General features: G+C 58.8%; 83 protein-coding genes and 1 other RNA gene (1 of these 84 running past the window's edge). 22 read left to right on the forward strand and 62 right to left on the reverse strand.

The genetic code is table 11. The features are described from left to right. From mgrA to FJU08_RS03155, 8 genes are all read right to left on the reverse strand, one after another. On the reverse strand, positions 1–75 hold the 5' portion of the coding sequence (mgrA, locus tag FJU08_RS03120) for an L-glyceraldehyde 3-phosphate reductase (protein WP_141147496.1). 978 nt of this gene lie to the left of the window's left edge; the window shows 75 of its 1,053 coding nt (coding positions 1–75); it begins with the start codon at positions 73–75; its stop codon lies off the left edge, out of view. A 191-nt stretch (positions 76–266) separates the two neighbouring features. Next, positions 267–1,400, reverse strand: a complete 1,134-nt coding sequence (locus FJU08_RS03125; protein ID WP_141147497.1) for a Gfo/Idh/MocA family protein — start codon at positions 1,398–1,400, stop codon at positions 267–269. An 11-nt stretch (positions 1,401–1,411) separates the two neighbouring features. Then, entirely contained in the window at positions 1,412–2,173 is a 762-nt protein-coding gene (locus FJU08_RS03130) for a sugar phosphate isomerase/epimerase family protein (RefSeq protein WP_141147498.1), read from the reverse strand. A gap of 35 nt (positions 2,174–2,208) precedes the next feature. Then, positions 2,209–4,674 (reverse strand): beta-mannosidase, encoded by a 2,466-nt coding sequence (locus tag FJU08_RS03135; RefSeq protein ID WP_141147499.1) that lies wholly within the window; start codon positions 4,672–4,674, stop codon positions 2,209–2,211. Between the two features lie 156 nt (positions 4,675–4,830). After that, the gene (locus FJU08_RS03140) at positions 4,831–5,922 is read right to left on the reverse strand and encodes an ABC transporter ATP-binding protein (protein ID WP_141147500.1); all 1,092 of its coding nucleotides are present in this window, start codon (positions 5,920–5,922) and stop codon (positions 4,831–4,833) included. 3 nt (positions 5,923–5,925) lie between these two features. After that, positions 5,926–6,822 (reverse strand): carbohydrate ABC transporter permease, encoded by an 897-nt coding sequence (locus tag FJU08_RS03145; RefSeq protein ID WP_141147501.1) that lies wholly within the window; start codon positions 6,820–6,822, stop codon positions 5,926–5,928. Between the two features lie 9 nt (positions 6,823–6,831). Further along, a complete protein-coding gene (locus FJU08_RS03150; RefSeq protein ID WP_141147502.1) occupies positions 6,832–7,725 on the reverse strand; it encodes a carbohydrate ABC transporter permease in 894 nt (297 codons plus the stop codon). A gap of 88 nt (positions 7,726–7,813) precedes the next feature. Next, positions 7,814–9,052: an ABC transporter substrate-binding protein gene (locus FJU08_RS03155; protein ID WP_141147503.1), complete on the reverse strand. Its 1,239-nt coding sequence runs from the start codon at positions 9,050–9,052 to the stop codon at positions 7,814–7,816. A gap of 505 nt (positions 9,053–9,557) precedes the next feature. On the opposite strand from FJU08_RS03155, the gene FJU08_RS03160 reads away from it, so the two are divergent. Then, a complete protein-coding gene (locus tag FJU08_RS03160) occupies positions 9,558–10,628 on the forward strand; it encodes a LacI family transcriptional regulator (protein ID WP_235890557.1) in 1,071 nt (356 codons plus the stop codon). Between the two features lie 6 nt (positions 10,629–10,634). On the opposite strand, the gene FJU08_RS03165 is transcribed toward FJU08_RS03160, so the two are convergent. The 3 genes from FJU08_RS03165 to FJU08_RS03175 form a co-directional block, all read right to left on the reverse strand. Beyond that, on the reverse strand, positions 10,635–11,009 hold the full coding sequence (locus FJU08_RS03165; RefSeq protein WP_141147504.1) for a YbaN family protein: 375 nt from the start codon (positions 11,007–11,009) through the stop codon (positions 10,635–10,637). Positions 11,010–11,115: 106 nt separating this feature from the next. Further along, positions 11,116–14,793: an AsmA family protein gene (locus tag FJU08_RS03170; RefSeq protein WP_141147505.1), complete on the reverse strand. Its 3,678-nt coding sequence runs from the start codon at positions 14,791–14,793 to the stop codon at positions 11,116–11,118. Positions 14,794–14,962: 169 nt separating this feature from the next. Next, complete coding sequence (locus FJU08_RS03175; protein WP_141147506.1) at positions 14,963–16,366, reverse strand: FAD-binding oxidoreductase; 1,404 nt, start codon at positions 16,364–16,366, stop codon at positions 14,963–14,965. Positions 16,367–16,482: 116 nt separating this feature from the next. On the opposite strand from FJU08_RS03175, the gene FJU08_RS03180 reads away from it, so the two are divergent. The 3 genes from FJU08_RS03180 to FJU08_RS03190 all read left to right on the forward strand — a co-directional run bounded on the left by FJU08_RS03180 (position 16,483) and on the right by FJU08_RS03190 (position 19,493). After that, positions 16,483–17,289: a fructosamine kinase family protein gene (locus FJU08_RS03180; RefSeq protein ID WP_141147507.1), complete on the forward strand. Its 807-nt coding sequence runs from the start codon at positions 16,483–16,485 to the stop codon at positions 17,287–17,289. Positions 17,290–17,400: 111 nt separating this feature from the next. Continuing rightward, positions 17,401–18,411, forward strand: coding sequence for a Gfo/Idh/MocA family protein (locus FJU08_RS03185; protein WP_235890569.1), 1,011 nt, complete (start codon positions 17,401–17,403; stop codon positions 18,409–18,411). 8 nt (positions 18,412–18,419) lie between these two features. Then, a complete protein-coding gene (locus FJU08_RS03190; protein ID WP_141147508.1) occupies positions 18,420–19,493 on the forward strand; it encodes a Gfo/Idh/MocA family protein in 1,074 nt (357 codons plus the stop codon). Positions 19,494–19,837: 344 nt separating this feature from the next. Here FJU08_RS03190 and FJU08_RS03195 read toward each other — a convergent pair whose 3' ends face one another. Next, complete coding sequence (locus FJU08_RS03195; RefSeq protein WP_141147509.1) at positions 19,838–19,993, reverse strand: entericidin domain-containing protein; 156 nt, start codon at positions 19,991–19,993, stop codon at positions 19,838–19,840. Between the two features lie 360 nt (positions 19,994–20,353). Here FJU08_RS03195 and FJU08_RS03200 point away from each other — a divergent pair, with 360 nt between their 5' ends. Continuing rightward, positions 20,354–20,989, forward strand: a complete 636-nt coding sequence (locus FJU08_RS03200; protein WP_141147510.1) for an exopolysaccharide biosynthesis protein — start codon at positions 20,354–20,356, stop codon at positions 20,987–20,989. Positions 20,990–21,023: 34 nt separating this feature from the next. On the opposite strand, the gene FJU08_RS03205 is transcribed toward FJU08_RS03200, so the two are convergent. Next, positions 21,024–21,929, reverse strand: a complete 906-nt coding sequence (locus FJU08_RS03205) for a LysR substrate-binding domain-containing protein (RefSeq protein ID WP_141147511.1) — start codon at positions 21,927–21,929, stop codon at positions 21,024–21,026. A gap of 114 nt (positions 21,930–22,043) precedes the next feature. Here FJU08_RS03205 and FJU08_RS22685 point away from each other — a divergent pair, with 114 nt between their 5' ends. After that, positions 22,044–22,208, forward strand: a complete 165-nt coding sequence (locus tag FJU08_RS22685) for a hypothetical protein (protein WP_181409728.1) — start codon at positions 22,044–22,046, stop codon at positions 22,206–22,208. Positions 22,209–22,414: 206 nt separating this feature from the next. Next, entirely contained in the window at positions 22,415–23,446 is a 1,032-nt protein-coding gene (locus FJU08_RS03210) for a GlxA family transcriptional regulator (RefSeq protein WP_141147512.1), read from the forward strand. 15 nt (positions 23,447–23,461) lie between these two features. Here FJU08_RS03210 and FJU08_RS03215 read toward each other — a convergent pair whose 3' ends face one another. From FJU08_RS03215 to FJU08_RS03355, 29 genes are all read right to left on the reverse strand, one after another. Further along, on the reverse strand, positions 23,462–24,343 hold the full coding sequence (locus FJU08_RS03215; RefSeq protein WP_141147513.1) for a 50S ribosomal protein L11 methyltransferase: 882 nt from the start codon (positions 24,341–24,343) through the stop codon (positions 23,462–23,464). A gap of 66 nt (positions 24,344–24,409) precedes the next feature. Further along, positions 24,410–24,958 carry an SCO family protein gene (locus FJU08_RS03220; RefSeq protein ID WP_407943674.1) on the reverse strand — a complete coding sequence of 183 codons (549 nt, stop codon included), beginning with the start codon at positions 24,956–24,958 and terminating at the stop codon, positions 24,410–24,412. Positions 24,959–25,099: 141 nt separating this feature from the next. Further along, positions 25,100–25,582: a GFA family protein gene (locus tag FJU08_RS03225; RefSeq protein WP_210245177.1), complete on the reverse strand. Its 483-nt coding sequence runs from the start codon at positions 25,580–25,582 to the stop codon at positions 25,100–25,102. 30 nt (positions 25,583–25,612) lie between these two features. Beyond that, the gene (locus FJU08_RS03230) at positions 25,613–26,101 is read right to left on the reverse strand and encodes a CreA family protein (protein WP_141147516.1); all 489 of its coding nucleotides are present in this window, start codon (positions 26,099–26,101) and stop codon (positions 25,613–25,615) included. A gap of 87 nt (positions 26,102–26,188) precedes the next feature. Then, positions 26,189–28,345, reverse strand: a complete 2,157-nt coding sequence (ligA, locus tag FJU08_RS03235) for an NAD-dependent DNA ligase LigA (protein ID WP_141147517.1) — start codon at positions 28,343–28,345, stop codon at positions 26,189–26,191. A 105-nt stretch (positions 28,346–28,450) separates the two neighbouring features. After that, positions 28,451–29,293, reverse strand: coding sequence for an endonuclease/exonuclease/phosphatase family protein (locus FJU08_RS03240; RefSeq protein WP_141147518.1), 843 nt, complete (start codon positions 29,291–29,293; stop codon positions 28,451–28,453). Positions 29,294–29,346: 53 nt separating this feature from the next. Continuing rightward, a complete protein-coding gene (locus tag FJU08_RS03245) occupies positions 29,347–30,792 on the reverse strand; it encodes a phospholipase D-like domain-containing protein (protein WP_141147519.1) in 1,446 nt (481 codons plus the stop codon). Positions 30,793–30,914: 122 nt separating this feature from the next. Next, a complete protein-coding gene (gene recN / locus FJU08_RS03250; RefSeq protein ID WP_141147520.1) occupies positions 30,915–32,588 on the reverse strand; it encodes a DNA repair protein RecN in 1,674 nt (557 codons plus the stop codon). Between the two features lie 37 nt (positions 32,589–32,625). Continuing rightward, on the reverse strand, positions 32,626–33,477 hold the full coding sequence (locus tag FJU08_RS03255) for an outer membrane protein assembly factor BamD (protein ID WP_141147521.1): 852 nt from the start codon (positions 33,475–33,477) through the stop codon (positions 32,626–32,628). 213 nt (positions 33,478–33,690) lie between these two features. After that, entirely contained in the window at positions 33,691–34,629 is a 939-nt protein-coding gene (lpxC, locus tag FJU08_RS03260) for a UDP-3-O-acyl-N-acetylglucosamine deacetylase (RefSeq protein WP_141147522.1), read from the reverse strand. Between the two features lie 309 nt (positions 34,630–34,938). Beyond that, positions 34,939–36,609: a cell division protein FtsZ gene (ftsZ, locus tag FJU08_RS03265; protein WP_141147523.1), complete on the reverse strand. Its 1,671-nt coding sequence runs from the start codon at positions 36,607–36,609 to the stop codon at positions 34,939–34,941. Between the two features lie 58 nt (positions 36,610–36,667). Further along, positions 36,668–37,996 (reverse strand): cell division protein FtsA, encoded by a 1,329-nt coding sequence (ftsA, locus tag FJU08_RS03270; protein WP_141147524.1) that lies wholly within the window; start codon positions 37,994–37,996, stop codon positions 36,668–36,670. Further along, positions 37,993–38,910, reverse strand: a complete 918-nt coding sequence (locus tag FJU08_RS03275) for a cell division protein FtsQ/DivIB (protein WP_181409729.1) — start codon at positions 38,908–38,910, stop codon at positions 37,993–37,995. Before FJU08_RS03275 ends, ftsA begins: the two co-directional genes overlap by 4 nt. Further along, positions 38,907–39,830, reverse strand: a complete 924-nt coding sequence (locus tag FJU08_RS03280) for a D-alanine--D-alanine ligase (protein WP_141147526.1) — start codon at positions 39,828–39,830, stop codon at positions 38,907–38,909. The genes FJU08_RS03275 and FJU08_RS03280 overlap by 4 nt, the downstream gene beginning before the upstream one ends. A gap of 347 nt (positions 39,831–40,177) precedes the next feature. Then, positions 40,178–41,146: a UDP-N-acetylmuramate dehydrogenase gene (gene murB, locus FJU08_RS03285; RefSeq protein ID WP_141147527.1), complete on the reverse strand. Its 969-nt coding sequence runs from the start codon at positions 41,144–41,146 to the stop codon at positions 40,178–40,180. A 13-nt stretch (positions 41,147–41,159) separates the two neighbouring features. After that, positions 41,160–42,560: a UDP-N-acetylmuramate--L-alanine ligase gene (murC, locus tag FJU08_RS03290; protein ID WP_141147528.1), complete on the reverse strand. Its 1,401-nt coding sequence runs from the start codon at positions 42,558–42,560 to the stop codon at positions 41,160–41,162. Further along, complete coding sequence (murG, locus tag FJU08_RS03295) at positions 42,557–43,669, reverse strand: undecaprenyldiphospho-muramoylpentapeptide beta-N-acetylglucosaminyltransferase (RefSeq protein WP_141147529.1); 1,113 nt, start codon at positions 43,667–43,669, stop codon at positions 42,557–42,559. The genes murC and murG overlap by 4 nt, the downstream gene beginning before the upstream one ends. Before the next feature lie 3 nt (positions 43,670–43,672). Then, positions 43,673–44,833: an FtsW/RodA/SpoVE family cell cycle protein gene (locus FJU08_RS03300; RefSeq protein ID WP_141147530.1), complete on the reverse strand. Its 1,161-nt coding sequence runs from the start codon at positions 44,831–44,833 to the stop codon at positions 43,673–43,675. 3 nt (positions 44,834–44,836) lie between these two features. Further along, the gene (gene murD, locus FJU08_RS03305) at positions 44,837–46,249 is read right to left on the reverse strand and encodes a UDP-N-acetylmuramoyl-L-alanine--D-glutamate ligase (RefSeq protein ID WP_141147531.1); all 1,413 of its coding nucleotides are present in this window, start codon (positions 46,247–46,249) and stop codon (positions 44,837–44,839) included. 10 nt (positions 46,250–46,259) lie between these two features. Next, on the reverse strand, positions 46,260–47,360 hold the full coding sequence (gene mraY / locus FJU08_RS03310) for a phospho-N-acetylmuramoyl-pentapeptide-transferase (RefSeq protein WP_141147532.1): 1,101 nt from the start codon (positions 47,358–47,360) through the stop codon (positions 46,260–46,262). A 40-nt stretch (positions 47,361–47,400) separates the two neighbouring features. After that, positions 47,401–48,813, reverse strand: a complete 1,413-nt coding sequence (locus FJU08_RS03315) for a UDP-N-acetylmuramoylalanyl-D-glutamyl-2,6-diaminopimelate--D-alanyl-D-alanine ligase (RefSeq protein ID WP_141147533.1) — start codon at positions 48,811–48,813, stop codon at positions 47,401–47,403. Beyond that, positions 48,810–50,273 carry a UDP-N-acetylmuramoyl-L-alanyl-D-glutamate--2,6-diaminopimelate ligase gene (locus FJU08_RS03320; RefSeq protein WP_141147534.1) on the reverse strand — a complete coding sequence of 488 codons (1,464 nt, stop codon included), beginning with the start codon at positions 50,271–50,273 and terminating at the stop codon, positions 48,810–48,812. Before FJU08_RS03320 ends, FJU08_RS03315 begins: the two co-directional genes overlap by 4 nt. A 58-nt stretch (positions 50,274–50,331) precedes the next feature. Then, entirely contained in the window at positions 50,332–51,960 is a 1,629-nt protein-coding gene (locus FJU08_RS03325) for a peptidoglycan D,D-transpeptidase FtsI family protein (protein WP_235890558.1), read from the reverse strand. A 104-nt stretch (positions 51,961–52,064) separates the two neighbouring features. Further along, positions 52,065–52,442, reverse strand: coding sequence for a cell division protein FtsL (gene ftsL / locus FJU08_RS03330; RefSeq protein ID WP_141147536.1), 378 nt, complete (start codon positions 52,440–52,442; stop codon positions 52,065–52,067). A 4-nt stretch (positions 52,443–52,446) separates the two neighbouring features. Next, positions 52,447–53,469, reverse strand: coding sequence for a 16S rRNA (cytosine(1402)-N(4))-methyltransferase RsmH (rsmH, locus tag FJU08_RS03335; RefSeq protein ID WP_141147537.1), 1,023 nt, complete (start codon positions 53,467–53,469; stop codon positions 52,447–52,449). A gap of 17 nt (positions 53,470–53,486) precedes the next feature. After that, positions 53,487–53,924 carry a division/cell wall cluster transcriptional repressor MraZ gene (gene mraZ / locus FJU08_RS03340; RefSeq protein WP_141147538.1) on the reverse strand — a complete coding sequence of 146 codons (438 nt, stop codon included), beginning with the start codon at positions 53,922–53,924 and terminating at the stop codon, positions 53,487–53,489. 343 nt (positions 53,925–54,267) lie between these two features. Continuing rightward, positions 54,268–54,709, reverse strand: an RNA gene (rnpB, locus tag FJU08_RS03345) — RNase P RNA component class A. Positions 54,710–54,770: 61 nt separating this feature from the next. Then, entirely contained in the window at positions 54,771–55,958 is a 1,188-nt protein-coding gene (locus FJU08_RS03350) for an NAD(P)/FAD-dependent oxidoreductase (protein ID WP_141147539.1), read from the reverse strand. A 72-nt stretch (positions 55,959–56,030) separates the two neighbouring features. Further along, the gene (locus FJU08_RS03355) at positions 56,031–56,750 is read right to left on the reverse strand and encodes a J domain-containing protein (protein WP_141147540.1); all 720 of its coding nucleotides are present in this window, start codon (positions 56,748–56,750) and stop codon (positions 56,031–56,033) included. A 277-nt stretch (positions 56,751–57,027) separates the two neighbouring features. Between FJU08_RS03355 and ftsH the strand changes: the two genes are divergently transcribed. Then, complete coding sequence (gene ftsH, locus FJU08_RS03360) at positions 57,028–58,854, forward strand: ATP-dependent zinc metalloprotease FtsH (protein WP_141147541.1); 1,827 nt, start codon at positions 57,028–57,030, stop codon at positions 58,852–58,854. An 80-nt stretch (positions 58,855–58,934) separates the two neighbouring features. Here ftsH and FJU08_RS03365 read toward each other — a convergent pair whose 3' ends face one another. Further along, positions 58,935–60,035, reverse strand: a complete 1,101-nt coding sequence (locus FJU08_RS03365) for a GGDEF domain-containing protein (RefSeq protein WP_141147542.1) — start codon at positions 60,033–60,035, stop codon at positions 58,935–58,937. A 488-nt stretch (positions 60,036–60,523) separates the two neighbouring features. Here FJU08_RS03365 and FJU08_RS03370 point away from each other — a divergent pair, with 488 nt between their 5' ends. The 5 genes from FJU08_RS03370 (at position 60,524) to FJU08_RS03390 (ending at position 65,764) form a co-directional block, all read left to right on the forward strand. Beyond that, complete coding sequence (locus FJU08_RS03370) at positions 60,524–61,738, forward strand: pyrophosphate--fructose-6-phosphate 1-phosphotransferase (RefSeq protein WP_141147543.1); 1,215 nt, start codon at positions 60,524–60,526, stop codon at positions 61,736–61,738. Between the two features lie 51 nt (positions 61,739–61,789). After that, complete coding sequence (locus FJU08_RS03375) at positions 61,790–62,422, forward strand: hypothetical protein (protein ID WP_141147544.1); 633 nt, start codon at positions 61,790–61,792, stop codon at positions 62,420–62,422. Positions 62,423–62,568: 146 nt separating this feature from the next. Beyond that, positions 62,569–63,810, forward strand: coding sequence for a BtaA family protein (locus tag FJU08_RS03380; protein WP_141147545.1), 1,242 nt, complete (start codon positions 62,569–62,571; stop codon positions 63,808–63,810). Continuing rightward, the gene (locus tag FJU08_RS03385) at positions 63,807–64,466 is read left to right on the forward strand and encodes a class I SAM-dependent methyltransferase (protein ID WP_235890559.1); all 660 of its coding nucleotides are present in this window, start codon (positions 63,807–63,809) and stop codon (positions 64,464–64,466) included. Before FJU08_RS03380 ends, FJU08_RS03385 begins: the two co-directional genes overlap by 4 nt. A 104-nt stretch (positions 64,467–64,570) precedes the next feature. Then, positions 64,571–65,764 carry a lytic murein transglycosylase gene (locus tag FJU08_RS03390; protein ID WP_141147546.1) on the forward strand — a complete coding sequence of 398 codons (1,194 nt, stop codon included), beginning with the start codon at positions 64,571–64,573 and terminating at the stop codon, positions 65,762–65,764. Between the two features lie 104 nt (positions 65,765–65,868). Here the strand turns inward: FJU08_RS03390 and prfB are convergent. The 3 genes from prfB to FJU08_RS03405 form a co-directional block, all read right to left on the reverse strand. Continuing rightward, positions 65,869–67,000 (reverse strand): peptide chain release factor 2 gene (gene prfB, locus FJU08_RS03395; RefSeq protein ID WP_141147547.1). Its coding sequence is split into 2 segments (ribosomal slippage): positions 65,869–66,930 and positions 66,932–67,000, totalling 1,131 coding nucleotides; the frame shifts between segments, so codons are not numbered across the junction. Positions 67,001–67,123: 123 nt separating this feature from the next. Continuing rightward, positions 67,124–69,535: a penicillin-binding protein 1A gene (locus tag FJU08_RS03400; RefSeq protein WP_141147606.1), complete on the reverse strand. Its 2,412-nt coding sequence runs from the start codon at positions 69,533–69,535 to the stop codon at positions 67,124–67,126. A 278-nt stretch (positions 69,536–69,813) separates the two neighbouring features. Continuing rightward, the gene (locus FJU08_RS03405; protein ID WP_181409730.1) at positions 69,814–70,995 is read right to left on the reverse strand and encodes an N-acetylmuramoyl-L-alanine amidase; all 1,182 of its coding nucleotides are present in this window, start codon (positions 70,993–70,995) and stop codon (positions 69,814–69,816) included. Between the two features lie 779 nt (positions 70,996–71,774). On the opposite strand from FJU08_RS03405, the gene FJU08_RS03410 reads away from it, so the two are divergent. Then, positions 71,775–74,678 carry an Rne/Rng family ribonuclease gene (locus FJU08_RS03410; RefSeq protein WP_141147548.1) on the forward strand — a complete coding sequence of 968 codons (2,904 nt, stop codon included), beginning with the start codon at positions 71,775–71,777 and terminating at the stop codon, positions 74,676–74,678. Between the two features lie 311 nt (positions 74,679–74,989). On the opposite strand, the gene FJU08_RS03415 is transcribed toward FJU08_RS03410, so the two are convergent. Then, the gene (locus tag FJU08_RS03415; RefSeq protein WP_141147549.1) at positions 74,990–75,529 is read right to left on the reverse strand and encodes a GNAT family N-acetyltransferase; all 540 of its coding nucleotides are present in this window, start codon (positions 75,527–75,529) and stop codon (positions 74,990–74,992) included. 10 nt (positions 75,530–75,539) lie between these two features. Continuing rightward, positions 75,540–76,700, reverse strand: coding sequence for a pyridoxal phosphate-dependent aminotransferase (locus FJU08_RS03420; protein WP_141147550.1), 1,161 nt, complete (start codon positions 76,698–76,700; stop codon positions 75,540–75,542). Positions 76,701–76,916: 216 nt separating this feature from the next. On the opposite strand from FJU08_RS03420, the gene FJU08_RS03425 reads away from it, so the two are divergent. The 5 genes from FJU08_RS03425 to aat all read left to right on the forward strand — a co-directional run bounded on the left by FJU08_RS03425 (position 76,917) and on the right by aat (position 80,786). Continuing rightward, positions 76,917–77,729 carry a DsbA family protein gene (locus FJU08_RS03425; RefSeq protein WP_141147551.1) on the forward strand — a complete coding sequence of 271 codons (813 nt, stop codon included), beginning with the start codon at positions 76,917–76,919 and terminating at the stop codon, positions 77,727–77,729. 124 nt (positions 77,730–77,853) lie between these two features. After that, on the forward strand, positions 77,854–78,291 hold the full coding sequence (gene aroQ / locus FJU08_RS03430) for a type II 3-dehydroquinate dehydratase (RefSeq protein WP_141147552.1): 438 nt from the start codon (positions 77,854–77,856) through the stop codon (positions 78,289–78,291). A gap of 23 nt (positions 78,292–78,314) precedes the next feature. Continuing rightward, positions 78,315–78,788 (forward strand): acetyl-CoA carboxylase biotin carboxyl carrier protein, encoded by a 474-nt coding sequence (accB, locus tag FJU08_RS03435; protein WP_141147553.1) that lies wholly within the window; start codon positions 78,315–78,317, stop codon positions 78,786–78,788. Between the two features lie 15 nt (positions 78,789–78,803). Then, positions 78,804–80,150: an acetyl-CoA carboxylase biotin carboxylase subunit gene (gene accC, locus FJU08_RS03440; protein ID WP_141147554.1), complete on the forward strand. Its 1,347-nt coding sequence runs from the start codon at positions 78,804–78,806 to the stop codon at positions 80,148–80,150. A gap of 21 nt (positions 80,151–80,171) precedes the next feature. Next, positions 80,172–80,786, forward strand: a complete 615-nt coding sequence (aat, locus tag FJU08_RS03445; protein ID WP_141147555.1) for a leucyl/phenylalanyl-tRNA--protein transferase — start codon at positions 80,172–80,174, stop codon at positions 80,784–80,786. A 32-nt stretch (positions 80,787–80,818) separates the two neighbouring features. Here aat and FJU08_RS03450 read toward each other — a convergent pair whose 3' ends face one another. The 6 genes from FJU08_RS03450 to gatB form a co-directional block, all read right to left on the reverse strand. Continuing rightward, complete coding sequence (locus FJU08_RS03450) at positions 80,819–82,222, reverse strand: pectinesterase family protein (RefSeq protein ID WP_181409731.1); 1,404 nt, start codon at positions 82,220–82,222, stop codon at positions 80,819–80,821. Positions 82,223–82,391: 169 nt separating this feature from the next. Next, positions 82,392–82,808: a DUF2155 domain-containing protein gene (locus tag FJU08_RS03455; protein WP_141147557.1), complete on the reverse strand. Its 417-nt coding sequence runs from the start codon at positions 82,806–82,808 to the stop codon at positions 82,392–82,394. A gap of 91 nt (positions 82,809–82,899) precedes the next feature. Continuing rightward, positions 82,900–83,298, reverse strand: coding sequence for an NADH:ubiquinone oxidoreductase subunit NDUFA12 (locus FJU08_RS03460; protein WP_141147558.1), 399 nt, complete (start codon positions 83,296–83,298; stop codon positions 82,900–82,902). 99 nt (positions 83,299–83,397) lie between these two features. Continuing rightward, positions 83,398–83,802: a GNAT family N-acetyltransferase gene (locus tag FJU08_RS03465; protein WP_235890571.1), complete on the reverse strand. Its 405-nt coding sequence runs from the start codon at positions 83,800–83,802 to the stop codon at positions 83,398–83,400. A 49-nt stretch (positions 83,803–83,851) separates the two neighbouring features. Then, positions 83,852–84,355, reverse strand: coding sequence for a GNAT family N-acetyltransferase (locus FJU08_RS03470; RefSeq protein WP_141147560.1), 504 nt, complete (start codon positions 84,353–84,355; stop codon positions 83,852–83,854). A gap of 3 nt (positions 84,356–84,358) precedes the next feature. Continuing rightward, positions 84,359–85,861, reverse strand: a complete 1,503-nt coding sequence (gene gatB / locus FJU08_RS03475; protein WP_141147561.1) for an Asp-tRNA(Asn)/Glu-tRNA(Gln) amidotransferase subunit GatB — start codon at positions 85,859–85,861, stop codon at positions 84,359–84,361. 314 nt (positions 85,862–86,175) lie between these two features. Between gatB and FJU08_RS03480 the strand changes: the two genes are divergently transcribed. Continuing rightward, positions 86,176–86,433: a YjhX family toxin gene (locus tag FJU08_RS03480; protein WP_141147562.1), complete on the forward strand. Its 258-nt coding sequence runs from the start codon at positions 86,176–86,178 to the stop codon at positions 86,431–86,433. 239 nt (positions 86,434–86,672) lie between these two features. Here the strand turns inward: FJU08_RS03480 and FJU08_RS03485 are convergent, their stop codons facing one another. The 5 genes from FJU08_RS03485 to FJU08_RS03505 form a co-directional block, all read right to left on the reverse strand. Further along, a complete protein-coding gene (locus FJU08_RS03485; RefSeq protein ID WP_181409732.1) occupies positions 86,673–87,398 on the reverse strand; it encodes a M23 family metallopeptidase in 726 nt (241 codons plus the stop codon). 727 nt (positions 87,399–88,125) lie between these two features. Further along, the gene (gatA, locus tag FJU08_RS03490) at positions 88,126–89,607 is read right to left on the reverse strand and encodes an Asp-tRNA(Asn)/Glu-tRNA(Gln) amidotransferase subunit GatA (RefSeq protein WP_141147564.1); all 1,482 of its coding nucleotides are present in this window, start codon (positions 89,605–89,607) and stop codon (positions 88,126–88,128) included. 121 nt (positions 89,608–89,728) lie between these two features. Further along, positions 89,729–90,190: a GNAT family N-acetyltransferase gene (locus tag FJU08_RS03495; protein WP_141147565.1), complete on the reverse strand. Its 462-nt coding sequence runs from the start codon at positions 90,188–90,190 to the stop codon at positions 89,729–89,731. Positions 90,191–90,193: 3 nt separating this feature from the next. Further along, positions 90,194–90,481 (reverse strand): Asp-tRNA(Asn)/Glu-tRNA(Gln) amidotransferase subunit GatC, encoded by a 288-nt coding sequence (gene gatC / locus FJU08_RS03500; RefSeq protein ID WP_141147566.1) that lies wholly within the window; start codon positions 90,479–90,481, stop codon positions 90,194–90,196. Between the two features lie 72 nt (positions 90,482–90,553). Further along, positions 90,554–91,258 carry a metal-dependent hydrolase gene (locus tag FJU08_RS03505; RefSeq protein WP_141147567.1) on the reverse strand — a complete coding sequence of 235 codons (705 nt, stop codon included), beginning with the start codon at positions 91,256–91,258 and terminating at the stop codon, positions 90,554–90,556. Positions 91,259–91,375: 117 nt separating this feature from the next. Here FJU08_RS03505 and ruvX point away from each other — a divergent pair, with 117 nt between their 5' ends. After that, positions 91,376–91,849 (forward strand): Holliday junction resolvase RuvX, encoded by a 474-nt coding sequence (ruvX, locus tag FJU08_RS03510; RefSeq protein WP_141147568.1) that lies wholly within the window; start codon positions 91,376–91,378, stop codon positions 91,847–91,849. Here the strand turns inward: ruvX and FJU08_RS03515 are convergent. Continuing rightward, entirely contained in the window at positions 91,836–92,075 is a 240-nt protein-coding gene (locus tag FJU08_RS03515) for a hypothetical protein (protein ID WP_141147569.1), read from the reverse strand. The two genes, ruvX and FJU08_RS03515, sit on opposite strands and share 14 nt — an antisense overlap. A 154-nt stretch (positions 92,076–92,229) precedes the next feature. Between FJU08_RS03515 and FJU08_RS03520 the strand changes: the two genes are divergently transcribed. Continuing rightward, complete coding sequence (locus FJU08_RS03520; RefSeq protein WP_141147570.1) at positions 92,230–93,153, forward strand: AEC family transporter; 924 nt, start codon at positions 92,230–92,232, stop codon at positions 93,151–93,153. Positions 93,154–93,156: 3 nt separating this feature from the next. On the opposite strand, the gene FJU08_RS03525 is transcribed toward FJU08_RS03520, so the two are convergent. Then, positions 93,157–93,591, reverse strand: a complete 435-nt coding sequence (locus tag FJU08_RS03525) for a VOC family protein (RefSeq protein WP_141147571.1) — start codon at positions 93,589–93,591, stop codon at positions 93,157–93,159. Positions 93,592–93,723: 132 nt separating this feature from the next. Continuing rightward, the coding region (locus tag FJU08_RS03530; protein ID WP_141147572.1) for an EF-Tu C-terminal domain-related protein at positions 93,724–93,813 on the reverse strand (90 nt) is incomplete at its 5' end.

The raw sequence follows: 93,813 nt of genomic DNA on the forward strand, positions 1-93,813 counted from the left end.
AAGCTTCAGCCCGGACACACCACAGCGGTTATAAATCATCGTGTCATAGCGTTTGTCGGAAGGGGTCCAGCTCATGATCATCCTCGTATCGTGCTGCCGGGCGACGAGCCACAGGCAGCTGTTTTTCTGGCCGGGATCACCGGCATTCCTTCGGAAAGAACGGGTCGGCGAGACCGGCCCTGACAGCGGATATCCCGTTATAACTGATTTGCCGCAGCGCTCCATGCGTTGCGGCAAATCTGTTTGAAAAAGAACAGGCTTCGGCGTCAGCGCAGCAGCGCCGCGGCCTCTGCCATGCCGAGGGCGGCCGGCTGCGTGCATGTGGTCGAAAGCGTGATGAAGGCGCCCGTCTCTCCCGATTTCAGGATCGACGTCATCACATCAACGCCGTGCAGCGCCCGATCAAGCGAGCAGCGCGCATCACGCCCCTCAATCAGCGCCACAGCCATATCCGCAAGGCCGGCCGTGCGATAATTGGCGCGCGGCCCCTGCGGGCTTTCCTGATTGGCGATGCCAAACGGATGCTCCCAGGCGTCAAGCGCCGCTATATCGCGGTTCCGCCCGGAGGCTTCGACCGTGCCACCGAAGAAATTCGGATCCGGAACGAAGAGCGAGCCCTCCGTGCCATAAAGCTCCATCGGTCCATGACGATGCGCCCAGACATCCCAGCTGGCCGAAAGCGTGATGGTCGCACCGCTGGCGAACTCCAGAAGCGCGTGGATGTTGGTTGGCGTCTTCACCGGGATCACCTCGCCATTGCGCGGCTCACTGGTGATGGTGCGGGTGTCATGCGCCATGGAGGTCAGTGCGCCGACACGCTTCACCGGCCCGATCAGATTGATCAGATTGGCGATATAATAGGGGCCGAGATCAAGCACCGGCCCACCACCGGGCAGAAAGAAGAAGTCCGGATTGGGATGCCACATCTCCATGCCGGGGCTCATCACATGGCATGTCCCCGAGGTTATCCGGCCAACCGCACCGCTATCGATATGGGCGCGCGCCAGCTGATGGGCGCCGCCGAGAAACGTATCCGGCGCACAGCCGACAGAAAGCCCCTTCTCACTGGCAAGCCGGCGCAGGATCTCGCCTTCTGCCAGCGAAAGCACCAGCGGCTTTTCCGAATAGACATGTTTTCCCGCCTCGAGAATGCGTTTCGAGACAGCAAAATGCGCGTCGGGAATGGTGAGGTTGACGATCACGTCGATCTCATCATTTTCGAGCAGTTCATCGACCGATTGCGCCACAACCCCAAACTCATCGGCCCGCAGCATGGCAGCGGAGCGGTTGATATCGGCGCAGGCCAGTACTTTCAGCCCCTTGAAAAGAGGTGCCAGCCGAAAATAGGTCGTCGAAATATTGCCGCATCCAAGGATGCCGACCCCAAGTTCTCTCGTCATGGTGACCTCTTTCAGAATGTCCGGAATGCCGCGCTGGAACGCTCCAGCATGCGGTCGATATCGTTGGGATTATCGTGCTCGACGACATAGTGGCGCACCGGCATCTGGCGCAGCACCTTCATCAGCCCGGGCCAGTCAACGGTTCCGTCGCCGACATCGGCCCAGCCATCTTCATCCTCATTTTCGCCGTCCTCAGCGATATCTTTCACATGCACCGCCGTGATCCGCTCCTTCAGAAATTCAATCCAGAAATAGGGATCGCCGCCGCCACGAATGACCCAGGCGATATCCGCCTCCCAGGCCAGATCCGGCCCGCCCGCCATCAGATGCGTCATCGGTGCGGAGCCATCGGCCAGCGGCTCGAATTCATAGGCATGATTGTGCCAGCCGAAAATATAGCCCGCTTCGCGATAGGGTTTTCCCGCCGCCTCCAGCCGTTCGCCAAAGGCCTTCCACCCGGCACCGGTCAAGGGCCGCGCCTCCTCCGGCAGGAAGGGGCAGAAGATGCTGTCCATCTTCAGCGCTGCGACGATCTCCAGCACGCGCTCAGTTTCCTGTTCCAGCATGTCAAGACTGAAATGGCCGCTTGGCATGGAAAGTCCGATGGCTTCAAGATCGCTGGCGAGACGCACAAGGCCCGCCTCGTCAAGATCATTATAGAGCGCCCCGTAACCTTCCACCTCACCGTAGCCAGCGGCGGCAAGTTTCTTGAAAATAGCCGAAAACGGCTGATAGTTGCGCGCGCTGTAAAGCTGAAAACCAAGTTTTGTCATTCTGTCCTCCCAGAGCTACCCCTTAAGCCCTTCTTCTACTCATCCGCCTGACTGAGATAGAGATCGGTCACCTTGAACGCCGGTTCACCTTCGCTTTCCTCATCAGGCACAAACTGGATCGTGCGTGTCTCTCCGGCACACAGATCAAATGCATTATCAGTATAGCGCCCCGGTTGATCGGCTTCGACCATGATGAAGAGCGACAACCGCTTTGCCTCGACGCGAACCTCGAAGGATCCATCGTCAAGCGGCGTCACCTCACTCACCAGACCTGAGGGCGCTAATGCATATTCCTTGTACGGTTTCGGCGCATAGTGCCCCTCGCCCTGGCTCATATCGGAGGCAGAAAACAGCCAGAACAGCATATCGCCGTTCGCAAGCGCTGCAAGCGGCAGGCTGGCGACCTCAACCGAACGATCGGTGGGAACTGCGACACGATGCTGACCGGCAAATTCACGCGCACCATCGGCACCAACGGTGAAGAGATCCAGCAGAAGATCAACCGCTTCGTCCGTGTCGTTGACAGCGACAAGGCTGATCGTCTCACCGTCGTCCGATGGAATTGCCGCGACGGATACCGGCGAAAAGAAACGGCGCACCATATAATGCATGGCCTTCCAGCCACCGCCATAATCAAGGCTCGCCCAGGAGGCAACCGGCCAGGTATCATTCAGCTGCCAATAGATCGTCCCCATGCAATGAGGTTTGAGCGACCGCCAGAATTCCACCGCCGTCTTGATCGCAAGGCCCTGCTGGATCTGACTCAGATAAACGAAACTCTCGAAATCCTTGGGAAAGCGGAAATAGCGGAACATGGTGGCGGCGATCCGCTCATTGCCACCGACATTTTTCTGGTGCTTTTCCATCACCGGAGCCGCAATATTGAAATCAGCCTCTGCGGCGAAACTGCGGATCACCGGCATTGACGTATAGGACTGGAAGCCGAATTCGGAGCAGAAACGCGGCCTGATTTCGCGATAATTGGCGAAAGGCTTGTTCTCGTGCCAGACGGACCAGTAATGCATGTCACCCGAGCCATCGGAATGCCAGGCATCGCCATAGTCGAGATAGCCGGAGGCAGGACTCGACGGCCACCAGATCGCCTCCGGGAATGCAGCCTTCAGCCCCGTCTCGATTGTCCGGTTCAGCCGGTCATAGGCGACCAGATAACGATCACGGTTCTCGCGCGATTCCTTGAACCAGGTGAGCGCACCGACCAGCTCATTGTCGCCGCACCAGATCGCAATCGAGGCATGGCTCGACAGGCGCTTGACCTGATAATCGACCTCTGCCGCCACATTGCCGAGAAAATCTTCGGTGCAGGGATAGAGATTGCAGGCGAACATGAAATCCTGCCACACCATCAGGCCGAGCAGATCGCAGACATCGTAAAACCAGTCAGCCTCATAAAAGCCGCCGCCCCAGACACGGATCATGTTCATATTGGCAGCAACGGCGGAGTTGAGCAGATCGACGGTCTTTTCCGGGCTGGTGCGGGAGAAAAGCGCATCAGCGGGGATCCAGTTGGCGCCGCGGCAGAAGATCTCGCGTCCATTGACCCGGACCGCAAAGCGGCTTCCCGCCTCATCCGGATCGCTCAGAAGTTCGATGGTGCGAAAGCCGATCTGACGCGATACGGTTTCGCCGCCCACCGTCACTTCCAGCAGCGAGAGCGCCTGTTCGCCATGGCCCGCCGGCCACCAGAGTTCCGGCTCATCGACCTCGAAGACGTGTGAAACACGGGTCTCACCGGCGACAACGGCGCAGTCCAGCACCTCTTCATCGCCATCCAGCTCAAGCCGCATCCGGGCAACGCCCGGTTCATCGGCATAAAGGGTGACATCCACTTTCAGCGCCACCGAACCATCGTCGCGATGGGTCTGCGCTGTCTGGATATGCTCGATCCGCGCGTCCTTCAGCTTCTTCAGCGCAAAGCTGCCATAGGCGCCAAAGGGGGCGAGCGCGATATTCCAGTCCCAGCCGAAATGGCATGGCGGTTTGCGCAGCATGTTGCCATTGGCAAGCGGCGCATTTTCAAAATGATAGGGCACGAAGAAGGGCTGCTTTTCCTGTCGCGCCGCCCCTTCGGCAATGGCAGAGCGGAAGAAAATGCGGATTGCGTTCTCCCCGCTTCGAAGCGCTTTGCTGACATCGGGGCGATAGCGGCGGAAGCAGTTATCCGCCTCCAGCACGACCTGGCCATTGATCAGCACGGTCGCCACCGTATCGAGATTGTCGATATCGAGATACCAGCTGCCGGACGCGTCCTCGAGCGTGAAATGACGCTCGACAATCCAGTCGCTTTCACCGACCCATTGCACGACATCCTCATTCTTGCCGCTATAGGGGTCGGGAATGATGCCCGCCGCCTGCAGGGCGCTGTGACCGTCGCCCGGAAAGCTGATCGGGCAGGAATGGACACCGTCGATAGAGGTGAGAGTCCAGATGCCCGTCAGGTCAACAGACGCGGTTTCGTCGGCGAGGACCGGTTCATGTGTCATGGCAACACCCTGAATGAGAAAAGTCTGAGGGAAAGCGCCGCGTCCATCCTCCCGAGACATCAGCTGGCACCAGAACTGTAACGATACAGTTAGCCCCATATCGTTGATTTGGCCAGCCCCGCAAACGGGGCAAAGCCGATTTTTAACGACCCGGCACTACAACCGCATCTCGCTTTTCGCATCGAAGAGCGAGGCGAGATCCATGTTGAAGCCGAGCTTGATTTTCTGACCTGTTCTGTAGCGGCGGTTGCCGCCGACACGCACCGAAATCAAGTGACCAGCATGTTTCAGCCAGAGCAGATTATCAGCGCCCATCGGCTCTTCAAGATCGACCACCGCATCATGGGTTTCATGCCCCCCGGGAATTTCCTCATCGACCATGATATGCTCCGGACGCACACCAAGCGCGACATCGCGTTCGCCTGGCAGTTCGCCGCTGGCATCATAGCCATCAAGGGCGAAATCCACATCATGCGTGGCAAAGACACGCCGTCCGCCCTTCATCATCAGACGGCCATTGAGGAAATTCATCGATGGCGAACCGATAAAGCCGGCGACGAAGCGGTTGACCGGGCGGTTATAGATGGTGATCGGATCATCCAGCTGCTGGATCACACCGCTTTTCATGATGGCGATGCGATCGGCCAGCGTCAGCGCCTCGATCTGGTCGTGGGTCACATAAATCATCGTGTTTCCAAGCGATTGGTGCAGTCTCTTGATCTCGACGCGCAACTCCGAGCGCAGCTTGGCATCGAGATTCGACAGCGGCTCGTCGAACAGAAAGACATCAACGTCCCGGACAAGGGCACGGCCAATCGCGACGCGCTGGCGCTGACCGCCGGAAAGCTCCGCCGGCTTGCGTTTCAACAACGGTTCGATTTGCAGAATCCCCGATGCACGTTCGACACGGGAGCGGATCTCGTCTTTCGGCACCTTGGCCACCTGAAGCCCGAAGGACAGGTTTTTCTCCACCGTCATCTGCGGATAGAGCGCATAGGACTGGAACACCATGCCGATGCCGCGATCCTTGGGCTCCTCCCAGGTGACATTCTTGCCCTTGATGAAGATCTGGCCCTGCGTGGCCTCCAGCAGGCCGGCGATGCAGTTCAAAAGCGTGGACTTGCCGCAGCCTGACGAGCCGAGCAGCACCAGAAACTCGCCCTCATTGATCTCGAGATTGAGATCTCTCAACACTTCGATGGCGCCGAAAGAGAGCGAAAGATCCTTGATCGATACACTTGTGGTCATGGTTTACCCTTTCACGGCGCCGGCGGCGATACCGCGCACAAAGAGCGGGCCGGAAATGAAATAGACAATCAGGGGAACGAGGCCGGTCAGAAGCGTTGCCGCCATATTGACGTTATATTCCTTCACGCCCTGAACTGCGTTGACGACATTGTTCAGCTGCACCGTCATCGGATAGTTCTGCTGACCGGCGAAAATCACGCCGAAGAGAAAGTCGTTCCAGATGCCCGTCGTCTGGATGATCATGCCGACGACGAAGATCGGCAGCGACATGGGCAGCATGATGCGGAAGAAGATCTGCCAGAACCCCGCACCGTCGACACGCGCCGCCTTGAACAGTTCCGGCGGAAGCGAGGCGAAGTAGTTGCGAAACAGCAGCGTCAGGATCGGCATGCCAAAGATGGTATGAACCAGCACAATACCTGGCAGTGTGGAAAAGAGATGCAGTTCACGCAGGATGATCACCAGCGGATAGAGCATCACCTGATAGGGAATGAAGGCGCCGAACAGCAGAACGGTGAAGAAGAATTCAGAGCCCTTGAAACGCCAGTTCGCCAGCGCATAGCCATTGACCGAGGCAACGGCGATGGAAACGATGATGCCCGGAACGGTGATCTTCACCGAGTTCCAGAAGCCAACGCGGATCCCCTCGCAGTAGAGGCCGGTACAGGCCTGGCTCCAGGCCTTGACCCAGGGTTCGAAGGTGATCTCTACGGGTGGCGCAAAGATGTGACCCATGCGGATTTCCGGCATGCCCTTCAGCGAGGTGACAACCATCACATAAAGCGGCAGCAGATAATAAACGGCGACAACGAAAAGGATGCCGTAAAGCATGATGCGCTTCGGGGCGAAGCGGCGCTTGGGCTTGGGGCCGAAGGGTTCGGCTTCAGACAGGCTGGTCATGCCGCCCTCCTATTGTTTCTTCTGCCGGAACTCCATCAGAGCCCACGGCACGAGAATGATGAAGACGGTGACAAGCATCACGGTGGAGGCGGCCAGCCCCTGACCGATATTGCCGCGCTGGAACATCAGGTCATAAACATATTTGGCCGGCACTTCGGAGGCGAATCCGGGGCCGCCCTGGGTCATGGCAACGACCAGATCGTAAACGCGGACAATACCCGAGGCGACAATCACCAGCGTGGTGACAAAGACGCCGCGCATCATCGGAATGACAATGAAGAGATAGGTCCGCCAGGCCGGAATGCCGTCAACGCGGGCCGCCTTCCAGATCTCGTTGTCAATGCCGCGCAACCCCGCCAGCATCAGCACCATGACAAGGCCGGTGCCCTGCCACAGACCGGCAATCACCAGCGCATAAATGACGGTATGCTTGTTGCCGAGCAGTGCCAGATTGCCGCCGGGCAGCCCCATGTCATCGAGAAATTTCGGCAAGCCAAGAGCCGGATCCAGTATCCATTGCCAGACAAGACCGGTGACAATGAAAGACAGGGCGAAGGGATAGAGGAAGATCGTACGGAACGTATTCTCGAAGCGGATTTTCTGATCGAGCAGCGTCGCAAGAACAAAGCCGACAACGAATGAAAAAACCAGACTGAGGCCGCCATAGATCATCAGATTGATGATTGCGGTGTTCCAGCGGGTGGTATTGAACAGCCGCACATATTGGGCAAAGCCGACGAAATGCTCACTCGGCAGCAGCTTCGAATTGGTAAAGGAATAGACGACCGTCCAGGCGGTACAGCCGATGAAAATGACGACAGCCGTCAACATCATCGGAATGGCCGCGATCTTGGCGTTCAGATTCTTGAACAGGCCAAAGGGACGGCGAGCAACTGAAGACATGGCGCTCCCCTCTCTTCTTCAATGTCAGTGGATGCGAAGACCGGCGGAGCGGAACCCAGGCCCCGCCCCGCCGTTCCGGCCACACCCGTTACATGGCCTGTTCGATGATCTCCTTCTGGCGCTCAAGCGCTTCGTCCACCGTCATGTCGGAGGAGAAGAACTCGACGGACAGATCCTGCAGCTGCCCCTGCGTATCGGAATCGAGCAGCATCTCGTTCGAGGGCAGGACGTTGTCGGGGTTCTTCAGGATTTCGAGCCCCTTCTTCATGCAGGCATTGGCGGCATCGAGATTGACGTCGCCGCGCACCGGCAGCGAGCCTTTCTTCAGGTTGAAAGCCACCTGCGTGTCCGGTGAGACCAGCATGGAGGCAAGCTCCAGCTGCGCCGCCGTGATTTCCGGGTCGGAATTTTTCGGGAAGTAGAAAGCGTCCCCGCCGGTTTCCAGGAGCGGTGCGAGGCCTAGCCCCGGCAGGCAATCATAATCAACACCGGCAACCTGACCGGCCAGCGCGAACTCGCCCTGCGCCCAGTCGCCCATGACCTGGGCGGCCGCTTGTCCCTGCATCACCATATTGGTGGCGACATTCCAGTCGCGGCCCGAATAGGCATCATCAACCAGCCCGCGCGCATCGGCCATGGCCTCCCAGACCTTGCGGTTTTCCGGGCTCATCACCGCATCGGCATTCTTGTCCTGATTGATGGCGATGAAATTGTCCTTGCCGCCAACCGAATCCTGCAGCACGACGCGCAGACCTTCGACCTGCCAGGGCTGACCGATGGCAAGCGGTATGATGCCACGCGCCTTCAGCTCCGGTGCGCTTGCGACAAACTCATCCCAGTTGGTCGGCACCGCAAGGCCGTTATCCTCATAGACGTGACGGTTGAGCCACATCCATTGCCAGGAATGGATGTTCAGCGGCACACAGTAGATCTTGCCGTCATATTCGCAGGCATTGAGCAAATTGGCCGGACGGATGATATCCTTCCAGTCTTCCTTTTCCGCAATATCGGTCAGATCCAGCATCAGACCGGCCTTGATCAGCTCCTCCGCATCGCGGCCGGTATTCATCTGCGTTGCACCCATGGGGTTGCCGCCGAGAATGCGGCTGACAATAATCGGGTTGGCCGTAGAGCCGGAACCGGCAATGGCGCTGTCGACCCAGTGATTGTCACCAAGCGCGTCGTAATTTTCGGCCAGAACCTTCACCGCAGCCGCCTCGCCGCCCGACGTCCACCAATGGGTGACCTCCAAATCAACCGCATGGGCACTGGCAACAGGCATGGCTACGCCGGCCGCAAAAGCAGCCGCCAAAAGCGTTCGTTTCATAATGTCCTCCCAAACTGAAACGTTACCGGAAAACGGTAAGCGAAACACAATTGTCACGCAATAGATTTTGCGATTTTTCAGTTACCAACAGCAAATTCGAAGTGAAAACGCCCTCGCCAAACGAGAAAATCTGCACCGCAAAATTTGGATAATTTCATGTTTTATCTGCATATATTTAAACAAAATTTCCGAAACACCACCTAATATTCGCACACGCAGAATAAGTACGATCTATTCACCTCACTCCAACGGAAATATTATCGACATCACCGCATGCTTTCTGCTGGACAAGCGTTCTGTATCGTTACAGAATTTAACGTGCGTGCCATTTTCGGCAAAGCTGCGAACAAGCATCGGCCGCGCTTACGCGACTTCAATCGGTTCGCAGCCATCCAGGCACGCAAAAATGCTCTAACGCCTTGAAATAGCGCCCCGTTCTACAGGAAAAGCTTTCCGTTTCGTGGGCCGATGCGTTAAGCATGGAAGGGTGCAGGGAGCGGTAGACGTGAACAAGAACGACATCAGATCAGGTCAGGGCAAGTCTGATCCGGGCAAAGAGCGCCCGACCCTCAAAACGATCGCCTATATGACGGGCCTTGGCGTCACCACTGTCTCACGCGCCCTCAAGGATGCCCCCGACATTGCCGAAAACACCAAGGAGCGCGTGCGCCTCGTCGCCAAGCAGCTGGGCTATATGCCCAATCGCGCTGGTGTTCGCCTCAGAACCGGCAAGACCAATGTGATTGCGCTGGTACTCAGCATGGAAGAAGAGATCATGGGCATGTCGGGTCAGATGATTTTCGGCATTTCCGATATTCTCGCGCCGACGCCCTATCACCTTGTCGTCATGCCCCAGCCGATCCAGAGTGATCCTATGGTGCCGATCCGCTATATTCTCGATACCGGCTCGGCTGATGGCGTGATCATCTCCCGCATCGCACCCGATGACCCCCGGGTCAGGCTGTTGCTGGAACGCGGCATGCCCTTTGCCGCCCATGGCCGGATGGAAGATGACACCGCCTTCCCTTTTCATGATTTCGACAATGAGGCCTATGCCTATGAGGCCGTAGAGAAGCTGGTGCAGCGTGGCCGCCGCCAGATTGCCGCCCTTCAGCCACCGGCCCACCTGACCTATTACCGCCACTTCCGCAGCGGGTTCGAACGGGGCCTGCGCGATTTCAATGCCACCGAAGTGCCGCTGACGACAACCAATACGGACGCGCCGCTTTCCCCGATACGCGCAGCAGTGAGCAAAATGCTCACCTCGCCCGCGCCGCCGGACGGCATTATTTCCTGTTCCTCCAGTGGCGCTATTCCGGTCATGGCAGCCATCAATGCAACCGGACGCAGGCTCGGCCGCGATATCGATCTGGTTGCCAAGCAACCGGCCGATCTCTTGAACTGGATCAGCCCGGAAATCATCACGATGAGCGAGGATTTCCGCCACGCAGGACGGGAACTGGCCCGCGCCGTGCTCGACCGGCTGGAAGGCGAAAGCCCGGAAAATCTGCAGAATATCTCTTCACCGGTGTGGACTGAGCCCAACCCGGAACGCTTTGGTGCAATCGCCGAATAAGGCAGGTCAGGCCACAGCTGCGACCGGGCGAGGTCTGGTGACAACGAAGACAGCGCTGGTGAGAAGGACCAGTGCAAAGGCCACCAGCACAACAAGCGGCGGCTCGGCAAAGAACAGCACAGACATGAAACTTCCCGCCATGGCGGTGACCGCCAGAAGCTTGGCCGGCGTGGAAATCGCCCCATGCCTGCGCCACTGAACCAGCGATGGGCCGAAGTGCTTGTGGTTCATCAGCCTTGCCTCAAGCTCCGGTGAGGAACGGGCAAAAAAAGCGGCAGCAACAATCAGAAAAGGAACGGTCGGCATGATCGGCAACACCGCACCGACAATAGCGAGGCCGACCATCAGCCAGCCACCAGCGAGCAGCAAAAGACGTCGCATGGATACTCCTTGGAACGGATAACGACATTCAGGATCTGAGATCCGTCAATTCCAGTATCCTTTTATGCCGTCCGAAGCGGGCGATTTCAAGACATGCAATACGCCATCAATTGCTGGCAGGCTGTGCAGGTTCGGTCTGGGCACTTTGCGCAGCCTTGCCGGCAGCGGGCGGATTGGCACCGCCGGCGGCCGGCAGTTCGCCTGCCGCAGCGGCTCCATTCTTGCCATCGGCATTGGCCGCCGCAGCCGCCTCTTCGGCTGCCAGACGAGCAGCCTCTTCCGCCGCCTTCTTGGCCTCCTCGGCCTTGCGGCGCTGATCATCATTATACTGATAGAGCGTAGCCTCACGCCTGAGTCGCTGTTTTTCCAGCACATCGGCCTGCAGCCGCTCTACCCGGCGCCGTTCGCGCTCGACCGCACGCAGCGACAGGAAGTTGTTGAGGTCCGTGGTATCAAGCGCAACCTGAGGAGTGGCAAGCGGACCGGAAAAGTTCAGGGTAAAATCCGGGCTCGCGCCATTATCCTCATCATCGCCAAGCTTCAGCGTTGTCTGCAGTGAGGCGCTGATCGTCTGATCGCTCAGATTGAGGCTCAGACCGCCATAGAGCTGGGCCATCGGCAGATCGACAATGACATTGCGGGCCTGAAGGAGCCCGCCGGACAGGCTGAAGGGAATATCGACCTTGCCGAGTTGCACGCTACTGTCACCGAAAAGCCGAGACGCCACTGCACCGGGCACCGCCTCATTCCTGATTTCGGTGCCCTGCCCCGTCGCCCAGGTGAGGAGCTGGTCGCCGATATCAAGATTGATACCGTTTACGGTCGGGTTTTTCAGCGTCAGCATCCCTGAGCCACTGGCCTTGTCGACCAACGCCTTCAGCGAGCCGCCCGTGGTCTCGGAAACGAGACCGAGATCAAACCGTCCATCAATCACAGGCCTGCCATCGACACGCCAGGCATGGCCGGCCAGATCGCCATTCTTGATGTTCAGCTGCGTCTGCACGTAACCCGACCCGTCATTATTGCCGAGCCGCAAGGCACCCGACAGCGTACCGCCAAGCCAGGCGCCGCTGATCTTGTCGAGTTCAAGTCCGCCACCGCGAAAATGCACTGTCGTGCTCAACCCTGTCACCGGCTCCATGAGGCCAGGATCGAAACTGGCAGCCTGAAGATCGATATCTGCCTCGCCTGTGCCAAAATAGGCCTTGCCGATCGGTGCATCGGAAGCCCCTGCCGAAATATCGGCAGCATCCGGCCCGAACACGGTTTCCAGCAGCCAGTCGAGATCAAGCTGATCGACGGAGAGTGCTCCACTGACCCGCGCAACAGGCTGGTTGCGCGCCAGAGCCAGACGGCCGGAAACGGCATTACCAGCAAGCGAACCGGACAAAGCAGAGAGCGAGAAATGATCCTTCGCCACATCCAGCGTCCCCGACAGATCGACCGGAAGGCCAAAGCCCGTTCCCGGAACGACCAGCGTGTTCATGGCAAGATAGGGCTCCAGATCCGGGCTTTTCAGCGTGAGCGAAAGCGAACCATCGAGGAAATCGGCAGCATCAAGCGCCACCCTGCCCTTGCCCCCCAGACTGGTGTCCCCGCTTGCCAGCCGGAACGTCACATCCCCCTTGCCATCAGCACCAACATTGTCGACATTTAGGGAAAGCTGAGCACCTGCAGGGGCGGGCAGCGGCAGCGGCTCGAACCCCAGCTGGCCGAAGATCACCGCAGCGTTCGGGTTTGACAGCTGTATCTGCCCGGTCATCCCGGCCAGTTGGCCGAGGTTTTTCAGCCGCCACGAACCGTTCAATTTGCCGCCATTGACGGTGCCGCTCAACAGCGCGGAGAGATCCTGTCCGTCGCGCCCGAATACGAGATCCGCCGTCAGATCGGTATCCTGATACCAGATCGCATGATCCTCAAGCATCCCGGTCAGCGGGTGCGAGGGCAGTTGCTTGTCCAGCAGCGCCAGAAAAGCGCTCGGATCGGCCGCAGAAATATGGACCCGTCCGGAACCGGACAGGCCGTCATTGCCGCCGATACCGCTCTGCGCCTGACCGGAGATCTCAACCGTGGCGCCAGCGATATCGCGAGCATCGAACCGGTTTACCGTCACGCTGCCCGCCTGAACCGCGAAATCGGCCGAGACGCCATTGGCGCTGACGCCAAAGGCATTCAGCGTATCGGCATTGAGCTTTGCCGTTATGGCGTGGGCGGCAAGACCGCTCTTGACGTCATTGCCAACGGCAAGCCCAGTCAGGGCCGAAAGCGTGGAATAGTCGATGACATTGCCGGAAAGATCGAGCGCAAGCTTCGGCACCTGACCTTCCGGCGCCTCACGATCGGCAGAGCCCTTCAGCGACGCATCACCGGCGATAATCTCGAGATTATTGAATTTCTGGCTGTCGCGGGTCAGGACAACATCAGCGGAAAAGCCGGCCCGGGTGATCTGACGGATTTCCGGTGCCACATTGCCGGTCAGCCAGTTGGCCAACCCGGTCGGCTGCTGCGAGGCGACGAGCAGGTTGCCGCGAAAGGCAGTATTGTCATTATCACCGAGGGTCAGGCGGCCGGAGGCCTCGACCTGGGTGCGGCCAGGCAAGATCGCAACGCCCTTTTCGATCTGCCAGCCATCACCATCGGGATGGGCTTCAAGCTGGACCGAACGGATCGTGGTGTCTCCGGCAACGACTGCCGGCAGCTGGAACACGACCTTGCCCGGCACCTGCGGAATGGGAATGCCGCGCAGGAAGGAAATCAGCGAATCAAGCCGCTTGCGCGCGCTTGTTCCAGTCACCCGCGCCGACTTGCCGCCAGAGGTGCTGCCTTCGCTGAGGCGCTCGACATCGAACTGCTGGCCATTGGCCGTAAGCAGGAATTCGCCGCCAGGACTGGTGTCGAAATGACCTTCGCCCTCGACCACGTAAGGATCGGTACGCGAGCCGATTTCCAGCCGGTAGGAAGGCAGCGAAAGGCTGGCATTGCTCAGCGTGAATTTACCGCTGGCACGCGGCGGCGGCGGCGTGTCCGTGTCAGCATCATCGCCCGTTTCCACACGAAGGCGAAAATCGCCGTTATAGACGGGCTTGCCCTCCTCCAGCGCCACATCGCCTTCCAGATCGGCCGCGACAGGCCAGGCATCCGGCACAAGGCTGGCGCGCAGCCGCATCTGCCCGGAGGCCGGATCGGGCCGGCCGGTCTGGATGGTGAAGGTCCCGGAATAGCCGTCCAGCGCGGCCGTACCATCCATGTGCCACGGACCGTCGATCGCTGTGGATGAAAGTGTCGCCGTGATATCGGAAATGACACGGCTATGGCCGGTCGCATCATCGCTCAACCGCACCGTACCGCCGCGCACCTCAACATCCTCGAAGACGACATTGCGGGCCGCCAGATCGCTCTGGCCGGTCTTCAGCCAGTCGAGCGTGCCATCGGCATTAAGATGCAGATTGATCTCCGGCTGATCCAGTTCCATCTTGAAGATGCGCGCTTCACCGCTCAGGAACGGCGCTAGCTCGGCATCCATTGAAAACTGTGCCGCCGTGGCCAGCGGTTTGCCATTGGCATCACTGCCGACGCGCACATCATGCATGGTGACGGAGGGAAACGGCAGAAAGCGCACCTGAACATCACCGGCAACCTCAACCTTCTTGCCAAGAACACGGCTTGCCTGCATCTCGAAATCGCGCCTGAAATCACTCCAGTCGACGAAATAGGGAACAATGAGGGCGGCAAACAAAATCAGGACCAGAAGTCCGCCGAGGAAAACCAGTATTCGTCCAAGCACTCGTCCGCGCCCCTGTCTCGAAAATCATGAGCCTGCCGATGCAGCAGAATATACATAGGCCACACGGGCACGAAAAAGCGTGCCGCGCGCAGCTGCAACATGCATTCCTTCTAGCACGCCCGGCGCGCTTATTCGACCCCGGCGGAGGGACAGACGAAAAGGTCGTTAATCAGAAGATTTTGCCGGGATTGAAAATCGAGTCCGGGTCCAGCGAAGTCTTGATCGAACGCATCAGATCGATCGCCGCCCCCATCTCCTCACCGACAACCCGCTTCTTGCCCTGGCCAACGCCGTGTTCGCCGGTGCAGGTGCCGTCCATGGCGAGTGCCCGTTTGGCCAGACGATCCGTGAAGGCCTCAACGCGGGCGATCTCGTCTGCGTCCTTGTCATTGAACATCAAGAGTAGATGGAAATTGCCATCACCGGCATGGCCGACAATGGGGGCGAGAAAGCCCTCCTGCTTCAGATCGGCCTGGGTTTCCATCACGCATTCGGCAAGCCGTGAAATCGGCACGCAGACGTCGGTGGAAAAGCCCGCCAGCTCCGGCGCCAGAGCGCGGCCTGCCCAATAGGCATTGTGCCGCGCTTTCCACAGCCTGTTGCGCTCCTCGGCATCCGCCGTCCATTTGAAATCGTCGCTGCCGCATTCGGAGGCGATCTCGCCGAACAGTTCCGACTGCATGGCAACGGAGGCCTCACTGCCGTGAAACTCCACCAGCAACAACGGCTGTTCTGGGAAATCGAGGTTGGAATAGGCATTGCAGGCGCGCACCTGCATATCATCCAGCAGTTCGATCCGGGCAACGGGAATACCCATCTGGATCGTCATGATCACCGCATTGCATGCCGATTCCAGATCCGGGAAGGAGCAGACACCGCCGCCGATCTTTTCCGGAATGCCGGCCAGGCGCAGCGTGATCGAGGTGATGATGCCAAGCGTGCCCTCGGCACCGACAAAAAGCCGGGTCAGATCATAGCCGGCCGAGGATTTCTTCGCACGGCGGGCGGTGCGGATCTCCTCGCCATCGGCGGTGACGACCGTCAGCGACAGGACCATGTCCTTCATCGTCCCGTAACGCACGGCATTGGTGCCGGAAGCACGCGTCGAGGCCATGCCGCCGATCGAGGCATTGGCACCGGGATCAATCGGGAAGAACAGGCCGGTATCGCGCAGATATTCATTCAGCTGTTCACGGGTCACACCTGGCTCGACCCGGCAATCGAGATCCTCCGCATTGACTTCGAGAATGCGGTTCATCCGCGACAGGTCGACCGAGATGCCGCCATTCGGCGCATTGACCTGCCCTTCCAAAGAAGAGCCTGTTCCGAAGGGGATCATCGGCACCTTGTGTTCGGCGCAGATCTTCACCGCTTCCTTTACATCCTCGCTTGCCTCGCAGAATAGAACCGCATCGGGCAGCTGCGCCGGAAGATAAGTGGTCGAGTGGCTATGCTGGGTGCGGAAGGCCTCGCCGGTCTGCAGCTTCTCGCCGAAACGCTGCTTCAGGATCGAAATGACCTGGCCAATCGCATCTTCGTTTCTGGGCCCTGCCTTGACGTCCTGTAAAGCCACTTTTTTCTCCATATGCTTTGGCGCCCTTGATCTCGGGCATTCGTTTACGGCGCTTTCTATGCGACGATTGCCAGCGTCTGTCCAGAGCCTGACGGGTGTGGCAGCAGGAGAACCGATTGACCGATCTATCAGCCAATGTCGCCAGACTTCTCGGTATCGACGCGATTTCACTTGTCTGGTTTGCCAGCGGCGATCTTTCATCGCTCTACCGGGCGAGGCTGCCGGACGGCCGCCATGTCATCGTCAAGAGCGGTCCGGCACCGATGGTGGAAGCTGATATGCTGCGTGCCATTGCGATGACCGGCGCCCCGGCACCTGCCGTCATCGCTGCCGATGAAACGGTGCTGCTGATGGAGGAAATTGCCGGCCGCAGTGGCCCCGGCAACGCCCAGGCCGATCTCGGTACCGTTCTTGCAAAGCTCCATGCTCCGACGGACAGGCGCTTCGGCTGGCCGGATGACTATGCCTTTGGCCGCGTCACGATCCACAACCGGACGGCATCGTCATGGGTCGAATTCTGGCGCGACAACCGTATCGTCAACAACTTGCCGCATGTTCCGCGCGACCTTGCCAGACGGCTCGAACATCTTGCTGGCGATCTTGGCAACCTGATCCCCGATCAGCCGCCTGCAGCACTCGTTCACGGGGATCTCTGGTCAGGCAATGTCATGTCGATCGGTGATCGCATCACCGCATTGATCGATCCCGCCAGCTATTACGGCGATGGCGAGGTCGATCTTGCCATGCTGTCGCTGTTCGGCCGCCTCGACCGGGCTTTCTTCGATAATTATCGTCCACTCGAACCGGGTTTTGCCGAACGTCAGCCCGTCTACAGCCTGTGGCCGGCCCTCGTGCATCTCAGGCTTTTCGGCGAGGGCTACCGATCCATGGTCGAAGGCTTTTTATATGCAATCGGGCACTGAAACTGCATTTTTGCTTGATGAGAAACATGGCCGATTGCGCGAATCGCCCTATGATCGCCAGCACGTTAACCCGCATTCGCCCCCTTGAGGATCGCATTGCCCCAGCCCCTTATGATGGCCGTGATCGGCATCAACCACTCGCATATTTATGGTCAGGTGGACGTCATGCGTGCCGCCGGGGCTGAGCTTGCCTGCTATTTTGCGGCCGAAGACCATCTTGCAGCACGCTTTGGCGAGACCTATCCGGATGTGCCACGGTCTGATGCGGTCGACCGCATTCTGGAAGATCCCGCCATCGGGCTCATCATCAGCGCGGCGATCCCGGATCAACGGGTCGATATCGCCATTGCCGCCATGCGGCATGGCAAGGATGTGCTTCTCGACAAACCGGCAGCGACGACAGTCGAGGATCTGGAACGGCTGAAAGCGGTACAGAAACAGACGGGGCGCATCGTCTCAGTACGCTACAGCGAGCATCTGGAAAGCCGCGCCACGATCAGGGCGGGCGAGCTGGTCCGGGACGGCGCCATCGGTTCGCTTGTCCATATGAGCGGCTTCGGGCCACACCGGCTGCGCCGCCCGACACGCGATCCCTGGTTTTTTGATCGCAACGCCTATGGCGGCATTCTGGTTGATCTGGCATCGCATCAGACGGAGCAGTTTTTATTCTTCACCGACAGTCTCAATGCCGAAATCCTGTCAGCAACGGTTCAGAACCGGACCAATCCGGCCGATCCGGGCCTTCAGGATTTCGGCGATATCCACATGCAGAATGCCGTTGCCACGGGTTATGCGCGCGTCGACTGGCTAACCCCGGACGGGTTGCCGGTCTGGGGTGACGGGCGGACTTTTCTCGTTGGGACAGAGGGTTACATTGAACTTCGCAAACATATCGATATCACTGGGCGGCCGGGAAAAGATCATCTGTTCCTTTCCGACAGAAGCGAGACTCGTTATATCGATTGCAGTGATGTCGCGATCAGCTACGGACGGGATCTGATGGCAGACATTTCGAACAGGACGGAAACCGCAATGCCGCAAATGCGTTGTTTCAATGCCATGGCGCTGGCGTTGGAAGCACAGGCCATTGCGGAACGGTCCTTAAGACACGGGATGGAGTAAAGGGCGGAATGACCAGGAAATTGAAGGTCGGGATTGTCGGGCTGGGTTTTGGCCGGACGCATATTGAAACCGGCTACCGCACCAATGAGGCGCTTTTCGAGGTTGCAGCCATTTGCGACAGGAACGAAGCGCAGCGTGATGTCTGCGGGGATGAATTCGGCATCGAACGCCGTGTCGGCAAGTTCGAAGAACTGCTCACCATGGATGATATCGACATTATCGATATCTGCACGCCGCCCGGAACCCATTACGACATGATCCTCTCCGCCCTGGCCCATGGGAAGCATGTGATCTGTGAAAAGCCGCTGGTCGCCTCGCTTTCCGCCCTCGACGACATCATGGAAGCCGAATCACGTTCGACCGGCCGGGTTTTGCCGATCATGCAGTATCGTTACGGCCACGGCGTGCAGAAAGCCAAACGCATCATCGAGGCGGGCCTTGCCGGCAAGGCCTATGTGGCAACGGCCGAGACCCACTGGCTGCGTGGCGCTGATTATTACGCCAAGGAATGGCGCGGACGCTGGGAGACTGCTGTCGGCGGCACATTGCTCACCCATGCCATCCACATCAACGACCTGCTCTTCTATCTGCTGGGCCCCGCCCGCTCGCTGTTTGCCCGCATCGCAACCCGGGTCAACAAGATCGAGGTCGAGGACTGCGCCAGCATCAGCCTTGAAATGAAATGCGGCGCGCTGGCGACCATCTCGGCCACCACCGGCTCGCAGGAGCAGATCAGCCGCCTGCGGTTCTGTTTTGAAAACGTCACCTTTGAAAGCGCGCAGCTGTCCTATCATCCGGGCGGTGATCCCTGGAAAATCATCCCGGCAAACCCGGAAGTTGGCGCGAAAATCGACGCCTTGCTGGCGGATTACGATCCCGGTCCGGAACGGCTTTCCGGTCTGATGGCGGCCTACCACGAGGCGATCTGCCAGAAGAAGCAGCTGCCTGTCACACTCGCCGATGCCCGTCAGGCACTCGACCTTGCCACCGCCAGCTACTGGTCAGCCAAGACCTATAGCGCGGTGGCGCTTCCGGTCATGGCAGATCATCCCTTCTATCACGGTTGGCAAAACGCCATTTGATGCGTTGAAACGCAGGACATTTCAGACATGAAAAACCGTGCGGACCTTAAGATCCGCACGGTCAGTTTGTTGACAAACCTCACCCCCTTCACTGACGTCATGCCTGTGCTTGTCACAGGCATCCAGCCGATGCGCGTCTGCGCGGCGAAAGACTCTGTCTATTCAATGTCTTACGTATATGGATCCCCGTGACAAGCACGGGGATGACGACGGAGGGTGAGGCTATTCCACCTCAAACATGCAATATGAATGGCTTTGTCAGCAGTCTGGCCGTGCGGACCTCAGGATCCGCACGGTTTTTTTCTCGGCAAGGATCGCTGTATCCACAGCATGTCTTGTGCCCGTCAACGCTCCGCTGCGTGCTGGACATTCTGTCCTGCATTCTGCGTCGCATCAATCGCATTGGCGGTATCCTGTCCCATGCCGCGGATCGTGTTGCCACAGGATGACACAGCCAGACCGGTCAGAAAAAGCGATATAATTGCCAGTGACTTACGCATAAGGTTCTCCCTTTTTCTTCAACAAATGTCTCTGACAGAAGAACGCATCGATGCCGGCCTGGTTCCGTGCCAAATCACAACAAGTGAAAGCAGTCGCGAGAGAAAACGGGACATCCCACGAACATTCACAGATCATCCACAGGTCTATCCACAGCTTGTCCACAGATTGATCCACAGCCGGGGGAGGCAAGGCAGGACATTATTTCCGCCCGCCCTTGCTCACCGCAACATCTCAGACCGAAACGGAAGCGCGCAAAGCTGAATCCGGCCTCCACATATTGCGCCGGACAGGTTTCGCCCCCATTTCATGGGGGAGAACTATATTTCTGAATCTCACCCTTCAGAGAAGACAACCCGCACATGAACGAGGCCGCCGACCAGACGAGCAGGAACAGTGAGCATTCCGGGATCGAACGTTTCTCCGATCTGCTGGAAAGCATCAAACCCGATGCGCAGGGACGCGTAAGCTTGCGCCAGTTTGATGAAAGCCTGGCCGAACGTTCTTTCGGCACATTTCTGGTGCTCTTCAGCCTGCCAAATCTGGTGCCAATGCCTCCGGGGGCAACGCTGATCCTCGGTCTGCCGCTGATCTTCGTTGCCTGGCAGATGCTGGCCTCACGTCGCAACAGTATCTGGCTGCCTGAAAGTCTGGCACGGCTTTCCCTGGACGGAACCCGCTATGAAGTGCTGATCGGCAGGCTTCTGCCCGGCCTGCGCTGGCTGGAGCAGGCTGTCAGGCCACGGGCCTGGATCTATGCCAGCCGCCGTGCCGAGCGCCTTCTCGGCGCCTTCTGCCTGCTGCTGTCAATTGTCGTCTTCATCCCGATCCCGTTCGGCAACTGGTTACCCGCCCTTGCACTGGCCGTGATCGGCCTTTCGGTCAGCGAGCGCGACGGCCTTGGCATTCTGGCGGGCATCGTCATCGGAACAATCTCGATCATGGTGGCCGTACTGGTCATCTTCGCCGCTGGCGCGCTTCTGGCCATGCTGTTCTAGGCGCCAGATCATACTGTAGTTCGGTGGAATTGCATCAGGCCGCCTGCATATGTGCGCCAGCGCCACGGAACGTGTGGCGTACGGCCTCGGCCACCGCCTCGACAACCGGTGTTCGCCGCTCGCCGAAGACAAGATGGATCTCATACTCGCCCAGCCTGGGCAGGCCATGTTCTTCCCCGAGAATATCCATGTCCTCGCCGACATAATATCGGGCCATGGGTGCAATCGCGAGATCGGCTTCCACAGCAACGCGCTGTACCATGGTCGAGGCACTCAGGTAAGCGAGCCGGTATCGGCGCCCGTGTGCTTCAAGCTGGCGCACGGCTTCGCTACGCCAGGCGCAGCCTTGATCCCACATGGAAACAGGCAGCGGATCCTGCAGATAGGCCGCACCACCTTTGGCACCGACCCACACCAGCCGCTCAACCACAAGCACCTCGTGGTTCATCGACTGCAGGCTGTCACAGCCGGAATTCACCAGCGCCAGGTCGATCCGCTGCTCTCGCAGGCGCGGATATAAACCGACACTATTGTCGATCGTGACATCCACGGTCACGCCCGGATAGACTTCGGCAAAACGCTTGAGCATGCCCGGCAGGATCCGTTCGCCAATATCGTCCGTCGCCCCGAGCCGGACGACGCCCTCGATATCGGGCGTATGAAAATGCGCCATCGCCTCATTGGAAAGCGCCAGCATACGCCGCGCATAGCCAAGCAGCCGCTCGCCGCTCTCCGTCAGCCGCACGGCCCGCGCCTCACGCAAAAACAATGTCGAACCGACCTGTTCTTCCAGCCGCTTGATCTGCATTGAAACAGCAGAGGGCGTTCTGAAGACCGTTTCCGCCGCCGCGGCGAAACTGCCGGTTTCGGCAATGGCGACGAAGGTGCGTAGAATATCATTGTCCAGAAGGCCGACAGGCCGTGTCTCGCGGATATCCATGCGTCACTCCTCAATTCAAATAAATTGATTTCAGACATAATAATGTTTCGTTTGATTGATTGTCAAACAGGGACCACCTTCAGTGCAATTCGTTTCTGAAGAGAGGATGAGACAATGTTCCTGGCTGTGCTTTCCCTGATTTTCCATCCGCTGGGTACCGCACTTGCGCGTCACCGGCTCGAAAATGACCGCAGAAATCTCGATCGCGAGCTAAGACGCCTGCCGCGACACCTGCTTGACGACCTTGCCGGCGATGATCGCCCCTGGCGCCGCGACTGATCTGTTCGGTTTCACCCCTTCATCGCCTCAGGCGCTGAGCGGGGTGAAATCGGCGCTGTCGCGAAAACTTCACGAATTCGGCACGTAAGGCCTTTCCTGACGCATTTCTCCGTGTCAATGTCGCAAACAGACAATTAAGATGCCCGTTTCTTGACAAAATGAAGTTACGGCTGGTGTGTTTCTCTTCTGTTTTCGGCGGTGCAGTAATGAGATCTTTTGTCTTCTATCTAATCCCGAATTTTTCACTACTGCCTTTCACGGCAGCCGTGGATGCGCTGCGAATTGCCAACAGAATGCTGGGCTATCAGGCCTTTTCCTGGCGGATAGCCTCCGATGACGGCGACAGGGTCACCTCGTCAACCGGTATTTCCGTTGATGCGGAAACCTCACTTGCCGAAGAACGCAAGGCGCTGACCGGCGAAAGACGGCCGGATATGGTCATCGTCTGTTCCGGGCTGGATGTTGAGGATTATTTCAACCGCTCCTTCAATGCCTGGCTGCGTGAACTCAACAATCGCGGCCGCTGCATTGGCAGCATGTGCACGGCAACGCATCTTCTGGCGGAAGCCGGTCTGTTGAACGGTCGCCGTTGCGCCATTCATTGGGAAAACCTGCCCGGTTTTACCGAAGCCTTTCCGGATATTGACGCCCATGCCGATCTCTACGAGGTTGACCGCAACATCTATACCTGCGCTGGCGGCACAGCTTCACTGGACATGATGCTGCATCTGATCGGCCGGGAATTCGGCGATGGCCTGGTCAACATGATCTGCGAGCAGGCGCTCACCGATCGCGTCCGCTCATCTTCGGATCGCCAGCGCCTGCCGCTGAAGGCACGGCTTGGCGTGCAGAATGGTAAGGTCATGCAGATCATCGAACTGATGGAGGCCAATCTGGCCGAACCGCTGTCGCTGATCGACATTGCCGATGCCGTCGGTCTGTCGCGACGCCAGATCGAAAGGCTGTTTCGTCAGGAAATGGGGCGCTCCCCGGCGCGTTATTATCTTGAAATACGGCTGGATCGCGCCCGCCACCTACTGGCTCAGTCAACGCTGCCGGTCGTCGATGTGGCTGTTGCCTGCGGCTTTGTCTCCGCGTCGCATTTTTCCAAATGTTATCGAGAAATCTATTCCGCCTCGCCGCAGCAGGAGCGTGCCAGGCGGCGTCTTGCCCGCGCCGCCACACCGGTACCGCCGCTTCCGGTCGTCAACGAACACGCCTATTCGCTGGTCAGCTGAAGCGCCAGACAGCGCTCAGCCCTTCAGCAGCAATGTCACCCAGCCATTGCGCCATAGTGTTTTGACATGGCGCAGGCCCTGGCCGTTATAGGCTGCAAGCACCTTGCGGCGCTGCTCGGCCAGAATCCCCGACAGGATCACCGACCCACCGGGCGTCAGCTGACGCGCGACATCAGGCGCCATTTTCATCAGCGGCCGGGCCAGAATATTGGCGATGATGAGATCGAAAGGCCCATGCTCGGCAAAGGCGCGATGATGAAAGCCGGGTGCCGTGGCAAAGGCAATGCCCGAGGTGATCTGGTTGAGACGAGCATTGTCGCGCGCGACCCGCGTCGCCACCGGGTCAATATCGGTTGCCAGCACCGGGATCCTGCGCAACTTCCGCACGGCCATGGCCAAAACGCCCGTTCCCGTGCCAAGATCAAGCGCATTGCGTGGCTCTTCCGCCCTAAGCACCCTATCGATCATTTCCAGACAGCCGATCGTCGTGCCGTGATGGCCGGTTCCGAAAGCCTGCCCGGCATCAATCTCGATCGCGAATTCGCCGGGCCGGCGCATGGCGCGATCATGCGAGCCATGAACGAGAAAACGCCCGGCACGCACCGGCTTCAACCCTTCCAGAGACTTGGCGATCCAGTCGATATCCGGGATAACCTCAAGCGCGACGGCAAGCGCGCCATCACCGAATGCGATTGCAACCGCCCCTTCCATCAGCGGACGCATCTGCTCTTCCTCGTCGGCCGGGCAATAGAGCGAGGCTTCCCAGATATTGGCCTTCTCATCAATTTCCATCGTGGCGATGGCATATTCACTTTCGCCAAGCAACTCCGACATGGCATCGAGCATCAGCGCGGCGCCATCTTCATTGGTGGTGATATAGAGGCGAATCTCGTTCAAGGCCGGTCTCTTTCATAGAAACGATGCTGCATAAGGGCAGCACTTCGGGACATGAAAGCGGTCTTGTCACTCTTTGATCAGATTTTCAAGCTTCTGCACGGCAATGTCGGGGTCTTCGCCGTAAGCAATAGAGCCGACAAGCTGGCCGCCATTATTGAGCAGGAAGACCGAGGCCGTGTGGTCCATGGTGTAATCGCCATCCGGTTCATCGGGATCAAGCGGCACCTTCTTGAAATAGATGCCGAAACCCTTCGCCATCGCCCTCACCTTGTCCGGATCGCCGCTGATGCCGACAACGCGGTCGGTGACATTGGAGAGATAGTCCCGCATCATTTCCGGCGTATCACGATCAGGATCGATCGAGACCCAATAGGCATCGATCTTGTCGCCGTCTGGGTCGACCTGATGCAGCCAGCCATTCAGCTCATAGAGCGTAGTCGGGCAGACTTCCGGGCAACGGGTAAAGCCGAAGAAAAGCGCGGTCGGCTTTTCTCGGAAGGCCTCTTCGGTAATCGGCTGGCCGGTATCATCGGTCAGGGCAAAATCGACGCCCAGAGGCCGCTCCATCATCGCCTGATTGCTTTTTCCGATCTGCCAGACCAGAAAGCCGATCAATGCACAGATGACAATGACTGAGGCCCACAATACCCTTCGGAATGTTTTCACGCCCGGCTCCCTTCCCTGCTTGAAGCGCGCGCAACATAAAACGGGCGCCGCGCTCAGGCAACCGCTACACTTCACCGCACCGGACAGGTGCTAGCCCTCCTCCAGCAGCCCCTTCGAACGGTGCCATTCCTCAATGGAAAGCGCGGGATAACCATCGAAATGCACATGGTCCGGCCCTTCAGGCACGCAGACCCATGACGCCTTGTGCGCCAGCATGATATGAACGGTTTCCGGCGGCACCGGCAGCGCGGTATCAACAGCTGATGCCATCGGGTGGACGAGTTCCGGCCAGCGCGGGTCCCAAAGATAAAGCGATGTTCCGCAGGCGCCGCAAAAGTGCCGCTCGCCGGGGCTTTCGCCGTCATCGGTCATGGCATGAAAGTGCCTTTTATATTCGCCGCCCTCTATCACGAGGCTTTCCGCTTCTGCCATGATATTGATGGCATAGCCCCCGCCGCCGCCCGTCTTGCGGCAGATGCTGCAATAGCAGCGCTGATAGGGATAAGGCGTCCTGCTTTCAGCAGAAAAGCGAACCTTGCCGCAGGAGCAGCTTCCTTCAAGCCTCACGACTATCCTCCTTTGATCTCTGAGCCAATATCACCGTCATGGAGCACCGTTCTTCCAGCTTACGCTCTGATCGTAAAGCGGTACCGTCGACAGCGACATCTTGGCGGAGCCCTCGGCCACCTCACGCGAATGCGCGAGATAGATCAGCGTATCGTTTTCCCTGTCGAAAATGCGGTTGATGACCAGTTTCTTGAAAATCAGCGACCGGCCTTGCTTGAAAACTTCTTCGCCATCCTCGCCGAGATCGATATCGCCAATGGTGATCGGGCCGGTCTGGCGGCAGGCAATCGAGGAATTGGACGGGTCCTCAAACCAGTTGCCATTCGACAGCCGGTCAAACATCGACCGGTCGAAATAGGCGATATGGCAGGTTACGCCCTCAACCTCGGGATCATGCAGAGCCTCGATGACAATGTCATTGCCGACCCAGTCAACACCGACACGTCCGACCTCATCGGCAAGCACATTTCCCGCCGCAGCCAGAAGCGTCGCCCCTGCCAAAACTGAAATCATCTGCCGCTGCATTTCGTCCTCCGGTCGTGATCAGGCCTTACCGGAAGATAGGAAGGCTCCAGAACGAAACAAGGCGACTGGCCAACAGGTCAGGCCGTATCAACCGCCGATCAGCGCCAGCCATTCATCCTCGTCCATGGTGGTGATGCCGAGTTGCTGCGCCTTGGCGAGCTTGGAGCCCGCCCCCGGCCCGGCCACGACGATATCGGTTTTCTTCGACACCGAGCCCGCCACCTTGGCGCCGAGGCTCTCGGCCCGTGCCTTGGCCTCGTCGCGGGTCATCTTTTCCAGTGAGCCGGTAAAGACCACCGTCTTGCCCGCAACCGGGCTGCTGTCATCGACCTTGTGCGCATCATCAAGCGGCGTCACCTCTTTGAGAAGCTCGCCAATCACATCGAGATTGCGCTCCTCGCCAAAAAAGTCGGTCAGCGCCTTTGCAACCACAACGCCAATGCCATCGATATTGTTCAGCTCATCCCAGGCGTCTCCGGTTTCCGCCGAGGCCTCGGTCATCGCCGTGAAGAAATGCTGATAGCTGACATAGGAGCGCGCCAGAAGCTTGGCCGTCGTCTCGCCGACATGGCGGATACCGAGCGCGAAGATGAAGCGGTGAAGAGCGATTTCACGCCGCGCATTGATGGAGGCGTAGAGATTGGTCACCGAGGTCTTGCCCCAGCCGTTGAAATTCTCCAGCTTTGTCAGCGTGCTTTCCTGCTGGCGCCGTTCCAGCGTGAAAATCTCTGGCGCCGTGCGGATAAAAAGCTTTTCATCCTCCTGCTCGAAGAAGAAATCGACCTGCTTCGTACCAAGCCCTTCGATATCAAAGGCATTGCGGGAGACGAAATGCTTCAGATGCTCCACGGCCTGGGCACGGCAGACAAAGCCGCCGGTGCAGCGACGCACGGCATCGAGCTTGCCGGTCTTTTCATTGACGTCACGCACCGCATGCGAACCGCAGACCGGACACACTGTCGGGAATTCGAAGGCCTTTGCATCCTCAGGCCGCTTTTCCGGCAGGATGTCGACAATCTGCGGTATGACATCGCCAGCGCGCTGAACGATGACATAATCGCCGATGCGAATATCGCGCCCGTCGCGGATCGGCTCGCCATTGCCGCCCTTGCCGAGAATATAATCCTCATTATGCAGCGTCGCATTGGTCACCACCACGCCGCCAACCGTCACCGGCTCCAGCCGCGCAACCGGCGTCAGCGCACCGGTTCTCCCCACCTGGATATCGATACCGGTCAGCCGCGTGATCGCCTGCTCGGCCGGGAATTTGTGGGCCGTTGCCCAGCGCGGACTGCGCGAGCGGAACCCCAGTCGCTGCTGCAGATCAAGCCGATCGACCTTGTAGACGACGCCATCAATATCATAATCGAGATCGCCGCGAACGACGCCGATTTCGCGGTAGTGATCCAGCAGCGCCTCGACACTTGCAAGCCGCCGGGTCAGCGGATTGATCGGAAAGCCCCAGCTTTTGAATGTCTCGACCATGCCGGTCTGCGTATCCGCCGGCATCGCCGACATTTCGCCCCAGGCATAGGCGAAGAATTTCAGCTTTCGCCGTTCCGTCACCTTTGCGTCCAGCTGGCGCAGAGAACCGGAGGCGGTGTTGCGCGGGTTCACATAGGTCTGCTTGCCATCTGCCGCCAGCATCTCGTTCAGCGCGGCAAAATCGCTTTTCGCCATGTAGATTTCGCCGCGCACCTCGACCACATCCGGCGCATCTTCGGGCAGCCGGTCGGGAATCTCGGCAATGGTGCGAACATTGGCGGTGACATTTTCGCCGGTCGTACCGTCACCGCGCGTCGCACCGGAAACTAGCACCCGGTTCTCATAGCGCAGTGACATCGACAGGCCGTCAATCTTCGGTTCGGCGGTAAAGGCAATCGACTGATCCGGCATCTGGCCGAGGAAGCGATAAACCGAAGCGACAAAATCCTGCACGTCCTCGTCGGAAAACACATTGTCGAGTGACAGCATTGGCACGGCGTGGACGACCTGCGCGAAGGTCTCCGACGGGGCAGCGCCGACGCGCTGAGACGGGCTGTCAGCACGCACCAGATCGGGAAACCGCGCTTCGATCGCATCATTGCGCCGTTTCAAGGCGTCATAATCAGCATCGCTCAGAACCGGCTGGTCCTTGCCGTGATAAAGCGTATCATTGCGGGCAATCTCGGCCGCAAGCCGCTCAAGCTCGACCTGAGCCTCTTCCTTCGTCAGCGCATCGACCGCGATATTGTCCGTGCCCATCTTGCCATTCCCTGAAAAAGAAAGCCCGTTCGCCACGAATCCCTTCCGCAGCGAACAACACCATATCATCGGCGGTCTTAGCGTCTGGCCATGGCTGCGGCAAGCTTAACCCGTCGTCGAAAGACTGGTGTCGATTTTGGCCTGGGGATCAAGTCGCGTCGTATCAATCAGCGCCGTCAGCGGCAGGTGATCGGAAGCAAGCCGGGAAAGCGCCGAATCATGCACGGCAAGATCCCGGACAATGCCGCTGCGATTGGAAATGATGCGATCCAGCGCCAGGACCGGCCAGCGCGCAGGAAAGCTTGCACGCGCCGGCGGCAGATCGCCAAAGGCACGCTCGAACCGGGTCAGCGCCGAACCGCTGCCAAGCCGCCACTCATTCATATCGCCCATGATCAGCGTTGCCGCCTCGTCACGCCGGTTGATGAGCGACAGGATATGTTCGGCCTGCTGGCGCCGAGCCCAGCGCAACAGCCCCAGATGCACGGCAACAATCCTGAGCGAGACCCCGCTGTTGAGAAGGATCTCGGTCAATAATGCGCCACGCGGTTCAAGTCCGGGAAGCGTTTCGCGCAGGATATCGCGCACCGCGCCATCACGCACCAGCACCAGATTGCCATGCCAGCCATGCGCCTTGGCGCTGGCGCGCACCGGCACGGCGACAAGGCCGGTCTCTACCTCGATCCGTCTCAGATCCAGAAGGCCGGTCCGCTCGCCGAACCGGGTATCGGCCTCCTGCAGCGCTATCAAATCGGGATCGATCTCACGGATCACCTGAAAGGTCCGGTCGGGATCGAATTTTCCATCTGTCCCGACACATTTGTGAACATTGTAGGTCGCGACCCTGAGCCCCTCACCTTCGAGCCGCACGGCGTGTTCCGGACGATGCCCGTTCTCGCGCACCGAACGCATTACCGAATTCGCAAGGCTTGGTTTCTTTGTTTTCATCGCTTTTGCCGAGGCTCAGATATTTTTAAAATCGCGGTTATTGTCCCGCAATATTAAAGATAGGGCAGCCCCAGCCACAACAGGCGATCGCGCAATTTACGCAAATAATGACGGCTTGCCAGCATCTCACGCGTCACCTGGCGGGCGCGCTCGCGCGCGGCCGTGATGCGGCTGGCGATATCAGCGGCAAAGGCTTCATCAAACACTTCGAGATCCGTCTCGAAATTCAGTCGCAGTGAACGCGAATCCATATTGGTCGAACCGAGATAGGACCATTTTCCGTCAACCGTCATCAGCTTGGAGTGGTTGAAAGGCCCGAGGTCACGCCAGATCCGGCTGCCATCGCGAATGATCTCGTCAAACTGCGCCGTCATCGCATGATCAACCATCTTCAGATTGTTGTCGTCCGGCACAACGATATCGACGACGACGCCGCGCCGCGCCGCGGTTGCAAGCGCGGAAACCAGATCACGATCTGGCAGGAAATAGGGTGACATGATCATCACCGTCTCTTCTGCCACCGACAAGGCCCCGATGATCATCTTGTTGTTATTGCCGACATTGCGGTCCGGCCCCGACGGCACGACACGGGCAATCACGCCCCTGCCCTCCGGATGGTTGTCGACAACGCGCCATGCATCCCCGGAAAGAAGCTCCTTGGTCTCGGAGAACCAGTCCTCCGCCGTCACCGCGAAATAATCCGCCACAGCCGGGCCTTCCAGACGGAAATGCGTATCATGGGCGGCGTCGGGACCGGTGAAGGCCTCGCGGATATTCATGCCGCCGGCAAAGGCAATGCCGCCATCGATGACGAGGATCTTGCGGTGCGTCCGCAGATTGGCATAGGGCAGCCGCATGCGCAGCAGCACCGCGCCGTTGAAGGTGGCCGTGCGGACATTGCGCTCGCGCAGCAGGCCGACAATCGAGGGACGCGAATAGCGCGCCCCAACCGAATCCACCAGCACCCGGACCTCAACCCCGCGCTTGACCGCATCGGCCAGCGCATCGACGAATTTGCGGCCGATACTGTCGGAATCGAAGATATAGGTTTCCAGCAGGATCGAGCGCTCGGCCTTCTCGATCGCCGCAATCATCGCGGCATAGGCTTCGTCGCCGGAGGAAAGCATCCGGACATGATTGCATTCCGTCGCCGGAACGCCGGCAACCTTCGTCCCGAGCCGCCACATCGCCACCATACGCCGCCCGAAGCCAGACATGATGTCGGCGGTGCAGACGCCGTGAAGCTCTTCCTCACGACTGATCTCGTCGCGCAGGTCACTGCGCCTATCGGTAATGGAAGCGCGCCGCATCCGGTTGATGCCGGCGACGGCGTAGATGAACGCACCTAGGATCGGTGACAGCATGATCACCCCGACCCAGCCGATAGCAGCGCGCACCTCATCCTTGGTCATGGCAGCGTGGATTGCCGCCGTCGCACCAAAGATGAAAGACAGGAGCGCCAGGATATGAGGCCAGTAATGGACAAGAAAATCATGCATTGAAAAACGCTTTCAGGGCAATGCGGGACATATTCAGCCGAAACCAAAGGCTAACCCAATTGTTGTGAAAGCGTAATCCCTCGCGCGGAACGAAAATTCACCATCCCCGGAAGTTTCACCCGTCAGGCGTCATCCGAAAGCAATTTGGCCGCAGCGGCCCGTGCTTCTTCGGTTATGCGGGCGCCGGCGAGCATGCGGGCGATTTCTTCCTGGCGCGCATCCGGCCCGATAATTTCAACCCGCGTCACCACGGCGTCATGGCCATCCTTGGTCATGCCCTTGGAGATAAGGAAATGCCCGTGGGCACGGGCCGCCACTTGCGGGGCGTGGGTGACGGAAAGCACCTGCACCTTTTTCGACAGCCGTTTCAGCCGCTGGCCGATTGCATCGGCCACTGCGCCGCCAACGCCTGTATCGATTTCATCAAACACCAGCGTCGGTGCCGAGCCCTTGTCGGTAAGCGCCACCTTCAATGCCAGCAGGAAGCGCGAAAGTTCACCCCCCGAGGCAACCTTCATGATCGGCCCGGCGCGCGAGCCGGGATTGGTCTGCACTTCGAAGGAAACCGTATCAATGCCCTCGGCGCTCGCCCGCTCCGCATCACTTTCGATCGAGACCATAAAGCGTGCGCGTTCGAGCTTCAGTGCAGGCAGTTCCGCCATAACCGCCGCGGCAAGCTGGTCACCGGCCGCGCGCCGCTTTGCCGAAAGCTTTTCCGCAGCGGCAAAATAGGTACTGCGCGCCACCTCAAGCTCCGCATCAAGAGCGACAAGGCGCGCTTCGCCCTGATCGAGATCCTCAAGTGCGGCGACCATATTTGCGGCGAGTGCCGGTAATTCCGCCACTGCCACGTTATATTTCCGCGATGCGCCGCGCAGCGCGAAAAGGCGTTCCTCCACCTGCTCCAGCACTTTCGGATCAAAGGCGGTCCTTTCCAGCGCTGCCTCGACCTCCATCTGCGCATTGGACAGATGCTCAAGCGCGCTGTCCAGCAGATTGACCGAGGTCTCCAGCAGCCCCGGCACCTCATGCGACTTGCGCTCCAGCCGGCGCACCAAAGAGGCGATCATTGGAACAGGAGAGCCGTTGCCATTCAGGAATTCCAACGCCTCGGAAATATCACCGGCGATCCGCTCCGACTTCATCATCGTCGCGCGGCGCTCCGCCAGTTCCTCCTCTTCACCATCCACCGGCGACAGGGCCTGCAATTCCTCAACGGAGGATCGGAGATAATCGGCCTCGCGGGCGGCCTCTTCCACCCGCGCGCGGTGCTGCTTCAGCCGCCGCTCGACATCACGCCATCCGCGATAGAGACCCGAAAGCGCTTCTGCCTCTTCGCCGAGCATGCCGAAAGCGTCCAGAAGGCGGCGATGGCCATCGGTATCGATCAGGGCACGCTCGTCGTGCTGTCCATGAATTTCCACCAGCATATGGCCGGCCTGGCGCATCAGTTGAACACTGACCGTCTGATCGTTGATATAGGCGCGGGTGCGGCCATCGGCCGACTGCATTCGCCGGAAGATCAGATCGCCATCATCATCCAGCTCGTTCTCGCGCAGGAAGCTGCGAACCGGATGGCCGGGCGGCACATCAAAGACGGCAATCACCTGCCCCTGATCCTGCCCGTGGCGGACCAGCCCGCCATCACCGCGCGCACCAAGAGCCAGCGACAGGCTATCGAGCAGGATGGATTTGCCCGCGCCGGTTTCCCCCGTCAACACCGAAAGACCGCCCTCGAGATCAAGCTCAAGGCGGTCAATCAGGACGATATCACGGATGGTAAGCTGGACGAGCATCCCTATGCGCTCCGCATGAAGGGCAGAGGCAGCGGGCTCAGCTCTTCGTCGCTGGCGCTGCCGTTGCCTTGGCTTTCGGCTCGATCCCCTTGGAGTTTAGCAGCTTGTAGGCACGCTGATACCAGGGACTGTCCGGATAATTGTGACCCAGAACCCAGGCTGCATTCTGCGCCTCGGGAATGACACCCATTGCATAATAGGCTTCGACGAGACGCTCAAGCGCTTCCTCGATCTGGTTGGTGTCAGAATATTTGTCAACCACGACATTGAAGCGGGAAATCGCCGCGACATAGTCCTTGCGCTCAAGATAGTAGCGGCCGACCTGCATTTCCTTGCCAGCCAGCTGATCGCGGGCGAATCGGATCTGCTCGCGGGCCTGATCAACATATTCCGAATCAGGAAACTCATCGATCAGCTGCTCCATCGCATTGATGGTGCTCTCCGCCGCAGATTGATCCTGTGTCACATTGGCGATCTTTTTCGCATAGGACATGCCGACCATGAACTCCACATAGGGAAGATCCTTGGAGTTCGGATAGGTCTTCAGGTATTTCTGGCCCACCGTAATGGCCGCATCAAACTTGCCGATGCGATATTGCAGGAAAGTTTCCATCACCATCGCCTGGCGCGCCTGATCGGAAAGCGGTGCCTGCTGCTCGATCGCGGCGAATTTGCGAAGCGCTTCCCTGGTATTGCCGGCCTGAATATTGGCCAGCGCCTCGTCATAGAGCTTCTGAGGCGAGTCACCCTCATATTGCAGGGTGGTGATATCGACATCCTTGTCTTTCGAGCAGCTTCCCAAGGTCAAACCAACCCCAAGAATGACCGCTGTCGGAATTGCTGCTGCGCGCAGCGTCGAGATGAGCGTTCTGCTTTTCGAAAGAATCATTCCTATGCCCTGTCCGCGCCCGAGACGAAGCGCCTCTGCCTACTGCTGCCGTTTTACGCATATACCACGGGTGAGAGCAACGTGGTGCGGGCAAAAACGAACATTTTTGTGGCCGGACGCTATAGTTTTGTTACTAAACTATACGCGCAACAGTTGTCAAAGGCCAAAGAAGACAACCTTATGAAAATTTGACGAAACTGCTGACGGATCAGATCAGGAAAGCGAAGCCGCCGCAACGAGCTGAATGGAATGACGCTCCTTGAGCCCGCCGACTTCCGGCGCAACGAAGACGCAGGCACCAGGCGTTTCCAGAAGGGCGCGCACAGCCATGGCATTAAGCTTGTGTCCGCCACGATAGGAGCGGAAGGCACCGGCAAAGCGGCTGCCCATCATGGCCAGATCACCAACGGCATCAAGCGTCTTGTGACGCACGAATTCATCAACGAAGCGCAGGCCTTCCGGATTGATGACCTTTTCATCATCCGAAATGACAACCGAATTCTCAAGCGAGGAACCAAGGGCAAACCCCTGAGCCCACATCGGCTCAACGTCACGCATGAAGCCGAAAGTCCGCGCGCAGGAAAGCTCCCGACGGAAAGTCTCCGGCGTTACATCGCCCCGCCAGGACTGCCGGCCGATTGCCGGCGAATCAAAATCGATTTCGACATCAAAATGCATGCCGTCATAGGGGCTGAACTCAGCCCAGCCAGCGCCCTTCTCGACGCGAACGGTCTTCAGAACGCGAATATAGCCACGACGTTCAGCCAGCTTGACGATACCGGCATCCTTCAGCGCATTGACGAAAACGCGCGAACTGCCATCCATGATCGGCATTTCACCACCTTCGACGGCGATGCGAAGATTGTCGACACCGAGCGCGTAGACGGCAGCCATCACATGTTCAATCGTCGCAATCCATTCATCCGGGCGATTGCCCAGAACGGTGCAAAGATCTGTGGGACCGACATTTTCGGAAATGGCTTCATAAGAACTGATGACGCGGCCGTCGCGCAGACGTTCAAAAACAATACCGGCACCAGCAACAGAGGGATGAAACGTGATCGCAACAGGCTTTCCGGAATGAACACCAATACCTTCCACGCGCATGCTATGCGTGATCGTCGTCTGCTGTCCCACAAAAGCTGTCGGCATTTTCAAAACCCTTAAAACTCAATCTACCTGTAAACTGCTGCCGGAGATGTCCGGGAGAACCTCCGAAAGATCACCTGTGCGGTCATGTTCTGCAAAAACAATCGTTTTACATCGCAAACGCACATGTCTGCCCGAGTCGCAACAGCGCTTCGTTGATTGCTTTTTACGGATAAGACACGGACAAACCAAATCACTGTTTCTTTCGCTTTGTTACGAAAGTCGTAAAAGGCCCGGCTGCGGATATGCAGCCGGGCCTTTTCATCGGGAGAAGAAACGTTATAGGCGGTTTTTCTTCACGATCCCTCTTGTTCAGTTTGCCTGGCGGCGCAGGAAAGCGGGGATGTCGAACTGGTCGTCATCCTGGCGTACACGCGGCTGCTGAGGGGCTGCCTGCTGCGGCTCGGCCCGACGCGGTGCATAGGGGTTATGCTGCGGCGCAGGAGCGGGTTGTGCCGGGCTGTTGTCGTAGCTTTCTTCGGTACGGCCAAGCGAGTGGCTGATCTTCTTGAACAGGGCCTTGGGGCCACGCTCTTCATGTTCGACACGACGTTCCGCCTGGACGCGGTGATCCATCTCGGCCTGAACCATCGGCGGAAAATCGGTGACTTCCGGCATACGGCGGGCCTGAACGGGTTCCTGATGCATCGGCTGCGGCTGAACCGGCTGCTGCTGGACAGGTGCCTGCTGAACATTGACCTGCGGGCGGGCCATGGCCGGCTGCGGCTGCGGAGCGGCCTGGCGGGGGGCTTCACTACCGAAAAGCTGGCTCTTCGGGGTAAAAGCATCCTGACGCGGTTGCATCTGCTGCGGCTGGGCCTGCGGTGCACGGTTTACGGCCATCTGCAGTTCGCGTTCCATTTCGACTTCAGCCGAGCGGATCGTGTCAGCGATCGGATCGTGACGCGGCTGCGGAGCTGCTGCAACCGGGGCGGCCATCGGGGCGGCGTTGCTGGAACGGATTTCCGGGCGGGTCTCGCGACGGGTTTCCGGACCATCGGAATCCGATTCGGCGCCGGCGCGGTCGATGCCGGTGGCGACGACGGAAACGCGAATGATGCCTTCCAGATCTTCATCGAAGGTCGCGCCGAGGATGATGTTGGCATCCGGATCGACTTCTTCGCGAATACGCGTTGCAGCCTCATCGACTTCGAACAAGGTCAGGTCGCGACCACCGGTGATGGAGATCAAGAGGCCCTGCGCGCCGCGCATGGAGGTTTCATCCAGCAGCGGATTGGCGATTGCGGCTTCCGCGGCCTGCATTGCACGGCCTTCGCCGGAAGCTTCACCCGTGCCCATCATGGCGCGGCCCATTTCGCGCATCACCGAACGCACGTCAGCGAAGTCGAGATTGATCAGGCCTTCCTTGACCATCAGGTCAGTGATGCAGGCAACGCCCGAATAGAGCACCTGGTCTGCCATGGCAAAGGCATCGGCAAAGGTGGTCTTGTCATTGGCGATCCGGAACAGATTCTGGTTCGGAATGACGATCAGCGTATCGACGGACTTCTGCAGCTCCTCGATACCGGAATTGGCGAGCCGCATGCGACGTGCGCCTTCGAACTGGAACGGCTTGGTGACAACACCGACCGTCAGAATGCCCTTGTTGCGCGCGGCCTGGGCAACGATCGGGGCGGCACCCGTGCCGGTACCACCGCCCATACCGGCGGTGACGAAGCACATATGCGTACCGTTCAGGTGATCGATGATTTCATCGATGCATTCTTCGGCCGCTGCGCGACCGACTTCGGGCTGCGAACCGGCGCCAAGACCTTCGGTAACGCCGACACCCAGCTGGATGACGCGTTCGGCCTTGGTCATGGTCAGTGCCTGGGCATCGGTGTTTGCGACAACGAAGTCGACACCCTGCAGACCAGCCGTGATCATGTTGTTCACGGCGTTACCGCCGCCGCCACCGACGCCGAAAACAGTGATCCGAGGCTTCAGCTCGGTAATATCTGGCTTTTGAAGCGTGATTGTCATGTTTACCGTTCCTTCTCGCTACGGCCGCACCGCCAAGTCGGCCAATTCCTTGTGTTCGTTAAAAGCTTTCCCTGAGCCATTGGCCGACCCGGGCGAGTCGTCCGCCGCCTCCCGATACGGCAAAACCACGCTGGTCCCTGCCGTAGAATTCATTCTCCGCCACCTGCGGATAGATCAGCAGTCCGACTGCGGTCGAAAATGCCGGTCCCTTGGCCGCCGGGGGCAATCCGGCGACGCCCATGGGGCGACCGATCCGGACATTGCGGCTCAGGATCCGCCGGGCCAGTTCGCCAAGCCCGATGAGCTGGCTCGCCCCGCCTGTGAGCACGACACGCTTGCCAACCACCGAGGAAAGCCCCGAAAGCTGGATGCGATCGCGAATCAGTTCCAGTGTCTCTTCGACGCGCGCCTTGACGATGCGAGAGACGAGAGCCTTGGAAAGCTGGCGCGGCTGGTCACGTTCATCCTCGCCGATCGGCAGGATCGAGATCAGTTCGCGCTCGTCCAGGCTGGAGGCAATCGCCGAGCCGTGAACGCATTTCAGCCTTTCGGCATCTTCCATCCGGGTCGAAAGACCACGAGCAAGGTCGGTCGTCACATGACGTCCGCCAAGGCTGATGGCGTCGGTATGAACCAGCTTGCCCTCGGCGAAGACCGAAATCGTCGTCGTGCCGGATCCCATGTCGATCGCCGCACAGCCAAGTTCAAATTCGTCGTCGACAAGTGCGGCCAGGCCGCTGGCATAGGGCGTCGCCACCATGCTTTCGACCGACAGATGCGCACGGTTGATGCAAAGCTCGAGATTGCGCAGCGCCAGACGCTCGGCCGACACGACGTGAAGATCAACGCCGAGTGCCTCGCCATACATGCCGAGCGGATCGCGGATGCCGCGTTCACCGTCAAGCGTGAAGCCTGTCGGCATGGAATGCAGAACCTGACGCTCATCGCTCATCGAGCGGCGCGAAACCGCCGACAGAACCCGTTTCAGATCCGACGAATCCACGTCCTGACCACCGAGATCAATGGTCGCTGAATAGGTATCGCTGGTCAGCCGCCCGGCCGAAACATTGACGATCAGGCTGTCAACCGTGAGCCCCGCCATCCGCTCGGCCGCATCAACCGAAAGACGGATGACATGTTCTGCTGCATCCAGATCGACGATAACGCCGTTCTTGATACCGGCTGAACGCTGGTGACCGATACCGATCACCTCGATTGCATGGGTGCGGCCGGGAAGAACCTTGCTCTCGCCGCGCGGGGTCAGCCGGGCGATCATGCAGACCACCTTGGAGGAGCCGATATCCAGCACGCTGACAATATGGGTACGCTTCGACGACGGCGCGCGAACACGTGGCAGACCCGATTGAGAGGAGCCGAACAAGCTCATAGACGCACTCCCTTGTTCTTGAAGCTTTTCTTGAGCTGCTCAACCTCGGCGTCGCGACGCTCCAGCGCGTCCGGCGTCAGCTGAATGGCAATCCGGTCATCAAGGCGCAGATCAATCGCGGCGATCTCGCGCTCGAGAATCTGACGGGTCTCTTCCAGCGATTTGAGCCTTGCGACCGCCGCATCTTCTCCCGTCTCCGGCATTTTCACGATCATGCCGTTGTCGAGATAGATATCCCAGCGACGGCCATCAATGCGCTTATAGGCACGAACCCGGCTCGCAAGCTCCGGCCAGCCGGAAAGAAGGCTGTCGAGATCCTTCGCCGCCAGATTGGCGCCCTGCCCCAGAACCAGCGGCAGGCGCCGGAATTTCGGCTCGGTGAGCGCGCCGATGACATTGCCGCTTTCCTCGATCATCAGCAGGCTGCCGTCTTCCTGCTGCCACAGCGCATAGGGCTTGCGCTCCTTGAGCGTGATCTTCAGCGTGGCCGGATAGATCTTGCGGATATCGGCATCGGCAACCCAGGGAAGATTAAGCAGCTGCCCACGGGCGCGATCGATATTCAGGCCATGCAGCGAAATCGACGTATCGAGATCGAGGCTCTGCAGCACGGCAATTTCCGAGGTTTCAGCATTGCCGGATATCTGAATGTCGTTGATCGAAAAGCCCGTAAGCTCGATGGCAGCGCGTGACAACTGGTCGCCATTGCCGGCAACCATTACCGCGTTGACACCGCAGGCTGCAAAAAACACCACGGCAACGACGCTGCCGAGATGGCGCGGAACGGGTGTGCGGCCAGTTGCAAGGTTCGACAGCGAGCGCGCAATACGGCGTGCCGGACGCGGCAACGACCGGGCGCCATCGGGCGCCGCAGAGCGTTCCGTGCGGTCATATCCGCCTTGTTTGCCGGTCATCGCGAACACGAAGCGTCCTCCACCATCCATCGAAGAAACGAACCAAATGAGTGGCCTGCATATGCAGCCATTTCAGGAACAAGCGAGGTCGGCGTCATGCCCGGCTGGGTGTTGACTTCGAGCCAGATAAGACCGTCATCGCCTTGGCTCTCGTCGAAGCGGAAATCCGAACGGGATACGCCGCGGCAACCGATAGCCTTATGTGCCTGAACTGCGAGTGTTTGAATCTTTTGGTAAATATTTGGTTTAAGATTGGCGGGAAGAATGTGTTTTGACCCGCCTGGACGGTATTTTGCGTCGAAATCATAGAAGCTGTGTCCCTGCGGCACGATCTCGGTAACTCCGAGGGCCTGATCACCCATGACACCGCAGGTGAATTCACGGCCAGCGACATAGCGCTCCACCATGATGCGATCGCCATAGGGCCAGTCAGATGCGGTCACGGATTGCGGAACAGTTTCCTGATCTTCCGGCACAATCAGCACACCAAAGGACGACCCTTCATTTACCGGCTTGATAACATAGGGCGGCTGAATCGGGTGTTCCGAGCCGATATCAAAACGCATCATCTCGCGATCTTCGGCAACCGGCACGCCGGCAGCCTTGACGATACGCTTGCTCTGCACCTTGTTCATCGCCAGGGCAGACGCCAGAACACCGGAATGGGTGTAGGGAATTTCAAGATATTCAAGAATGCCCTGCACCAGGCCATCCTCGCCAAAGGGACCATGCAGCGCATTGAAGGCGACATCGGGCTTCAGTTCACTCAGGACAGACGCGACATTGCGGTCAACGTCAATGCGGCTGACGCGGTAACCTTCCGCCTCCAGCGCATCGGCGCAGGCCTTTCCCGAGGAAAGGCTCACCGGCCGTTCCGAGGAAAATCCGCCCATCAAGACTGCAACATGCAAGGCGTTCATGCCCATCCCCAAGCCCATGCAACGGTATCTCCGCTGCCTGAAATCAGCACCCTGCACGAAGCAGGAAATTCATGAGACCAGTAGTGCCTCAGGATGGTTAATGAAGCGTTTACTTTGGTTAACTGTCGGCGGCTTCAATTTGCCGGATGACAGTTTTCCGCCCGGCCTTCAAAGGGTAAATGCCCGGCGCCATATGGCTTTCGCCCCACCCGTACGGGTGATATGGAGACATGAAAAAAAAGTTTAATATTTCGCTGATGCGGCATGACGCCGAAGATGGCATACAGCGACAGGCATGCACGTTTTCAACATGTTAGCGCATGCATGCCGCCGGACCGGATCACGCCTCAGACAAGCTTGTCGGGACCGAATGCCTCAACCTTCCGGCCGGGCAGGAAATCACCGATCCGCTTGATCTCCCATTCAAGCAGAATGCCGGAATGGCGATAGACCTCTTCACGCACGCTCTCGCCGAGATATTCGAGATCATAGGCCGAGGCATGACCGAGATTGATCATGAAATTGCAGTGCATCGGCGACATCTGGGCACCGCCGATCATCAGAGCCCGGCATCCGGCCTCATCAATCAGCTCCCAGGCGGATTTGTCGGGTGGGTTCTTGAAGGTCGAACCACCGGTCTTTTCACGCACCGGCTGAACGGTTTCACGATGCTCACGTACAGCATCCATCTCGTCACGAATGGTGTCGCGATCTTCCGCATAGCCCTCAAACAGAGCGCCGGTGAAGATGACGTCTTCCGGCGGCTCTGAGTGGCGGTAGGCGTAATGCATGTCCGCCTTCTTGATGGTCACCTTCTCGCCCCGGCGATTGACGCCGTATATTTCGACCAGAGCAGCAGCGGTTTCACCACCATTGGCACCGGCATTCATCTTCAGCGCACCGCCGATGGAACCGGGAATGCCGTAAAAGAATGAAAAGCCGCCAATACCCTGATCCATGGCAAAGCCAGCCAGATGCTTGTCGGGCGTGATTGCGCCAACACGGATGGCCGTGTCGCCAACGCGCTCGACAGCGGAAAAACCCTTGGCAGACAGGCGCAGCACGACACCCTTCAGACCGCCATCGCGCACCAGAAGATTGGAGCCCATGCCGACCACGGTCAGCGGCACGTCCTCGGGAAGCGCCTTGAGAAATGTGCTCAGATCATCCTCATCCAGCGGCTGGAACAGCAGTTCGGCCGGTCCGCCAGCGCGAAACCAGGTGATGCGGTCCATCGGAGCATTGGGAACCAGTTTGCCACGCAGATCAGAAACAGCGGGGCCGAGACGATCGATCAGCGCTTTGCCGTCAAGCATTTCCTATTATCCTTCACGCAATATCAGCAAGCGCAGCCGGCAATCCTGCCGCCCAGGTGGTAATGCTGCCTGCGCCCAGTAAAACGACAAAGTCGCCCGGTTTTGCAAGCTTTGCAACCTCTGAGGGCAAATTGTCAGCCGATGCCAACACATGAGCATCACGATGACCAGCCGCACGCATGCGCTGAACCAGCGCTTCGGCACTGGCGCCCTCGATCGGATCTTCACCGGCGGCATAGACCGGGGCAATGAAAACCGTATCGGCATCGTTGAAACAGCCGATGAATTCCTCAAACAGGCTTGAAAGCCGCGAATAGCGGTGCGGCTGATGCACGGCAATGATCCGGCCCTTGCAGGCCTCACGCGCGGCCCTGAGCACCGAGCGGATTTCGACCGGGTGATGGCCATAATCGTCGAATATCTGCGCCCCGTTCCACTCACCCACAAGCGTGAAGCGACGCTTGACGCCGCCGAAACCGGCAAGCCCCTTGCGGATCGCATCTTCGGAAATATGCAGCCGGTCAGCAACGGCAATCGCCGCCGTCGCATTGGAAACATTGTGGCGGCCGGGCATGGGCAGGACGAGGTTTTCAAGCCGCGCCGAAGGACGCCGCCTGCGACGGATATCAACATCGAACGTGGTTCGCGTTCCATCCATGCGGATATTGGAAAAGCGCACATCGGCCTGCGGGTTCTCACCATAGGTGACGACACGGCGATCCTCGATCTGGCCAACGAGGCTCTGCACTTCCGGGTGATCGAGACACATCACGCCGCAGCCATAAAAGGGAACATTCTCGACGAACTGGCGAAAGGCCGCGCGGACATTGTCGAAAGAGCCATAATGATCGAGATGCTCGGGATCGATATTGGTGACGACCGCGATTTCAGCGGGCAATTTCAGGAAAGTGCCGTCGGATTCGTCCGCCTCAACCACCATCCATTCGCCCTCGCCCATGCGGGCATTCGTGCCATAGGCATTGATGATGCCGCCATTGATCACGGTTGGGTCAAGACCGCCTGCTTCCAGCAGCGTTGCCACCAGCGAGGTCGTGGTGGTCTTGCCATGGGTGCCGCCAATGGCGATTGCATCGCGAAAGCGCATCAACTCGGCCAGCATTTCCGCCCGCCGGACGATCGGAAGCAGCCGCTCGCGCGCGGCGCTAAGCTCAGGATTGGTGCGGCGGATCGCCGATGACACCACCACGACCTCAGCGTCCTTGAGATTTTCTGCGGCGTGTCCGATAGCGACCTCGATACCCTTCTCGCGCAGGCGCTGGACATTGGCGCTTTCAGCCTGATCCGATCCCTGAACGCGATAGCCGAGATTGTTCAGCACCTCGGCAATGCCGCTCATGCCGATGCCACCGATCCCGATGAAATGGACGACACCGATCGACTGCGGCATTTTCATTTTTCTGTTCCTTCAAGTGGTGTACCGCTGGCCAGCGCCTCGGCGAGATCGGCAAGGTGCTTCGTTGCCTCGGGCTTGCCGGCTGCCCGCGCCGCAGCTGCGGATTTCTGCAGTTTCTCCGGATCATTCACAGCCTTGGTTAACAAATCCGAAAGAATGCTGACAGAAAGCTCTTCCTGACGGATAACCCTCGCACCGCCCGCCTTTTCCATCCGCGCGGCATTGGCGGCCTGATCGTGATCGAGGGCATGAGGATAAGGCACGAAAATCGCTGGCCGGCCAATGACGCTGAGCTCGCTCACCGTCGACGCACCGGAGCGCGAGATCACCAGATCGGCATCGCCGATCAGTTCGGCCATATTGGCGAAGAAGGGCGAGACCGCCGCCTTGATGCCAAGCGCTGCGAAGCGCGCCCTGACATTGTCGAGATCTTCCGGCCGGGCCTGCTGGGTGACGATGATGCGGCGGCGGATATCATCCTCAAGCGCGGCAAGGGCTGAGGGAATGGCATCAGCGAAAAAATGCGCGCCCTGGCTGCCGCCGAAGACCAGAAGATGAAAATCATCTTCCGCATGCCGCTGACGATAGGGCGTCGCTGACGCCTCCAGAACGGCGGGACGGACCGGGTTTCCAGTCTCGAAAATCTTCGCTCCGAACTGCTCGTCACTGCGCGACAGGAAGCCGCCGGCAATCGCCTTCACCCGCGGCGCCAGCATGCGATTGGCCCGTCCCATCACGGCGTTCTGCTCATGGATCATCGAAGGAATGCCGATACTGGTTGCCGCCATCAGTGGCGGAACGGTCGGGTAACCGCCAAAGCCAATCACGGCAGCCGGGCGGTGCTTGAAGAACAGCGCCCGCGCCTTGCGGGTGCCGATAAAGAGAGTCCAGGCTGCCTTGATGATCGCAAGCGGGTTCTTCGAGCCAAAGGTTGCTGACGGCACCACATGGATATCGGCCGGGAACTTGCCGGCATAACGTTCCGCCCGGCTGTCGGTGACCAGGTGCACGTCATGACCACGCGCCGCCAGTTCATGCGCCAGCGCCTCGGCGGGAAACACATGCCCGCCGGTGCCACCGGCCGACAGAAAGAAACAGGATTTATCCATGGTCTACTCCGCAGCCACGTCGCGCGGCCGTTTCTCTTCGAACATCCGGTCGGCCCGGGATCGCTTGTCCGGCCGGTCTCGGGTGAGCGCAAGAATGAAGCCAGCGCCGATACAAGTGGCAATCATTGAGGAACCGCCAGCCGAGATCAATGGTAGCGTCATGCCCTTGGCCGGCATCAGCTGCAGGGCAACGCCGATATTGATGACCGACTGCATGCCAAATTGCAGCACCAGACCGGCCACGGCATAACGGGCGAAATCATCGCGCTCGCGATAGGCATGGTTCAACCCGCGCAGCACGACAAAGGCAAAAATACCGACGAGGAACAGGCAGAACAGAATGCCGAATTCTTCCGCAGCAACGGAGAACACGAAGTCCGTATGACTGTCCGGCAGGCTGCGTTTGACAACACCCTCCCCCGGCCCCGTGCCGAACAGGCCACCGCGCATGATCGCCTTCGCCGCAAGGTTCACCTGCATATTGTCGCCCTCACCTGTCAGGAAGCGGTCGACACGCGATGTCACATGCGGCATCCAGGTATAGGCGCCGAGAAAGCCCGCCACAGCAGCGCCGGAAAGCCCGCCGATCCACAGCCACGACATGCCCGCCATAAAGAATATACCGCCCCAGACGATTGTCAGCAGCACGGTCTGGCCGAAGTCCGGCTGGGCGATCAGCAACACGACGGATATCGCATAAAGCAGTCCGGCAAACAGATTTCCAGGAATTTCCGGATAGCGCTGATGTTCCGCGAAAAGCCAGGCGCAGACGACGGCGAAAGCAGGTTTCAGAAACTCCGAAGGCTGCAGCGAAAAGCCCGCAATCACGATCCAGCGACGCGAGCCATTATTCGAAGTACCGAAGAAAAGAGCCGCCACCATTGCCAGAAGCGCGCAGACGAGAATGACCATGGAAAGCCGCCGGACCTGTTTTGGTGACAGGAAAGACAGGCCAACCAGGGTGATGATCGAGGGAACAAGAAAGATCGCGTGGCGCCGGACAAAATAGAAACTGTCATAACCAAGCCGCTCAGCCACCGCTGGCGAGGCCGCGAATGACAGCATGAAGCCGATCCCCATCAAAAGGATGAAGGCGGCCAGCAGATAGCGGTCTATGGTCCAGAACCAGTCGGCAATGACACCGCGCTGAACGCGACTTACCATGGCTTACGTCCCCTCCTTGGGTCTCAAAAGGGGTTCAACGCCCTCAAGTTCGGCCACATAGGCGGCAAAGGCTTCGCCACGATGTTCAAAACTTCTGAACTGATCCCAGCTGGCGCAGGCCGGTGACAAAAGCACAACCGGTGCATCATGGGGATCAGCCGCAGCATCATCCGCGGCAGCCTCGACCGCCTTGTCCAGCGTGGCACACATCACGTGATCAACAGCATCACCCAGCGTTTCGGCGAAGGCATCGGCGGCTTCGCCAATGAGATAGGCTCGGGCGATTTTCGGGAAGAAGGCACCGAGCGAGGTGATGCCGCCCTGCTTCGGCCGGCCGCCGAGAATCCAGTAGATTCTCTCGAAGGTCATCAGTGCCGGCGCGGAAGCATCGGCATTGGTCGCCTTGGAATCATTGACAAACAGAACCCGTCCGCGCCGCGCTACCGGCTGCATGCGATGTGCAAGTCCGGGAAAGCTGGCAATGCCGGCAGCAATTTCCGCCTCGGAAAGGCCTGCGGCCTGGCAGGCGGCGATGGCTGCGGCAGCGTTCTGGCCGTTATGTGCACCTTTGAGCGCCGTCTGCGCGGACAGGTCCACAATCGGCGAGACCGCCTTGTGATCCACCTTCAGCACCGCCGCTCCGTCAAACACAAGGCCGTCAGCCACAGCGCCGGCTTCTTTCGAGACGAGCGCGACCCGGTGCCCGGACGCCGCAAGACGATCGGCGATTGCACGGGTATAGCGGTCATCGACGGCAATCACTGCGACGACGGATCTGGCGACGAGACGTTCCTTGATGGCCGCATAATGCGCCATATCGCCATGACGATCGAGATGATCCGGCGTCACATTGAGCAGGATACCGACATCCGGGTCGAGGCTCGGAGCGAGATCAATCTGGTAAGACGAGCATTCAACAACGTAAAAGCGCCCGGCCACGGGCGGAGCAAGGCTCAGCACGGCCGTGCCGATATTGCCGCCCAGCTGCACGTCAAGCCCGGCTTCTTCCAGAATATGGGCAATCAGCGCCGTCGTCGTCGATTTGCCATTGGTACCGGTAATGGCAATCAGCGTCGCCTCCGGCGCATGGATACGGCGTTCACGGCAGAACAGTTCGATATCACCGATAATCTCGACACCGGCGGCCCTGGCCAGTTCAACACTCCAATGTGGCGCGGGATGGGTCAGAGGCACACCGGGTGACAGGACAAGCGCTGCGATCTCACTCCAGTCGAGCGAATGCAGATCACCCACCGGGATGCCCTCGCCGCGCGCGCGATCAACCATATCGGCCTTGTCGTCGAAGGCGGTTACCAGAGCGCCACCGGCAACCAACGCCCGCGCTGTTGCCAGGCCCGAGCCGCCAAGACCGAAAAGGGCAACCTTCCTGCCGGAAAATGAAGTGACCGGAATCACGAGCGCAATCCTATCTAAGCTTCAGCGTTGCAAGGCCGAGCAGGGCAAGGCCAAAGGAAATGATCCAGAAGCGGATCACAACCTGGCTTTCGGTCCAGCCGAGTTTTTCAAAATGATGGTGGATCGGCGCCATCAGGAAGACTCGCTTGCCAGTTCGCTTGTAAACGGCGACCTGAATGATCACCGACATGGCTTCGAGAACGAAGAGCCCGCCGATAATCGCCATGACGATTTCATGCTTGGTGGCAACGGCGACCGAGCCGATCAGCCCGCCCAGCGCCAGCGAACCGGTATCGCCCATGAAGATGGCGGCCGGCGGCGCGTTGAACCACAAGAAGCCCATGCAAGCGCCGATGACGGCACTGAGGATCACGACAAGTTCGCCCGTTCCCGGCACGTAGTTGATCTGCAGATAGTTCGAGAAAACGGCATTACCCGCTACATAGGCAATCACGGCAAACGAACCGGCGGCGATGATCACCGGTACGGTTGCCAAACCATCCAGCCCATCGGTGAGATTGACCGAATTGCCGGCGGCCACGATGACAAAAGCGCCAAAGGGGATGAAGAACCAGCCGAGATTGAGGAACAGATCCTTGAAGAAAGGAAAGGTCAGCGCCGTTGCCAGATGGCTGTCCGTCGGGCTCGCTATCACAGAGGCCCGCATCATGAAAAAGACAGCAATACCGGCAATGATAAACTCGAAAAACAGCCGTTTACGACCGGAAAATCCCTTGTCTGACTGTTTGGTGACCTTGAGGTAATCATCGTAAAAGCCGATCGCGCCAAAGCCAAGCGTCACCAGAAGCGTCGCCACCACATAGGCATTGGACAGGTCCGCCCACAGAAGCGAAGCGCCGACAATACCAGCCAGGATCATCAGCCCGCCCATGGTCGGCGTGCCGGCTTTCTTGAAATGGGTCTGCGGCCCGTCAGCGCGGATCGGCTGCCCCTTGCCCTGACGGATCCTGAGCGCGGCGATGATGGCCGGCCCGAACAGGAAGACGATCAGCGCCGAGGTGAAAACCGCAGCGCCTGCGCGAAAAGTGATATAACGGAACAGATTGAAAAACTGGAACCGGTCGGCCAATTCCACGAGCCAAATCAGCATAAACGCCCCTTTCCGGCGACAGCACCCCTTGATCGCCCCCTCAGAGCGCCGGGTAAGTCTCAAGCATAGTCTTCACGATCGAACCGAATCCGATCCCCAATGAAGATTTTATCATTACAATGTCGTTTACGCCCACGGAAGAGACGACGAGCGGCAACAAATCCTCGGTTTTCTCGCGGTATTCCACAACCATGCTGTCCGGCAGTGCCTCTTTCAGGGCAAGCATTTCGCGTCCAGCCAGAAAGACGTGGGTCACGCCCGCCGAAACCAGCGGCGCAGCCAGCGCCTCATGCGCGGCTGGCGCGTAAGCACCAAGCTCCAGCATATCACCAAGAACAGCAATCCTGTGTCCGCCTTCGGCAGGTTCGGCCGCACCAAGAAGCTCAAGAGCTGCGCGCATTGATGCCGGATTGGCGTTGTAACTCTCATCAATCAGCATGAAACCGCCACCACTGATTTTCAGCCGATGCCGCTTGCCGCGCCCGCTCAGCTGTTCGGCCTGCCCCAGCGTTTCAATAGCGGCGTCCATCTCACCGCCGGCAACCGATACGGCGGCAAGGGCGGCAAGGGCATTTTCAGCCATATGCTGACCGGGAATCGCAAGTTCGAAAGAGACCGGCTCGTCACTGTCAAGCAGCGCCTGGACATGGCCGATCTCACCCGTCAGCCGATAGTCCAGCAGGCGGAAGCTTGCCTTGGCATGCTCACCAAAGCCGATCACCTCTGCACCAGCTGCCCTGGCGGCGCGCGACAGCCCTTCAAACTGCTCTATATCGCGGTTCAGGATCGCATGCCCTTCAGGCTCAAGACCGTCGAAAATTTCTGCCTTGGCCGCCGCGATCTCGGCAATACTGTTGAAATGGCCGATATGAACCGGCGCGATCGTGGTGATGACGGCTATATGCGGGCGGACGAGCCGCGACAGCGGGCTGATTTCGCCCGCATGGTTCATGCCAATTTCGAACACGCCAAAATCCGTATCAGCCCGCATGCGCGCCAGCGTCAGCGGCACACCCCAATGATTGTTGAACGACTTGACGGCTGCGTGAACATTGCCAGAAGGTCTGAGGCAGCCGGCAATCATCTCCTTGGTCGATGTCTTGCCGACAGATCCGGTCACGGCAATGATGCGGCCCTTGCAGCGCGCTCTGGAGGCAGAGGCAAGCATGACCATGGCTTCGAGCACGTCATCCACCACGATCATCGGGCATGTGAGGCGTCCCAGCGCCGGAAGCTTGGCCTCGCTGACGACCAAGAGGCCCGCACCATTGGCGGCGGCGAAACCGGCGAAGCTGTGACCATCAACACGATCACCCTTGATGGCGAAGAATGCATCACCGGGCGTTATGTTCCGACTGTCGATCGAGATGCCATCAACGCCCTCCGGCAGGTTGCCAACCGGACGTCCGTCCATGGCTTCGACCATTTCGGATGATGTCCAAAGCAAACTCACGATCTCAAGCCCTCCAAGGCTGTTCTGACTTCGATAATATCGGAAAACGGCCGCGTCACGCCGCCCGCCGTCTGCCCTTCCTCATGGCCTTTCCCGGCGACGACAAGCGTATCGCCCTGCCGCAGAAGGCCGATTGCATGGGCGATTGCCCGACGGCGATCGCCGATCTCGGTTGCGCCTGGAGCCGCCGCCATGATTTCCGAGCGGATCACCTCCGGCACTTCCGAACGCGGATTGTCGTCGGTGACAATAACGACATCAGCAAGGCGGGTGGCAATTTCCCCCATGATCGGCCGCTTGCCCTTGTCGCGGTCACCGCCACAGCCGAAGACCACGAGCACCCGACCCGTAGTAAAGGGGCGCACCGCGGCAAGCACCTTTTCCAGCGCATCCGGCTTGTGGGCATAATCAACATAGGCAAGCGCGCCGTCAGGTGATTTCCCGACCAGCTGCAAACGGCCAGGTGCTCCTTCCAGCGAACCAAGCGCTGAAATTGCCGTTGCCGGAGAAACACCCGTCGCAATGGCAAGACCGGCAGCCACAAGTGCGTTGGCAATCTGGAAATCGCCGGCGAGCGGCAGTTCGACTTCGTAATTCTCACCACCGTGACGAATTTCAGCAAACTGGCTGTCGCGCTTCTGTTCGGCACGCTTCAGCGTCAGAAAGGCACCGTTTCGTCCAACAGTCAGCACATCATGCCCGGCCGCTTTCGCCGCCGCAGCCGCGCGTTCGGAAAAGGCATCATCCGCATTGATGACCGCCGGAAAACCCTTCGGCAGAACGCGGTCGAAAAGGTGCATCTTGGCAGCGAAATAGTCATCAACGGTTGGATGATAATCCATATGGTCGCGGCCGAGATTGGTAAAGGCGGCAGCCGAGAGGCGCACACCGTCAAGGCGGTACTGATCAAGCCCGTGGCTTGAAGCCTCCATCGCCGCATGGGTGACACCGGCCCCGGCCAGTTCGGCCAGAAGCTTATGCAGATCCACCGGATCCGGCGTCGTCAGCGAGCCATAGTCATTGCGGCCCGGCGCGACAACACCGGTTGTGCCGATCATGGCGGCGCCGAGCCCTGCGCGGGCATAGATCTGCCGGGTGAAGGAGGCGACCGAGGTCTTGCCGGCCGTGCCCGTGACAGCAACCATCACGGCAGGTTGTTCATGGTAGAAGGCAGCCGCTGCACGGGCGAGAAAGAGCCGCGGATTTTCGCAGACAAGAACCGGCACATCGACCCCGGCAACGGGCGAGCCGCTGACCACCGCTGCGGCTCCGCGCGACACGGCATCCGCAACGAAGCCCGCGCCATCCGCCTTGACGCCGGGGATCGCCACAAAAAGCATTCCGGGGGTAATCTTGCGACTGTCGGCGGAAAGGCCTGAGATTTCCACGGCGCCTGCTGCTTCAGGCAGTGAATGGCATAAGCCGGGAATGGCCGCTTCGGCCAGATCGTGGAATTTCATAGCTCCGTCTCCAGACCCCCGAAAAAACGCGAACCGATTCGCGCCTATCAAGTTTCTATCAATAGGACGCCAGCAAGGCATCTCCCTTTTCACCGAAATCCGGATCGACGCCCAGAATAGGTGCGCAACGGCGAACGATTTCGCCGGTGATGATCCCTGCATTCCAGGCGGCAGTGCGGCCGTAAACCCCTTCGACAATCTTCGGATCGTCAATCGTGACCAACACGATATATTTCGGATCGTCCATCGGGAAAGCAGCGAGAAAGGTGTTGAAATTATGATCATGGGCATATTTGCCATCGATGATCTTTTCCGCCGTTCCGGTCTTGGCACCGACACGATAGCCTGGCACCTGCGCGTTCCGGCCCGAACCATCGGTGCCATTCAGGCGCAGCAGATACCGCATGTCCTTGCTGGTCTGCGGCGAGATGACTCGCGTTGCCAGGCTATCTGCCTGCGCCTGCGTGCGCTGCAGGAAGGTCGGCGGGATCAGGTTGCCGCCATTGACCAGCGCGGCCGCAGCCGACGCCATCTGCAACGGCGTGGTGGTGACGCCCTGGCCAAAGGACACGGTTGCCGAGAAGACACCGCCCCATTTTTGCGGCGGCTGCGGCGTACCCGCACCGCCGATCTCGGTCTCGACCTTGTCCAGCAGATGGAATTTGGTCAGGAAATCCTTCTGGTATTCCGGGCCGACGGCTGCAGCAATGCGTGATGCACCGATATTCGAGGAATAGGTAAAGACTTCAGGATAGGTCAGCATCCGGTTCTGGGCATGATCATCACGGATGCGCGAGCGTCCGAATATCAGCGGCGTCTTGGCGTCGACCATGCTGTTCATCGTGAACTTGCCGGATTCCAGCCCCATGGCGAGCGTGAAGGACTTGAAGGTCGAGCCCATTTCATAAACGCCGGTAATGGCATGGTTCAGCATCACCGGATCAGAGGCTTTGGGCGGATTGTTCGGATCAAAATCCGGCACCGAAACCAACGAGACGATTTCCCCGGTATTGGCATCAAGTATGGTCGCCGTCGCGCCCAGCGCCTCAAACCGTTCCATACCGTGCATCAATGTGTCACGGACAATGCTTTCCACCCTGAGATCAAGCGCAAGATGAACGGGTTCGAGATTCATCGCGCTCGTCAGACCAAGCCCCATCAGGCTGGAAATGCCATCGGCCTTGTCCACATAGCGCTCGATACCGGAAAGACCGCGATTGTCGATATCAACGAGACCAAGAATATGGGCGGCTTCCGGGCCGCCGGGATAGAAGCGCCGCACTTCGGGGCGAAAGCCAACACCGGGTACGCCCGCCGCCAGAACTTCGCTCTGCTGCTTTGGCGTGATCTGGCGTTTCAGCCAGACGAAGTCGCCTTTCCGGTCCAGAAGCTTGTAGGCACGCGCAGCATCGAGATCAGGGAAGATCGGCAGCAAAGATTCGATCACATCGTCCGGACTGGTGATCATCGAAGGATTGGCATAAAGCGACATCATGCGCACATCGGTCGCCAGGATCTCACCATTGCGGTCGACGATATCCGGGCGGTGGGCGAGCGTCAGCGGCGCGACCGAGCGCGAAGCGGTGGCATCTTCCTTGGCAAGCGAATAGTGGATCAGGCGTCCGCCGATAATGGCATAAACACCCACAAACGCAGCGGTCATCACCGCGACGCGGCTGCGCGCCATTCCGTTCTTCTTTTTCGCCGTTCCCTGAAAGACTGAGGCACCCTCTTCCCCGAGGCCTTCGTCGTTCCGAGTGGTTTTCCTGTTTCTGCGCGCGAAGATTTTCATCAGGGCTTCACCGATCCTGTCACGACAATATCCGTTCCATCCGGCGCGGTACCGGCCAGCGTATCAAGCGTTTCGGGGTCAACCGGCGGCGGCGCGATCGGCGGCAACTGATCGAGCTTGGCGATCTGTTCCGGTTCCGTCGGCTCAAGACCGAGATCTGCCGAATAGAAATTCGCCAGCCGCTGCAGCCGTGCCGGCTGGCTCAAGAGCGCCAGATCCGCTTTCAGAAGATCGATATTGTTCTGCTCCTCGGCGATCTGGTCATCGAGGGAACGAACATCATTCAGCGTGCTTTCTGCGCCATATTTGATCGAATAGGTTACCGCGGCAGTTGCCACCATCACGAGGATCAAAACGATATCGAGGGGTCTGAGCATGGTGCTAGTGGCCTCCTAAGCGGGAAATATCGGCAAGGGCTGGCAATCCAAAGGCATCAAGATCGGCGGGACCGGCAGGCTCTGCGGTTCTGATCGCCGCGCGAAGCTTGGCCGAGCGGGCGCGCGGATTTTGTTCGGCCTCAGCCTCACTCGCGCTCACCATGGCCTTGCCCTTGATGGAAAAAAGTTGCGGTGCGGCGGTTACGACCGGCAGATGCCGGGACCCCTGAGCCTTACCCAGCCGCTCGGAAATGAAATGCTTGACGATGCGATCCTCAAGCGAATGAAACGTCACAACGACGAGAACGCCGCCGGGTTTCAAGGACCGTTCGGCGGCCAGCAGCGCTCGGGCAAGCTCACCCAGTTCGTCATTCACATAGACACGAAGCGCCTGGAAGACGCGGGTTGCCGGATGGATCTTGTCCTTGGCTTTGCGCGGCGAAACCGTCTCGATCAGCTGCACGAGATCGCGCGTCGTCTCGAACGGCGCCTCAGCCCGGCGTTTTTCGATCGCCCGCGCGATACGTCCAGCATGGCGCTCCTCGCCCAGAAAGCCAAAGATCCGCGTCAGATCCTGAGCCTTGGCGCGGTTGACGACATCGGCCGCCGAAACACCCGATGCCGACATGCGCATGTCCAGCGGACCATTTTTCTGAAAGGAAAAGCCGCGTTCAGCCTCATCGATCTGCATCGAGGAAACGCCGATATCCAGCACGACACCATCATAGCCAGCCTCCGGCGCAAAGGCATCAAGCCGGGAGAAACAGGTTTCCTCCAACCGAAGACGTCCGCCATAGGCTTCCAGCATGGGAGCTGCTGCTGCAATTGCGTTGGGATCGCGGTCAAGCGCCAGCACATCGGCACCGGCCTCAAGAATGGCCCGGCTGTAACCGCCGGCACCGAATGTACCGTCCAGAATAAGCTTGCCGGGTGCCGGCTCCAGAGCAGCCAGCACCTCGGCAAGAAGAACCGGAATGTGGCGAACCAGTCCGCCATTGGCATCCTTATTGCCAAGATTCCCCGACATTCCGTTTCCCCGTCTCGTTATGCGCCAGCACGGCCGCCAAAGCGTGCCTTGCGCGCGGCATCCTGCGCCGCCTGGAAGGCCTGCGGCTCCCAAAGCTGGAAGTGATCCGCACGCCCCACGAAAGTGACCTCCGAACCGATCCCGGTGAAATCGCGGATAAAATCCGTGACCATCAACCGTCCCTCGGCATCGAGCTTCATGAACACGCCGCCGCCATGGATGAGCAACGACATGCTGTTCGCCTCCGGCGAAAAAGGATCTTCCTGATCGATCTGCCGCTCGAACCGCGCCAGAAGATCGGGACCGCCAACGCTGATCGCCGGAAAGACAAAATCCTGGAAACAGTAAAGTTCCTCGATCTGCCGTTCGGCCAGAACGCTGCGAAACACCGCGGGTACCGACACACGGCCCTTGGCATCGATCTTCTTCGTCTGATTGGAAAGAAATCGGTTCATCACGCGCTACAGCCGACAACTCCGGCGACGCCACATGCGCCACCACCTTCCAATCCGAAAAACTCAAACGCAACCCCATCCGCCCATGGAGCAGATTGCCCAAACATTCCGGATACTTAGAACTAGACTGCTCCGAACATGGAGCCATGCGACCCCGGAGCGAACTCATGTCTAATGGGATAACATGGGACAGTTTGGGCGTCAATGGGATTACCTGTTGTTAACCATGCCGACACGGTGTCGCGGAAGCTTTTATTTTAGCAATCAGCCATTAACGAAAGCTTTCCCCGCGCGGGTCTGGCGCGGGAAAGTTGGGCGAGCCCATAGCGTTGATTTTGTGATAAAAACCAGTTGGCCTGTAAGCCGGGTTCTGTATGGCCCTTACCGCTAGGAAAGGACGTGGCGACCATTCATCTGGGACAGTGCTTGCGCACTGCCTCGCGCAACCCACCCGGATGACTGGCCCGGAAACAGGCTGGTGCCGAAGCGCCGCGTCATCCCTATTCGGTCTTGCTCCCGGTGGGGTTTACCTTGCCGTCTGCGTTGCCGCATCCGCGGTGGGCTCTTACCCCACCCTTTCACCCTTACCCCGCCATCATGGCGTCTGCCTCTCACGCCTTTTCGGCGACCAGACGTCATGAAAGCGGGGCGGTTTGCTTTCTGTGGCACTTTCCCTGGGGTCACCCCCGCCGGACATTATCCGGCACCGTGTTTCCGTGGAGCCCGGACTTTCCTCACCATACCGCCTTTCGGCATTGGTACAGCGCGGCCGCCCGGCCAACTGGTCCGGCCTACATAATCGAGACCGGTCGAAATTGCCACTCGATAATTGACCGCATTCCGCCCTCAGCCAAAGGCCGGTGCAAAATCAACGGCATATCCCTCATCCTTCAGATTGCCCCTGGCCATCAGCACGGCACCAAGACGGCCGATCTCGTCAGAGCTCTTGGCAGCAGCACCGCAGCCAGCCGTCAAAACGGCAATGCGATGCGAGGGCGAAAAGCCGATCATCGGATAACCGGATGGCGAGAAGGTTGTGGCACAGGAAGAGGTCAGCGTATTGCGCACGCGAATACCGGGCATGAGATCGCACAGGATACGGGTCAGATGTTCGCGTGTTGCCGTGCGCCCCTCGGTCAGAAACCACGCCTTCAGCGCGGCTTCATCGGTCAGGCGGACATCGTCCGGATCACCGCCGATCTTGATATAGAACCGCCCGTCTGGATAACGGATCGGCGGCAGCAGATAGAAGCCCTGCCCCTCGGTCTCGGCGCGGAAAATCACGCTTGGCATGCCGGCAAGATCGGCCGCCTCAGCCTCATCGACCTCGAAAAACGCAATCGTTCGGGCAAAGACCGAAAGGTCGATCCGCGCGGGCAGCAGCCTCTCATTGATGGTGAAAGCGCCTGTGGCGACCAGAACCTGCTCGGCAGTGACACTGGCCCCGTCATCCATCTCCACCGTAACTTTGACGCCTGTGTCGCGAATGGCGGTGACTGTGTTGCGAAAAACAGCAGCTCCCTGACGCTCTGCGAGCATGGACTGCGCTGCCACCAGACGCCGTGGCGAGATGTGGCCGGCGCCGTGGCGTTCGTAGAGCGCCTCGATCTTGCTCGGAAATTCCAGATAGGGGAACCGCGTCGCCAGGGCCGGGCCATCCAGCAATTCGGTCTTAGCGCCAGCTTTGTGCGATGCAGCAACAAGTGCATCAATATAGCGGGAGCGTTCGCGCGAGGGACCGGCGATCAGGGCGCCGCATTCGGTGAAAAAGTCAATGCCGCTTGCTGCTGCAATCTCGCCATAACGGGCGATGGAGCGATGGGACAGCTGCCCCCAAACCGGATCGCGATCAATGGTGCGCGTGATCCGCCCCTCATCGTAATGGCTTGCAAACACACCCTTGTGGATCGTGCGATCCAGCGGCTCGTCCGGCCCGATAAGGGCAACGCCTTCGCGCATGGTTGCAAGATGCCGCGCCGCAGCAGCGCCCATCATTCCACGGCCGACGATAATTGTATTGAAATGCCCGGACATATCACTCCCCGCCTCGGTGGCCCGTCTGAGATTGGGGGGAAGTCCGCCTCAATGCAAGGGGGATTGACGTTGTCAGGCAGCGCGACGCTCGCGTTCAATCGCCTCATAGGCGGCGTTGATGCGTGCCATGCGGTCATTTGCCGCCGCGTGGAACTCCTTCGGCACCCCGCGCGCCACCAGACGGTCGGGATGATTTTCCGCCGCCAGATTGCGGTAACGGCTACGGATCGTGGCAAAGTCGTCCGAACGCTTCACACCGAGCACCGAATAGGGATCACGGTCGCCGGAGGAAATATGCCGCGCCGTGATAGCGGCAAAGCGCGCCTCGCTGATACCGAAGATCGAGGCGACATCTGCCAGAAATGCCAGTTCATTCTCATGCACATGTCCATCGGCCTTGGCGATGTGGAACAACCCGTCAATCACTTCCTCCAGAAGCGGGCATTCGCCGTCACTTTCCGTGCAGAGCGAGCGCATCTTGCGGGCATAGGCGTCGTAACCGGCAATATCCTGCCGTGCCAGATTATAAAGACGCGCAACATTGACGCGCTCTTCCTCGGGGATCTCGAAGATCTCGTGAAAGGCGACGACCTCTTCCTCGGTGACGAAACCATCAGCCTTGGCCATCTTGGCGGCAAGCGCGATCAGCGATACGGAAAAGGCAACCTGCCTGCGCGTTTCCGGGTCGCCCTCGAAAAGCGTGTGAACCGCTTCAACAACACTGGCCAGCACATTGCCCGCGGAAGACACAGTCTGGCTGACGAAGTTGACGAGTTTTTCCCAGAAAGACATGGCCTTACGCTCCCTGACGCTCAATATGCGCCGATTTGACCGGGCTGAAGATTGGACAATATTTGCGCCCGTTTCAAGTCGAACCATACGGTTCGATTTCACTTTTTTGCGACATCCGTCGCGCTTAGCCACCCAGCATTGCACGACGGAACCTCCTCCCGCACACTTCGGACCCGACCGGGCAGACAATTTCCAATTGCCTGAACTCAACGGCGAACGCTATACGTTTACGCGAATTTAAGTCCCCGTTTTATCGTTTTGTCTGGAGTTTTATTGAATGGAACGCAAGCATACGTTCAATTTTGGCTATTTTCTGGTCGCTTTTCTCATAATCATGGCGTTCCAGGCCTGGTTTACCTCACGTGATTATGCCGAAATCAGCTATTCCGACATGCTCAACTATGTCGACAAGGGCCAGGTCGAATCTGTCGCCATCTCCAACAACACCATTCAGGGCACCTTTACCGAGCCGGTCAACGACAAGAAATATTTCGTAACCTATCGCGCACCGCAGGATCTGGCGGCGGATTTCGACCAGCACAAGGTCAATGTCACCGGCGTGCCGGATCACACGTTACTACAGAAAATCCTCTCCTGGGTTCTGCCGGTCGTTCTGTTTTTCGGATTATGGATCTGGTTCTTCCGCCGCTTCGCCGAAAAACAGGGCATGGGCCTTGGCGGCATGATGAATGTCGGCAAATCCAAGGCGAAGATCTATGTCGAGCGCAAGACCGGCGTCACCTTTGACGATGTTGCCGGTGCTGAAGAGGCAAAGGCCGAGCTGAAGGAGGTCGTCTCCTTCCTCACCGACCGGGAAAAATACGGACGGCTGGGCGCGCGGATCCCCAAGGGCATCCTGCTCGTCGGCCCGCCCGGCACCGGCAAGACGCTGATCGCCAAGGCGGTTGCCGGTGAGGCTGGCGTCACCTTCTTTTCCATTTCCGGTTCCGAATTCGTTGAAATGTTCGTCGGCGTTGGCGCCGCGCGCGTGCGCGACCTGTTCCAGCAGGCCCGCGAAATGGCGCCTTGCATCATCTTTATCGACGAACTTGACGCGCTCGGACGCGCCCGCAACTCCTTCGGCATGGGTGGCAATGACGAAAAGGAGCAGACACTCAACCAGCTGCTGGTTGAGCTGGATGGCTTCGATCCGGCATCCGGTATTGTGCTTTTGGCGGCAACCAACCGGCCCGAAGTCCTTGACCAGGCGTTGACCCGGGCCGGCCGTTTTGACCGCCAGGTCGTCATGGACCGTCCTGACCGCGAGGGCCGTGCTGCGATCGTCTCGGTGCACATGAAAAAAGTTCAGATCGCCGATGACGTCAATGCCGACGAAATCGCTGGCCTCACGCCCGGCTTTTCCGGTGCCGATCTCGCCAATCTGGTCAACGAGGCAGCGATTTTTGCCACAAGACGCGGCGGCGACACCGTTCACATGGAAGACTTCACCCAGGCGGTGGAACGCATCATTGCCGGTTCGGAACGGCGCGGACGGCTGCTCAACAAGGACGAACGCGAACGCGTCGCCTATCATGAAATGGGCCATGCCCTGGCGGCTGCGGCCCTGCCGAAGACCGATCCGGTCCACAAGATCTCGATCATTCCGCGTTCCATCGGCGCGCTCGGCTATACCATGCAGCGGCCGACCGAGGATCGCTTCCTGATCACCGCCAGCGAATTGCGTGACCGCATGGTCGTGCTGCTTGCCGGCCGTGGCGCTGAAGATATCGTCTATGGTGAAATCTCGACCGGCGCTTCAGACGACCTCGCCAAGGTGACCGATATCGCCAAACAATATGTCATGCGCTTCGGCATGGACCCGAAGATCGGCCAGGCTGCCCTTGATGAGCAGCGCGCGCAATATCTCGGCGCCGCCCCCGGTGCCGGCAAGGCCCGCGACTATTCGGAAGAAACGGCCCGCGAGGTAGACCTTGCGATCCGCAAGCTGATCGACGAGGCCTATGAACGGGCCAAGAAGATCTTGATCGACCGGCGTGACGATCTGGAGCAAGGCGCAAGGATCCTCCTCGACAAGGAAACCATCACCCCCGACGACTTTCCGCCGCTGGTGCAGCAACCTCTCGCCCAGGCGAAAATCTACTGAGACAGGACAATTCATGGCCCGGGCCGCAAAGGTGCCGGGCCTTTCTCCGTCACGGCAGTCCTTGCACCATGAAAGCGCTGTCATGCTGCGCGTGTATGGTAGAAGATTTCGGATCTGTTCCGGCCGGCTGATTTGGCTCTGTAAAGCGCCTCATCCGCCTTTTTGATGACCGCATCGAGATCACCGCAGCGCTCGGAAGAACAGGCAACACCGGCGCTCACGGTGATTTTGATACTTTGCTCGTGATAGGCGATGGCCAGGGCGGCAATTTTCCGGCGCACGGTCTCCGCCAGCCCGTAAGCGCCTTCGGCACTCGCACCCGGCAGAACGACAAGGATTTCCTCACCGCCATAACGCACGACGAAGTCGCTGTGGCGGACATTGCTGCGGATGGCAGTGGCGACCTCACTCAAAACGATATCACCGGCATCATGTCCAAACGTGTCGTTGACCGTCTTGAAATGATCCAGATCGAACATCACGGCCGCATAACCTTCACCGCCCGATCCCAGATGCAGCGCGCTGGTGTGACTGAAAGCCTCCAGCGCCCGGCGATTGGCAAGTTTGGTCAGGGGATCGCGTTCCGCCGCGGCCTGAAGCGCGATAAGGCGATCATGATGGTTCAATTCGTAGGCCAGCGCCGAACCGAGAAGAACCACACCGGCAAAATTAAGCACCACGACATGGGGCCCGGTCGAGACAAGTGCGGCGGCGGCCACGTCCCTGGGCAATAGCGCAAAGGCCAAAAGATAAACGGGCGTCAGCAGACCAAGGTTCACAAGGCCGCGCAGATCCAGCCGGTTGTTCAGACCATAGCGATAGGCAAGGCCGACACCGCCGGAAACGGCAATCCCGAGCAGGCCTGCATAAAGGCCGGATCCCCCGACATAAAGCCGTGTCAGCGCTGCCATCGCCATGCTGACAAAGGCCGCCAGAGGCCCGCCAAAAGGCGCAGCCAGAACCAGCATGACGGCGCGCGTATCGATCAGTATGCCCGGTGAATAGATCGCCGGATAAACCATGGCGGCCATGGCGCCAAAACCGAATAGCAGGCCAAGAACCAGGCCGTTCGGCCTTTTCTGACTGGAATTGCGCAGCAGAAGACTGAACGCCAGCACCACCAGTGCGGCAAGCCCAAGTCCGGAGACGAGAGGTGAAATCACATCAAGAAAGCGAGTCATGAAACGCCCTCCCTATCTTCAAGTCTGAAGCTGCTTCGCGCCGCAACGGCCTGAAAAAGCGCCCCTTCGCCCGACGGGACTGAACCGGCACAACGGATACGACCGGCCCACACTTCCTCCCACATCAGATTAACCTCCCAAACCGCAATTTCAGCCGATTTCGACTGAAGATGGTTCCTTCCGGAAAACCGTTGCCTGCCATGCGAGCGCGCATTTTATGCTGCGCCTTCTCTGGCCTAAAGTGATGGCCCCGAGAATTAGTAGCGTCAATATACTTTTGGTATATGCCTTTGGCGCAAACGAACAGGTGCCCGCAACAAAGGCAGTAGACCAAATCGATTTGAACAGCGCCGATCACCCGAAAGCATCAAATAGCGCTGTCAAACAGCAGATTTTATTCGGCTTTGCGCTTTACAAAGGCCAACGCCTGTCGCATCCATGTCGCAGATTTGACGGATGATCGAACATTGTTTCGAGGAAGGGAACCAATGACGAAGCACAAGGTCGCCATGCTCACCGCCGGAGGGCTTGCCCCCTGTCTCTCATCCGCTGTCGGTGGGCTGATCGAACGTTATTCCGACCTCTCTCCCGAAACCGAGATCATCGCCTACCGATCCGGCTATGCCGGGCTTCTGACCGGTGACAGCCTCGCCATCACCGCCGCCATGCGGGAAAAGGCGCATCTCCTGCACAAATTCGGCGGTTCACCGATTGGCAACAGCCGCGTCAAGCTCACCAATGTGAAAGACTGCGTCAAGCGCGGCCTGGTTCAAGAGGGCGAGGTGCCGCTGCAAGTGGCCGCAGAGCGCCTTGCAAAAGACGGCATCACCATTTTGCACACGATCGGTGGCGACGACACCAATACCACGGCTGCCGATCTTGCTGCCTATCTGAAGGAAAACGGCTATGACCTGACCGTTGTCGGCCTGCCGAAGACGGTCGACAACGACGTCAAGCCGATCCGCCAGACGCTCGGCGCCTGGACTGCAGCCGAATATGGTGCGCAGTTCTTCGACAATGTCTCCAACGAACAGAGCGCTTCGCCGGGAACGCTGGTGGTGCACGAGGTTATGGGCCGGAATTGCGGCTGGCTGACCGCTGCCACCGCCCGCGCCTATCTCGATCGTATCCGCCCGGTGGAATATGTCGATGGCATGCTGATGGGCCCGGCGCTGAAGATGATCGACGGTGTGTATCTGCCGGAAATGGCCTTCGATCTGCAAAAGGAAGCCGACCGGCTGAAAAAGGTGATGGCTGAAAACGGTACGGTTTCGCTGTTTGTCTCGGAAGGCGCCTGCCTTGATGCCATTGTAGCCGAGCGCGAAGCCGCCGGCGCTGAGGTGACCCGCGACGCCTTCGGCCACGTCAAGCTCGACAAGATCAATGTCGGTGACTGGTTCGCCAAGCAGTTCGCCGCAATTCTCGGCGCCGAACGCGCTTTGGTGCAGAAATCCGGCTATTTCGCCCGCTCAGCACCTGCCAACAGCGATGATCTGAGGCTCATCCATTCCATGGTCGACCTCGCCGTCGAAAGCGCCATGGAAGGCATTTCCGGCGTGACCGGGCATGATGTGGAAAACAACGGCCGGCTGAGAGCGATCGAGTTTCCGCGCATCAAGGGCGGCGGACACTTCGACCTGACGACGCCATGGTTCGGTGATGTTATGGCCGAAATCGGCCAGGATTTTTCACCTGCCGATTGACCTTTACGTGGCCCGGCGCTTTTATGTCCGGACGCGATGGAGGAGCAAGCTTTGACGCCTCAAGCCCTGGCTGCTTTCGCCCTGTTGCTCTTGGTGATAGCCGCCCTGCCCTCGCGCGATGTCGTTGACGTCGCGCGCTTCCAGTCTGAACGTGGGTTCCGTGTGAGCCTGCCGGTAAGCGTTGTCGTGCTTATTGTCCGGCTTTCCACAATCGCGGTCGGTATCGGCGTGGCCTCGCTGTTTGTCGCTGCCATGCCGGATGGATTGATGCTGGCGAGATATGTTGCCGGCGCTTTCCTGCTTGTCAGTCTATTGAAGCGTCTGCTTGCCATGCGAAAGCCGCTGGCGCTGGCCGACAATGACAATATGCCCGAGCGGTCAATCACCGGTATTCTGCGTTTCATCCTCGCCAGAACCCGCTTTTCGACCGAATTCCTGCTTGGCCTTTCCCTCGTCGCACTTGTCGTACCCGCCGCACCGATGACGCGTGAAGCCGGTCTTTCATTCGGGCTGATCACCCTGGCTGTGATGGTGATTGTTCTTGCTGCATACACCCTGTTTTCCCATCAGCTTTTGACATTATTCGCACGCCCGCGCAGTCTTGCGCGCAAGGAGCGTATTGAAAAACTCCTGTCCTCCGGACTGCCGCGTGTCTCGGCCCGGTTCCGCCGCAACGCGGCCTAGATCTGCCCTTCTCCCTCTTCACAGCCTTTTGTCATCAAGCTTTTGCAAAGCGCGATTAACCACGGGAAAACCGGCGGACGCTGGCAAGTGTTCAACAGCGCCGCGTGAGGTCTGACCGCGCTTTGCGAAAGATGGGGCATTACCGCATGAAGGCACAAGAGACCGGGGCCGGACACAAGCGGCCACTCGACAAATCGCTTCTCCAACACAAGCCACTATCGCGGGACGGACTGTCAGAACGTCTGTTCGGGCTGATGTTTTCCGGCCTTGTCTATCCGCAGATATGGGAAGATCCCGCCGTCGATATCGCGGCCATGGCGCTTGAGAGCCACCACCATATCGTTACCATCGGCTCAGGCGGCTGCAACATGCTCGCCTACCTTACCCGCGCGCCGGAGCGGATCGACGTCGTTGACCTCAATCCGCATCACATCGCGCTCAACCGGCTGAAGCTTGCAGCCTTCCGCCACCTGCCCGACCACGCCGCCGTGCTGCGTCTGTTCGGTAATGGGGAAAAGGGCAGTGCTTCCGACTATGACCGCTACATCGCCCCGCATCTTGACCCGGAAACCCGACGTTACTGGGATGGGCGTGACGGGCTTGGACGCCGCCGCATCACCGTTTTCGAGCGCAATATCTATCGCACCGGCCTGCTCGGTCATTTCATCGGCGCCGGCCATGTGGTCGCCCGGCTTTACGGCGTCAGGATCGCCGATCTGACGGAGACCCGCTCGCTGCGCGAACAGCGGCGCTTCTTTGATGAGCATATCGCACCGCTGTTCGACAAGCCGCTGATCCGCTGGTCGACGGCACGCAAGGCCTCACTTTTCGGGCTAGGCATTCCGCCGCGCCAATATGACGAACTGGCCCGTGAAAGCACCGATGGCACGCTGGCGCCGGTTCTGCGACAGCGTCTGGAGAAGCTCGCCTGCCAGTTTCCGCTGCGCGAGAACTATTTTGCCTGGCAGGCCTTTGCACGGCGCTATCCCGATGATCGGACCTGCGCCATGCCGATCTATCTCCAGCGGGAGGCTTTTGACGATATCCGCAATCACGCCCGCCGGGTCACGGTCAATCACGTCAATTTCACCGATTTCCTGGCCGGCAAGAATGTGAATTCGATTGACCGCTATGTTCTGCTCGATGCCCAGGACTGGATGAATGACGATCAGCTTCAGGCACTCTGGCGCGAAATCGACCGGACGGCGCGTCCGTCAGCACGGGTGATCTTCCGCACCGCCGCAGCCGAAAGCGTGATCAAGGGACGGCTGCCTGGCGAGATCGATGCCCGCTGGTCCTATCTCGTGAAAACGTCGGAAGAGCTCGGCATGCTCGATCGCTCGGCGATCTATGGCGGCTTCCATATCTATGAGCGGAACGTCGCATGAGCGGGGCGACGGCAAGCCATGCCGCAGCCATGGATGCGATGTATCGCTATCAGCGCCACATTTACGACCTGACCCGCAAATATTACCTGTTCGGCCGTGACCGGATGATCGACGGGCTCGCTCTCCAGCCCGGCATGAGCCTTCTCGAACTCGGCTGCGGCACGGGCCGAAATCTCAGGCGCGCATCGCAGCGCTTTGCGGGCGCAGAACTCTACGGTCTCGATATTTCTGAGGAAATGCTGGCATCTGCAAGGCACACATTCAGGCACAGCAGCGCCCCCCCACGGTTTAGAACAGGTGATGCAACCGCCTTTCAAGCCAGCGACTTTGGCCGCCCGGGCTTTGACCGCATCATGATCGCCTATGCGCTTTCAATGATCCCGGACTGGGAGCTGGCCATCGAACGCGGCATGGAAGCTCTGCTGCCGGGCGGCGCGCTTCACATCGTCGATTTCGGTCAGCAGGAACAACTGCCGCGCTGGTTTCACCATGGCCTGACCGCCTGGCTTGACAGGTTTCATGTGACGCCGCGCCGAAATCTCGAGGCCGTGCTGAAACAGACCGCCATTCACCACCACGCCAGCCTGGAATTTCGCGCAATAAACCGTGGATATGCCTGGCTTGCAGTGTTGCGCCGGCCCTCTCCCATGAATTGAACGCATTCCGCCTCTTAATGAAAGCTTAGGCTGTGCGGGCTAGGCTCTGCAGCCATGTGGCAGCGCGTTCCGCCGCCCCACGAAGCAGCGTTGAGGAGACATTGATGCTTTCGAACCATACCCGGGCCTTGCTTCTGGCGGCCGGACTTTCGACTTTCGCCGCTGGCTCGGCGCTTGCCGCAAACCAGTGCGGCGCCCCTCTTCCCACCTTCCTGTCCGGCGTGAAGGCCGAGGCCGTTGCCATGGGCCTGTCGCCCGCTGCAGCGGATGCAACCCTTTCAGGCGCATCGATCAACAGCAAGGTACTGAGTATGGACCGCGCCCAGGGCGTGTTCAAACAGACCTTTCTTGAATTCTCGTCCCGCACGGCCAGCCAGGCACGCCTGACCAAGGGCAAGCAGCTGATCCAGAAATATGCCAGCACCTTTGACCGTGCGAACCGCGAATTCGGCGTCCCGCCAGGCGTTTTGACCGCATTTTGGGCCATGGAAACCGATTTCGGCGCCGTTCAGGGCAATTTCAACACCCGCGATGCCCTTGTCACTCTCTCCCATGATTGCCGCCGTCCCGAAATTTTCCGGCCGCAGCTTCTCGCCCTCGTTGAAATGACCCAGCACGGCGATTTTGATCCGTCAACAGAAACGGGCGCCTGGGCTGGCGAACTCGGCCAGGTGCAGATGCTGCCGCGCGACATTATCGAATTCGGCGTGGATGGGGATGGCGATGGCCATGTCCGGGTCAAGCAGAGCGCGCCCGATGCGCTGCTGACGGCGGCCAACTATCTGAAAAGCCTCGGCTGGCGCGCCGGTGAACCCTGGATCCAGGAAGTGACCCTGCCGCAGAACCTGCCCTGGGACAAGACCGGATTTGGCGGCGGCCTCAGCGCCGGTGACTGGTTCAAGCTGGGCGTCACACCGCGCGATGGCAATACCAAATTCGGCGGCCTGCCCACAGCACTGCTGCTGCCGCAGGGCCGCTACGGACCGGCTTTCCTGGCTTATCCGAATTTCAATGTCTATCTGCAGTGGAACCAGTCCTTCATCTATACGACCTCGGTCGCCTATTTTGCCACCCGCTTTCAGGGTGCGCCCGCCTATAGCGCCGGCAAGCCGGAACCTGGTCTTTCGGACGCGCAGATGAAGAAACTTCAGTCGATCCTCGCAGCCAAGGGATACGACGTCGGGGCCATCGACGGCATCCTCGGTTCCGGCACGCGTGATGCCGTGCGTCAGGAACAGGCCCGCCTCGGCCTGCCTGCCGATGGCTGGCCGACATCCGCATTGCTGAACGCCTACTGAGCCAAGGCCAGCAAACAAAAGAACGCGCGGCCCCCGGACCGCGCGTTTTGCTATCTGCCTTTGCCTCACAATGCAAAACGCCTCCCGAAGGAGGCGTCTCATGATCAGTCGATATCCTCGATGTCGGAGCCTGCACCGCCTTCGATGCGGTGGGCCAGCGCCGCCTCCATGAAGGGGCTGACAGCACCGTCCAGCACATCGGACGGGCTCGTGCTTTCAACACCGGTGCGCAGATCCTTGACCAGCTGGTAGGGCTGGAGAACATAGGAACGGATCTGGTGCCCCCAGCCAATATCGGTCTTGGAGGCAGCTTCCTTGTTGGCAGCGTCCTCACGCTTCTGCAGCTCGGCTTCGTACATTCGCGCGCGCAGCATGTCCCAGGCCTTGGCACGGTTCTTGTGCTGCGAACGTTCCTGCTGGCACTGCACCACGATCCCGGTCGGAATATGGGTGATGCGCACCGCCGAATCGGTCGTGTTGACATGCTGGCCGCCAGCACCAGAAGCACGGTAAGTGTCGATGCGGCAGTCGCTTTCATTGATCTCGATATTGATCGAGTCATCGACGACCGGATAGACCCAGACCGAAGAAAACGAGGTATGACGGCGGGCATTGCTGTCATAGGGCGAGATACGCACCAGGCGGTGAACGCCCGATTCGGTTTTCATCCAGCCATAGGCATTGTGACCCTTGACGAGAATCGTCGCAGATTTGATTCCAGCCTCTTCGCCATCATGGACTTCCATGACATCGACCTTGTAGCCCTGACGCTCTGCCCAGCGGATATACATCCTGAGCAGCATATTGGCCCAGTCCTGACTTTCCGTACCACCGGCACCGGAATGGACTTCGACATAGGTATCATTGCTGTCGGCTTCGCCGGAAAGCATCGCCTCGACCTGCTGACGCGCCGCATCGGCCAGCAGATGGCGCAGTGCACCTTCTGCCTCGGTGACGACATCCTGATCATCCTCAGCCTCGCCCATTTCTATGAGCTCGACATTATCGGCAAGTTCGCTCTCTATCCGGCGGACGGCAGAGATGCCTTCTTCCAGCAGCTGGCGCTCACGCATCAGCTTCTGGGCTTCCTGGGCGTCGTCCCAGATGCTCGGATCTTCGGCCTTGTTATTCAGCCAATCCAGTCGTTTGATTGCCTGATCCCAGTCAAAGATGCCTCCTCAGCAGGGCGATTGCCTGCTTGGTTTCGTCGACTACAGATATGATTTCCGCGCGCATGATTCTCTTTTCTCGTGCTGGCGTTCAATGGTTTCGGTGGTGAAATAAGGTTCGGCGGCCAATCTGTAAACCCCTCCCGCCATGCAGGATGGCAGAAGGAGTCCGAGATCAAACCGTCAAATGTCAGTAGAGGCCGCTGGCGCCGGTCGAGATTGCCTTGTTGGCCTGGCCGGAATCCTTGAGGATCTGTTCCGGCGGCACATAGCCAGCCATATCGATAACGTCGAGCGACTGCGCCGGGCCCGTGCCAGGCTTGAAGGCTTCAACAATCGCACCGGCATCACCCGGATTGGCCGCCATACCGGTCTGGCGATTGACAGCAATATTGAGCATGCCCTCCGGCTCAATGAAGTTTTCCACCGGCAGCTGCTTCAATGCATCCGTCATGAATTCGTTGAAAATCGGCGCGGCCAGACTGCCGCCGGTTCCCAAATGGCCAAGCGGGGCCGGCTGGTCAAAACCGACATAAAGACCAGCAACGAGATTGGGCGTGAAACCGACGAACCAGGCATCCTTTTCATCATTGGTGGTCCCGGTCTTGCCGGCAACCGGCCGATCAAGATGAACGGCGGTCGCACCGGTACCGCGCTGGATCACGCCTTCCATCATGGTAGTAATCTGATAGGCGGTCATGGGATCGAGAACCTGCTCGCGCGTATCGACAAGCACAGGTTCATCCTGCCCGGTCCACTGCGCCGCATTGCAATCCATGCACTGGCGGTCCTCATGCTGGAAGATCGTTTCGCCATAGCGGTCCTGAATACGGTCAATCAGCGTCGGCGTGACCTGCTTGCCGCCATTGGCGATCACCGAATAGGCCGAGACCATACGCATGACCGTGGTTTCGCCCGAACCAAGCGCCATAGCCAGAACCGGCTCCATATGATCGTAGATACCGAAGCGTTCGGCATAGTCGGCAACAACATCCATGCCAAGGTCATTGGCCAGCCGCACGGTCATCAGGTTCTTCGACTTTTCAATACCGGTGCGCAGCGTCTGCGGACCGGAAAAATCGCCGCCGTAATTCTGCGGCTTCCAGATTTCACCGCCCGATTCGATCTCGATCGGCGCATCCATGACCACCGATGCGGGTGTATACCCGTTATCAAGAGCGGCCGAATAGACGATCGGCTTGAACGAGGAGCCCGGCTGACGCATCGCCTGGGTCGCGCGGTTGAACTGGCTCTTGGAAAAGGCGAAACCACCCGACATTGCCAGAACGCGGCCCGTCTGCGGGTCCATGGCAACAAGACCGCCCTGCACCTTGGGGATCTGACGCAGACGATAGGCATCGCCCGTATCACCGACGGGTTCAACATAGATGACGTCGCCGGGTTCCAGCACGCCTGCAGGGCTCTTGGCGTTCTTTTTGCCCTTTTCCTGGAAACGGTAGGCCCACTTCATGTCGTCGGCGCTGATACGCCCCGTCACACGCGCTGTGTCGACCTTGTTGCCAGCGTTGATCGGCGGGCGAATGCCGATATCGACACCCTTGTCGTCAACGCCGAGCACAACGGCCAGCTTCCATTCCGGCACATCCCATAGCGGCGCGATTTTCGAAAGCGGAATGCCCCAGTCGCCAGCGGTGTCGATATGATCGACCGGCTTCTGGAAGCCCGCCTTCTCGTCATACTTGACCAGTCCGTCGCGCAACGCCTTGTTGGCAAATTCCTGCATCTGCGGATCAAGCGAGGTTCGAACAGAAAGCCCGCCCTCATAAAGCGTCTTTTCCCCGTATTTTTCGAGAAGATCGCGGCGGACGGCCTCGGCATAATATTCATCACCGGCAACCGCGCCATTGTCATGTGAACTCACCACACCCAGCGGCTGCTGCTTGGCCTCATCGGCCTCCTCATCGGTAATATAGCCATTTTCAGCCATGCGATCGATGACCCAGTTGCGACGCTCCAGCGCGGCATCGGGATGACGGTAGGGATCGTAATTGGCGGGGCCTTTCAACACGGCAGCCAGATAGGCGCTTTCAGCGATCGTCAGATCAGAAACGGGCTTGTCGAAATAGGTCAGCGCCGCATCGGCAATGCCATAGGCATTCATGCCGAAATAAACCTCGTTGAGGTAAAGTTCGAGGATCTTGTCCTTGGAATAGGCCTGCTCAATGCGGAAGGACAGGATCGCCTCCTTGACCTTGCGCTCGATGGTCTGGTCGGAGGACAGAAGAAAGTTCTTGGCAACCTGCTGGGTGATAGTGGAGGCGCCGACCGGACGCCGGCCGCTGCCAATATTCTTGATATTGGTGAGAACAGCGCGGGTCAGACCAACAACGTCAATACCGGGATGGGTGTAGAAATTCTTGTCTTCCGCCGACAGGAACGACCCGCGCACACGCATCGGAATCGCATCGATCGGCAGGAACAGGCGACGCTCATGCGCATATTCGGTCATCAGGTCACCATTTTCGGCATAGATGCGGGTGGTGACCGGTGGTGCATACTGGCTCAGAACCTCATAATCCGGCAGATCCTTGGCGACCCGGCCCAGATAAAGCGCAACGCCAAGCGCCACGACGAGGAACATGACACAGGCCAGTCCGAAGAGATAACCGATGAATTTGAATACACCCACTTTAGTCAATATCCTGTTTTTCGCCGCGTCGCAGCCGGCATGCCCGTCTCAGGCCCAGGCGCCCTCATCGACGCCCACAGATCACTGCGCAGATAGCGCTGCTTCCTTGCGAAGGAAACACCTTACTGGCAATTTACGATGATTGTGGGCATTTTACGACGCCGGACAATAGTCATGATAGCAATAGAGTACACTCCATTACTTTTTGTTGCATTCCTGCGACTCTGACCTCAACCACCGGACATAGTTGTTTCGTGATATTGTTTGACAGCTTTTACAAGGCGATCCACCAGCAATGTCCGCCAGGCAGGGTCCTGCATGCGCTTTTCATCATCTGGATTGGACAAAAATCCAATCTCAAGCAGCACTGACGGAATATCCGGCGCCCTGAGCACCTGAAAGCCGGCATAGCGGTGCGGATTGTTGATCAGCCCGATCTGGCCGTTGAACGAATCCACAATCTTGTCGGCGAAATCGATGGAAAAATTCTGGGTCTCGCGCCGCGTCAGATCGAGAAGAATATCGGTCACCGCCTCGGGCTCGTTCGTGCTGGGAATACCGGCGATGGAATCGGAAAGGTTTTCACGCCGCGCCATGGCAGCCGCCAGCCGGTCCGATGCCCTGTCGGAAATCGTGTAGACCGTGGCACCGGAAATCTCCGGCTGCTGGGTGAGCGAATCGGCATGAAAGGAAATGAACAGATCTGCATCATGCTGACGGGCGATCTCGACACGTTGTGACAGCGTGAGATACTCATCCTTGTCGCGCGTCAAAAAAGCATCATAGCCACTCTCCTGCTTCAGACGCGCGGCGAAGGCCTTGGCAAAGGCCAGAGTGATGACTTTTTCGGGCGTGTGGGTATCCTCGCCCATGGCACCATTGTCGATACCGCCATGGCCGGCATCAACGGCAACGAGAAAATCGTCATTCTGCCGCGGAATGACCGCCGGATCGCTGACGGTCTCTGACGACAGTGCCGCCGCACCTTCATCTGCCTGCTTCTGCAACTGATCAGCCAAAAGTGTGGAAAACTGGTCATCCGTGATCATGGCGAGATCGATGACAAGGCGGAACCCGTCAGTCTCTGACTTGCGCACTTCACCAAGGGTCAGCTTCATTGCCCTCGCACCGGTGAGCACGATGCGGGCGCCGCCCTCCGGCGTCGAACCATAGCGAATATCGGAAATCAGGCCGCGTGGATTGAGTGCACCATCGGGAAAGCCGAAAGCCGTCGGCGGCAGCGATATAATCACCCGGTCGGGATTGGCGACGTAGCGGTAGCTGAAACTCGGCTCCCGGTCGAAATCAACCACCAGTCGCGCGCGGGCATCGTCGCCGACAAGCAGCCCGTTATAGGCAATCAACGGCGTTTTCTGCGTCGCGTCTGCGGCCTCGCCACGCTCCGTATTCATGACAAATGTCAAGCAAAGCAAGGCCATCACCATCATGACAGCGCGCACAATGAAACCGTGTGCCGTTTTGCCAACAGCGCTTGCTGTTTTTCTGCTTCTGCTTTCGCCCATTATTTCCTTCGCAGATCGTCGCACAAGACAGGAGGTTCGCCTTGTAATTGCATTGAATATAAATTCAAAATACTTATCTCTTGGCATGTTGCCTTGCAGAATGAAAGCGGCGATTTTCCGGCCGCAACCGCATTTTTGGCCGCAATGCACGCGGTGATTTCACCACCGGTCGGTCAAACATTTCGATCAACAGGCTTTTTTCTTGAAATTGTTGCGTGAAAAACATAGAAATGCAGATTAGGCGAAGCGTGTAGACGGGATAGGTCCGCGTAACGGCTGCCAGGAGACCAGCTCTGGCGCCATGACTTGCGTGAGGACATCCGCCGTTAATCCATTCGCTGACTTGTGAATCTCCGCTTGCAGACGCTCCAGGAAGATGGGCGTTGCAGCGATAGCGTGCACCGCTCGTTACTGGGCAAATTCATCGGGTCCTGACGGACCTTGGCATTATTTTGAGTTCGATTGGTTCCTATGATCCCGACGCGCAATTTCCTCCAGGCACACGGAAGAGCCCCTGACAGTTCTTCCGTTGGCATGATCGAGAGACGCGTCCGTCATGAACCGTCAGAATTACATTCATCCGGCAGCAGTAAACAACGCATCGCCCGCCCGCCAGCTGGTGGCCTTCGGCGAAATCCTGTTTCTGCCCGCCGAGGAGCTTTCCTTACATGGCAGACAAAATGCTTATCGACGCCTCCCACGAAGAGGAGACGCGCGTCGTTGTTGTACGTGGAAATCGGATAGAGGAATTCGACTTCGAATCGCAGCACAAGAAACAGCTGCGCGGCAACATTTATCTGGCGAAGGTCACGCGGGTGGAACCCTCCCTGCAGGCCGCCTTTGTTGACTATGGCGGCAACCGCCATGGCTTCCTCGCCTTTTCTGAAATCCATCCGGATTATTACCAGATCCCGCTTGCCGACCGTCAGGCTCTGCTCGAGGATGACGAGGAGGATGACGACGATCAGGACAGCCAGCTGAGCGAACCGGCCGAGGCTGCAGAAAAGGTGGCCGAGGAAAAGGCCGCCAAGCCGAAGCCGCGCACCCGCCGCGGCCGTGGCAAATCAAAGACCACAGCCAAGACCGACGACGAAGCCGCCACACAAGAGGCACCGGCGGACAAGACCGAAGCCGAGACCGCCGAGGCCGCGACGGCTGAAAATGCAGAGATTGGCAACAGTGAAGACGGCAATGAAAACGGCCCGTCGCACATGGCAGCCGAGGTTGATGCCGACATCGTTTCCGAAGATGTTGATGACGACGAGGCTGATCAGGTCGAATCCGTCGGCGCGGAAGATGCGCAGGAGGAGTTGCCGGAACGCGCCAGCCGCAAGCCGCGCAAGCAGTATCGTATCCAGGAAGTCATCAAGCGCCGGCAGATTTTGCTGGTTCAGGTGGCCAAGGAAGAACGCGGCAACAAGGGCGCGGCACTGACCACCTATCTGTCGCTTGCCGGCCGCTACTCGGTGCTGATGCCGAACACTGCGCGCGGTGGCGGCATCTCGCGCAAGATCACCAATCCGGCAGACCGCAAGCGGCTGAAGGAAGTTGCAAAGAATCTCGAAGTGCCAAAGGGCATGGGCGTGATCCTGCGCACGGCCGGTGCCAACCGCACCAAGGCAGAGGTGAAGCGCGACTTTGAATATCTGATGCGCCTTTGGGAAAATGTCCGTTCCAAGACGCTGACATCAACGGCGCCCTGCCTTGTCTATGAGGAGGGCAGCCTGATCAAGCGCTCGATCCGTGACCTTTACAACAAGGATATCAACGAGATCATCGTTTCCGGCGAAGAAGGCTATCGTGAAGCCAAAGACTTCATGAAAATGCTGATGCCAAGCCATGCCAAGGTTGTTCAGCCCTATCGCGATATCCACCCGATCTATTCGCGCTCCGGTATTGAGGCGCAGCTCGACCGCATGCTGCAGCCGCAGGTGACGCTGAAATCCGGCGGCTATCTGATCATCAATCAGACGGAAGCACTGGTGGCGATTGACGTCAACTCCGGCCGTTCGACTCGCGAACACTCCATCGAAGACACCGCGCTGCAGACCAATCTGGAAGCGGCAGAAGAAGTCGCGCGCCAGCTGCGCCTGCGCGACCTTGCCGGTCTTGTCGTGATCGACTTCATCGACATGGAAGAAAAGCGCAACAACCGCGCCGTCGAAAAGCGCCTCAAGGATTGTTTGAAAAACGATCGCGCCCGAATCCAGGTCGGCCGGATCTCGCATTTCGGCCTTCTTGAAATGTCGCGCCAGCGTATCCGGGCCTCCGTGCTGGAATCGACCACCCAGGTCTGCGCCCATTGCGGCGGCACCGGTCACGTTCTGTCGCAGTCTTCCGTCGCGCTGCATGTTCTGCGCGGCATCGAGGAATATTTGCTCAAGAACACGACCCACGACATCACCGTCAAGACCACCCCGGATATCGCGCTTTATCTGCTGAACCAGAAGCGCAATTCCATTGTCGATTACGAGACCCGTTTCGGCCTGTCGATCAGCATTCAGGCCGAAGACGAGATCTCGGGACGCCACTTCGATATCGAGCGTGGCGAACCGGTTGAAAATCCGGTCAAGATCGAAGCCCTCTTCAACTTCGCTCCCGAGGAAGAAGAAGAAGAAGTCATCATCGAAGCCGATGTTGAGGAAGAAGAAGGCACGGCCGAAGCCGAGGCGCCGCGCGACGACGAGAGCCGCAGTTCCAAGCGTAAACGCCGCCGGCGCCGTCGTGGCGGTCGTGGTGGCCAGAACAATAGCGACGAAGCAGAAGCAGCCAGCGACGCAGAGCAGCAAAGCGATGACGCCGCCGAGAAAGCCGATAGCGACACCGTTTCGGAAGAGACAGCCGCCGAGGCTGGCGACGACGCTGCGGCAGAAGATGCACCGAAGCGCAAGCGCCGGCGCGGCAAGCGTGGTGGACGTCGTAATCGCAGTGACGAGACGGCCGCCCAGCAGGACGGCGATACGGCAGAGGCTTCAGACACCGAAGACACCGAGGCTTCGGAAGCAGCAGATGCTGACGTCCCGGCAGAAGCAGCGGCCGAAGCTGAAGCAGGCGTTCCGGAAGAAAAAACCGAAACGGCCCAGGCTGAGACTGTTGAGCAACCGGCCGAATCCGAACCGCAGGCAGCAGCCGAAACGGTCGTCGAAGAGGCCGCACCGGCAGAGCAGCCAGCAGCGGAAACCGCTGTTGAAGAGACCGCACCGGCAAAGCCTGCACGCCGGCGCCGCGCCCCCAGGAAGAAAGCCGCCGAAGCCGAGGCAGCCCCGGTTGAAGACAGCAAGGTTGAAGCCCCGGCTGTAGACGTCAGCAAGGCCGAAGAGGTCGTCCCGACTGATGCTCCGGCTGATGCAAGCGAAGCCGTTGAAACGGTCACAGCCGATACATCGACTGAAGAACCCGCTGCTGAAGAACCGGCGGCCGAGGAAACCGTGGAGACAGCAGAGGCAGAGGCAGCGCCTGAACCTGCCCCCGCAGCCAGCAGCGAGCCGGTGGTCACCTCGAGCTTCAACAGCGATGACGAGGAAACCAAGAAGCCGAAGCGCGGCTGGTGGCAGCGCCGCGGTTTCTTCTGAGACCGGATCAATCGGTGAAATTGAAAGCGCCGGCCCCGAAAGGGCCGGCGTTAGCTTTTGGCGAACCGTGCCCCCTTCTCTGACGTCATGCCTGTGCTTGGTTCACTCGCGTCCAGCCAACGCCCGTCTGCGCGGCAAAAGAGCCACTCCATTCAAAACCCTATGAATCTGGATCCCCTTGAAGCAAGCGCCGGGATGACGGCGGCGGGATGGTTATCTCCCCCCGAACGAGCAATCTGAATGGCTTCGTCAGCAGCCTGACGCCGGGGCCTAACGGACTGTCGTCTTTATAGCCATATCCTATCGAGCGATTATGGCCGCCTGCGTTCCATGATCAGGGTGGGTTGGCCGCGATATTCCCCCATGGCCATTTCTTGGTATCCGTTTTTTTCGGCAACCCGGATTGATGCGGCATGCTGCGGATCGAAGATACACACCGTGCGATCTGCCTCAAGATACTGATCCCCCCAGGCAATTGCGGCCGCCACGGCTTCGCTGGCAAGGCCGCGCCCGTGGGCCGCGGGAACCAGTGTCCAGCCGATCTCCGGCCAGGCATCGATCGACGGCGTGATCTCGCGCCTGTTTGCGGCAAAGCCGATACCGCCGATGAAGGCCCCGCTATCGCGGTCCTCCACCGCCCAGTAACCGAAACCAAGGGCATGCCAGTGCCCGATATGACGCAGCAGCCGCTCCCAGCTCTGCGAACGCGGCTGTGGCGTGCCCGAAATGTAACGAACCACCACCGGATCCGCCCACATGGCCGCAAAATCCTCGAAATCATCCAGTCTGAAACCACGCATGCGGATGCGCGCGGTCAGGAGTTGCGGAACATCATGATTGTCACCTGACATATTCCCAACCTCAAACTTTAAGCCAGTTGCCAAGCCGCCCGACGGCCTCGACAATCTCGTCATAGGTACCGGCGTAAGACAGCCGCAGAAAGCGCGCGCCCTCCTCCGGGTCAAAATCCGCGCCCGGCGTCACCGCCACATCGGCCCCGGCGAGGATCTGCCGGGCAAGCGCCATGCTGTCATTGGAATAGCGGCTGCAATCGACATAGGCGTAGAAGGCGCCATCCATGGGCGAGACAACAGGCAGGCCGATATCAGGCAGGGCCTTCAGCAGGAAATCACGGTTTGCGCGGTAGCGGTCCCGGTAGACATCGAGCTGCGCACGCGCGCCGAGTGCGGCCTCGGCGGCGACCTGCGATAATTCGGGTGCTGAAATATAAAGGCTCTGGGCAATCTGCTCGATTGGCCGCACCATCATCTCCGGCAGCACCATCCAGCCAACGCGCCAGCCGGTCATGCAATAATATTTGGAGAAGGAATTGATGATCACCGCATTGTCGGTAACCGAAAGCGCCGAGGTTTCCTCACCGGAAAAAACCAGGCCGTGATAGATCTCATCAGAGATGAAGGCGGCATTGCGGGCGTCGCACCAGTCGGCGATCGCCTTTAGTGCCGCCCGGCCGGTGACTGTTCCCGTGGGATTTGCGGGGCTGGCCAGAAGGACGCCGCGAATGGTGACCCCATGGGCGCGTTCGGCCGCTTCCAGCCCTTCTGGGCTGAGGGTAAAGCCGCTTGCCGCATCAGCCGCCACTTCTACCGGGATGAGGTTCAGCGCTTTGAGGATATTGCGATATGCGGGATAGCCGGGCTTTGCGATGGCAACGGCATCCCCCGGATCAAAGAGCGCGAGGAAAGCGAGATTGAAGCCCGCCGAAGACCCCGTCGTCACCGCAATGCGGGCAGGGTCAACAGAAACACCAATCCGGCTTTGATAATCCGCCGCAATGGCGCTTTTCAGCGACGCCAGCCCGAAGGCGTCGGTATAGCCGACATGGCCATGGGCAAGGGCTTCACGGGCAGCCTCAAGGGCTGCATCGGGCGCGGGAAAGGAAGGCTGGCCTACGGCAAGCGAGATGACAGGGCGCCCCGCCGCCTTCAGACGATTGGCCTCCGCCAGCACATCCATGGCATGAAAGGGTTCGACTTCGCTGCGGTGTGAGGGGGAGATCATCGGCATGTCCTTGCGGGATTTCTAGCTTATATGCCTTCGATGAACCATCACGGCTTCAATCTCAACCACCGAAAAGCATTCTTCGCCCTGTAATCATGTTGCAAAGCGAAGTTTATAGGACATAGCTATGGACATCGCCGCCGTTTTTGCACAATTCAAATCTAGGCAAAGGGCGCGCCCGCATGGCTTGCCGCCGCGCGAAACCAAGGGGACAACATGGCTTCCAAGGGACTGACACTTGCAATCGCTGCGGTTTTCGCAACCGCCATCGCATCAGCTGCGGCAACCACCGCAGCAATCTATCATTTTACACCGCCGGTCCAGGCCGTCGCGGCCGAGACACCGGCAGACACCGGTCAGGACGATTTCGGTCAGCGCGTCCATGACTATCTCGTCGCCAATCCGGAAGTGATGCTTGAGGTTCAGACTGCGCTTCAGCAAAAGCAGATGGCCGAGGAACAGGCCGCCGCCAAGGCAGCACTGGTTGCCAACAAGGACAAACTGCTGGAGCCGGATCACGATGCCGTCTTCGGCAACAAGGACGGCGCCATCAATGTCATTGAGTTCTTTGACTATAATTGCGGCTACTGCCGTCGCGCCGTGCCGGATATGGACGGCATCATCGCCAAGAATGACGATGTTCGTTTTGTGCTGAAGGAAATTCCGGTTCTGGGCCCCGATTCAGAGGCGGCACAGAAGATATCCTATGCGATGCTGCGCGTTGCGCCCGAAAAATACAGCGATTTCCATCATGCATTGATGGAATCAGGTACCAAGGCCAATGAGGAAACTGCAATCGCGGTTGCCGGTTCGCTTGGCGTCGACGAAGCGACGATCCGTCAGGCGATGAAGGATTACCCGGCCAAGGACGCACTTGATCCGCATTTTGCGCTCGCCCGCGCCATTGGCGTCACCGGAACACCGGCCTATATCATCGGCGACACGCTGATCCAGGGAGCCGTTGGCGCAGACACGCTGCAAAAGGCGATCGACAATGTCCGCAGCTGCGGCGATGCCAACTGCTCGTAAGCATGGCCTGGTTGAGGCTCTTTTTCAAGAAAGCCGCCTTAACCAAGCTGTTTTATGGCTTTTCTGGGGGCTTTTCCTCTTAGACGTGAACGTCTATAGGTGAAGCAAAAATCGGAATTGACGTATGACACGCAAGATTTACGTATTGAACGGCCCGAACCTCAACCTGCTGGGTCAGCGCGAGCCGGGCATCTACGGTGCTTTGACACTGGCCGATGTTGAGGCTGCCTGCCACAAGGAAGGCGACGCGCTCGGCTTTGAGATCGACTTCCGTCAATCCAATCACGAGGGTGTTCTCGTCGACTGGATCCACGAAGCCCATTCCAATGCCGCTGGCGTTGCCTTTAATCCGGGCGCCTATGGCCACACATCAATCGCGCTGCATGACGCCATCAAGGCGGTCGCGGTCCCTGTTGTTGAACTGCATATCTCCAATATTCACGCCCGTGAGGCCTTCCGGCACAAGAGCATGATCTCGCCGGCGGCGAAGGGCATGATCTGCGGCTTCGGCCAGGACAGCTACCTTCTGGCACTGCGTGCGCTCAAGACACTCACGGAATAAAAAGAACCAAGGAAAGACACCCCATGGCTGATGAAAAGAAGGCAATCGACGCGACGCTCGTTCGCGAACTGGCAGTGATTCTGAAAGACACTGACCTGACCGAGATCGAGGTTGAGCAGGACGGTCTGCGCATTCGCGTCGGTCGCGATATCGTCGTCCAGCAGGCCCCGCAGCAATTCGCCTATGCGGCGCCGCAGGCAGCGCCTGCTGCAGCTCCCGCTCCGGTCGCAGCCGCAGAACCTGCCAAGGCCGCGCCGAAGAATGAGAACGCGCTGAAGGCCCCGATGGTCGGCACCATCTATCTGGCACCGGCTCCGGGCGCACGCCCCTTCATTGAAGTTGGTGCCAATGTCAAGGAAGGTCAGACGCTTCTCATCATCGAAGCCATGAAAACCATGAACCAGATCCCGGCGCCGAAAAGCGGCAAGATCGTCGAGATCCTGGTCGAAGATGCCCAGCCCGTCGAATATGGCGAGCCGCTGGTCGTTATCGAATAACGGGCGGCTGATCACATGTTCAACAAAATCCTCATCGCCAACCGTGGCGAAATCGCACTGCGCGTGCAGCGGGCCTGCAAGGAGCTCGGCATCGCCACCGTCGCGGTCCACTCCACGGCCGACGCGGATGCCATGCATGTTCGCCTGGCCGACGAGAGCGTTTGCATCGGCCCGCCCTCTTCGCGTGAAAGCTATCTCAATATCCACCAGATCGTCGCGGCCTGTGAAATCACCGGCGCCGATGCGGTGCATCCGGGCTATGGCTTCCTGTCGGAAAACGCCAAATTCGCCGAAATTCTCGAGGCCCATGGCATCACCTTCATCGGCCCGACGTCGGAACATATCCGCCTGATGGGTGACAAGATCACCGCCAAGGCAACGGCGGAAAGCCTCGGCATTCCGGTTGTTCCGGGTTCCGGCGGTTCAGTCGACACAGACGAGGACGCGATCCGCGTTGCAGCCGAAATCGGCTATCCGGTGCTGATCAAGGCAACGGCTGGCGGCGGCGGTCGCGGCATGAAGCTTGCCCGCACGGAAGACGATCTGCTTGAGGCCTATCGTACCGCACGCGGCGAAGCCGGTGCAGCCTTCGGCAATGACAGCGTCTATATGGAGAAATATCTCGACACGCCGCGTCATATCGAAGTGCAGGTATTTGGCGATGGCGAGGGTGCCGCCGTGCATCTGGGCGAGCGCGACTGCTCGCTGCAGCGCCGTCACCAGAAGGTCTGGGAAGAGGCCAATTCGCCCGCGCTCAATGTCGAGCAACGGATGAAGATCGGTGAGATCTGCGCCGATGCCATGCGCAAGATGAAATATCGCGGCGCTGGCACGATCGAGTTTCTCTATGAAAAGGGCGAGTTCTATTTCATTGAAATGAACACCCGTCTGCAGGTAGAGCACCCGGTCACCGAAGCCATCACCGGTATTGACCTCGTGCACGAGCAGATCCGCGTTGCCGCAGGCAATGGCCTTTCGGTCACGCAAGACGAGATCAAGTTTTCCGGTCACGCGATCGAATGCCGCATCAATGCCGAGAACGCCCGCACCTTCCGTCCCTCACCGGGCACAATCACGCATTTCCACGCCCCGGGCGGGCTGGGTGTACGCATCGATTCGGGCGCCTATCAGGGCTACAAGATCCCGCCCTATTACGACAGCCTGATCGGCAAGCTGATCGTCTATGGCCGCACCCGCGTTGAATGCATGATGCGGCTGAAGCGCGCACTGGACGAATTCGTCGTTGACGGAATCGACACGACCCTGCCGCTGTTTCAGGATCTGATTGCCAACCAGGATATCGCCAATGGCGATTACGACATTCACTGGCTGGAGCATTATCTCGAAGATAAAGCCGAGTAGCAGAGGCGCGATACGACGGACATGGGAAAAAACGCAAAGGGCAGCGGCATCACGCCGGAACTGCTTCTGAATGCCTATAGCATAGGTCTTTTTCCCATGTCCGAATCGGCTGATGACCCGGAATTATTCTGGGTCGAACCCGACATTCGCGGCATTATTCCGCTGGATGGACTACATATCTCCCACAGCATGAAGAAGGCGATGCGCCGCCATCCCTTCGAAATCCGCTTCAATCATGATTTTGATTCGGTCATGCGCGCCTGCGCCGCACCGGCGCCAGACCGGCCGGAGACCTGGATCAACGCCGAAATCCTCTCGCTTTACAAGGGCCTGCACCAGATGGGCCACGCCCACAGTGTCGAAGCCTATGAGGATGGCGTTCTGGTGGGCGGGCTCTACGGCGTTTCGCTTCGATGCGCCTTTTTCGGCGAGAGCATGTTCTCCCGCCGGCCCAATGCCTCGAAAATCTGCCTCGTCCACCTGGTTGAACGCCTGCGTGAAAATGGCTTCATGCTGCTCGACACGCAGTTCACCACCGAGCATCTGAAATCCATGGGCGCGATCGATATTCCCAAAGACGAATATATGACCATGCTCAACGCGGCTCTGGTCTGGCCGGACAAGCCATTTCCGTGATTGTCCGGGCGGCCGCTGCCGCCCGTCACGCCTCAGCTGTTGTTATATTCCGCCAGCCACGGCTCTGCCGGATCCGCTTCGGCGTAAGAGAGCCCTTCCGCCTGCAGCCAATCCTTGAGATAGCGGTGAAAATCGCCTGATGTGTACTGCACCGGTCGGTATTTGCTGTTCCACAACCCCGGAATGAACTCGCCATCAGCATTGCGGCTGCCGCCGCTCCAGTCATCCCAGGGGGCTTTGGCGTCGATATGAGCACCGATCCGTGAATTCATCACCACGCATTTGCCAACCGCTTCCAGCACGTCGAGCGAGATTGTGCCAAGCGGTGGATGATCGAGTTCCGAAGTCTCGGCGAGCCGTGTACGATAGCCCTCGATATTCGGCGTGCCATAGGGCGTGGCGCGCACCGTCTGGAACCATTGCCGGCCAAGAGCGAAGGTCCCTTTCAGCGCCGCCGCGCTGCCATCATGGGTGAAATCGCAATCGTTGAAGACGATGCCATAGCGCGTGGCGATATTGGTCGACGGCGCCACGACATAGGTGTGGCCGACACGGCTGCCGAGCGAGCGGATTTCGCAGGCATCAAAGAAGGCCGTGGAACGCCCGAAGATGAAATCGATATCGCCTTCCACCATGCAGTGGCTGTAGAAGGAGCGGACCGTATGCCCCGGCACACGGCTCTTGAAATAGAGCGTGTCCTGAAAGCTCCTGAAGCCGACATTTTCGAAATGCACCCGGTCAGCATTGTGGATGAGCGCGGCCACGGCCTGATGCCAGCCGATGGCGAACTGGCCGTTCGCATTCTTCGGTCCACCCTTGCCGTCTTCGCAATGGGAATTCACATCCGCGCGATCGGCATTATAGGCATTGTGGATGGTCAGGTTCTTCGCCTGAAAGCCGTCATTCTCGACCCGCAACACGGATGCATTCTCGGTCGAAAGGCGCGGCAGCGCGGCATTGGCGCGGAAAATATCGGCAATCTCGGGCTCAAGCCCGTCGAAGACCGGAGTGAATCTGCGGCCATATTCTGCGCCCGTCATGCCCTGGTCTATGGCGATCTTTATCGCTGTCGCCGTCGCATCATCCGACAAGCCGTAAAGCGTGATCGCCACAGGCTTGCCGTCGACGATCAGTTTCGGCACATAGACGAGTTCTTCATAGGTGCCCGGTTCGATCGCGATATAGGCACGCCCGGATATGGCGCCTGCTTTGGCCTTTTTTACCGCTTCGTTGACGGCCAGCTGAATACTGGCAAAACCGCCCTCACCGACCCGGAAATCGGGTTTAACGGCGCTCTTTCCGGCCATGAAGGTATCAGCCTTCGGATCCCATGGATCAACACGCTCGGCGCCGGCCCGCCCGGTATATTTCATCACTTCGAGATAGTGGTAGCGAAGCGCCTGCTCGTCAGTCAGCTGAGGCCGGGTTGAAGACATGGTTTCCTCCCATGGCGGAATGATGCGTGAGTTCTCTGGAAAGGGACAGAGCCGGAACCGGCGACCCAAAGTGCAGACTAGCATATCTGTTTTGAAAATGCTTGTCATGACCTGTCGCAAAGCCAGTGCTGCCAGCTCCGCCTCCCACGATCTGGGACGGTCTCAATGATCAGGGCTTGGGAATATCCGACTTTTGGGCGCAGCCGGTCAGCCAGACGTCATAGATCGAATCCTGCACGGCATTGAGCGCCGGCGAATCAGCAAACATCCAGCCGGAGAAGATCCGGTCGACGTCCTGCTTCAGCGACACCTTGTCGACCTGTACGAAGGCATCGACACGCTGGGCCTCGGTATCATCCCGCGAATAGCAAACCCGAGGCGTGACCTGCAGACGGCCGAACTGCACCGTCTCGCCCACATAGGCGCTGAATGTGTAAGTCCGTCCGGTGATCTTGTCGATGCCGCCAAACACGGCAACGGGATTCTCGATCTTCTCCGCCCTTGCCTCAGACAGCGGCAGAAACGCCGTCACAAGCGCCACCAGCGCGGCGCTTCCGGTAAAAAACGAGGAACGAGAAACATTCATGCGAAGATCCTTGAACGACCAAGCGCGGCATCAGCCGCGCTTTATCATGCCTATCCGCACTCACCTAACAAGCAAATGCGGCAAAATGCGATCAGCTGCCCGGCGTCCAGGCATCGTAATCGCCTGTGACCTTGGGCCGTTCGCCAGCAGCAGCCAGCGATCCCGGCGGCCGGTAGGCTGCTGCCGTGCCTGTGCGGTTGGGAATATGCGGCTTCTGCCACGCACGCGGCTGATAATTATCCTTCGTCGGCGGCGTATCGGTGCGGTGATGCATCCAGCCATGCCAGCCCGGCGGAATGGAGGACGCATCGGCATAGCCCTTGTAGATGACCCAGCGCCGCGTCAGACCATAGGTCGACTTGCTGCCCTCATAATAGACATTGCCGAATTCATCTTCGCCAACCTTCTTGCCGAAGCGGCGGGTAAAGACGTCCGTCCCGATCGTCGAACCACGCCACCAGATGAACATCTTCGTCAGAAAACCAGCCATTGTCCTATCCTGTCGAAACGCGCACCGGCCAGGCCGGCGCATGTCGAATGTCATGTTTTTATGGCGTCTTGCACCGGGCTTGTCCAGTGCCGCGCCATGCTATTTCAGCTTCATCTTGAAACCGAGATGCGATGGTGAAAAGCCGAGCCGCTCATAAAATCGATGCGCATCAAGCCGCTTGGCATTCGACATCAGCTGTACCAGCCGGCAATCAAGGCGTTTTGCCTCGTCAATGGCGTAAGCCACCATCTTGCCGCCAATACCGTGACCCCGCAGATCCGAGCGCGTCTGCACGGCCTCGATGATCAGACTCTTGCCGCCCCGCCCGGTCAGCGAGCGCGTCAGAGCGATCTGGAACGTTCCCGCCACTTTGCCATCAAGTTCAGCAACATAAAGCGTCTCATAGGGAGAGCCGGCAATATGATGAAAGGCGGCGCGGTAATCCGGCAGAGCCGCCGCATCGGTCGTATCGCCATGGCCACCAAGATCATCTTCAGCAAACATTGCGATCAGCGCCGGCAGATCGTCTTCATGCGCTTCGCGAATCAGCAGCTCAGGCACCCGGCAGTTCCTTCTCCATCACAATCGCCGGCAGACCGGAATTGCAGGAACCGCAATTTTCCGTCCGCCCGACCTCGACAAAGCCATGCGCCAGATAGAAGGCGACGGCATTCGCATTTTCCGGCTCCACCTCAAGCTTCATACGCTTTGCATGCGGAAAACAGGTCTCGATCTCGGCAAAGAGATCCCGGCCGATGCCGTGGCGCTGATGATCGGGATGCACATAGAGCTGATGGAGCCGGACCAAATCGCGTTCCTTCGCATCGGGCGCCGCAAAGGCCATGCCGCCGAGCATCTTGCCGTCATCGGCAACAAGGAATTCGCCATCCCGGCGCTGAAGCCGCGCTTGCAGCTTTTCCAGCGAAAACCAGTCGTCGGTAATGGACGCGACCTTTTTCGCCCCGTAGAGCGGGTCATAGGTCGCGTGCCAGGTGATGACCAGCAATTGCCTTATGGCTGGCAGATCGGCGGCTGTGGCTGTTCTGACGAAGAACAAGGCCTATTCCTCAACGCCAAGCTTGGCCTTGACCAGCGCTTGGACGGCCTGCGGATTGGCCTTGCCCTGGGATGCCTTCATCACCTGACCGACGAACCAGCCGGCGAGCGACGGCTTGGCCTTTACCTTTTCGACCTGTGCCGGATTGGCGGCGATGATCTCGTCAACGATCTTCTCGATCGCACCGGTATCGGTCACCTGCTTCATGCCGCGCTCTTCAACGAGAACATGGGGATCGCCACCTTCATTCCAGACGATCTCGAACAGGTCCTTGGCAATCTTGCCGGAAATGACGCCTTCCTTGATCAGATCGATGATCGCACCGAGCTGTTCGGGCGAAACCGGCGTATCCTCGATATCGCGGCCAGCCTTGTTCAGCGCACCGAGCAGATCGTTGATGACCCAGTTGGCAGCAGCCTTGCCATCGCGGCCTTCGGCCAGATGTTCGAAATAGTCGGACACCGCCTTGTCGGAGACGAGCACCGAGGCGTCATAAACCGACAGGCCGAGATCGTCGACGAAACGGGCCTTCTTGTCATCGGGCAGTTCCGGCAGATCGGCGGCAAGCGCTGCGACAAAGGCGTCGTCGAACTCCAGCGGCAGCAGATCGGGATCGGGGAAATAGCGATAGTCATGCGCATCTTCCTTGGAGCGCATGGAGCGGGTTTCGCCCTTGACCGGATCGAACAGGCGGGTTTCCTGGTCAATCTCGCCACCTTCTTCCAGAACATCAATCTGGCGACGGGCTTCATATTCGATCGCCTGACCGACAAAGCGGATCGAATTGACATTCTTGATCTCGCAGCGCGTACCGAATTCGCCGCCCGGCTTGCGTACGGAGACGTTGACGTCGGCACGCATGGAACCTTCATCCATGTTGCCGTCGCAGGTGCCGAGATAGCGCACAATGGTACGCAGCTTGGTCAGATAGGCCTTGGCCTCGTCGGAAGAGCGCATATCGGGTTTGGAAACGATTTCCATCAGCGCCACGCCGGAGCGGTTGAGATCGACAAAGGACATGGCGGGATGCTGGTCATGCATCGACTTGCCGGCATCCTGCTCCAGATGCAGACGCTCGATGCCGATCTCGACATCCTCGAAATTGCCCTGACGGTCGGGGCCGAGCGAGATCATGATCTTGCCCTCGCCGACGATCGGATCCTTGTATTGCGAGATCTGATAGCCCTGCGGCAGATCGGGATAGAAATAGTTCTTGCGGTCAAAGATCGAACGGTTGTTGATCTGCGCCTTCAGGCCAAGTCCGGTCCGCACGGCTTGTCTGACGCATTCCTCATTGATGACCGGCAGCATGCCCGGCATCGCCGCATCAACCAGCGACACGTTGGAATTCGGCGCATTGCCGAAGGTCGTCGAGGCGCCGGAAAACAGCTTCGAATTGGACAGAACCTGCGCATGCACCTCCAGGCCGATAATCACTTCCCAATCGCCGGTGGCGCCGGGAATCAGTCGTTTCGGATCAGGTGTGCGGGTGTCGACAATGCTCATCTTCGGCTTCTCAATTTCAATGGCAAATCCTTCTCCGTGAGGTAGAGCAATTGCGCCGCCGACGCAAGCCGTAGGCTTTGCCCTCAAACGCTTTCGCTTGACGAAAAGGACAACCGGGACTAGAAAATCCCATCCATTTTGGAGTGTTTATGTCCAGCAATCGGGAATCCCGCTAGGGGCCCTGCCGCTGCCGCGATTGATGCGGGTGCGCGCAGAGGCCGGAAACGAACCCCGCCACGCAAGACTTGCGTGTGCGGAATATGTTTCCTTGCGCCTTCTTCTTTTGAAGAAAGCGCAGAGCGGATTTCACGACGATGGATATTTCCCGCGCCGAACAGCGCATTCTTCACCTGCTCGCCCAGGGCGGCAGGATCGAACTCATACGCACTGAGACCAATAAGATCGAAAAGGCCGAATGCTTTACCCGCGACGGCTGGCTCTATCCGGACCTCGATCTGATCCTGTTTCGTAAACTGAAGGCCAAACGGGCGATCCGTTCAAAAGACGGGCGCCCCTACCAGATCACTGCCCGCGGGCTCGAACTGGTAAGAGCCGAACCGGACAACCGGTAATGAAGGAAGCACGGCCATGCCACAGACGATCCACTGCGAATCGGGCATGGCCGGACTTCTCGCCCTCGAACCCATATGCAACGTCATCATCATCGTTGATGTGCTGTCCTTCTCGACGGCCGTCGATATTGCTGTTGCCAGCGGCGCAACCGTCTTTCCGTTTCCACTCCGGGACTGCCAGGCCACCGGTGCTCGCTGCCGGACGGCCATCACCAAAACCTCGCAGATACGATCGCGGCTCAGCTCACCCCAACCGCTTCCTGAAACCGCGCAAGTTGGCTGCCTGAAAGCCTCCCGTCGATAATGAAGTGAACCTTCATCGGATCAACGGCCTTGCCGCCGACAATAACTTCGTAGTGAAGATGCGGCCCGGTGGCCAGGCCGGAGCGTCCGACATAGCCGATAACCTCACCCTGGCTGACCTTTGTACCAACCTTGATATTGGCGGCGAATTTGCTCTGATGGCTATAGGAGGTCTGGTAGCCGTTGCCGTGATCGATGACGATCTGATTGCCATCCTCGCCCTTGCGTCCCTCGAAGGAAACCACACCATCAGCCGCGGCGAGAATGGGCGTGCCGACGGGCGCCGACCAGTCAACGCCGGCATGCATGCGCGTGTAGCCGAGAATGGGATGGCGCCGCATGCCGAATCCCGACGTCTTTTTGCCAGCCGGCACGGGATTGCGCAGCAGATACTGACCGATCTTGTTGCCCTTGGCATCGAAGAAGGCAGTCTTGCCAGAGGCCGGGTCACGATAGCGGTAGAGCTTGATCTGATTTTTGCCAAGCGCGATCAGAAGGTCAAAGGACCGGGCCGAGGCGTTCAGGTCATCGCCTGTGTCGGCGGAGGCATAGGCAAGCTTCAGGCGGTCATCCGGCCCCGCATTCGACTGAAGGTCGAGATTACTATCCTGTTTGTGGACGAATTGCTGGAAAAGCTGGGTTTCACTGTTTCCGGTGGTCACGGTCGTGCATCCGGCTACGGCCAGAAGGGCCGCACACATCAAAAAGGGCGCAGGTCTCAAAGTTTGTTTTCTTCTATTCTGTTTCTTTGGCGCCCTCTATCAAGTTGAAATCGGTATTTTTTGTGAATTAAAACAACACGCCAAAGTCATAAAAATTGCCATATAGATTCGATACGCACAATACAGAAAAATATGTACAAAGAATACTTCTTTGAAAAGTACCAACAAATACCGAAAAAACCATCAAATTGACTTCGCCACGTTTCGTTCGGGCGCGAGACGGAATTGAAATATTCAGATAATATCCGGAAGCCGCGCACTCTACATCGAGACATCAAGAACAAACGAGTGAAAAGCACACGGCGGGATTGCACTGTAAATCAAGGCTTACCGCAGATCACAAAGTTGCCGCAAAATCGACCATTCCGCCCCGAACCAGATAAAAAAAACGCCGGCTGCAGATGCAACCGGCGTCAGATTGCCGACAAAGTCATTTACTTGGGGTGGAATAGCCGCCCCCTCCGCCGTCATCCCCGTGCTCGTCACGGGGATCCAGGCTCTTTAAGACATTGGATTAAGAAAGTCTTTCGCCGTGCAGACGCACGGCGGCTGGATATCTGTGTCAAGCACAGATATGACGCCAGTGGGGATTAGCAAGCTTTGTCGATAGTTTGACGCCGGCTGCAGATGCAACCGGCGTTTCCCAAATCAAGACTGGTAAAATCTGTTACCACCACTTGGACGGCGTGAAGCGCCCGGCAGCCTTTTCGATTACTGACGCTGTGCGGAACAGCGTTTCTTCTTCAAACGGCTTGCCAATCAGCTGCAACCCCAGCGGCAGGCCACCAGCGTCAACACCGGCAGGGACGGCAATCCCCGGCAGCCCGGCCATATTCACCGTCACAGTGAAAATGTCATTCAGATACATCTTGACCGGATCAGCTGCCAGCGCCTCGTCAGCGATACCGAACGCAGCCGATGGCGTTGCCGGGGTCAGAATGGCATCGACGCCGTCGTGGAAAACGGTTTCAAAGTCGCGCTTGATCAGCGTGCGAACCTTCTGGGCGCGCAGATAATAGGCGTCATAATAACCGGCAGAAAGAACATAGGTGCCGATCATGATACGGCGCTGCACTTCCTTGCCGAAACCTGCGGCGCGGGTGTTCTCGTACATCTCGGCAATGTCGCGGCCAGGCACGCGCAGGCCGTATTTCACACCGTCATAACGCGCGAGGTTGGACGAGGCTTCAGCCGGGGCCACAATGTAATAGGCGGGCAATGCGTATTTGGTATGCGGAAGCGAGATATCGACGATCTCGGCGCCAGCATCCTTCAGCATGGCAATACCCTTGGCCCAGAGCTTTTCGATATCCTCCGGCATGCCATCGACCCGGTATTCCTTCGGAATGCCGATCTTCATGCCCTTGACCGACTGGCCGATCGCAGCCTCATAATCCGGCACGGGCAGATCGACCGAAGTCGTATCCCTGGCGTCAACACTGGCCATCGACTTCAGCATGATCGCCGCATCCCGGACATCGCGGGCAATCGGCCCGGCCTGATCGAGCGACGAAGCAAAGGCTGCAACACCCCAGCGCGAGCAGCGGCCATAGGTCGGCTTGATGCCGACCGTACCGGTAAAGGCCGCCGGCTGACGGATCGAGCCACCGGTATCGGTTGCCGTGGCGCCAGCACAGAGATTGGCGGCAACGGCTGCGGCAGAGCCGCCCGAAGAACCACCGGGCACCAGATTCTGGTTTGAACCCTTGGCGCGCCACGGATTGATCACCGGTCCGTAATAGGAGGTCTCGTTGGAGGAGCCCATGGCGAACTCGTCCATATTGAGCTTACCGAGCATGACCGCGCCGTCGTTCCACAGATTCTGCGTGACGGTTGATTCGTAGCGCGGCTTGAAGCCATCGAGAATGTGTGACGCAGCCTGAGTGTGAACACCTTCCGTGGCAAACAGATCCTTGATGCCGAGCGGGATCCCCTCCAGCGCACCGGCCTTGCCTGTCGCAATGCGCTCATCCGAAGCCTTCGCCATGTCACGCGCCTTGTCCGGCGTCACAGCAACATAGGCATTGAAGGTCGCGTTATAAGCGTCAATCGCCGCGATATAGGCTTCGGTCAGCTCGAGAGCTTTGATTTCCTTCGCCGCAAGCTTCTCGCGCGCCTCGGCGATGGTCAGGCTGGTCAGATCGGTCATAGGTGTCACTTCGTATTAGGCCTGGAACACGCCCGTTGAACATCGCTCAACGGTCGCATCCCATCATGTTGTTTTTACGCAATTGCCGACGAAAACCGGTTCCTGCAATCTCGAACGCGCCTCAAAGCGCCTTCTTGAAATAGACAGAATGTTTTGACGGCGCATGGTCGAGGATCTTTTCAGAGCGCTCAAAGCCCTCTTTTTCATAAAAGGCGATCGCATCATCATATTTCGCGCCGGTCACGACAACCAGTTCGCGAAACCCTTCAGAAAGCGCCAGCGAGCTGATATGACGCAGCACAGCCTTGCCGATCCCGTGCTTACGGAACTTCGGCTCGGTATACATGCGCTTGATTTCGGCGATACCGTTCTTGTGGCGGACCAGCGAACCGCAGGCCACAGCCTCATTATTGACACGGGCGACAAACGTCGTCGTATCCGGCGCGGTCATGTCCGCAACCGACATCTGATAGTCGATCACGTCATTTGTTGACATGCCGGCGAGCGAAACCTTGAGTTCCGTGAAAAGCGCGCGCAGATCCTCCTGATGCGGGCTTTCGATATCAATTTTTGTCTGTACCATCCCTCACTCCACAACCTTGGGCACAAGAAAGAAATTCCTCTCCGATTCCGGGGCATTGGCAACGATGTCTTCGGCCTTATTGCCGTCGGAGACGACATCTTCGCGCTTTTTCATGGCCATCGGTGTGACCGAGGTCATGGGCTCCACGCCTTCCACATCAACTTCGCCAAGCTGTTCGACAAAGCCCAGGATTGCGTTCAGCTCGCCGGTCATACGTTCGGCAGCTTCGTCATTGACGGCAATACGGGCCAGGCGTGCAACACGTTTGACAGTCGCTGTGTCTACGGACATGAATTCTCTCCGGATCGTGGTTTCCCTGAACGCTATAAAGGGCGTCGCCGCCCTTCGCAACGGGGCATTTCGTCAGAAGGAGACGCTCTCTCCCGGTTTTATCGCCTGAACCTCGGCACGCGCCCCTTCCATGCCAGCGATAAACTTTTCCGCCGTCTGGTCAATAATGGGGAAAGTGCCGTAATGACAGGGCATTACGGTATCGAAGTTGAAATAGCGCTGGCAGGCAAGAGCTGCAACCGCGCCGCCCATCGTAAAACGGTCACCGATCGGCACCAGTCCGATTGATGGCGCATGCAGTTCATTGATCAGCGCCATGTCGGAGAAGATATCGGTATCGCCCATATGATAGAGCGTCGGCTCATCATCAATATGCAGCATCAATCCGTTGGGATTGCCAAGCGCATGCGACACGCCATCTTCAGTGATGAAAGCGGACGAATGGAAGGCATTGGTGAAGGTGACGGTGAAGCCATCGAACCCGACCGTGCCGCCGGTATTGCCTGCCTCGATCCGGGTGAGCCCTTTGGTACCGAGCCAGGCGGCAAGATCGGCATTTGCCAGCACGACGGCGCCACTCTCCTTGGCAATGTCAACCGTATCGCCGATATGGTCACCATGGCCGTGGGTCAGCAGGATATGGGTCACACCCGCCGTCGCAGCCTTAAAATCCTGCCCGGCAAAAGAGGGGTTCCCGGTCAGAAACGGATCCATCAGGATCGTGGCACCGGCGATCTCGATGCGGAATGCGGCATGACCAAGCCAGGTAACCTTCATGGGATGTCTCCTTCAGCGATGAATTTATGTTTATTCCTCTCTATTATGAAGGTAATAACTCGCACCACCAATTTCCACGTCGGCAGCCGGCGATGACGAAAAAACGAGAGAAATACCATGACCGTGCTGACCATTGAGGAACTTGCCGAAACGCTCACCCGCCCCGCTGTCATTGCCGGGCTCGACCTTGGCACCAAGACAATCGGCCTTGCCGTTTCCGACCTCGGCTGGCGGCTTTCCAATCCGCGCCCGGTCATTCGCCGGGTAAAATTCACCATCGATGCCGAAAACCTGCTGACAGCCGCAGCAAAGGACAATGTCCGCGCCTTCATCATCGGCCTGCCGATGAATATGGACGGCTCGGCCGGCCCGCGCGTGCAGGCGACAAAGGCCTTCGTGCGCAATATGGCGGAAAAGACCGAAATCCCTTTCGTGTTCTGGGATGAGCGGCTTTCAACGGTGGCGGCGGAACGGGCCTTGCTGGAAATGGATGTTTCGCGTCAAAAACGCGCCGAGCGAATCGATTCGGCCGCCGCCTCCTTCATCCTGCAGGGCGCGCTGGACCGGCTGAACGCGCTTAGCCGCGGCTGAAAACGCTGTTTGGCCGCCGCTCGGTCGGCGGTACATCCGGCGGCAGGGCGCGACCGCCCTCGGCCATGACATGGCGTGCGACACGGCCGAGACCGCCCTGAAGCAGAAAATCGGCGGTAACAACAAATCCCATCACGGCTGCGCTGATATAAAGATCCACCGGCACGGCCGCGAAAAACACGCCCGTCAGCACCACGTAATCTTTTTTGCTCCCGGCAACAGCCATCACACACTCCACTCTCAAAACCTGTGGCGGTGTTAACGCTGTCAGGCAAGCCCCCTTCTACAACAGTGGTTAAAATCTCGCAAACAAAACTGATCGCATTGCAGCGGCATCAATCGCCGCGTAAGCAGAAATAATCTCAAGACCGGAGCCACCCATGCTGATCATCTTCGAAAGCGTCCTGCCGATCTTTCTCACCGTCGCGCTTGGCGTGGTGCTGAAACGCATCCCAATCTTCGATGATGGTTTCTGGCGCGGTCTCAATCAGCTTGGCTATTATGTGCTGTTTCCGGCACTTCTGTTCACCACCCTGTCGCGGGCTGATTTCTCCGCCCTTTCAGCATCCGGCATCGGCTGGAGCGCGATCCTGAGCGTTCTGGTGATCTCCGGCCTGTCGCTTGCGCTTTGGCCGCCGCTGAAGCGTGCCGGCGTCCCCGCCCCTGCCTTCACCTCTCTGTTTCAGACCTCAACCCGCTGGAACGGCTTCATGGCACTTGCCATTGCCGATAAGCTGGCAGGGTTAAACGGCATGGCCGTCATCGCGCTGGTCATGGCCGTCAACATCATTCCGCTCAACATCCTCAATGTCGGTGTACTGGTGTGGTTTTCCGGTGAGAACCGCGATGTCGGCGCGATGATTCGCAAAGTGATCAGCAATCCGCTGATCATCGGCGCACTGGCGGGCATTGTCTTCAACGCGCTTTCCATCCCCGTCTATGAACCAATCTTCGTGACGCTTGATCTCGTCGCCCGCGCAGCCCTCGGCATGGGCCTCATCCTCGTCGGCGCGGGCCTTGTTCTTTCCGACGCATTGAAGCCGCGCCCCATGGTGCTGCTCGCATCGATCATCAAGTTGATCGTCTTTCCGCTGGTCATTTTTGCACTTGGCCGCACCTTTGGCGTCACTGGCGTGCCGCTGACCATGCTGGTGCTTGGCGCCGGTGTCCCGACCGCCATGAACGGCTACGTCCTGGCCCGCCAGCTTGGCGGTGACGCCCGGCTTTATTCCGCCGTCGTCACAGTGCAGACCGCGCTTTCCTTCTTCACCCTGCCGCTGGCTCTGATGTGGCTGACGGCATGAGCCTTAGCGAACATACCTGCCTGGAATAGCAGCAACCAGTTCGACCGTATTTCCATCCGGATCCCGCGTGAACAGTCCCCGCCATCCGGCCCAATCGAAGTCCTGAAAGCGCGCCTCACAGCCATGCTTTTCCAGCCATGCTGCAGCATCGGCCTGCTCGCCATAGGTAAGGCTCAGCGCCAGGTGGTGGAGTGAGGATCGCGGGCCGGTCTCGACCTCTTCACCGGTATCTTCAAAGAGCGCCAGAACAGCCAGATGGCCGCCAAAGCTTTCTCCCAGCCGGTAAAAGACAATCCCCGCCCGGTGGGTTCTGCCCGCATCACCGATCAACCGTTCGAGACCGAGAATACGGCCATAAAAATCCTGCATGGCAGAAAAGTCCCTGCACCGGATCGCTATCTCTCCCAGCGCTCTTGGCGAAAATTTTCGTCCGGACATTTTTCACTCCCCCTTTTTCAAGAAACGGCCTGCCGCATCACTTCAACATGCTTCCCCAGTGCCGACCATGCTGACAACAAAACCCCGCCGGTTTCCCGACGGGGTTTTCAGTCAATTCTGAAAGATCAGAAATTACTTGATGATCGAGGCGACGATGCCGGCGCCGACGGTGCGGCCGCCTTCGCGGATCGCGAAGCGCAGCTTTTCTTCCATCGCGATCGG

The organism is Martelella alba, assembly GCF_006516955.1.
GTDB classification, from domain to species: domain Bacteria; phylum Pseudomonadota; class Alphaproteobacteria; order Rhizobiales; family Rhizobiaceae; genus Martelella; species Martelella alba.

What these genes read in the sequence shown, in the direction of transcription:
- FJU08_RS03125 (WP_141147497.1), bottom strand. Translation starts at nt 1,400, where the DNA reads ATGACGAGAGAACTTGGGGTCGGCATCCTTGGATGCGGCAATATTTCG.
- FJU08_RS03130 (WP_141147498.1), bottom strand. Translation starts at nt 2,173, where the DNA reads ATGACAAAACTTGGTTTTCAGCTTTACAGCGCGCGCAACTATCAGCCG.
- FJU08_RS03135 (WP_141147499.1), bottom strand. Translation starts at nt 4,674, where the DNA reads ATGACACATGAACCGGTCCTCGCCGACGAAACCGCGTCTGTTGACCTG.
- FJU08_RS03140 (WP_141147500.1), bottom strand. Translation starts at nt 5,922, where the DNA reads ATGACCACAAGTGTATCGATCAAGGATCTTTCGCTCTCTTTCGGCGCC.
- FJU08_RS03145 (WP_141147501.1), bottom strand. Translation starts at nt 6,822, where the DNA reads ATGACCAGCCTGTCTGAAGCCGAACCCTTCGGCCCCAAGCCCAAGCGC.
- FJU08_RS03150 (WP_141147502.1), bottom strand. Translation starts at nt 7,725, where the DNA reads ATGTCTTCAGTTGCTCGCCGTCCCTTTGGCCTGTTCAAGAATCTGAAC.
- FJU08_RS03155 (WP_141147503.1), bottom strand. Translation starts at nt 9,052, where the DNA reads ATGAAACGAACGCTTTTGGCGGCTGCTTTTGCGGCCGGCGTAGCCATG.
- FJU08_RS03165 (WP_141147504.1), bottom strand. Translation starts at nt 11,009, where the DNA reads ATGCGACGTCTTTTGCTGCTCGCTGGTGGCTGGCTGATGGTCGGCCTC.
- FJU08_RS03185 (WP_235890569.1), top strand. Translation starts at nt 17,401, where the DNA reads ATGATGGCCGTGATCGGCATCAACCACTCGCATATTTATGGTCAGGTG.
- FJU08_RS03190 (WP_141147508.1), top strand. Translation starts at nt 18,420, where the DNA reads ATGACCAGGAAATTGAAGGTCGGGATTGTCGGGCTGGGTTTTGGCCGG.
- FJU08_RS03195 (WP_141147509.1), bottom strand. Translation starts at nt 19,993, where the DNA reads ATGCGTAAGTCACTGGCAATTATATCGCTTTTTCTGACCGGTCTGGCT.
- FJU08_RS03200 (WP_141147510.1), top strand. Translation starts at nt 20,354, where the DNA reads ATGAACGAGGCCGCCGACCAGACGAGCAGGAACAGTGAGCATTCCGGG.
- FJU08_RS03205 (WP_141147511.1), bottom strand. Translation starts at nt 21,929, where the DNA reads ATGGATATCCGCGAGACACGGCCTGTCGGCCTTCTGGACAATGATATT.
- FJU08_RS22685 (WP_181409728.1), top strand. Translation starts at nt 22,044, where the DNA reads ATGTTCCTGGCTGTGCTTTCCCTGATTTTCCATCCGCTGGGTACCGCA.
- FJU08_RS03210 (WP_141147512.1), top strand. Translation starts at nt 22,415, where the DNA reads ATGAGATCTTTTGTCTTCTATCTAATCCCGAATTTTTCACTACTGCCT.
- FJU08_RS03230 (WP_141147516.1), bottom strand. Translation starts at nt 26,101, where the DNA reads ATGCAGCGGCAGATGATTTCAGTTTTGGCAGGGGCGACGCTTCTGGCT.
- ligA (WP_141147517.1), bottom strand. Translation starts at nt 28,345, where the DNA reads ATGGGCACGGACAATATCGCGGTCGATGCGCTGACGAAGGAAGAGGCT.
- FJU08_RS03240 (WP_141147518.1), bottom strand. Translation starts at nt 29,293, where the DNA reads ATGAAAACAAAGAAACCAAGCCTTGCGAATTCGGTAATGCGTTCGGTG.
- FJU08_RS03245 (WP_141147519.1), bottom strand. Translation starts at nt 30,792, where the DNA reads ATGCATGATTTTCTTGTCCATTACTGGCCTCATATCCTGGCGCTCCTG.
- recN (WP_141147520.1), bottom strand. Translation starts at nt 32,588, where the DNA reads ATGCTCGTCCAGCTTACCATCCGTGATATCGTCCTGATTGACCGCCTT.
- FJU08_RS03255 (WP_141147521.1), bottom strand. Translation starts at nt 33,477, where the DNA reads ATGATTCTTTCGAAAAGCAGAACGCTCATCTCGACGCTGCGCGCAGCA.
- lpxC (WP_141147522.1), bottom strand. Translation starts at nt 34,629, where the DNA reads ATGCCGACAGCTTTTGTGGGACAGCAGACGACGATCACGCATAGCATG.
- ftsZ (WP_141147523.1), bottom strand. Translation starts at nt 36,609, where the DNA reads ATGACAATCACGCTTCAAAAGCCAGATATTACCGAGCTGAAGCCTCGG.
- ftsA (WP_141147524.1), bottom strand. Translation starts at nt 37,996, where the DNA reads ATGAGCTTGTTCGGCTCCTCTCAATCGGGTCTGCCACGTGTTCGCGCG.
- FJU08_RS03275 (WP_181409729.1), bottom strand. Translation starts at nt 38,910, where the DNA reads ATGACCGGCAAACAAGGCGGATATGACCGCACGGAACGCTCTGCGGCG.
- FJU08_RS03280 (WP_141147526.1), bottom strand. Translation starts at nt 39,830, where the DNA reads ATGAACGCCTTGCATGTTGCAGTCTTGATGGGCGGATTTTCCTCGGAA.
- murB (WP_141147527.1), bottom strand. Translation starts at nt 41,146, where the DNA reads ATGCTTGACGGCAAAGCGCTGATCGATCGTCTCGGCCCCGCTGTTTCT.
- murC (WP_141147528.1), bottom strand. Translation starts at nt 42,560, where the DNA reads ATGAAAATGCCGCAGTCGATCGGTGTCGTCCATTTCATCGGGATCGGT.
- murG (WP_141147529.1), bottom strand. Translation starts at nt 43,669, where the DNA reads ATGGATAAATCCTGTTTCTTTCTGTCGGCCGGTGGCACCGGCGGGCAT.
- FJU08_RS03300 (WP_141147530.1), bottom strand. Translation starts at nt 44,833, where the DNA reads ATGGTAAGTCGCGTTCAGCGCGGTGTCATTGCCGACTGGTTCTGGACC.
- mraY (WP_141147532.1), bottom strand. Translation starts at nt 47,360, where the DNA reads ATGCTGATTTGGCTCGTGGAATTGGCCGACCGGTTCCAGTTTTTCAAT.
- FJU08_RS03320 (WP_141147534.1), bottom strand. Translation starts at nt 50,273, where the DNA reads ATGAAATTCCACGATCTGGCCGAAGCGGCCATTCCCGGCTTATGCCAT.
- FJU08_RS03325 (WP_235890558.1), bottom strand. Translation starts at nt 51,960, where the DNA reads ATGGCGCGCAGCCGCGTCGCGGTGATGACCGCTGCGTTTGTGGGTGTT.
- ftsL (WP_141147536.1), bottom strand. Translation starts at nt 52,442, where the DNA reads ATGCTCAGACCCCTCGATATCGTTTTGATCCTCGTGATGGTGGCAACT.
- rsmH (WP_141147537.1), bottom strand. Translation starts at nt 53,469, where the DNA reads ATGTCGGGGAATCTTGGCAATAAGGATGCCAATGGCGGACTGGTTCGC.
- mraZ (WP_141147538.1), bottom strand. Translation starts at nt 53,924, where the DNA reads ATGAACCGATTTCTTTCCAATCAGACGAAGAAGATCGATGCCAAGGGC.
- FJU08_RS03350 (WP_141147539.1), bottom strand. Translation starts at nt 55,958, where the DNA reads ATGTCCGGGCATTTCAATACAATTATCGTCGGCCGTGGAATGATGGGC.
- FJU08_RS03355 (WP_141147540.1), bottom strand. Translation starts at nt 56,750, where the DNA reads ATGTCTTTCTGGGAAAAACTCGTCAACTTCGTCAGCCAGACTGTGTCT.
- ftsH (WP_141147541.1), top strand. Translation starts at nt 57,028, where the DNA reads ATGGAACGCAAGCATACGTTCAATTTTGGCTATTTTCTGGTCGCTTTT.
- FJU08_RS03365 (WP_141147542.1), bottom strand. Translation starts at nt 60,035, where the DNA reads ATGACTCGCTTTCTTGATGTGATTTCACCTCTCGTCTCCGGACTTGGG.
- FJU08_RS03370 (WP_141147543.1), top strand. Translation starts at nt 60,524, where the DNA reads ATGACGAAGCACAAGGTCGCCATGCTCACCGCCGGAGGGCTTGCCCCC.
- FJU08_RS03380 (WP_141147545.1), top strand. Translation starts at nt 62,569, where the DNA reads ATGAAGGCACAAGAGACCGGGGCCGGACACAAGCGGCCACTCGACAAA.
- FJU08_RS03385 (WP_235890559.1), top strand. Translation starts at nt 63,807, where the DNA reads ATGAGCGGGGCGACGGCAAGCCATGCCGCAGCCATGGATGCGATGTAT.
- FJU08_RS03390 (WP_141147546.1), top strand. Translation starts at nt 64,571, where the DNA reads ATGCTTTCGAACCATACCCGGGCCTTGCTTCTGGCGGCCGGACTTTCG.
- FJU08_RS03400 (WP_141147606.1), bottom strand. Translation starts at nt 69,535, where the DNA reads ATGTTCCTCGTCGTGGCGCTTGGCGTTGCGCTTTATCTGGGCCGGGTC.
- FJU08_RS03405 (WP_181409730.1), bottom strand. Translation starts at nt 70,995, where the DNA reads ATGAATACGGAGCGTGGCGAGGCCGCAGACGCGACGCAGAAAACGCCG.
- FJU08_RS03410 (WP_141147548.1), top strand. Translation starts at nt 71,775, where the DNA reads ATGGCAGACAAAATGCTTATCGACGCCTCCCACGAAGAGGAGACGCGC.
- FJU08_RS03415 (WP_141147549.1), bottom strand. Translation starts at nt 75,529, where the DNA reads ATGTCAGGTGACAATCATGATGTTCCGCAACTCCTGACCGCGCGCATC.
- FJU08_RS03420 (WP_141147550.1), bottom strand. Translation starts at nt 76,700, where the DNA reads ATGATCTCCCCCTCACACCGCAGCGAAGTCGAACCCTTTCATGCCATG.
- FJU08_RS03425 (WP_141147551.1), top strand. Translation starts at nt 76,917, where the DNA reads ATGGCTTCCAAGGGACTGACACTTGCAATCGCTGCGGTTTTCGCAACC.
- aroQ (WP_141147552.1), top strand. Translation starts at nt 77,854, where the DNA reads ATGACACGCAAGATTTACGTATTGAACGGCCCGAACCTCAACCTGCTG.
- accB (WP_141147553.1), top strand. Translation starts at nt 78,315, where the DNA reads ATGGCTGATGAAAAGAAGGCAATCGACGCGACGCTCGTTCGCGAACTG.
- accC (WP_141147554.1), top strand. Translation starts at nt 78,804, where the DNA reads ATGTTCAACAAAATCCTCATCGCCAACCGTGGCGAAATCGCACTGCGC.
- aat (WP_141147555.1), top strand. Translation starts at nt 80,172, where the DNA reads ATGGGAAAAAACGCAAAGGGCAGCGGCATCACGCCGGAACTGCTTCTG.
- FJU08_RS03450 (WP_181409731.1), bottom strand. Translation starts at nt 82,222, where the DNA reads ATGTCTTCAACCCGGCCTCAGCTGACTGACGAGCAGGCGCTTCGCTAC.
- FJU08_RS03455 (WP_141147557.1), bottom strand. Translation starts at nt 82,808, where the DNA reads ATGAATGTTTCTCGTTCCTCGTTTTTTACCGGAAGCGCCGCGCTGGTG.
- FJU08_RS03460 (WP_141147558.1), bottom strand. Translation starts at nt 83,298, where the DNA reads ATGGCTGGTTTTCTGACGAAGATGTTCATCTGGTGGCGTGGTTCGACG.
- FJU08_RS03465 (WP_235890571.1), bottom strand. Translation starts at nt 83,802, where the DNA reads ATGTTTGCTGAAGATGATCTTGGTGGCCATGGCGATACGACCGATGCG.
- gatB (WP_141147561.1), bottom strand. Translation starts at nt 85,861, where the DNA reads ATGAGCATTGTCGACACCCGCACACCTGATCCGAAACGACTGATTCCC.
- FJU08_RS03480 (WP_141147562.1), top strand. Translation starts at nt 86,176, where the DNA reads ATGGATATTTCCCGCGCCGAACAGCGCATTCTTCACCTGCTCGCCCAG.
- gatA (WP_141147564.1), bottom strand. Translation starts at nt 89,607, where the DNA reads ATGACCGATCTGACCAGCCTGACCATCGCCGAGGCGCGCGAGAAGCTT.
- FJU08_RS03495 (WP_141147565.1), bottom strand. Translation starts at nt 90,190, where the DNA reads ATGGTACAGACAAAAATTGATATCGAAAGCCCGCATCAGGAGGATCTG.
- gatC (WP_141147566.1), bottom strand. Translation starts at nt 90,481, where the DNA reads ATGTCCGTAGACACAGCGACTGTCAAACGTGTTGCACGCCTGGCCCGT.
- FJU08_RS03505 (WP_141147567.1), bottom strand. Translation starts at nt 91,258, where the DNA reads ATGAAGGTTACCTGGCTTGGTCATGCCGCATTCCGCATCGAGATCGCC.
- ruvX (WP_141147568.1), top strand. Translation starts at nt 91,376, where the DNA reads ATGACCGTGCTGACCATTGAGGAACTTGCCGAAACGCTCACCCGCCCC.
- FJU08_RS03515 (WP_141147569.1), bottom strand. Translation starts at nt 92,075, where the DNA reads ATGGCTGTTGCCGGGAGCAAAAAAGATTACGTGGTGCTGACGGGCGTG.
- FJU08_RS03520 (WP_141147570.1), top strand. Translation starts at nt 92,230, where the DNA reads ATGCTGATCATCTTCGAAAGCGTCCTGCCGATCTTTCTCACCGTCGCG.
- FJU08_RS03525 (WP_141147571.1), bottom strand. Translation starts at nt 93,591, where the DNA reads ATGTCCGGACGAAAATTTTCGCCAAGAGCGCTGGGAGAGATAGCGATC.